General features: G+C 62.1%; 112 protein-coding genes and 1 pseudogene (1 of these 113 running past the window's edge). 49 read left to right on the top strand and 64 right to left on the bottom strand.

Annotated features, from left to right (window positions below):
• The 6 genes in view from J8I87_RS20450 to J8I87_RS20425 are tightly spaced (at most 58 nt apart) and all read right to left on the bottom strand, a layout consistent with a single transcriptional unit that may run on beyond the window.
• A protein-coding gene (locus J8I87_RS20450; protein WP_209933608.1) for a LysR substrate-binding domain-containing protein crosses the window boundary here: on the bottom strand, positions 1-253 show its 5' portion. It extends 731 nt beyond the left edge of the window; 253 of the gene's 984 nt are visible here — the first part of the coding sequence; it begins with the start codon at positions 251-253; its stop codon lies off the left edge, out of view.
• A 4-nt stretch (positions 254-257) separates the two neighbouring features.
• A complete protein-coding gene (locus tag J8I87_RS20445) occupies positions 258-1,043 on the bottom strand; it encodes a gamma-glutamyl-gamma-aminobutyrate hydrolase family protein (protein ID WP_209933607.1) in 786 nt (261 codons plus the stop codon).
• Positions 1,040-2,299 carry an NAD(P)/FAD-dependent oxidoreductase gene (locus tag J8I87_RS20440; protein ID WP_209933606.1) on the bottom strand — a complete coding sequence of 420 codons (1,260 nt, stop codon included), beginning with the start codon at positions 2,297-2,299 and terminating at the stop codon, positions 1,040-1,042. Before J8I87_RS20440 ends, J8I87_RS20445 begins: the two co-directional genes overlap by 4 nt.
• Before the next feature lie 4 nt (positions 2,300-2,303).
• The gene (locus J8I87_RS20435) at positions 2,304-2,624 is read right to left on the bottom strand and encodes a 2Fe-2S iron-sulfur cluster-binding protein (RefSeq protein ID WP_209933603.1); all 321 of its coding nucleotides are present in this window, start codon (positions 2,622-2,624) and stop codon (positions 2,304-2,306) included.
• Positions 2,625-2,650: 26 nt separating this feature from the next.
• On the bottom strand, positions 2,651-4,087 hold the full coding sequence (locus J8I87_RS20430) for a glutamine synthetase family protein (protein WP_209933602.1): 1,437 nt from the start codon (positions 4,085-4,087) through the stop codon (positions 2,651-2,653).
• Between the two features lie 58 nt (positions 4,088-4,145).
• Positions 4,146-5,462 (bottom strand): aromatic ring-hydroxylating dioxygenase subunit alpha, encoded by a 1,317-nt coding sequence (locus tag J8I87_RS20425; protein WP_209933601.1) that lies wholly within the window; start codon positions 5,460-5,462, stop codon positions 4,146-4,148.
• Between the two features lie 385 nt (positions 5,463-5,847).
• On the opposite strand from J8I87_RS20425, the gene J8I87_RS20420 reads away from it, so the two are divergent.
• Entirely contained in the window at positions 5,848-6,579 is a 732-nt protein-coding gene (locus J8I87_RS20420) for a GntR family transcriptional regulator (RefSeq protein WP_209933600.1), read from the top strand.
• Between the two features lie 282 nt (positions 6,580-6,861).
• Positions 6,862-7,545 (top strand): nitroreductase, encoded by a 684-nt coding sequence (locus J8I87_RS20415; protein ID WP_209933599.1) that lies wholly within the window; start codon positions 6,862-6,864, stop codon positions 7,543-7,545.
• A gap of 26 nt (positions 7,546-7,571) precedes the next feature.
• On the opposite strand, the gene J8I87_RS20410 is transcribed toward J8I87_RS20415, so the two are convergent.
• The 4 genes from J8I87_RS20410 to J8I87_RS20395 all read right to left on the bottom strand — a co-directional run bounded on the left by J8I87_RS20410 (position 7,572) and on the right by J8I87_RS20395 (position 11,184).
• Entirely contained in the window at positions 7,572-7,811 is a 240-nt protein-coding gene (locus J8I87_RS20410) for a hypothetical protein (protein WP_209933598.1), read from the bottom strand.
• Between the two features lie 438 nt (positions 7,812-8,249).
• Positions 8,250-9,062 carry an ATP-binding cassette domain-containing protein gene (locus J8I87_RS20405; RefSeq protein WP_209933596.1) on the bottom strand — a complete coding sequence of 271 codons (813 nt, stop codon included), beginning with the start codon at positions 9,060-9,062 and terminating at the stop codon, positions 8,250-8,252.
• Positions 9,062-10,072, bottom strand: coding sequence for an ABC transporter permease (locus J8I87_RS20400; protein ID WP_209933595.1), 1,011 nt, complete (start codon positions 10,070-10,072; stop codon positions 9,062-9,064). Before J8I87_RS20400 ends, J8I87_RS20405 begins: the two co-directional genes overlap by 1 nt.
• Positions 10,072-11,184, bottom strand: coding sequence for a sugar ABC transporter substrate-binding protein (locus tag J8I87_RS20395; RefSeq protein ID WP_209933594.1), 1,113 nt, complete (start codon positions 11,182-11,184; stop codon positions 10,072-10,074). The genes J8I87_RS20400 and J8I87_RS20395 overlap by 1 nt, the downstream gene beginning before the upstream one ends.
• Positions 11,185-11,441: 257 nt before the next feature.
• Between J8I87_RS20395 and J8I87_RS20390 the strand changes: the two genes are divergently transcribed.
• The 5 genes from J8I87_RS20390 to J8I87_RS20370 all read left to right on the top strand — a co-directional run bounded on the left by J8I87_RS20390 (position 11,442) and on the right by J8I87_RS20370 (position 14,969).
• Positions 11,442-11,882 (top strand): hypothetical protein, encoded by a 441-nt coding sequence (locus J8I87_RS20390; protein ID WP_209933593.1) that lies wholly within the window; start codon positions 11,442-11,444, stop codon positions 11,880-11,882.
• A gap of 413 nt (positions 11,883-12,295) precedes the next feature.
• Positions 12,296-13,045 (top strand): SDR family NAD(P)-dependent oxidoreductase, encoded by a 750-nt coding sequence (locus J8I87_RS20385; protein ID WP_209933591.1) that lies wholly within the window; start codon positions 12,296-12,298, stop codon positions 13,043-13,045.
• Positions 13,023-13,505 carry a helix-turn-helix domain-containing protein gene (locus J8I87_RS46030; RefSeq protein WP_313065254.1) on the top strand — a complete coding sequence of 161 codons (483 nt, stop codon included), beginning with the start codon at positions 13,023-13,025 and terminating at the stop codon, positions 13,503-13,505. Before J8I87_RS20385 ends, J8I87_RS46030 begins: the two co-directional genes overlap by 23 nt.
• Before the next feature lie 177 nt (positions 13,506-13,682).
• Positions 13,683-14,672, top strand: coding sequence for an SLAC1 anion channel family protein (locus J8I87_RS20375; RefSeq protein ID WP_209933589.1), 990 nt, complete (start codon positions 13,683-13,685; stop codon positions 14,670-14,672).
• Positions 14,673-14,696: 24 nt separating this feature from the next.
• A complete protein-coding gene (locus J8I87_RS20370) occupies positions 14,697-14,969 on the top strand; it encodes a hypothetical protein (RefSeq protein WP_209933588.1) in 273 nt (90 codons plus the stop codon).
• Between the two features lie 146 nt (positions 14,970-15,115).
• Here J8I87_RS20370 and J8I87_RS20365 read toward each other — a convergent pair whose 3' ends face one another.
• Both J8I87_RS20365 and J8I87_RS20360 read right to left on the bottom strand, forming a co-directional pair.
• Positions 15,116-15,442: a hypothetical protein gene (locus J8I87_RS20365; protein ID WP_209933587.1), complete on the bottom strand. Its 327-nt coding sequence runs from the start codon at positions 15,440-15,442 to the stop codon at positions 15,116-15,118.
• A 66-nt stretch (positions 15,443-15,508) separates the two neighbouring features.
• On the bottom strand, positions 15,509-15,922 hold the full coding sequence (locus J8I87_RS20360; RefSeq protein ID WP_313065251.1) for a multidrug efflux SMR transporter: 414 nt from the start codon (positions 15,920-15,922) through the stop codon (positions 15,509-15,511).
• Between the two features lie 178 nt (positions 15,923-16,100).
• Here J8I87_RS20360 and J8I87_RS20355 point away from each other — a divergent pair, with 178 nt between their 5' ends.
• Positions 16,101-17,102: a GlxA family transcriptional regulator gene (locus J8I87_RS20355; protein ID WP_209933631.1), complete on the top strand. Its 1,002-nt coding sequence runs from the start codon at positions 16,101-16,103 to the stop codon at positions 17,100-17,102.
• Between the two features lie 69 nt (positions 17,103-17,171).
• Here the strand turns inward: J8I87_RS20355 and J8I87_RS20350 are convergent, their stop codons facing one another.
• A complete protein-coding gene (locus tag J8I87_RS20350) occupies positions 17,172-17,543 on the bottom strand; it encodes a thioredoxin family protein (protein ID WP_209933586.1) in 372 nt (123 codons plus the stop codon).
• Between the two features lie 436 nt (positions 17,544-17,979).
• On the opposite strand from J8I87_RS20350, the gene J8I87_RS20345 reads away from it, so the two are divergent.
• The 4 genes from J8I87_RS20345 to J8I87_RS20330 all read left to right on the top strand — a co-directional run bounded on the left by J8I87_RS20345 (position 17,980) and on the right by J8I87_RS20330 (position 21,249).
• On the top strand, positions 17,980-18,300 hold the full coding sequence (locus tag J8I87_RS20345) for a hypothetical protein (protein WP_209933584.1): 321 nt from the start codon (positions 17,980-17,982) through the stop codon (positions 18,298-18,300).
• Positions 18,301-18,515: 215 nt separating this feature from the next.
• Positions 18,516-18,794, top strand: coding sequence for a hypothetical protein (locus J8I87_RS20340; RefSeq protein ID WP_209933583.1), 279 nt, complete (start codon positions 18,516-18,518; stop codon positions 18,792-18,794).
• A 460-nt stretch (positions 18,795-19,254) separates the two neighbouring features.
• On the top strand, positions 19,255-20,268 hold the full coding sequence (locus tag J8I87_RS20335; RefSeq protein WP_209933582.1) for a Gfo/Idh/MocA family protein: 1,014 nt from the start codon (positions 19,255-19,257) through the stop codon (positions 20,266-20,268).
• A 378-nt stretch (positions 20,269-20,646) separates the two neighbouring features.
• A complete protein-coding gene (locus J8I87_RS20330; RefSeq protein WP_245254041.1) occupies positions 20,647-21,249 on the top strand; it encodes an IMPACT family protein in 603 nt (200 codons plus the stop codon).
• Between the two features lie 101 nt (positions 21,250-21,350).
• Here the strand turns inward: J8I87_RS20330 and J8I87_RS20325 are convergent, their stop codons facing one another.
• The 4 genes from J8I87_RS20325 to aldA form a co-directional block, all read right to left on the bottom strand.
• The gene (locus tag J8I87_RS20325) at positions 21,351-23,018 is read right to left on the bottom strand and encodes a GMC family oxidoreductase (RefSeq protein ID WP_209933580.1); all 1,668 of its coding nucleotides are present in this window, start codon (positions 23,016-23,018) and stop codon (positions 21,351-21,353) included.
• Between the two features lie 55 nt (positions 23,019-23,073).
• Complete coding sequence (locus J8I87_RS20320) at positions 23,074-24,291, bottom strand: mandelate racemase/muconate lactonizing enzyme family protein (RefSeq protein WP_209933578.1); 1,218 nt, start codon at positions 24,289-24,291, stop codon at positions 23,074-23,076.
• Positions 24,292-25,614, bottom strand: coding sequence for an MFS transporter (locus tag J8I87_RS20315; RefSeq protein ID WP_209933577.1), 1,323 nt, complete (start codon positions 25,612-25,614; stop codon positions 24,292-24,294). It lies immediately after the preceding gene.
• Between the two features lie 154 nt (positions 25,615-25,768).
• Positions 25,769-27,193 carry an aldehyde dehydrogenase gene (gene aldA, locus J8I87_RS20310; protein WP_209933576.1) on the bottom strand — a complete coding sequence of 475 codons (1,425 nt, stop codon included), beginning with the start codon at positions 27,191-27,193 and terminating at the stop codon, positions 25,769-25,771.
• Positions 27,194-27,333: 140 nt separating this feature from the next.
• Here aldA and J8I87_RS20305 point away from each other — a divergent pair, with 140 nt between their 5' ends.
• Positions 27,334-27,513 carry a hypothetical protein gene (locus J8I87_RS20305; RefSeq protein ID WP_209933575.1) on the top strand — a complete coding sequence of 60 codons (180 nt, stop codon included), beginning with the start codon at positions 27,334-27,336 and terminating at the stop codon, positions 27,511-27,513.
• Between the two features lie 38 nt (positions 27,514-27,551).
• On the opposite strand, the gene J8I87_RS20300 is transcribed toward J8I87_RS20305, so the two are convergent.
• Positions 27,552-28,430, bottom strand: coding sequence for an H-NS histone family protein (locus J8I87_RS20300; protein WP_209933574.1), 879 nt, complete (start codon positions 28,428-28,430; stop codon positions 27,552-27,554).
• Between the two features lie 391 nt (positions 28,431-28,821).
• Between J8I87_RS20300 and J8I87_RS20295 the strand changes: the two genes are divergently transcribed.
• From J8I87_RS20295 to J8I87_RS20285, 3 genes are all read left to right on the top strand, one after another.
• Positions 28,822-30,837, top strand: a complete 2,016-nt coding sequence (locus J8I87_RS20295; protein ID WP_209933573.1) for a VTT domain-containing protein — start codon at positions 28,822-28,824, stop codon at positions 30,835-30,837.
• 109 nt (positions 30,838-30,946) lie between these two features.
• Positions 30,947-32,011 carry a DedA family protein/thiosulfate sulfurtransferase GlpE gene (locus J8I87_RS20290; RefSeq protein ID WP_209933571.1) on the top strand — a complete coding sequence of 355 codons (1,065 nt, stop codon included), beginning with the start codon at positions 30,947-30,949 and terminating at the stop codon, positions 32,009-32,011.
• 143 nt (positions 32,012-32,154) lie between these two features.
• Complete coding sequence (locus J8I87_RS20285) at positions 32,155-33,057, top strand: aspartyl/asparaginyl beta-hydroxylase domain-containing protein (protein ID WP_209933570.1); 903 nt, start codon at positions 32,155-32,157, stop codon at positions 33,055-33,057.
• Between the two features lie 72 nt (positions 33,058-33,129).
• On the opposite strand, the gene J8I87_RS20280 is transcribed toward J8I87_RS20285, so the two are convergent.
• Both J8I87_RS20280 and J8I87_RS20275 read right to left on the bottom strand, forming a co-directional pair.
• Positions 33,130-34,209: a diguanylate cyclase gene (locus J8I87_RS20280; RefSeq protein WP_245254040.1), complete on the bottom strand. Its 1,080-nt coding sequence runs from the start codon at positions 34,207-34,209 to the stop codon at positions 33,130-33,132.
• 363 nt (positions 34,210-34,572) lie between these two features.
• The gene (locus J8I87_RS20275) at positions 34,573-35,514 is read right to left on the bottom strand and encodes a LysR substrate-binding domain-containing protein (protein WP_209933568.1); all 942 of its coding nucleotides are present in this window, start codon (positions 35,512-35,514) and stop codon (positions 34,573-34,575) included.
• Between the two features lie 164 nt (positions 35,515-35,678).
• On the opposite strand from J8I87_RS20275, the pseudogene J8I87_RS20270 reads away from it, so the two are divergent.
• A pseudogene (locus J8I87_RS20270) lies at positions 35,679-35,969 on the top strand (inorganic phosphate transporter); the annotation flags it as partial.
• Positions 35,970-36,135: 166 nt separating this feature from the next.
• Here the strand turns inward: J8I87_RS20270 and ppk2 are convergent.
• From ppk2 to J8I87_RS20245, 5 genes are all read right to left on the bottom strand, one after another.
• Positions 36,136-37,062: a polyphosphate kinase 2 gene (gene ppk2 / locus J8I87_RS20265; protein WP_209933567.1), complete on the bottom strand. Its 927-nt coding sequence runs from the start codon at positions 37,060-37,062 to the stop codon at positions 36,136-36,138.
• 170 nt (positions 37,063-37,232) lie between these two features.
• Positions 37,233-37,628, bottom strand: a complete 396-nt coding sequence (locus J8I87_RS20260) for a VOC family protein (RefSeq protein ID WP_209933566.1) — start codon at positions 37,626-37,628, stop codon at positions 37,233-37,235.
• A 124-nt stretch (positions 37,629-37,752) separates the two neighbouring features.
• Positions 37,753-39,477 (bottom strand): gamma-glutamyltransferase, encoded by a 1,725-nt coding sequence (ggt, locus tag J8I87_RS20255; RefSeq protein ID WP_409518777.1) that lies wholly within the window; start codon positions 39,475-39,477, stop codon positions 37,753-37,755.
• A 163-nt stretch (positions 39,478-39,640) separates the two neighbouring features.
• The gene (locus J8I87_RS20250; protein WP_209933564.1) at positions 39,641-41,038 is read right to left on the bottom strand and encodes an aspartate aminotransferase family protein; all 1,398 of its coding nucleotides are present in this window, start codon (positions 41,036-41,038) and stop codon (positions 39,641-39,643) included.
• Between the two features lie 38 nt (positions 41,039-41,076).
• A complete protein-coding gene (locus J8I87_RS20245; RefSeq protein WP_209933562.1) occupies positions 41,077-42,582 on the bottom strand; it encodes an NAD-dependent succinate-semialdehyde dehydrogenase in 1,506 nt (501 codons plus the stop codon).
• Between J8I87_RS20245 and J8I87_RS20240 the strand changes: the two genes are divergently transcribed.
• Positions 42,581-43,219 (top strand): hypothetical protein, encoded by a 639-nt coding sequence (locus J8I87_RS20240; protein ID WP_209933561.1) that lies wholly within the window; start codon positions 42,581-42,583, stop codon positions 43,217-43,219. The two genes, J8I87_RS20245 and J8I87_RS20240, sit on opposite strands and share 2 nt — an antisense overlap.
• Positions 43,220-43,512: 293 nt before the next feature.
• Here the strand turns inward: J8I87_RS20240 and J8I87_RS20235 are convergent, their stop codons facing one another.
• From J8I87_RS20235 to J8I87_RS20210, 6 genes are all read right to left on the bottom strand, one after another.
• A complete protein-coding gene (locus J8I87_RS20235) occupies positions 43,513-43,983 on the bottom strand; it encodes an Lrp/AsnC family transcriptional regulator (RefSeq protein WP_209933630.1) in 471 nt (156 codons plus the stop codon).
• Positions 43,984-43,998: 15 nt separating this feature from the next.
• Complete coding sequence (gene doeB, locus J8I87_RS20230; protein ID WP_209933560.1) at positions 43,999-45,048, bottom strand: N(2)-acetyl-L-2,4-diaminobutanoate deacetylase DoeB; 1,050 nt, start codon at positions 45,046-45,048, stop codon at positions 43,999-44,001.
• Positions 45,049-45,052: 4 nt separating this feature from the next.
• Positions 45,053-46,285 (bottom strand): ectoine hydrolase DoeA, encoded by a 1,233-nt coding sequence (gene doeA / locus J8I87_RS20225; protein WP_209933559.1) that lies wholly within the window; start codon positions 46,283-46,285, stop codon positions 45,053-45,055.
• Positions 46,286-46,294: 9 nt separating this feature from the next.
• Positions 46,295-47,296, bottom strand: coding sequence for a cyclodeaminase (locus tag J8I87_RS20220; protein ID WP_209933558.1), 1,002 nt, complete (start codon positions 47,294-47,296; stop codon positions 46,295-46,297).
• Positions 47,297-47,368: 72 nt separating this feature from the next.
• Positions 47,369-48,352 (bottom strand): hydroxyectoine utilization dehydratase EutB, encoded by a 984-nt coding sequence (gene eutB / locus J8I87_RS20215; RefSeq protein WP_209933557.1) that lies wholly within the window; start codon positions 48,350-48,352, stop codon positions 47,369-47,371.
• A gap of 177 nt (positions 48,353-48,529) precedes the next feature.
• A complete protein-coding gene (locus J8I87_RS20210; RefSeq protein WP_209933556.1) occupies positions 48,530-49,969 on the bottom strand; it encodes a PLP-dependent aminotransferase family protein in 1,440 nt (479 codons plus the stop codon).
• Between the two features lie 261 nt (positions 49,970-50,230).
• Here J8I87_RS20210 and ehuB point away from each other — a divergent pair, with 261 nt between their 5' ends.
• The 4 genes from ehuB to ehuA all read left to right on the top strand — a co-directional run bounded on the left by ehuB (position 50,231) and on the right by ehuA (position 53,484).
• Complete coding sequence (ehuB, locus tag J8I87_RS20205; RefSeq protein WP_209933555.1) at positions 50,231-51,085, top strand: ectoine/hydroxyectoine ABC transporter substrate-binding protein EhuB; 855 nt, start codon at positions 50,231-50,233, stop codon at positions 51,083-51,085.
• Positions 51,086-51,260: 175 nt separating this feature from the next.
• The gene (gene ehuC / locus J8I87_RS20200) at positions 51,261-51,932 is read left to right on the top strand and encodes an ectoine/hydroxyectoine ABC transporter permease subunit EhuC (protein WP_209933553.1); all 672 of its coding nucleotides are present in this window, start codon (positions 51,261-51,263) and stop codon (positions 51,930-51,932) included.
• Entirely contained in the window at positions 51,929-52,588 is a 660-nt protein-coding gene (gene ehuD / locus J8I87_RS20195; RefSeq protein WP_209933552.1) for an ectoine/hydroxyectoine ABC transporter permease subunit EhuD, read from the top strand. The genes ehuC and ehuD overlap by 4 nt, the downstream gene beginning before the upstream one ends.
• A 71-nt stretch (positions 52,589-52,659) precedes the next feature.
• Positions 52,660-53,484: an ectoine/hydroxyectoine ABC transporter ATP-binding protein EhuA gene (gene ehuA / locus J8I87_RS20190; protein ID WP_280923086.1), complete on the top strand. Its 825-nt coding sequence runs from the start codon at positions 52,660-52,662 to the stop codon at positions 53,482-53,484.
• A 34-nt stretch (positions 53,485-53,518) separates the two neighbouring features.
• Here ehuA and J8I87_RS20185 read toward each other — a convergent pair whose 3' ends face one another.
• The 5 genes from J8I87_RS20185 to J8I87_RS20165 form a co-directional block, all read right to left on the bottom strand.
• Entirely contained in the window at positions 53,519-54,922 is a 1,404-nt protein-coding gene (locus J8I87_RS20185) for an MFS transporter (RefSeq protein ID WP_209933551.1), read from the bottom strand.
• An 847-nt stretch (positions 54,923-55,769) separates the two neighbouring features.
• Positions 55,770-56,534 carry an NTP transferase domain-containing protein gene (locus J8I87_RS20180; protein WP_209933550.1) on the bottom strand — a complete coding sequence of 255 codons (765 nt, stop codon included), beginning with the start codon at positions 56,532-56,534 and terminating at the stop codon, positions 55,770-55,772.
• A gap of 21 nt (positions 56,535-56,555) precedes the next feature.
• Positions 56,556-57,560 (bottom strand): flippase-like domain-containing protein, encoded by a 1,005-nt coding sequence (locus tag J8I87_RS20175; RefSeq protein WP_209933549.1) that lies wholly within the window; start codon positions 57,558-57,560, stop codon positions 56,556-56,558.
• Entirely contained in the window at positions 57,557-58,420 is an 864-nt protein-coding gene (locus tag J8I87_RS20170; protein WP_209933548.1) for a 2OG-Fe(II) oxygenase, read from the bottom strand. The genes J8I87_RS20175 and J8I87_RS20170 overlap by 4 nt, the downstream gene beginning before the upstream one ends.
• Complete coding sequence (locus J8I87_RS20165; RefSeq protein WP_409518776.1) at positions 58,417-59,061, bottom strand: CDP-alcohol phosphatidyltransferase family protein; 645 nt, start codon at positions 59,059-59,061, stop codon at positions 58,417-58,419. The genes J8I87_RS20170 and J8I87_RS20165 overlap by 4 nt, the downstream gene beginning before the upstream one ends.
• Positions 59,062-59,339: 278 nt before the next feature.
• Between J8I87_RS20165 and J8I87_RS20160 the strand changes: the two genes are divergently transcribed.
• On the top strand, positions 59,340-59,777 hold the full coding sequence (locus tag J8I87_RS20160) for a hypothetical protein (protein WP_209933544.1): 438 nt from the start codon (positions 59,340-59,342) through the stop codon (positions 59,775-59,777).
• Positions 59,778-60,174: 397 nt separating this feature from the next.
• On the top strand, positions 60,175-60,609 hold the full coding sequence (locus J8I87_RS20155) for an HIT family protein (RefSeq protein WP_209933543.1): 435 nt from the start codon (positions 60,175-60,177) through the stop codon (positions 60,607-60,609).
• A 33-nt stretch (positions 60,610-60,642) separates the two neighbouring features.
• On the opposite strand, the gene J8I87_RS20150 is transcribed toward J8I87_RS20155, so the two are convergent.
• Positions 60,643-61,146 (bottom strand): hypothetical protein, encoded by a 504-nt coding sequence (locus J8I87_RS20150; RefSeq protein WP_209933542.1) that lies wholly within the window; start codon positions 61,144-61,146, stop codon positions 60,643-60,645.
• Positions 61,147-61,518: 372 nt separating this feature from the next.
• Positions 61,519-61,836, bottom strand: a complete 318-nt coding sequence (locus J8I87_RS20145; RefSeq protein WP_209933541.1) for a hypothetical protein — start codon at positions 61,834-61,836, stop codon at positions 61,519-61,521.
• Between J8I87_RS20145 and J8I87_RS20140 the strand changes: the two genes are divergently transcribed.
• The 4 genes from J8I87_RS20140 (at position 61,835) to J8I87_RS20125 (ending at position 66,860) form a co-directional block, all read left to right on the top strand.
• The gene (locus J8I87_RS20140) at positions 61,835-62,989 is read left to right on the top strand and encodes a porin (protein WP_209933539.1); all 1,155 of its coding nucleotides are present in this window, start codon (positions 61,835-61,837) and stop codon (positions 62,987-62,989) included. The two genes, J8I87_RS20145 and J8I87_RS20140, sit on opposite strands and share 2 nt — an antisense overlap.
• Before the next feature lie 270 nt (positions 62,990-63,259).
• The gene (locus J8I87_RS20135; protein WP_209933538.1) at positions 63,260-63,682 is read left to right on the top strand and encodes a hypothetical protein; all 423 of its coding nucleotides are present in this window, start codon (positions 63,260-63,262) and stop codon (positions 63,680-63,682) included.
• A gap of 289 nt (positions 63,683-63,971) precedes the next feature.
• A complete protein-coding gene (gene fae / locus J8I87_RS20130) occupies positions 63,972-64,505 on the top strand; it encodes a formaldehyde-activating enzyme (protein ID WP_209933537.1) in 534 nt (177 codons plus the stop codon).
• A gap of 1,230 nt (positions 64,506-65,735) precedes the next feature.
• Complete coding sequence (locus J8I87_RS20125; RefSeq protein ID WP_209933536.1) at positions 65,736-66,860, top strand: GNAT family N-acetyltransferase; 1,125 nt, start codon at positions 65,736-65,738, stop codon at positions 66,858-66,860.
• A gap of 429 nt (positions 66,861-67,289) precedes the next feature.
• On the opposite strand, the gene J8I87_RS20120 is transcribed toward J8I87_RS20125, so the two are convergent.
• From J8I87_RS20120 to J8I87_RS20105, 5 genes are all read right to left on the bottom strand, one after another.
• Entirely contained in the window at positions 67,290-68,225 is a 936-nt protein-coding gene (locus J8I87_RS20120; RefSeq protein ID WP_209933534.1) for a fimbrial protein, read from the bottom strand.
• 145 nt (positions 68,226-68,370) lie between these two features.
• Positions 68,371-71,097 carry a fimbria/pilus outer membrane usher protein gene (locus tag J8I87_RS20115; protein ID WP_209933533.1) on the bottom strand — a complete coding sequence of 909 codons (2,727 nt, stop codon included), beginning with the start codon at positions 71,095-71,097 and terminating at the stop codon, positions 68,371-68,373.
• A gap of 204 nt (positions 71,098-71,301) precedes the next feature.
• On the bottom strand, positions 71,302-71,643 hold the full coding sequence (locus tag J8I87_RS46025; protein ID WP_313065230.1) for a hypothetical protein: 342 nt from the start codon (positions 71,641-71,643) through the stop codon (positions 71,302-71,304).
• On the bottom strand, positions 71,643-72,077 hold the full coding sequence (locus tag J8I87_RS46020; protein ID WP_313065229.1) for a fimbria/pilus periplasmic chaperone: 435 nt from the start codon (positions 72,075-72,077) through the stop codon (positions 71,643-71,645). Before J8I87_RS46020 ends, J8I87_RS46025 begins: the two co-directional genes overlap by 1 nt.
• Positions 72,078-72,296: 219 nt before the next feature.
• The gene (locus J8I87_RS20105) at positions 72,297-72,845 is read right to left on the bottom strand and encodes a fimbrial protein (protein ID WP_209933532.1); all 549 of its coding nucleotides are present in this window, start codon (positions 72,843-72,845) and stop codon (positions 72,297-72,299) included.
• Positions 72,846-73,279: 434 nt separating this feature from the next.
• Here J8I87_RS20105 and J8I87_RS20100 point away from each other — a divergent pair, with 434 nt between their 5' ends.
• Entirely contained in the window at positions 73,280-73,618 is a 339-nt protein-coding gene (locus tag J8I87_RS20100) for a sugar ABC transporter ATPase (protein WP_209933531.1), read from the top strand.
• Positions 73,619-73,747: 129 nt separating this feature from the next.
• Complete coding sequence (locus J8I87_RS20095; protein ID WP_209933529.1) at positions 73,748-74,257, top strand: metal-dependent hydrolase; 510 nt, start codon at positions 73,748-73,750, stop codon at positions 74,255-74,257.
• A gap of 181 nt (positions 74,258-74,438) precedes the next feature.
• Here the strand turns inward: J8I87_RS20095 and J8I87_RS20090 are convergent, their stop codons facing one another.
• Together J8I87_RS20090 and J8I87_RS20085 are read right to left on the bottom strand one after the other, a co-directional pair.
• A complete protein-coding gene (locus J8I87_RS20090; protein ID WP_209933528.1) occupies positions 74,439-75,611 on the bottom strand; it encodes an FAD-binding oxidoreductase in 1,173 nt (390 codons plus the stop codon).
• Positions 75,612-75,726: 115 nt separating this feature from the next.
• Positions 75,727-77,226: an aldehyde dehydrogenase family protein gene (locus tag J8I87_RS20085; RefSeq protein ID WP_209933527.1), complete on the bottom strand. Its 1,500-nt coding sequence runs from the start codon at positions 77,224-77,226 to the stop codon at positions 75,727-75,729.
• A 324-nt stretch (positions 77,227-77,550) separates the two neighbouring features.
• Here J8I87_RS20085 and J8I87_RS20080 point away from each other — a divergent pair, with 324 nt between their 5' ends.
• A complete protein-coding gene (locus tag J8I87_RS20080; protein WP_209933526.1) occupies positions 77,551-78,180 on the top strand; it encodes a helix-turn-helix domain-containing protein in 630 nt (209 codons plus the stop codon).
• 28 nt (positions 78,181-78,208) lie between these two features.
• Here J8I87_RS20080 and J8I87_RS20075 read toward each other — a convergent pair whose 3' ends face one another.
• The gene (locus tag J8I87_RS20075) at positions 78,209-79,345 is read right to left on the bottom strand and encodes a 4-hydroxyphenylpyruvate dioxygenase family protein (protein ID WP_209933525.1); all 1,137 of its coding nucleotides are present in this window, start codon (positions 79,343-79,345) and stop codon (positions 78,209-78,211) included.
• 118 nt (positions 79,346-79,463) lie between these two features.
• Positions 79,464-80,558 carry a pca operon transcription factor PcaQ gene (gene pcaQ, locus J8I87_RS20070; RefSeq protein WP_209933524.1) on the bottom strand — a complete coding sequence of 365 codons (1,095 nt, stop codon included), beginning with the start codon at positions 80,556-80,558 and terminating at the stop codon, positions 79,464-79,466.
• A 108-nt stretch (positions 80,559-80,666) separates the two neighbouring features.
• On the opposite strand from pcaQ, the gene pcaH reads away from it, so the two are divergent.
• Together pcaH and pcaG are read left to right on the top strand one after the other, a co-directional pair.
• Positions 80,667-81,371, top strand: coding sequence for a protocatechuate 3,4-dioxygenase subunit beta (pcaH, locus tag J8I87_RS20065; RefSeq protein WP_209933522.1), 705 nt, complete (start codon positions 80,667-80,669; stop codon positions 81,369-81,371).
• A gap of 2 nt (positions 81,372-81,373) precedes the next feature.
• Positions 81,374-81,964 carry a protocatechuate 3,4-dioxygenase subunit alpha gene (gene pcaG / locus J8I87_RS20060; protein ID WP_209933521.1) on the top strand — a complete coding sequence of 197 codons (591 nt, stop codon included), beginning with the start codon at positions 81,374-81,376 and terminating at the stop codon, positions 81,962-81,964.
• 160 nt (positions 81,965-82,124) lie between these two features.
• On the opposite strand, the gene J8I87_RS20055 is transcribed toward pcaG, so the two are convergent.
• The 4 genes from J8I87_RS20055 to J8I87_RS20040 form a co-directional block, all read right to left on the bottom strand.
• Positions 82,125-82,910: a class II aldolase/adducin family protein gene (locus tag J8I87_RS20055; RefSeq protein WP_209933520.1), complete on the bottom strand. Its 786-nt coding sequence runs from the start codon at positions 82,908-82,910 to the stop codon at positions 82,125-82,127.
• A 77-nt stretch (positions 82,911-82,987) separates the two neighbouring features.
• Positions 82,988-83,242, bottom strand: coding sequence for an H-NS family nucleoid-associated regulatory protein (locus tag J8I87_RS20050; protein WP_209933519.1), 255 nt, complete (start codon positions 83,240-83,242; stop codon positions 82,988-82,990).
• Between the two features lie 327 nt (positions 83,243-83,569).
• Entirely contained in the window at positions 83,570-85,222 is a 1,653-nt protein-coding gene (locus J8I87_RS20045; protein WP_209933518.1) for an acyl-CoA synthetase, read from the bottom strand.
• A 295-nt stretch (positions 85,223-85,517) separates the two neighbouring features.
• Positions 85,518-85,826 carry a hypothetical protein gene (locus J8I87_RS20040; protein ID WP_209933517.1) on the bottom strand — a complete coding sequence of 103 codons (309 nt, stop codon included), beginning with the start codon at positions 85,824-85,826 and terminating at the stop codon, positions 85,518-85,520.
• Between the two features lie 409 nt (positions 85,827-86,235).
• Here J8I87_RS20040 and J8I87_RS20035 point away from each other — a divergent pair, with 409 nt between their 5' ends.
• The 3 genes from J8I87_RS20035 to J8I87_RS20025 all read left to right on the top strand — a co-directional run bounded on the left by J8I87_RS20035 (position 86,236) and on the right by J8I87_RS20025 (position 89,609).
• Positions 86,236-87,135, top strand: coding sequence for a DUF72 domain-containing protein (locus J8I87_RS20035; protein ID WP_209933515.1), 900 nt, complete (start codon positions 86,236-86,238; stop codon positions 87,133-87,135).
• Between the two features lie 160 nt (positions 87,136-87,295).
• Positions 87,296-88,759, top strand: a complete 1,464-nt coding sequence (locus J8I87_RS20030; RefSeq protein ID WP_209933514.1) for an alkaline phosphatase D family protein — start codon at positions 87,296-87,298, stop codon at positions 88,757-88,759.
• A gap of 28 nt (positions 88,760-88,787) precedes the next feature.
• Complete coding sequence (locus J8I87_RS20025; protein WP_209933513.1) at positions 88,788-89,609, top strand: hypothetical protein; 822 nt, start codon at positions 88,788-88,790, stop codon at positions 89,607-89,609.
• A gap of 10 nt (positions 89,610-89,619) precedes the next feature.
• Here the strand turns inward: J8I87_RS20025 and J8I87_RS20020 are convergent, their stop codons facing one another.
• From J8I87_RS20020 to J8I87_RS20005, 4 genes are all read right to left on the bottom strand, one after another.
• Positions 89,620-92,097, bottom strand: a complete 2,478-nt coding sequence (locus J8I87_RS20020; RefSeq protein WP_409518775.1) for a transglycosylase domain-containing protein — start codon at positions 92,095-92,097, stop codon at positions 89,620-89,622.
• Positions 92,098-92,284: 187 nt separating this feature from the next.
• A complete protein-coding gene (gene mctP, locus J8I87_RS20015; RefSeq protein WP_209933511.1) occupies positions 92,285-93,772 on the bottom strand; it encodes a monocarboxylate uptake permease MctP in 1,488 nt (495 codons plus the stop codon).
• Positions 93,769-93,966, bottom strand: coding sequence for a DUF3311 domain-containing protein (locus J8I87_RS20010; protein WP_054933538.1), 198 nt, complete (start codon positions 93,964-93,966; stop codon positions 93,769-93,771). The genes mctP and J8I87_RS20010 overlap by 4 nt, the downstream gene beginning before the upstream one ends.
• Positions 93,967-94,163: 197 nt before the next feature.
• The gene (locus J8I87_RS20005; protein ID WP_209933510.1) at positions 94,164-95,054 is read right to left on the bottom strand and encodes a LysR family transcriptional regulator; all 891 of its coding nucleotides are present in this window, start codon (positions 95,052-95,054) and stop codon (positions 94,164-94,166) included.
• 155 nt (positions 95,055-95,209) lie between these two features.
• On the opposite strand from J8I87_RS20005, the gene J8I87_RS20000 reads away from it, so the two are divergent.
• From J8I87_RS20000 to J8I87_RS19975, 7 genes are all read left to right on the top strand, one after another.
• Positions 95,210-95,935: a pirin family protein gene (locus J8I87_RS20000; protein ID WP_209933508.1), complete on the top strand. Its 726-nt coding sequence runs from the start codon at positions 95,210-95,212 to the stop codon at positions 95,933-95,935.
• 43 nt (positions 95,936-95,978) lie between these two features.
• Positions 95,979-96,389: a DoxX family protein gene (locus J8I87_RS19995; protein WP_209933507.1), complete on the top strand. Its 411-nt coding sequence runs from the start codon at positions 95,979-95,981 to the stop codon at positions 96,387-96,389.
• Positions 96,390-96,597: 208 nt separating this feature from the next.
• Positions 96,598-96,732, top strand: coding sequence for a hypothetical protein (locus J8I87_RS45710; RefSeq protein WP_280923083.1), 135 nt, complete (start codon positions 96,598-96,600; stop codon positions 96,730-96,732).
• A 174-nt stretch (positions 96,733-96,906) separates the two neighbouring features.
• A complete protein-coding gene (locus J8I87_RS19990) occupies positions 96,907-97,938 on the top strand; it encodes a fatty acid desaturase (RefSeq protein ID WP_209933506.1) in 1,032 nt (343 codons plus the stop codon).
• Positions 97,939-97,965: 27 nt separating this feature from the next.
• Positions 97,966-98,313, top strand: a complete 348-nt coding sequence (locus J8I87_RS19985) for a MocE family 2Fe-2S type ferredoxin (protein ID WP_209933505.1) — start codon at positions 97,966-97,968, stop codon at positions 98,311-98,313.
• Positions 98,310-99,557 (top strand): NAD(P)/FAD-dependent oxidoreductase, encoded by a 1,248-nt coding sequence (locus tag J8I87_RS19980; protein WP_209933504.1) that lies wholly within the window; start codon positions 98,310-98,312, stop codon positions 99,555-99,557. The genes J8I87_RS19985 and J8I87_RS19980 overlap by 4 nt, the downstream gene beginning before the upstream one ends.
• Positions 99,554-100,063, top strand: coding sequence for a hypothetical protein (locus tag J8I87_RS19975; RefSeq protein WP_245254038.1), 510 nt, complete (start codon positions 99,554-99,556; stop codon positions 100,061-100,063). Before J8I87_RS19980 ends, J8I87_RS19975 begins: the two co-directional genes overlap by 4 nt.
• Here J8I87_RS19975 and J8I87_RS19970 read toward each other — a convergent pair.
• The 3 genes from J8I87_RS19970 to J8I87_RS19960 form a co-directional block, all read right to left on the bottom strand.
• Complete coding sequence (locus J8I87_RS19970) at positions 100,009-101,046, bottom strand: LacI family DNA-binding transcriptional regulator (protein ID WP_209933502.1); 1,038 nt, start codon at positions 101,044-101,046, stop codon at positions 100,009-100,011. The genes J8I87_RS19975 and J8I87_RS19970 overlap by 55 nt on opposite strands.
• 227 nt (positions 101,047-101,273) lie before the next feature.
• Positions 101,274-102,191: a LysR family transcriptional regulator gene (locus J8I87_RS19965; RefSeq protein WP_209933501.1), complete on the bottom strand. Its 918-nt coding sequence runs from the start codon at positions 102,189-102,191 to the stop codon at positions 101,274-101,276.
• A 362-nt stretch (positions 102,192-102,553) separates the two neighbouring features.
• The gene (locus J8I87_RS19960) at positions 102,554-102,790 is read right to left on the bottom strand and encodes a hypothetical protein (protein ID WP_209933500.1); all 237 of its coding nucleotides are present in this window, start codon (positions 102,788-102,790) and stop codon (positions 102,554-102,556) included.
• A 175-nt stretch (positions 102,791-102,965) separates the two neighbouring features.
• On the opposite strand from J8I87_RS19960, the gene J8I87_RS19955 reads away from it, so the two are divergent.
• Together J8I87_RS19955 and J8I87_RS19950 are read left to right on the top strand one after the other, a co-directional pair.
• On the top strand, positions 102,966-103,160 hold the full coding sequence (locus tag J8I87_RS19955; protein ID WP_209933499.1) for a hypothetical protein: 195 nt from the start codon (positions 102,966-102,968) through the stop codon (positions 103,158-103,160).
• A gap of 141 nt (positions 103,161-103,301) precedes the next feature.
• Entirely contained in the window at positions 103,302-103,820 is a 519-nt protein-coding gene (locus J8I87_RS19950; protein ID WP_209933498.1) for a phasin family protein, read from the top strand.
• 351 nt (positions 103,821-104,171) lie between these two features.
• Here the strand turns inward: J8I87_RS19950 and J8I87_RS19945 are convergent, their stop codons facing one another.
• Positions 104,172-104,810: a TetR/AcrR family transcriptional regulator gene (locus J8I87_RS19945; RefSeq protein ID WP_245254037.1), complete on the bottom strand. Its 639-nt coding sequence runs from the start codon at positions 104,808-104,810 to the stop codon at positions 104,172-104,174.
• A 138-nt stretch (positions 104,811-104,948) separates the two neighbouring features.
• Between J8I87_RS19945 and J8I87_RS19940 the strand changes: the two genes are divergently transcribed.
• Both J8I87_RS19940 and J8I87_RS19935 read left to right on the top strand, forming a co-directional pair.
• Entirely contained in the window at positions 104,949-105,569 is a 621-nt protein-coding gene (locus J8I87_RS19940) for a glutathione binding-like protein (protein ID WP_209933494.1), read from the top strand.
• A gap of 172 nt (positions 105,570-105,741) precedes the next feature.
• On the top strand, positions 105,742-106,497 hold the full coding sequence (locus tag J8I87_RS19935) for an acetoacetate decarboxylase (RefSeq protein ID WP_209933491.1): 756 nt from the start codon (positions 105,742-105,744) through the stop codon (positions 106,495-106,497).
• 108 nt (positions 106,498-106,605) lie between these two features.
• On the opposite strand, the gene J8I87_RS19930 is transcribed toward J8I87_RS19935, so the two are convergent.
• The gene (locus tag J8I87_RS19930) at positions 106,606-107,493 is read right to left on the bottom strand and encodes a ketopantoate reductase family protein (RefSeq protein WP_209933489.1); all 888 of its coding nucleotides are present in this window, start codon (positions 107,491-107,493) and stop codon (positions 106,606-106,608) included.
• 94 nt (positions 107,494-107,587) lie between these two features.
• Positions 107,588-108,484, bottom strand: coding sequence for an alpha/beta fold hydrolase (locus J8I87_RS19925; protein WP_209933487.1), 897 nt, complete (start codon positions 108,482-108,484; stop codon positions 107,588-107,590).
• Positions 108,485-108,812: 328 nt separating this feature from the next.
• Here J8I87_RS19925 and J8I87_RS19920 point away from each other — a divergent pair, with 328 nt between their 5' ends.
• Positions 108,813-110,135 carry an MFS transporter gene (locus J8I87_RS19920; protein ID WP_209933486.1) on the top strand — a complete coding sequence of 441 codons (1,323 nt, stop codon included), beginning with the start codon at positions 108,813-108,815 and terminating at the stop codon, positions 110,133-110,135.
• 196 nt (positions 110,136-110,331) lie between these two features.
• Here J8I87_RS19920 and J8I87_RS19915 read toward each other — a convergent pair whose 3' ends face one another.
• The 3 genes from J8I87_RS19915 to J8I87_RS19905 all read right to left on the bottom strand — a co-directional run bounded on the left by J8I87_RS19915 (position 110,332) and on the right by J8I87_RS19905 (position 111,940).
• A complete protein-coding gene (locus tag J8I87_RS19915; RefSeq protein WP_209933484.1) occupies positions 110,332-110,583 on the bottom strand; it encodes an H-NS family nucleoid-associated regulatory protein in 252 nt (83 codons plus the stop codon).
• Between the two features lie 69 nt (positions 110,584-110,652).
• The gene (locus J8I87_RS19910; protein ID WP_209933483.1) at positions 110,653-110,883 is read right to left on the bottom strand and encodes a hypothetical protein; all 231 of its coding nucleotides are present in this window, start codon (positions 110,881-110,883) and stop codon (positions 110,653-110,655) included.
• Positions 110,884-111,139: 256 nt separating this feature from the next.
• On the bottom strand, positions 111,140-111,940 hold the full coding sequence (locus tag J8I87_RS19905; RefSeq protein ID WP_209933482.1) for a hypothetical protein: 801 nt from the start codon (positions 111,938-111,940) through the stop codon (positions 111,140-111,142).
• 91 nt (positions 111,941-112,031) lie between these two features.
• Between J8I87_RS19905 and J8I87_RS19900 the strand changes: the two genes are divergently transcribed.
• Entirely contained in the window at positions 112,032-112,376 is a 345-nt protein-coding gene (locus J8I87_RS19900) for a helix-turn-helix domain-containing protein (protein ID WP_209933481.1), read from the top strand.
• Positions 112,377-112,571: the final 195 nt, after the last annotated feature.

The raw sequence follows: 112,571 nt of genomic DNA, 5'->3' as shown, positions 1-112,571 counted from the left end.
CCAGTGCCGACCTGATCTGCGCCAGCGCGCCGCGCACCTGCGCAGCCATGCCAACTGCGCGCACCGTCGGCTCCATGCCCTTGCCCGTGCGCACGAACAGGTCATCGCCGAGAACCTGCCGCATGCGTCCAAGCGCGTGACTGATCGCGGACTGACTCAGATTCAGACGCTTGCCTGCCAAGGCGAGATTGCGGTCTTCGAAGATCGCGTCGAATACGCGCAGCAGGTTCAGGTCGATGCGATCCGCCGACATGGTCCTAACCCTCATGATGATCGGTTGCGCGCTGTGCTGGATGACGATACGCACGGCAGCTCGCGCCGAATGCATCGAAGATCGAACGCGACAATGCATCGTGTTGCGTCATGACTTCCGGATGCCACTGCACGCCGAGCGCGAAGTCGTGCCCATTCAGACGACACGCTTCGATCAGCCCGTCAGGCGCCCGCGCTTCAACGACGAGCCGCGGTGCGGCCACGGCGACGCCCTGCCGGTGCAGCGAATTCACACGCACGCGCCGCGCATTGGCGAGCGTCGTCAACATGCCAGCGGGCGCAAGTTCGACTTCGTGGCGGTATCGATAGCGGGTGGGCAGATCTTCTGCGAGATCTTCCAGATGGTCCGCGCAATGACCGGATGCGTAGATATCCGCGTGGAGCGTGCCACCAAAGGCAACATTCATTTCCTGAAAGCCGCGGCAGATCGCGAGAAGGGGCATGCCGCGCGCCGCCGCGCCGCGCATCAATTCCAGCGCGACGTGATCGCGATCGGGATCGCAGAGCTGGTCGCGACTGACCTCGCCGCCATATCTGTGCGCCTCCACGTTCGATGCGCCACCCGGAAACAGCAACCCGCTCACGCCATCGAGATATGCGTCCATCGATTCGATCTCGCGCACTGCAGGAATCAGCACGGGACTGACGTTCGCGTCAGACATCAGCGCGCGGACATAGCTATGCTTCGCGCCATGCTGGTCGTGTTCACCGAGGAAAAAGCGGTCACATACCAGTCCGACGAGCGGACGCCCGTGTTTTTCAGCGCTCATTGCGCAACTCCTCGTGGCGCAGGCGCGTCTCGGCTCGCGACTGTTTTCAGGTCGAATGCGGGATCGCGCACTGCCTGCGGCGAAACTCGCGCGCCGTTTGCGAGCAGCTTGCGCGCGAACATGTGATCTTGCGGCCGGTTGACGCTATCGACGGCGATCAGTTCATCGTCGCGAAAGTAGAACAGCGAGAAACGTCTTTCTTCGACGGAACCGCAGATCGCGTAGTCGGTAAAGCCCGCGTTCACGCCGGCCATCTGCAGCTTCAGATCGTATTGGTCCGACCAGAACCAGGGCAGCGCGCGATACGGTTGCGGCCGCCCGACTATCGTTGCCGCCGCCGTCCTGGCCATATCGTTTGCGTTCTGCACCGATTCGATGCGGCATGCGCGCGCCCCCGCCGGCGCCCAATGCGGAACGAACGAAGCGCAATCGCCGGCGGCGACGATCGACGGGTCGCTGGTGCGCGCGCAGGCATCCACGATGACGCCGCCCGCCACCTTCAGTCCAGAGTCCGCTGCAAGTTCTGTATTCGGGACCACGCCGATGCCGACCACGACGAGATCGCAAACCAGCCGCATCCCATCATCGAGTTCAACCGATACGCTCCAATCCATGTCGTGCAGCGCGACGACCTTGCGGCCGAACTCGAACGCGACGCCATGCTCGGTGTGAGCACGCAGCATGAAGCCGGACAGCCAAGGCGATGCGACGCGTGCGAGCAGACGCGGCTCGGTCTCCACCACCGTCACCTGAAGTCCCTGCTGACGCAGCGAAGCCGCCACTTCGAGACCGATATAGCCGCCGCCGATCACGACCGCGCGCCGCGCCGTGTGCGTCGTCTGCGCAAGACGCCTTGCGTCGCGCAGATCGCGCAAGTAGTGAACGGCAGCGAGCGTGGCGCCGGGACAATCGAGCTTGCGCACACGCGCGCCCGTCGTCAGCGCAAGGTGGTGATATGCGATGCGCGAGCCGTCGTGCAGTTCGATCTCGCGATGCTCGCGATCGATGCGCACGACGCGCGTCGACGGCATCCATTCGATTTTCCCTTCATCGAAAAACGCCTGCGAACGCAGCGGCAAACGCTCGTTTGCAAAGCCGCCCGTCAGAAAGCCTTTCGACAGCGGCGGACGTTGGTACGGCGCGTCGGGCTCGTCGCCGAGCAGCACGATTCGGCCGTCAAAGCCGAGTTCGCGCGTGGACGCGGCGAGCTGGACGCCCGCATACGACGCGCCGACAATCACAAGCGTGCGATTCATGATGTCACCCTTGCTTGGGCGGAATCCGGACAACCAGTCCTTCCGTCGCGGCGATCATGACGAGCTGGCAACTCAGCCGGCTCTCGGGACGGCGCTCGGCGACGCCGTCGAGCAGTCCCAGTTCGGAGTCGTCGGGCAACGGCAGGTCCGCCGTCGACGATGCATCGATATAGACGTGGCACGTCGCGCACGACAGGCAGCCGCCGCATTCGGCATCGATGCCGCGCAGGTTGCCGTGAATCGCGGCTTCCATCACGCTGGTGCCGGCGGGTACGTCGATTTCGCGGCGATCACCGTCGCGCAGAATGTAGGTGACAATAGGCATGACTTCTCTCCTCGATGGGAACGCCATCAGAACGTTTCGAAATACTCCCGGTGCTCCCACTCGGTCACTTCAAGGTTGAAGCGGTTGATCTCCGCTTCCTTCAGCTTGCAGAAGTAGTCGATGAATGCGCTGCCGAATCCTTCGCGCAAAGATTCGTCGGCATATAGCGCGGCTATCGCATCGCTCAACGTGCGAGGCAATGCATCGGCCTGCGTTTCGTAGGGCGTATCCGCAGATGCAGGCAGTTCGAGTTTGCGTCTGAGTCCGTCCAGCCCCGAGAGCACTTGCGAGCCGAAATACAGATACGGATTCGCGGCCGGTTCGCCAATGCGGTTTTCGATGCGCGTGGCGGGATCGTTTTGTCCGCCCAGCACGCGCAGCATCACGCCGCGGTTGTCACGCCCCCAGTTGGCGCGATCGGGCGCATTCGAATACGGCCGATAGCGGCGATATCCGTTGATGGTCGGCGTCGACAATGCCGCTGCGCCCTGTGCGTGCGCGAGCAATCCTGCGAGATACCGCTCGCCGACGCTCGACAGCGGTGCGTCCTTATTCGTCGGCATGAACGCGTTGCTGCCGTCCGCGCGATGTACGAGCGACTGATGCAGATGCCATCCACTCGACACGACATTCGGGATGCGCGGGCGACACATGAACGTCGCGTGATAACCGTTGCGCTGGCAGATCTGCTTGACCGCGCTGCGAAATAAAATCATGTCGTCGGCGCTCTTGATGCCTCTGGTCGGCGCGAACGTGAACTCGAACTGGCTCGGGCCGTATTCGACTTCGAGCGAGCGCACAGGCAACGCGAGACCGTCGATACCGCGCCTGAGCATCTCCATTACGTTATCGACGGCGTCGTAGCGCAGTTCCGTCAGATATTGATAACCGTGCGACAACAGCTCGACGTCGGGCGGAATGCCCGGCTGCCCCGAATGCTCGGGCTTCATGTTCCTGTCCGTGACCTTGAAGACATGAAACTCGACTTCGAGACCGGACACGAATTCGAAACCATGATTGCCGAGTTGCTGCAGCGCATGGCGAAACAGATGACGCGTGGCGAACGGAACGGGCCTGCCGTTCGGAAAGTGGACGTCGCACAGCACCCAGCCCGTGTGCGGCGCCCACGGCAGAATCTGGAAGGTTTCGGGATCGGCGACCATCAACGTATCGCAGGCGCCCTGCATTTCAGGCATGTCGAAGCCGCCGCCTGCCGTGAACACGGGGAACACCGTGCGGTGCGAAGTATCTTTGGCGAGCAGCGTGCTCGTCAACGTGACGCCGGACTTGAATGCGCTGATCGCCTCGTCGACGACGAGCGTCTTGCCGCGCAGCAGTCCGTGCTGATCGGGAAACGAGAAACGGACCACTTGCACGTCGCTCTTTTTCAGCCGATCGAGCAGCTCGGCGTACGCAGCATGCTGGGCGTCCGTCCACAAACCATGGTTTTCAACAAAAGACATCGTGCTTCACGCGGCAGTTGAACGGCCGCGCGCTCCATTGTGATTGCGGAAACGTTCGTCAAGCCTTGGGCGCGGGCCACGGCGCGGCATCGCGGCGTTTGACGTCGGATGCCTTCCAGTAGTCGTCCCAGCCATCGGTGGGCCCAATGCCGTCGATCGATGCCGGCCCGGTCAGATGCGCCGCCTGCTGTTCGTCGATCATCATCAGCGTCTTCTCGCCGGCTCGAGTCTTTTCGATCGCGTCGACGAGCAGACGCCGGTACGCGATGATGCCCTTGTCGGTCGTGCCCAGATGCTCGCGCGTGCGGTCCTGGATCGCGCCCTGCGATTCGACGGCCCACTGGTCATGCACGTTGATGTCGAAGCCCATGCCCGTATAGGTCTGGGTCTGTTGCTCGTCGATATCGAAGCCGTAGTGGTTGCGTTTGTTCTTGCGCGACGTGTAGTCGGGGAGCTCGTACAGTTCGAGCCGTTGCGCACGCATCTGCGCCTTGTCGGTCGGCGCACCGAAGCTCGTGAAGATCGCGTACCAGTAACAGTTCTCGTCGTCGACGGGCACATGCCATTGCGTGATCGTCATCTCCGCGCTCATCGGAATCACGAATGCCTGCGGAAACACGACGTTGGTCACGCGCACGTGCGTCTGCGTGTCGTTGAGGGGACGCTTCGCGATCAGCCGAAGCCCGTAATCAGCCGGACTGACGAGAATGTCGGGCGACTCGTATTCGCGCAGCACCTTCGTGATCGGCATATCCGAATCCGCCGACGCGCCGCGAAACTGCTTGCCGTAACTTTCGCTCACGTCCTCGTCTTCGAAGAAGCGGTGCAGGAATGATGCGTGGGCGGGATCGATGCCGACTTCGAGCGCCTGCAGCCAGTTGCATTCGAACAGCCCCTTGAAGGCGAACGTGTATTCGCCGGGCGCGGCGAAACAGTCGAAGTTCGGAAACGCCGGCGGCTCGCCGCCCCCGATGTACGCGAACAAAATGCCGCTGCGCTCGACCACGGGATACGCGCTTTGGCGGACCTTCTTGCAAAGCGTACTGCCGACGGGTTCGCCCGGCGTCGACATACAGCTTCCGTTGACATCGAAGAGCCAGCCGTGAAACGCGCACCGCAGGCCGCCCGCCTCCAGACGGCCTGCCGCCAGATCCGCGCCGCGATGCGGGCAATCGCGATCGAGCATCCCGTAGCGGCCCTGCTCGTCCTTGAATACGACGAAATCCTGTCCCATCAGCCGCACCGCACGGACGGGGCGCTGCGCGGGCAACTCCTCCACGAGCGCCACGGGTTGCCAGTAGTTGCGCAGTAGTTGTCCGGCGGGCGTGCCCTTGCTCACGCGCGTGATCGTGTCGTTTTGCTGCGAACTCATCATGACCTGTCTCCGGTTGGCCTGAATGCAGGAGGCTGCGCGTTGTATGCAAAGTAGCCTCTGATGGGAACGAAGATTAGATCGAAGAATTCAAATTATCAATCCTTGTATGCATTCTTCCCCGCCAGGACGTCGGTCTTGACACGCAGAATCTACCCACCATCACGCATTAGTCATTGATATATATGGATATTTGTCCGCACCGTAGGATTTTCCCTAGCGTACGTGCATGGGGCTGAAAACCGCGTCGCTGACACGCGTTGCATACAACAATGAACATCAGTTCGCTTTGGCCTGCGTTTTTCGACCTCACTCTGCGGCGCATGCCCTACAATCAGGCGCATCAAGTCCGCCGCGTCCGACTCGGCGAAGGGCACCGGAGAATGAAATGGAATCCCAACAGGAACGTGTATTGGTTTATCTGCGCGATCTGATCCTCAAGGGCGAATTTGCCCCCGGCGAGCGCCTCGGCGAAGTCGCGCTCGCCGAGCGGCTGCAGGCGTCGCGCACGCCCGTTCGGCTCGCGCTCACCACGCTCGAACAGGAAGGCCTCGTCGAACCGTCTCCGGCAGGGGGCTATGTGATGCGGCGCATCACCGCCGCCGAGATCGCCGACGCGATCGCAGTGCGTGGCCATCTCGAAGGCATGGCTGCGCGCCTCGTGGCCGAACATGGCGTGCCGCGCCAGTTGTCGAATTCGATAAACGAATGTCTGCGCGCGGGCGACCGGCTGCTCGCGAAGTCCGAACTGGATCTCGACGACTACGCTGCCTACACGGACATGAATAACCGGTTTCACAAGCTGATTGTCGAAGGCTCGGGCAACGCGGCGCTGATCCGCGCGATTGAAATGAACAACCGCCTGCCTTTCGCCGCCGCAAGCGCGATGCTACCGATGCAGTCCGCCATCGACGAAGGCCGTCAATGGCTCTTCATCGCGCATCAGCAGCACCACAGCCTTGTGCAAGCAATGGAACGCGGCGAAGGGACACGCGCGCAGTCGCTGGCGACCGAGCATGTGCAGATTGCGCAAAGAAATCTGACTTATGCGCTGGAACGCCCAGAGGTTTATATGAAGCTCGCGCCTGCGTTGCAGCTTGTCGCAGAGGCGGTTTTATAAGCGCCATACCTGCGCGCATCGACAAAGCGCCGCGTCCTTATGACGTGCATGCGCAACTCCGGGCGATAGCTGCGCTCGCATTGCGCGGCCGTTTCCTGACGGCCATCGGCGGGCATCGGTGCGCAACGCGCGTGTACTGATCTGTATGCTGCTATCGCCCGGATTGGAGGCGGCCCAATCCTGTCTGCTGCAAGTCGATCTTGCAGCTATTTCACCGCAGTCCGTCGTTGGCCTGTGTCATCATTGGCTTAACATTTTCAAAGCCGTGGAGACCGGTCCCAAATGAATTCGGATGCCTATATTGTCGACTCTGTTATCCGATCGCGAAAAGCGGTTCGCGTCTTTCGTCCAGACGCAGTATCGAAAGAGGACGTCATTGCTATTCTCGATGTCGCACGCACTGCACCGAGTAATTCGAACACGCAGCCGTGGCGAGTTCACGTGCTAGGCGGTCACTTCAAACAGCAACTCAGCGATGCGCTAGCGACTGCTTATGCAGATGTAACGCACCCGCCGCTGCAACATATGCCGGAACCCTTGCCTGATTCGTTCCGGTCGCGGCAGGAAGATTTTGGAGTTCGATATTACGGCGCACTGCGCATTGACAAGACAGATGTCGTTGCACGATCCCGGGCTACAGGCAGAAACTTCGATTTCTTCGGAGCCCCTGTCGGCATGATTTTCACGGTTGATGCCTGTCTGAAGAAGTACAGCTGGCTCGACTACGGGCTCTTCCTTCAAACCATCATGATTGCGGCTCGCTCTCGAGGACTCGATACTTGCCCGCAGGTCTCGTTCGCGCGTTACCAGACAGTCATTGCAAACCATCTTCAGATCGAGCCGGGTCACGAAGTAGTCTGCGGAATGTCTCTCGGTTATGCGGATAACGATTCCGTCGTAAACCGACTCAATATCCCGCGTGAGTCGGTCGACCGATTCGCAAGATTCGACGGGCTAGACGAATAGAATCGACGCAAGCCGTTGGTCGCCTCTTACGGCGACGCGCCCTTGGCTCGATTCACCCCTTCATTCGCCGCCGCGTTCGCCGCCGCAGCCGCTGCGCCCACCGCCGATGCAGCAGACGCCGTTATACTCTCGGCATTGTCGGGCACGTACCCGTGCTTTTCGGTGATCGCGTTGTACATCAGCGTCGCCATCACCAAACATACGACGACTACTATAAACACGGTAATGTCCAGCGCCGGATTTTGCGTCTTGCGCGGATACTTCATCAGTCACACTCCGCCGGGCTCGCGCCCATCGATGGCGTTGCCGCGTTCGGCGACGCCGGACGGGTCAACACCTTCACGTCCGCGGTGGTCCGCACCGACAAGGCCGTTGAAACTATGCGAGCAATAAACGTGCTGGCCCGCGCGCGGCACTGCAACAGTACCGAGGCCAAGTGCGACGGCGAAGTTTTCTATTCCCTATGCACCAGGTTCTGGAGGAACTCGAAGAAATAGAAGCTCACCTCGTAGGAAGTGACTTTCAAGCTCAGTCCAAATTGCAAACCTGTAGCACGGGACGGCTGATCCGCCGGCCGGCCGTCATGGTGCGGCCAGAAACTGGCCTCCGGGACCGCGAGCCAGTTCACCGGCAATCCGATCAATTGACCGGCATTGGAACCACCTCGCGCTGCGTGAGTCGGGCACGTCCCCTTATTGACGGGTTCAATGCGAGCCGGCGGCGCGCATCGCCCGGTATTCGCGCCGCACGATGTCCATGAGCTCCGACACGGAAGTAAGCGCACTCTTTTGCTCGTAGGTCACGCGGCCTCGCTGCATCAACATGATGCGATCGGCGATATCGAGCGTCTGCGCATAGTTGTGCATGATCATGATGATGGATATGCCGCTCTTTTCCTTCAAGCGCATCAGCAAGTCGATGATGAGCCCGGCCTCGCGTGCGCCCATCGCGGCGAGCGGCTCGTCGAGCAACAGAATCTTCGCATTGGAATGCACGGCGCGCGCCACGGCGATGGCTTGGCGCTGGCCGCCAGAAAGGCGCTCCACGGGCAATTCCACGGAAGGCACGTGCACGCCGATATCGTCGAGACATTGCGCTGCGCGCTCGCGCATCTGCTTGTGATCGAGCAGCCTGAACGGTCCGCGCCGCACGATCTCGCGATTCAGGAACATGTTGTGGTAAATGCTCAGCGAATTCGCAAGCGCGAGATCCTGATACACGCATTCGATGCCGAGCGAACGCGCATGATCGACCGAGCGCAGCAGCGTCTCCTGGCCGCCGATGTAAAGCGTGCCGCCCGTTTGCTGATGAAAGCCCGTGAGAATCTTGACGAGCGTCGACTTGCCCGCGCCGTTGTCGCCGAGTACGCCCAGAATTTCGCCCTTGCCGAGCGTCACCGAGACGCCGTCGAGCGCGGTCACCGCGCCGAAGCGCTTGACGAGGCTCTCGCCGCGCAGCGCGAGCGGCGCATCGGGTGTGGCATTCGCGCCTGTGAAAGAGGTTTGCGATTCTTCCATCAGCGACCTGCCTTGCGACGAATGCGACCTACGTGGATATTGAAGATCATCGCAGCCAGAATCGCGGCGCCAAGAATCATGTTGAACGTGAACGCGTTGATGCCGATGAGCGTGAAGCCGTCGTTGAGAATGCCGAGCACCGCCGCGCCGATCAAGCCGCCCACGATGGTGCCCGAGCCGCCCGTGAGCGGCGTTCCGCCGATCACGGCGGCGGCCACAGCAAGGAACATGATCTGGTTGCCGCCCGCCTGCGGGTCGATGGAGGTAATGCGAAAGGCTTCGAGGATGCCCGTCAAGCCCGCGAGCACCGCGGCGATGATGAAGTTGCCGAGGCGCAGCCGGTTCACATGAATGCCGGCCTCGCTCGCGCCGACTGGATTCGCGCCCGCGGCCTGCGTATGCAGACCCCAGCGTGTATGCCGCAGCAGCACGTGCATCGCGAAGGCGATCACCAACGTCCAGATGATTTCGCTGTAGCCCCACGCCCCCATGAACGCCGAAAACGCAGGCGATCCCGGCGCGGGCGCGGGCGTGCCGCGCGACACGGTGAGCGTGATGCCGTTGATGAGAAACAGCGTGCCGAGCGTGGTGACGAACGAGGGCAACCGCAGCCACACCGTCACGGCGCCGTTCACGAAACCGATGAGCGCCGCGGCCACGAGCCCCGCGATCACGGCGAGCCACATGGGCGCGCCCGCGTCGTTCGCGAACACCATCATGAACGGCGCGAATGCGAACACCATGCCCGCCGACAGATCGATGTCGCCGCCAATCATCAACATGATTTCGCCGAACGCGATGATCGCCACCGGCGCGATGAACTGCGAGAGGTTGACGAGGCTCGCGTTGGTGAGCAGGAAATCGTGGTTCGCGAATTCGAAGTAGGTCGCCAGCAGCACGGCCACGAGCAGGATACGCAGCTCGGCCGCCCAGTGCGAGGCGAATGAAACGCCCGCGCGCGAGGGCGCGCGGGCCGCTTCGATCTTGCTGGTTTCGTTCACTATATTCATCACGACCTGATTGCGCCGCTCATCGGAACGATTTGCGGCTTGGTGGTCTTGCCTTCATAGCGCGTCGAGGTATTGAGGTAGGGCTCGACGGTCTTCTTCGTCACGAACTTCAGGCCGGTGTTGATGTCGGCCGGCCCAACCAGCCCGCCCGAGGCGAGGAACACGAACGCCTCCATGACCGTATAGAAGCCCTGCACGTAGGGCTGCTGGTCGATGGTGAAGTCGAGGAAACCTTCGTGGATGAGCTGGATGGTGGTCGGCAGGAGGTCGAAGCCGCCGCCGTGCACGCCCTTCGACGGAAGGTTCGATTCCTTCATCACCTGCGCGACGCCCTGCGTGCTGCCCGCATCGACGGCGAACATGCCCTTCAGGTCCTGATGGCCCAGATAGAACGACTTGATCTTCGAAAGCTCCTCGTTGACGGTCGCGCCCGTGGCCACCGTCTGGATGTCGATCTTCTTGCCAGACTTCTTGATGGCGTCGCTGGCACCGTCCAGACGCGGCTGGATGTTGAGCTGCCCCGGCGTCGCGATGAAAAGCCCGACCATGCCGCTGTCAATGAGGCTTACGATGCGCTCGCCCATCTGGTAGCCGGAGAGATACAGGTCCTGGCCGATATAGGCGAGGCGCGGATTGTTCTTGCCGCGCGGCGCGTCCGCGTTATAGGCGAACACGGGAATGCCGGCGTCGAGCGCGGCCTGAATAGGTTTGTCGAAGGCCCCCGGATCGACGATGGGGACGGCAATGGCGTCGGCCTTTGCGGCAATTGCCGAGTTCACGGCGCGGACCATTTCGCCCGCGTCCGAAGTGGCCGAGCCCGTCCACTGATAATCCATGCCGAGCAGCGAGCAGGCATCCTGAATACCGTACTGCGTGGGCACGAAGAACGGATTAGTGGTGACGTGATTGACAAACACGATCTTCCACTTCTTGTGCGAGGGAAAAGCCGCCTCCGCTGCCTGCGCGGCGCCGATCAGCCCGCCCGCGCCGCTTAGCGCACCCATCAGCGAAAGCGCCGCGCCTAGCCCCGTGCCCTGCATCAGCCCCCGCCGCGCCGCGCTGAAACCGGTGCGGTTGTTGTTTTCCTGGTCGTCATCGCGTTGCTGTGCCATCTCTTCCTCCGGTTCTCTTCTTCGTTGGTCGATGTGGTCGACGTTGAGTCGATCGCGTGCAGATGCTGGGCGGCACCGGGAGAGCGCCTGCAGCGCGGGACTGGAGTGCGCAGACGTGAAACCCCGATTCAACAGCGCTCGATTTGCGCCGTGCGATACCGCAAAAATGTTAGTGCAACGCGGTTGCGCCTTCTACTCCATGTATACCCGTAACTAGTCCGACTATTGGGAACGCGCGGTCACGGACCCGCCATGCGTTGGAGATCGACAAGCATCGGCGATCCGCGCGTGAGCGGGCCGCGTTGTTTATTTCGAGCTTCGCCTCGCGGTCCGCGAGCGGCACGGCGAGGCGCGTCAGGAGCATCCGGTGGTCGCGGTCCTCCCCGCTATGCGCGAAGGCATCTGCGTATGGGTTGCCGGTATGGGTTGCCGCGACGAGGCTGCGCGAGCAACGGTTGCCCCAGTTGGTCCACGTGCCGTCCCCAGTGACACGCGAAACTGAAAACAGCCAATCCAACGATAGCTCGGCAGCAGACACCAATCTCATCTCGAACACGACGCGGGACGCGACCGCGCTGTGCCGGCGCACTATGCTCAAACTGGGCTTCGGCGCGATGGCGATTGGCGCGCTCGGCATCCAGCGTGCGGCTCGCGCACAAGCCGCCGCGACAGCCATGCGTGCTGCCGCAATCAGATGACCGCGGGATCGACTATCGCGAAGCTCATCGACAGATGGCGAGTTTGCGAAGAGGCGATACCCGCCTCGATCAGCTTCACCGACTGGGAATAGCTCAGCGAAAAGCTGGCGACAGGGGCACTCTTGCCGTCGATAGCGCGTCCTGCCCCGCATGGACAGCGTGCGCGACACATTGCGGCGCAAAGCGTCACCAGTGCTCCCATGTTGAGCGCTCGTAAGAAAAAGGGAATTTCAGTTTCGTCTCCTCGCCGTTGATTTCGGGTGTCGGTCTAAGGGCAAAGCGTACGGTGCACCCGACGGTTTGCCATCGGCTGAAGATGGCAGAAACTCAAAAGCAGTTGTCCGCCCCGGCCATCGGGAAATCGATAGCATCAAAAGCGAAGACACCGCGAATCAACTCATTGGAGTTCCATCATGTCCGGTATTCTCGACGGCAAAGTAGCCGTCATCGTCGGCGGCGCAGGCGGCATCGGCGCCGCGAGCGCGAAGCGGCTCGCGGTGGCGGGAGCCAAAGTGGTGGTCTGCGGCCATACTGACCTTGCCAAAGCACAGCACGTGGCGGACTCGTTGCCCGGCCACGGTCACCTGGCGAAGAGCGTGTCGATCACGGACAGCGCGTCGCTCGCTTCGCTCGCGAATGAAGTGCGAGCCGCGTACGGGCGCGCGGACATGCTGGTCAATACGGCGGGCTTCACGAAGCCGGTCGGGCATGGCGATCTCGACGCGCTGACCGATGAACTGATCGACGACATCATGAAGGTGAACTGGCGCGCCCAGTTTGCGGCGATTCGCGCGTTCCGGCCGTTGCTCGACGAGTCGGGCGATGGCCTCGTCGTCAACGTGTCGTCGATCTCGGCCACCACGGGCATCGGCAGCAATGTCGCCTACTGCGCGGCTAAAGCGGGACTCGACGTGATGACGGCATCGCTCGCCCGCGCGCTCGCGCCGCGCATCCGCGTGCTGAATGTGTCGCCGGGCGTCGTCGACACGCGTTTCGTGCCTGGACGTGGCGCTGACTTCAACGACAAGGTCGCCGCAACGACACCTCTGGGCCGCATCGGAACGCCCGACGACATCGCCGCGGCTATCGAGGCGTGCGCAACCCACCTCACCTTCAGTACGGGCGTGACGATCATCGTCGATGGCGGCCGCGGGCTGGGTTGAGCCGGAACGCTGCAAACACGCTTGTGAAGGGCTTGCGCTTGAACTCGTCAGAGACGACTTCGGCCAGATCGCCGCGTCGCAACTTGCTCAACGCGTCGACACCTACTGCCGGACATCAATGAAACGGGCCGCGCGACCCTGTCTGCGCATGGGCAAACGCGCCTGCATCCGCGAACTTCAACATTACATCCTGTCGCATCTGTCGGCGGATCTTTGCGTGTCCCGCCTCGCTGCCCGCGCCGGGATGAGCGAGCGTCGTTTCGCACGCGTGTTCGTCCGCGAAACGGGCACCACGCCGCTCGAATTCGTGCGCACGCAGCGCGTCACGCGAGCGATGCGATTGCTCGTCCAATCCACTCATTCCATCGCGCAGATCGCCCAGCTGTGCGGTTTCAGCGGAGCACAGACGCTCAGGCGCAACGTGGTGGCCGTTCTCGACACAACGTCCCTTGAACGCTGAGCGCCGTCTAGCGAAAGCGAACTTCAAAACGCCTCGTGGCCGACTGGCCGTTCCCTTCCCTTCGATGGCCGAAATTTGATCGTTGATTCACTTTCGGCCACGCGATCCATGAACCAGAATTTGTTCCAAGACACCGGGCTCTCGTCCGATCGGATTCGAATATTCAGGAGGTTCATCATGTCCACGCTTTCTTCCCCTAGCTCACAGGTTGTCCGAAATAGGGCTTCCATTAAAAATCTGCCAGTGAACCTGTTTGGCTCTGTGATGGGTATTGCCGGACTATCTCTCGCGTGGCGGCTCGCGAGCCACGAATTCGGCGCGAGCCGCTATATCTCAGGCGCAATCGGCACGCTCGCCGTCGTGGTTTTCCTGCTTCTTGGCGGCGGATACCTCGTGAAGTGGCTCAGGCATCCCGGTGCAGTGGCCGGCGAATTCCGTCACCCGATTGCAGGCAACTTCTTCGGCACGATCACGATCGCGATCCTGCTGCTGTCATCCGTCGTCGCGCCCGTCAGCCTCCTGCTTTCCGAAGTGGTCTGGACGATCGGCACCATCAGCACGGTAGCGCTCTCGTTCGTGATCGCGAGCCGCTTGTTGCAAGGCAGGATCGATGCGGGACACGCGGTTCCGGCGTGGCTGATCCCGGGCGTGGCGACACTCGACATTGCCGTGGCCGGCGGCACGATGCCGATGCCCTGGGCGCATGAAGTCAACCTGTTCGGGCTCGCCGTTGGCGCGATGATCGCGCTGCTGTTCTTCACGATGATCATGTCGCGCCTGATCCATCACGAGCCGCTGCCCGTCGGGATGGTGCCGTCGATGGTGATCCTGATCGCGCCGTTCGAGGTCGGCTTCCTTGCGTACACGAACTTCACGCAGCACGTCGATACGTTTGCTGGTCTGCTCTTCTACTTCGGTCTATTCGTGTTCGTGACGCTGGCGTTCAAGGTGTTCCGTAAGGGCATCCCGTTTGCGGCCGGCTGGTGGGCGATCAGCTTTCCGATGGCCGCGTTGACGAGCGCGTCGCTGAAGTACTCGATGTTCGTGCAAGCCTGGCCCGTGACGTTCATTGCTATCGCTCTGCTCACGCTTCTCACCATTGCGATCGCCGTGCTGTTCATCCGGACGCTGCACTTCCTGTTCAACGGCAAGCTTCTCGGCGCATAAGCATGGATGCTGCGGCGTGATTTCATGCCGCAGCAAGTCTTGCATCACACCAACCTCCACGCATCGTCACGAGCGTGGAGGTTTTGTTTCGTCTGTGCAAAAGTGAACTGGCTGATGCCCTTGCCCGGAAGCGAAGAGAACAGCATCGAGCAGCGCATTCAGAAACGATTCGACGACTTCATTCTGAACAACGCACGTCGCGTGCCGTCCTTCAGCTCGGGACCACGCCAGTTCGGCATCGAAACTATTAACAACCAGTTCCACCGCGGCGATGATGAATCGCTCGTCATCGGATGACACGGGTAAGCGGAAATGGATGATGCATTCAGTCGGTCTTCCGGAATGCATCAGGAGCGGGATGAACGCGGATGGCAAGTCGCCGCTCCCAGAATGAACGATGGATGCTACGGCAACGCACTCACCGCGTGACGCATGTTTGGACGTCACGCGTCGTGAAACGGATCAGCGGTACATGTCGGTTGCGCTGACGGCTCGGCCAGCTTGTAAGCGACATCGATGATATCGGCCAGCTTGCCGTCGATATCGATTGACTTGCGCACGTAGGCCTCGCCAAGCGTATCGAGGCTCGGGTCGAGAAATGCACCGATAGCGCCGATGTCATTGATGCGCAGCGATACGAGAGGCGGGTCGAACGACCCGAGGTCGTGACGGGTGCCGTTCCATAGAGTCAAACGAACAGGAAGATTGAGCTTGTTTCGAACGCGCTCCATCCAGACATGGAGCTTTGCGCCCAGAACCTTGTCTAGCATGTAAGAACCTAAAAAAAATAGACTGAACCGCCGGTGCGGATGACAAAATCAGAATGCGAGTCGGGACTACGAAGCCAGCTTCAGGCCAATCACGCCGACGACGATGCACCCGAGAAAGGCCATGCGCGCGGGCGAAGCGGAATCGCCGAACAGATAGACGCCAAGAATCGCAGTACCCGCTGCGCCAATGCCTGTCCACACCGCATATGCGCTGCCGATGGGCAAAGTCCGCACAGAAGCTGCCAGAAGCGTCATGCTGGCCAGCAGCGACAGCCCGGTACCGAGCGTTGGCCAAAGGCGTGTGAACCCTGCGCAATACTTCAGACCAGTGGCGAAGAGAATCTCGAAAACGCCTGCCATGAACACACCGAACCAAGCCACCTTATGCACCTCCCGTAAAAAAGAAAACTCAATTGCCAGAACATGGCCGCCCCATTCTGCCAACGAATAGCATCGACGTGAGCCGTCAAGCGCCGTCATAAACGGTCAAGTTGAACGAACATCAGGACACGCACAGGCGGAACGCCGCATCGGTCACGAATGACGCGTGATGCGAAATAACGGCCACACTCGGCCCATTTCCTGCCATCGGTTCTGGTGACGGCGTCCTGGCGCATACAATGCAGATAGCTTCAATCGATCAGCGTCCGGAGTCATGATGCGAATCGCTCTCCTGGTGTTTCCCGGCGTCCAGATGCTCGACCTTGCCGGGCCAATGGACGTGTTTACCGAAGCGAACTGTCAACTCGGCGATCCGAACGCCTACGCACTGCTGACCGTCGCCCCTACCCTGGAAACTCTGTCCGCGTCGAATGGAATGCGGTTTCTTCCTGACGCGTCGATCGCCAACGTGCCCTGTGACATCGACACCCTGCTCGTGGCCGGAAGCCCGCGCATTAACGAGTATGAAGAGAATGGGGAGTTGATTGCGTGGCTCGTCGGACAGTCCCGCTACGTGCGCCGGCTAGGGTCCGTCTGTTCGGGCGCGTTCCTGCTCGCCCGTGCAGGCCTGCTCACGGGCAGGCGCGCGACCACGCACTGGAATTCCGCGGCACGGCTCGCACAGAGCTATCCGAACGTGCGTGTCGAACCCGACCATATCTTCGTCAAGGATGGTCCTGTGTACACGTCTGCGGGCGTAACGGCCGGAATGGATCTCGCGCTCGCACTGGTCGAGGAAGATCACGGCCGTGGCGTGGCATTGCGCGTTGCCCGTGAACTCGTGATGTTCGTCAAGCGCCCAGGCGGTCAATCGCAATACAGTCTGCATCTGGCGGCGCAGGTCACGGAGCGCAGCCCGTTGCGGGACATTCAGGAATCGATCCTCAACGATCTGTCGGCGGAGCTTTCCGTCGAGGTGCTAGCGGGCCGGGCGGGAATGAGCGTCAGAAACTTTTCGCGGATGTTCAAGCGTGAGACGGGCACGACGCCCGGCGATTTCGTTGAGATCGCGCGCGTGCAGGCTGCCAGACGAATGCTCGAGGAAAGCGATACGCCCCTCAAGAAAGTGGCGTACCTGTGCGGGTTCAGTGACCAGAACAGCTTGCGCCGCGCGTTCATCCGGCGACTCGGCGTGACGCCGATCGAATATCGCCAGCGCTTTCGCGGCGAGGGTCCGGCGCTGCTGGAAACCGTGCGGCAGGCTATGGGCGCCGCTTGAGACACAGCGCTCCGGCTACCGGCGGCGCAAGACGTCGCGTGGCGGACGGCACACGCCGTCTCCCGATTGCTATTCGTCGTGGCCAAGCGAATACGCGACATGCGCGCGGGCCTCGTTCATGTTCAATGACTTCGTCGTCGCGATGACGGAAGTCAACTGCGGCTCGGAATGCGCGCCCGTCTGCCGATAGACGAGTACGCCCTCGCGAACGATCATCAGCGTCGGTACAGACCGAATGCCGGCCGCTGCTGCGAGATCCCAGCGTTTTTCCGCGTTGACCTTCACGAAGTCGATGTCCGCAAACGCCGAGGCGGCGGCCTCGAACACGGGTGCAAAATCCCGGCATGGCCCGCACCAGGGCGCCCAGAAATCGACGACCACGATCCTGTCCGGCGCGATGATCGATTCAAGCGTATCCGAATGCAGTTCAATCAATGCCATTCAAAACTCCTTTCAATTTTCAGCTATTTCCAAACGACCGCCCGCTGCGTACGAAGCGCTAGCAGTCGGAGAAATTATGAAGTGCTCGAAATGAGGCTGACGGTCAGAACGGCGACGGTTCCGGCCATCGTGAAGTACGCTACCGATGCGTGGCCGTCGTGCACATCAACGTGGCCGCTATTGCGACCATGTCATGCTTTCCGTCGCGCTGTCGGGCGTCCAGAATGAGCTTGGGCATCGCAATTCCGCCTTGTCCGCCATCGCGAGTCCGAGGCTAGCTACGCTGCTGCCGCTACCGTAACGTGATGGGTAACGTTGGCACCTGTTCGTGTGCGTCCCGATATGAAACTCTCACATGCGCTTTCCATTATCTTCACGCTGGGCTGTCTCGTGCTCCTTCGTGCTCTGCATCGCCGGTTGCTCGTTGCCGCAACCTATGGACAGCTTGCTCAGCGAACCCTCTGCGCGCTCCACATTCGATCAGAGACCGGAAGTAGTCGACGGAATCGACATCTGGACGCACGGCATACCCACCCGTCCGTATGACATCGTCTCGCAGACGACAGTCACCAACTGGCTGCCGCTGCCCGGCATGCATGGCACGACGTCACGGATCGTCGATGCGGTTCGGCAAGCGGGCGGCGATGCCGCTATCGTCTACAACACGCACACGTATCGGGAGTCGAACAATACGCATCGGCACATCTATGTGTCGACCATCGAGCGTGCCGAAATCGCTGTCGTCCAGTATCGGTAACAAATGCGCCATCCGTGTCATGACGGGTTTTTGACGGGAGGAGCGAACGGTCGCATCCGCCGAGCGCAATGGCGTGGTGTCGCCTTGTGGCCGGTAGTACCCCTGCGCGATGCCGCCCAAAGCTGCCGCTGGCGCAAGGTAATGTTTTCGAATGTCAGCGGACGGTGCGGCATGACGAACGGGTACAGTCGGCCAGAAGGAGACGATGACTCCAGGTGGAAAATCGCTACAAGGTCATGAAGCGGGAGAATGATGCGCGGATGTGGATCAACAATCATTTGCTTGCACAATCGGTAAAGGAAGCGTTCATCTATTCGGATCGTCAGGTTGTCCATGAGATCAGGCAGGTATCGCCCGGGGGATTGATGGAGGTTACATATACCTCTCACAAAATTCCGGCCAATAGGTCAATGATGCGGCCCGCACTCGTGCAAGACCAAAGCAACCCGCTGTCTTACACGATGTCGCATGAGCATGACGCCGTAAGTAAGTGAAGCAACAGAACTGGACAAAGGAAAGCTCGCCGCGTGCGGGCTTTTGGTCTTTTGGGGTGACGAAACAATCGTAGAGTGGCGAAAACGTACTCCATGCGATCGACGCCAACGTACGTAGACGGATAGCGCAAAATTCCTGTTCGGTACGGTTGCCAAAAACCCGGCTGCAAAGGGGGCTGCAAAGGGCCGCTTCCGAGCGCGCAATCGACGTTTGACTAAACAACGTCAAAGACCGCTCCGGGTCGGGTTCTGCCGAGCGCGTCGGACAGCAGTCAGCCAGAACGCGACATTCGACTGCAATTTCACTCAGTCATCTAAACGTCAGCTCCGCACCGAAGTCGCCGAGTGTAAACTGGCACGATTGAGCACTTCTGGTCGTTCGCGGCCTCATGGACTTGCCGACGCACGCGAATCTTCAACCTGCTCGACTCCTGGAAACTCAATCGGAAAAAGGGATGTCATGGCGACGGATGAAATGGTCTGGGGGATCTTGGGCACCGCAAAGATCAACGACAAGGTTGTCGTGCCCATGCACAACGCGCAAAAGTGTCGAGTGAAGGGCATCGCGTCGCGATCTCAGGAGAAGGCTCTGGAAGCCGCGGCCAAATATCGTTTGGCTGTCGCATACGACAGTTACGAAGCGCTCCTGGCGGACCCGGAAATCGACGCGGTATATATTCCATTGCCCAATCACATCCATATGGAATGGACGATCAAATCCGTCGAGGCGGGCAAGCACGTCCTATGTGAGAAGCCGATTGGGCTGGACGCTCAACAGGTTGAACGACTCATCGCTGAGCGCGACAGGAACGGCCGATACATACAGGAAGCCTTCATGGTTCGCACGCATCCGCAATGGTTGAAGGTGCGGGCCTTGATCGACGAAGGTGTGATTGGCGAATTGCGGGCAGTGACCGGCGGCTTCACCTATTACAACACGGACGCACACAATATCCGCAACCAGAGCGAACTGGGTGGCGGCGGTCTGCTCGATATTGGTTGTTATCCCATCACAACGTCACGCTTCATTATCGGGCGCGAGCCAAGGCGGGTGGTTGCGTTGATGGAGCAGGACCCGATATTCAAAGTGGACCGGCTCGGCTCCGTGCTGATGGACTTCGATGGTGTGCAGGTGAGCTTCTTTTACTCGACTCAGACCCATCCCTACCAGCGGATGCAATTTCACGGAACCAAAGGGCGGATCGAGGTCGAGATTCCATTCAATGCACCAAATGATCGACCGACGCGTCTGTTAGTGAGTGAATACACAAGCGAGGGTGTCGCGACTGATCGCTGGCTGGAACTTCCGATCTGCGATCAATATGGCGTGGCAGCTGCCACGTTCGCGGAGGCGATCTTGAGTGGGAGCCCGCAGGCCATTCCGTTAGAAGATTCACGCGCAAATATGCGAGTGATCAGTGCCGTGTGCCGCTCGGCTCAATCGGGCGCGTGGGAGAGAATCCTGCAAAGTTGAAATGCTTCGCAGGCACAATCCCGCCCACTGCCCGTTCGCGACTCTGGACAATCTGGGCATAGTCGTCGCGGACGGGTCACTCAGGCGGAACGCGTAACGCAGCAATGATTCCAGCGATAGAGTACCTCGCTGAATTGAAGTGAAGGGTTGACGGATCACCGGATGAGGAGTCCGGCATCGCCCCAGCCAGAGCTAGATCCGTCATGCGATGCATTATCGGCTGGCATTCAGCCCGCGTCATTACGCAAGTGAGCAAGAAACTCTTCCAAATCGAGTCAAAATAGCCGCTTGACGTTCGCGCCGACGGCAACATCAGACGGGCACGCGCGCGCATCCGTTAATATGGCGAATCCGCTGTCATCCAGGTATCCAGCCGCCTTGCCGACTTTCACGCTTCCCTCAGTGCTTCATGCGGAACTCGAAATCCGCAAGAGCCGCTTCATTGCCTACGCGATACCCGTCGCCGACCGCGACGCCGCGATGGACGAACTGCGCCGCCTGCGCGAAGAACACCCCACCGCCACGCATGTGTGCTGGGCGCTGCTGGCGGGCGGCCAGTCCGGCATGTCCGACGACGGCGAGCCGTCCGGCACGGCAGGCCGTCCGATACTCGAAGTGCTGCGGCATCATGATCTGGACGGCGTGCTGGCGGCTGTCGTGCGCTATTACGGCGGCGTGAAGCTGGGCGCGGGCGGCCTCGTGCGCGCCTATACCGACGCAATCGCGAGCGCGCTCCAGGATGCGCCGCGCGTCGAGCGGATCGCGCTGGCATCGCTTGGCGTGGAAATCGGCTATGCGGACGAGGCGCGCGTGCGCCGCTGGATCGAACAGGAGAATCACGCGCTGGAACACAGCGCGTACGGAATGAGCGTGCAGTTGACCATTCGCATGCCTGTCACGGCTATCGATGCCGCACGCGCAGCGCTACGCGACATGACACAAGGCCGCGCGATTTTTCCTGAAGACGACGGCAACGCCTGAACGTGTCAGGCGACATGCAAAACAAAACGGCCGCGTGCCGGAGAACCTTCCTCCGCACGCGGCCGCTATCCGTTGCGAGCCGCTGAATCAGCCAAAACAGCCTAATGCGCGGCCGCGAACGCCTGCGCCGATTGTTGTGCCTGCACGCCAGCCGCAAGCTGCGCATCTTCGAGAATCATCTCGGCGCCCTTCTCCGCCACCATCATCGTCGGTGCATTGATATTGCCTGATGTGATGTTCGGGAAGATCGACGCATCGACGATCCGCAGGCCCGACATGCCGTGCACGCGCAGCCGCTCATCGACCACCGAGGTCTCGTCGTCCGGCCCCATCGCGCACGAACCGCACAAGTGATAGATCGAGCCCGACTGCTCGCGGAAGTACTGCAAAAAGCCTTCGCGATCGTTCACTTGCGGACCCGGCGAAATTTCTTCGACGGTAACGCCCCTGAGCGCTTGCGTCGACATGATCTTGCGCACCAGCTCGCAACCCTCGATGGCCTCGTCGATATCCTTTTGCGTCGTCAACGCGTTGATGCGGATCTTCGCCGGATCTTCGACACGGTTCGACGCGATCTCGATCGAGCCGCGGCTCGTCGGCCGGCATGGATTGAAGCACAGCAGGAAGCCCGAATACGGCTCGGGCTCGAGGCTCGCCTTGTTGCTCTTCGGAATACGGTAAGAGAGCGGATTGAAATAGAGCTGCAGGTTCGGCAACGCCGCGCTCTCGCTACCCTTGAAGAACCCGCCCGCCTGGTTCACGCTCATCGCAAGCGGCCCCTTGCGCGTCAGCATGTATTGCAAGCCGAGCTTGATCTTGCCCAGCAACGGACGCATTTCGTCATTCAGCGTCTTCACGTTCGAGCGGTAGTAGAAGCTCACGCAAAGATGGTCCTGCAAGTTCTGGCCGACCGCGGGCAGATGATGAACGAGCGGCACGCGATGCTGTTCGAGCAGCGCCCGGTCGCCCACACCCGACAGCTGCAACAGCTTCGGCGTATCGACGGCGCCTGCGGACAGGATCACTTCGCGCTTCGCCGTGAACTGGCGCGTACTGCCGTTCTGCTTGACGGCCACACCCGTCGCGCGCCTGTACGCGTCGAACAGCACCTGCGTGACGAGCACTTCGCGCTCGACGGTCAGATTCTTGCGATTCAACACGGGATGGAGATACTCGAAACTGCTCGACGAACGCTGGCCGTTACGCGTATTCACATCGTAAATCCCGGCCCCTTCGAATTGCGCGCCATTGAAGTCATCGGTGCGTTTGTAGCCCGCCTGTTCGCAGCCCTTGAGGAACACGTGACAGATCGGATGCGCGGCATCCTTCATCGGCGAAATGCCGATCGGACCACTCGCGCCGTGATACTCGGTGTTGCCGAGCGGGTGCGATTCGAGCTTGCGGAAGTACGGCAGCACATCGCGGTACGACCAGCCCTTATTGCCCGCTTGCGCCCAATCCTCGTAATCCTGCGCCTGGCCGCGCACATAGATCATCGCGTTGATCGAGCCGGAGCCGCCTTGCACCTTGCCGCGCGGACAATACAGCGAGCGGTTGTCGAGTTCCTTCTCGGGCTCGCTGTAGTACATCCAGTTGTACGTTTCGTTGTAGTACGTCTTCGTGAAGCCGACTGGAATCTTGAACCAGAACGAATCGTCCGCGCGCCCCGCTTCGAGCAGCAGCACCGAGTACTCGCCCGACGCCGACAACCGGTTCGCGAGAATGCAGCCCGCCGATCCCGCTCCGACAATGATGTAGTCGTAATTCATGTTCTATTCGCCCGCAGGCGTCCAATACTTGGAATACGTTGAGACCGTTCGCGCATCAGCCCTTGGCGGGCGCGAGATCCTTCACATCGGCGGGCTTCGACGCCATTTGCAGATGCAGGCGCTCTCCCGTGTACGGCGTGTGCTGCGCAACGACTTCCATGTTTAGCTCGACGCCAAGGCCCGGCTCCGTCGACGGAATGATGTAGCCGTCTTCCCAGCGGATCGGCGTCTTGAGAATTTCCGCGTGGAAACCGCCCCACGTGCCGATGCTTTCCTGAATCAGGAAGTTCGGCGTGCAGGTTGCCAGCTGAATGCTCGCGGCGGCGCCGACGGGGCCGTTGTACAGATGCGGCGCGATCTGCGCGTAGTACACCTCGGCGAGGCTCGCCACTTTCTTCGCTTCGAGCAAACCGCCGACGCGCGCGACGTTCAGTTGCAGGATCGACGCGCCGCCCGCTTCAAGCAGCTTGTGGAACTCGTACTTGGTGGTGAGGCGCTCGCCCGCCGAAATGGGAATGCTCGTGTGCTTCGCCACTTCGGCCATCGCCTCATGCTGCCCCGGCGGCACGGGCTCTTCGAACCACAGCGGGTCGTATTTTTCGAGGCGCTTCGCGAGACGGATCGCCGAAGATGGCACCATCTGACCATGCGTGCCGAACAGCAGATCGGCCTTGCTGCCTACCGCCTCGCGCACCTTGCGGCAGAACGCTTCGCAGCGGTCCATCACTTCGAGCGACAGCTGATGGCCCGAGTAAGCGGTATAAGGGCCAGCCGGGTCGAACTTCACCGCGGTAAAGCCGCGCTTGACGTTTTCCGCCGCGCATTCGGCGGCGAGATCGGGATCGTCGTAGTCGTATTCGCCGCGACGGTTCTTCGGATACAGATACGTGTACGAGCGCAGACGCTCATGCACGCGGCCGCCCAGCAGTTCGTAGACGGGCTTGTTCGCCGCCTTGCCGATGATGTCCCAGCACGCCATTTCGAGGCCGCTCACGACGCCCATCATCGTCAGATCGGGGCGCTGCGTGAAGCCGCTCGAATACGCTTCGCGCCACAGGCGTTCGACGTGATGCGGGTCCTTGTCGAGCAGATAGCGCGTGAACACATCGTCGATGATGTGCGTCATCGCATTCGGATGGAACGTCGCCGAATAGATTTCGCCGACGCCTTCAATCCCGCAATCCGTCTTCAGCTTGACGAAGATCCAGTACATGCCGCCGATATGCGGCGGCGGCACAGCGACGATATGCGTTTCGAGCGAGACGACTTTCATTTACGCACCTTCCTTCCTGTTAAGCATATTGCGCAGCACGAGGCCCGCACAGCCGCCGACGGCGGATACGGCGGCCACGTAGCCGAAGTACATTTGATAACCGTGCACGCCCGGGAACGTCTCCGTCAGGTAGCCGTTGATGAGCGGCAGGAACACGTCGGGGGAATAGCCGAGCACCGAGATCAGGCCGATGGCGAGACCCGTCGTTTGCGCGGGAACGTTGCAGCGGTCGAGCAGCGACCAGTAGAGGCCGCGAATCGAATACGTGAGCACGCCGATAAAGAGCACGAGGAACACGAGCAGCGCATGGCTGCTGATCTTCGGCGCGGCGATCAGGCCGACCAGCGAAAGCGACGCGAGAAAGAGCGCGACGATCAGCACGGTCACTTTCGAATAACGGTCGCCGAGAAAGCCGCCGCCGATGCCGCCGATGGGACGCATCCACAGCTTGAGCGTCGTGATCGTGCCCGCCATCACGACCGACAGACCGATCTCGCCTTCATGCAGATACGCCGAGAAGCTGTAGGTCGCCCAGAACACCTGGTAGCCGCAGAACACGATCACGGCGACGAGCCACAGCTCGGGAATCTTCGCGAGCGTGATCAGATCGGCGATCACGTTGCCGCGCTTTGCCGCCTGCGCGCGGCTTGCCTGCTCCGCTTTCGACGACGGGTCCTTGATCAACGCGAGCAGCACGCCGAGCGCGATGCACAGGAACGCGTACATGTAGACGACAAAACGGAAACCGACGGCGGCCGGCTCGCCCTTCGTCTGCGTGATCCATGCGAACAGCGTGATCGCGATGGTCGCGAGCATGGCTTCGACGAGCCCGCGGCCGCCGTCCAGAAAGCCGAAGAAGCGGCCCTGCTCGTCGTGGCCGGCGATCATCGACACGCGCTTGATGACGGCCGCCCAGAATGTCAGGCCCGTCGACAGGCCCCAGCCGCCGAAGATCGCCATCAACAGATGGAACGACGGCGCGGTCGAATACAGCAGGCCGAGCAGGCCCGTCGCAACCAGCGAAAAGCTGATCAGCAAACGCGGCGCGATGCGGTCGGCAAGCCAGCCGCTCGGCAGGTAGCTGATCAGGAAGATCGTGCCCAGCGACGAATACAGGTAGCCCAGCTCGCTTTCGCTGATGTGGAAGACTTCCAGCATCGTCGGCTGATAGACCTGGCGCAGATACAGGATCGGATAGATTGCACCGGCTGCAATGACGAGCAACAACAGTTGCACATAACGCTGTGCCTTGTTGTCGGATTGCGCGATTGCGTCGGCGGAACGGGCCTTCGAGGCGCCCGTTTGAAGAGGTTGGCTTGCCACTGTGGTGCTCCTAAGAGACGCGCGAGGAGCACGGCATGCGCCGTGGCCGTCGTGTCTCCAGATCTTTGTTATGAATGCAGCGTGTGCTGATAGCGGTTAAGAAAAGAGCGCACCCGCTTTTGTTGAATTGCCTGCGGGATGCGCTCTGACAGGATCAGTACTTCATGACGACGAGACGCGTCTGCGTGAATTCGAGCATGCCGTGCTTGCCGTCGTCGCCGCCGAGGCCCGAGCGCTTCCAGCCTGCATGGAAGCCCTGGTACGGATCGGCAGGCGTGCGGTTCACGTAGAGTTCGCCCGCTTCGATGTTGTTGGCGACTTTCATCGTCGTGCGGTAGTTCTCGGTGTACAGCACCGACGACAGGCCGAACTGGTGGTCGTTGGCCATCTGCAGCGCTTCGTCGAGCGTGTTGTAACGCACGACAGGCATGATTGGGCCAAAGGTTTCTTCCTGAATGATCTCCATGTCCTGACGGCAGTTCGTCAGCAACGTGGCCGGATAGAAAAAGCCCTTGCCTTCGGGCATCACGCCGCCCGTTTCGAGCGTCGCGCCGTCGGCAATTGCGCGCTCGACCATCGCGTGAATCGACTGGCGCGACGCTTCGTTGACGAGCGGGCCCATCAGCGACGCATCGGCGCTGCGGTCGCCGCTCTTCACGGCGCTCATATGCTTCTTCAGCAGCGCGACGAACTGATCGTGCACGCTCTCGTGCACATAGACGCGCTCGATCGCCGTGCAAAGCTGGCCGCAGTGCGTGGTCTTCGAGCCGACGAGTTCGCGTGCGGCCTTCTCAAGGTCGGCATCCGGCTCGATGATGGCGGGCGTCTTGCCGCCCAGTTCGAGCGACGGCTTCGCGATGTTTTGCTTGCAATAGTCGAGCACCTTGCGGCCCGCGCCGACGCTGCCCGTCAGCGTGATCATGCCGACTGCGGGGTGCGTGCAAACGGCTTCCGCCGTCGCGTGGCTCATCGTCAGAATGTTGACGACGCCAGGCGGCAATTCGGCGCGCACAACGGCCTTGGCGATTTCGAATGCGGACGTCGGCGTGTTGTTGCTCGGCCGCACGACGACCGTGTTGCCCGCGATCAGCGCCGGCGCGATCTTGCGCATGAACGTGTAGACGGGGTAATTGAACGGAATCAGGCATGCGACGACGCCAATCGGCTCGCGATGCAGCACGAGATTTTCGTCGGGTGTGTCGCTCGGAATCACCTCGCCTTCGATGCGGCGCGCCCACTCCGCGTGATAGCGCGTAATCTGCCCGGCGTAGATTGCTTCGTTCGTCGCGTCGGCGACGCTCTTGCCCGACTCCAGCGCGAGCGCCGCGCCAATGGCGGGCGCGCAGTCGGTCAAGGCGTCCGCGAGCTTGTGCAGAAAAGTTGCGCGCTCCGCGGCGGGCAGCTTGCGCCAACTCTTCTGCGCGGCCGCGGCGGCGCCGACTGCCGCCAGCGCCTCTTCGCGGGACGCGCCCGACACCTGGGCGATCAGCGCCTCAGTGGCGGGGTTATAGACGGAGATGAGTTCGTCGGTCGCGGGTTCGACGAACTGGCCGCTTACGAAATTCCGGTCGAGTCGCATGGTTCTTACCTGGTGACGCGTGCTTGAAGCACATTACCGGCGGCTATCTGAAACATTCAGCCGGCGCATGACCGGGATTCTTCTCTGCGTCCTTATGCCGCGCAAGCGAGTAATTCGACCGACAAACATTCGAAAAACTCATGATCACGGGCAAAAGCAACCGGCAGGCGAAGGAACTGCCAGCGCAACAAGCCGATATGTGGAATTGCGTCTGCGCGGGAGAACTGCAAGGCGCAAAAGCGGGACTCGCTTACGACGAGCCGGCGTTGCACCGGCTCGCGTTCAGGGCGCGGCGAACGGGTCGCCGCGCGACAGTCTGACGGCGTGACGTCAGACGGGTTCTAGCTCAATGGCGTGATCAGGCCTCGCCCGGCGCTGGCGCAGCGGGCTCCGGCAAAGTCACCGGCGCTTCGACGACGACGGGCTCGACGCTTTGCACAGGCGCCTTCTTCGCGCTCAGCTTTTTGGTTGCGACTTTCCTGGTTGCGGCCTTCTTCGCGGGCGCTTTGGTCGCAGCGGCCTTCTTGGCTACGGCCTTCTTCGCGGCGGCCCGTTTGGCGGCAGCCGGCTGAGCTGAGCTTGCTGCCGACTTCACAGCCGCCTTTTTGGCGACTGTCGTCTTGAAGGCCGATTTCACGGCAGCCTTTTTGGTGGCCGCCTTCGCGCCAACCGCCGAAGCTTTCTTCGCAACCTTTCGGCCCACGGACTTCGCGGTTGCAGTTTTCCCTGCGGCAGCTTTTTTAGCAGCAGCTTTTTTAGCAGCAGCTTTTTTAGCAGCAGCTTTTTTAGCAGCGGTTTTTTTAGCAGCGGTTTTCTTCGCCGCCGTCTTCTTTGCAGCCGCCTTCACGGTCACAGCGGCGGTATCAGCGGATTGCGACGCGGCCGCCGACGGATCGATAAGAAACTGGCTGCGGTCTTTCACGTTCTTGATCCATGCCGGCGGGCGGGCATGGCCGCTCCACGTCGCCCCCGAAACGGGATCGCGATACTTGGGCGGCAATTTGCCTTTGGCAGCCGACGCCGTTTTCATCCCACCGCTCTTGAGACCAAGACGCTGCGCGCGCTCTCGTTCACGCCTTGCCTTCGCGCGCCGCTCGATGTCTTCCGTGGTGAGGCCGTGCTTGATCATCAGTTCCCTGATCTGGTCAAGCGCGCCCTGGGCGCGTTTGGTGACGATCGCTTCGGCCTGCGTCTGCAGCTTCCTTATACGTGCCTGGATGTTTTCCAATGTAGCCATTATTACCTCCCTTTAAATTACATACGCGGACTATGCCACGGAATTGCTTAGAAGCGCTATCGTTTTAAAGCCCAGGCAAGGCAAGCTTTGAGTACCGGGATGTCATTACACTTAAGACTCGTATCAGCTTTGTAACGCGCGACCGCTTAAACGCCTTTGAACGCTCGCTCAAGCATGTTCGACCCGGCATCGATCCCGCGAGAATAATGTGCCCCTTTCAAACGTTAAGAACGTCAAATGCGTCACGTCGCTACGCGATGCCGATTGCCGCGCGGCCGCAACTCTGCGCCCAACAGGAGGACACTGATAAACTTTCAGCGACCGTTTCCTTTTGCGCATCGACGCGCGTCACCGTGCTCTTTGATGGCTGCTTCAATCCGTGGAGAATTAGATGGAGCACGCGTACGTCCAGCTGCTGCACCTGCTTGCAGGCCATACGGCATGGACGCTGGTCGTCGTGTTCCTTGCGGCCTTTCTCGAAGCCGTCGCCATCATCGGCACGTTCGTGCCGGGCAGCACCGCGATGTTCATCGCGGGCGCGCTGGTCGGCACGGGCACCCTGAATCTCGGCTGGCTGTTCGCGTGCGCGATCGCGGGCGCGGTGGCGGGCGACGGAATGAGCTACTGGGTCGGCCGCCGCTATAAGGACAGGATAGGCAGGCTCTGGCCGTTCAGCACGCATCCGGGTCTGCTCGAAAGCGGCCAGAGGCATTTCGACAGACATGGCGCAAAGAGCGTCGTGTTCGCGCGCTTTGCCGCGCCGCTGCGCGCCGTCGTTCCCGTGGTCGCCGGCATGCTCGAAATGCCGCCGCTGCGCTTCTACGCGATGAACCTGATCTCCGCGCTGCTGTGGGCGCCCGCGCATATTCTTCCCGGCGTCGTGTTCGGCGCGTCGATCCAGCTCGCGGGCGCCGTGTCGTTCCGCCTCGTCGCCGCGCTCGCCATCGTGGTCGCCATCGTGTGGCTGTGCATATGGATCATGCGCGTGGTCGTGTCGCACGCACGCGCCTGGGCGAGCGCGTCGCGCCGCGGCATCGTAAACTGGGCGCGCGATCACGAAGCGCCCTATGGCCAGCTGATCTATCGGATCGTCGATCCTGAGCGCGCCGCCATCGGCCTGCTGGTCGGGATATCCGTTCTGGTGCTGCTGTGCGCAGGGATCTTTTTCGGCGTGATGCAGGATGTCGTGAGCGGCGACCCTCTCGTCCAGGTGGACATGTCGTTCTATCGCTTTCTGCAGTCCGCGCGCGCGCCGTGGGTTGGCGAAGCGCTCGCGCGCGCGTCGACGCTCGGCAGCGTTCCGACACTCGCCGCGCTGATCGTCACGTCAGTCGCGCTGATGGCCTATGAGAAGCGCTGGCGCACGGTCGTCTACTGGCTGATTGCGGTGATGTTTTCGCAACTGCTGATCTTCGCGATGCAGGTCATCATTCATCACACGCCGCCCGCTGCCGCGCAACCCGATATCTACGCGTTTCCAAGCAACCACGTCGCGGCGAGCGTCACTGTCTATGGCTTTCTCGCATTCGTGGTCGCGCGGCGCGTCGGCACGGTGACGGGCATCGCCGTGGCCGCGCTTGCCAGCATGATCGTGATCGTCGTTGCGTTCGCCGGACTGTACTCGGGCCGCTTTGCGTTTTCCGATGCCGTGGGCGGCGCGACGTTCGCGGCCGTCTGGGTCGCCGTGGTCGCGCTGACTGCCGTATGGCGGCACCCGGAATCGCCGCCATCGCGCGAATACATGCCTGTCGTGCTGCTGGCCGTGCTGTGCGCGAGCGTCGGCTTGCAGATCGGCATCGGCCATCAGCCGGATGCGGCGAAGCAGGCGCACGAGCGTCCTCCCATCGTCGTCACGCAGGCGCAGTGGACGGACTCGCTGTGGAAGACGTTCCCCTGCTATCGCTCCGACATGAAGGGCGACCGGCGCGAGCCGATCACCGTGCAATGGACGGCCGACCGGCAGCAGATCGTCATGCAGTTGCGCAGCCGGGGCTGGCTGGAGGGCTCGCGTTTCAACACGCGCAGCCTGTTCTCGCTCGTGTCGCCCGATGTGTCCGTGATGGATCTGCCCGTGCTGCCCAAGCTCAACGACGGCGAACCGTCCGCACTCGTATTCAGCCGGCAGCGGGAGCGGCGCGACGAGCGCGATGTGCTGCGTTTCTGGCGCACGGGCTATGCCGTCGCGAGGCGCGATGGCGCCGCGCCCGCGCCGATCTGGCTCGGCTCGCTCGTGCATGAACGGCTGGTGCGGCCATCGTGGCCTTTCAATGTGGTGCGCACCGACAGGCAGCTCGATCCCCTCATCTCGTCGAAAACGCACGACAGTGAATGGCGGGAACTCGAAGTTTCGCGCTCCATCGGCTGCCTCGATATTCCCGTCACGCTGATTGCATCGGGAGACCGTTAGGGCTCTTATACCCGTTTGACATTCAGGCGCGGCATGTCCGGCAGGCCGGGCCGTGCAACAATGAACGGCCGCCGGCCGCGCGGCCGGAAGCGCGCGACGAGGCGATGCAATGCGCGAGGAGTCAACGCAATTGGTCGAATTCCATCCGTCGGCAATCTCTACCTGGGGCGCGGCCGTCGTGTTCCTGAATGTGCTGATCACGCGCCTCGGGGTCCCCATTCCCGCCGTGCCTGTTCTGCTGCTTGCAGGCACGGCCGTCGCGAACGGCCATCTGTCGTTCTGGCATGTCCTGACGGCCGCTCTCGCGGGCGCGCTGATCGGCGACGGCGTATGGTTCGCGGCGGGCCGCATGCTCGGCCGCCGGGTGATTCACGCGCTCGCCCGCCTGTCGGCCGCTGTCGAAGCACACATGCGCAAGGCACGCGTGCTCTTCATGCGCTTCGGCCTTGCCATCGTGTCCGTGTCGAAGTTCGTGCCCGGGCTCGCCATCATCACCCCGCCGCTGATGGGTACGACGCGCGTCGGCATCACGCTTTTTTTCGCATGGGATGCGCTCGGGATCGTCGCATGGGCCACGTTCTGGCTGCTCGGCGGCGCGATATTCGAGCGGCAGCTCAACATGCTGCTCCATGAAATCCGCGCGCATGGATGGACGATCATCGATATGCTCGCCGTCATCGCGGCGTGCTATCTGGCTTTCCGGTTCGTCCAGCGCTGGCGTCTGCAACGGCCGCTGTCGTTCGCGCCCGTTTCGCCCGAGCAACTCGACGCGATGATGCGCGCCGACAAACCGCCCCTCGTACTCGACGCCCGCCCCGACGAAGTCAAGCGACAGGCGCCGCAGCGCATTCCGGGCGCATTGCCGCTCGACATTCACTCGCCAGGCACCGTCGATGCCGCGTTGCTTGCGCGCGATGTCGTCGTCTATTGCGTGTGCGCCGACGACGTCACGGCTAAAACGCTGTCGCAGCAAATGCGCGACAAAGGCTTTACGCGAGTTCGCGCGCTAAGGGGCGGACTCGACGCATGGGAGCGGCGCGGCTATACAGTCGAGCCCTCGACCGGCTCCGACTATGCCGCCGCGCCGCGCACGCGCGAAAAGCGCCGCACGCTGCCCGACAAGCGCGCGATAACGTTGCGCGGCATTGCCCCAAGAGGCGCTGTCTCGAGTTGAAAATTTGAGTTCTTTGGTACTTCTTTTCCATTTGCGCGCGCCCGGTACGCTTCAAGGCACGCTGGCGTAATTCTCGCTAAAATCCATTTCTTTAAGTTAGCTGTTAAAGCTGCGTGCTCAGGTAAAACCCTGGAGTTTAAGGAATGCGCTGGTTATTCATTATCTGGTTTGTTGCAAGCGTGGCTTACGTGATAAGGCGGGGCAATGCCCGCTTCAAGTTCGCACGCCAACTGTCAGATCATTCGACCTTTCTGGCGCCAATTAACTGCCTGTGCTATCTGTTTTCGCCGCTAAAGGCCACCGCCTATATCGACCAGGAACGTTTTCCCGAATTGGCGCCGCTCAAAGCCAACTGGAAAGTCATTCGTGAAGAAGCATTGGCTGTGGATGCCGCGCAAAAAATATCGGCCTCGACGAATTACAACGACATCGGCTTCAATTCGTTCTTCAAGACCGGCTGGCGCCGCTTTTACCTGAAATGGTATGACGCGCCGCATCCATCGGCACAATCCCTTTGCCCCGTGACGACGCGTCTATTGCAGGAAATTCCGACCGTCAAGGCTGCGATGTTCGCGCAGTTGCCGCCGGGCGCGAGTCTGGTTCGCCATCGCGATCCTTATGCCGGGTCGGTGCGGTATCACCTCGGCCTCGTCACGCCGGCGAGCCCCAGGTGCTATATCGACGTGGATGGGCAGCAATACTACTGGCGAGACGGCGAAACCGTGATGTTCGACGAGACCTATATTCACTACGCGAAAAACGAGACCGACGTGTCGCGCATCGTGTTGTTCTGCGATGTCGAAAGGCCCATGTACTTCCGCTGGGCAGCCGCGTTGAACAGGATGTTCTCGAACGTCGTGATGCGCGCGGCCAGCTCGCCGAATGAAGCAGGCGACCGCACCGGCTTCCTGAATCGCGCCTTCAAGTACGTGTACGCGATCCGGCGCGTCGGCAAGCGCCTGAAGGCGTGGCATCGGCCGACCTATTACGTCGTCAAGTGGGTTTTGTTCGGCTCGATTTTCGCCGGCATTGTGTATGCGCTCTAAGCACTAAAGAACTAAAGCGCCAGCTCTTTGAGAGCCGCGCGTTTGCTCTAAAGCGCGGCGGTGTATTGCCGATCAGCCGCGCACCGCTTCCTGCACGGGCGCAAGGCCGCCGACGACGATCCGGTCGCGCCCCGTCGCCTTGGCCTGATAGAGACTGCGATCGGCCTCCTGCAGCCAGGTGTGATAGTCGGGCACGCTGTCCGTCAGCTGGGCGATGCCGACGCTGATGGTGCACGGGCATTCCGCGGCTGCCTCTCTGGTCTTCTCACGCACGCGCTGCACCAGCACCTTGGCGATCGTGTGCGCCTCACGCAGCGTCGCGCCCGGCAGCACGACTCCGAATTCCTCGCCTCCATAGCGGCCGATGCTGTCGCCCGTACGGAAATGACGCCGCAGCAGATCGGCGAACGCCTGCAACACTGCATCGCCAGCGGGATGACCCAACGTATCGTTGATCCGCTTGAAGTGATCGAGGTCGATCAAAAGCAGGCACGACGCGTACCGGTTCTCACGGCAGCGCTCGAACTCCTGCGCGAGCAGCCCTTCCCAATGCCGCCGGTTCCATAGCCGCGTCAAACCGTCGGTCCGGCTCAGATGTTCCAGTTCCCGCGTGCGCTGCGCGAGCTTCAGGGACAACCGATAGCTAGTCAGGCCCAACGCAAGTGGATAAATGATCAGGAATGGCAGGCACGCGAGTATGGTCGGCATCTGCGACATCGGCGAGAACCCGGGACCGAGCGTCACGAGCCCGGACAGGAAACCGAGCCAGTGCGCAATGACGCCGCGCGCAAAAAGACGCAGGCCGCCGGCGGCGATATTGTTCATGCTGAGCATCGCGAGAATCAGCACGCTCGGCAGGACATTGAACTGCATCGCCACGACCCAGAAACCGCCTAGCAGCGCATCGATCATCAGATTCAGGCGCTCGCCGCGATACGGGACTTCACACGCAAGCGCGGCGCGCCGTGCGATGTGCGGCCAGATGAAACCATGCAATACCAGCAGCGACCACAGCATATAGCCGCGATGCTGTTGCGCGAAGACCGACGCGACACAAAAGAAACCAAGCCCGAGCCCGGCAATGCGCAAACGATAGATGCGCTCGACAAAGCGTTTCCCTTGCCCGGCTTTGCTATTCGTTGCCAACTTCATCGATCCCTGAGCAAGTGACTGCGAGAAATTGAAGACGCACGACCGTCATGGTGCATCGCGTGCTGAAGCTCGTGTTTGCGCTGCGCTTTGACGAGAACGTTGCGCGTCTTTAGATGCAGGCGCAACGTCATGGATCGGTATAAAAATGATACCAGTATATGCAGTTGGCAATTAGTCCATTCAAGGGATGGAAGCGCTTCTGTCGTACGTCCGTTGTTTTCCCATCAGCCTGAATGCCGGATTTGAAACGTTTGCTTGACGAATCGAACGAAATCCGCAGGCTCGCGCAGTGTGCATTTCAGCGCGATACGATGCAAATGAATCACTAGAAATGAATCAAGAGCGAAGCAGCCGATCCGCGCTTCAGTGGCCGCTGATCAAAGGCACGGGCGAAGCCGCCGACGATTCGAAGCTGCGCTGAGTCAGCCACACTTCCTGTTGCAGCCAATCGCGAAAGACAGCGACATGGGGCAAGTCGCCCTGCTCGGGGCGCGTCACGAGCCAATAGGACTGGTGCCCATCGACATGTACATTCAGCACTTGCACGAGTTGTCCATTGGCAAGCTCGTGCGCAATCATATGACGGTCGGCGATCGTAATGCCGAGACCGTCGATCGCCGCGCGAATCGCGTGATCGAGAAGATCGAATTCAAAGCCCCCCGACGTATTGACGCCTTCTATGGCCGCCGCCTTGAGCCAGTGCTGCCATGTCAAATAACGCTGGTTGTCGCCGGCCAGTACATGCAGCAGCGTGAACTGGTTGAGATCGATGCCGTCATTGCCCGCCTGGCGCGCGAGCAGCCCGGGCGAGCACACGGCAATGTGCCGTTCGTTCATCAGCAGCAGGTTGTCGAGGCCTTCCCATTCGCCGTTGCCGAAACGCACCGCGCAATCGAGCACGTTTGATTCGGCGAGGTCGTCTTCGAGCCGCGTCGACACGCTCAGTTCGAGTTCCGGATGCTCCGCGCGCAAGCGGCCCAGCCGAGGCAAAAGCCAACGGCTTGCAAACGTGGGCGGAACATTGATCCGCAAGCGGTTGAGGTGGGTCTTCTCCTGAATGGTGCGCACGGTCCATTCGATCTTGTCGAAAGATTGCTGCAACGCTTGAAGCAGAACGCGGCCGGATGCCGTCAGATCGAGATGATGATGCCGGCGCTGCAGCAGGGATTCGCCGAGTTGCTCTTCGAGTTGCCGCACCTGACGGCTCACCGCGCTTTGCGTCACGTTGAGCAATTCCGCCGCGCGCGTAAAGCTGCCGGTGCGCCCGGCGACTTCGAAGGCTTTGAGCGCATTGAGCGCTGGCATTTTTCTTTTCAAGGACGTCTCGTCTGAAGGTCGGCGCCTAAGGGCCAAGCGTGCATTTTAGCGTCTGAAGTCAGCGCATCAGCGCCGTTGCGCACGGACCCGATTGTTAAGGGGCATATCGGTCATGCGCTTGGTCATCGTACCGACATACTGGCCCAGGAGGGCGCATCGTCGTGACGGTGGGGGAAAAGATCGGCAAGCAACACCTGACCTATGGCCAGGGCGCGTCGGCCGAACTCGTCGCGATGGCCACGATCGGCGCCGCCGACGTGTACGGCCTGCCCGTTTCGACCACGCACGTGTTGTCGTCGGATGTCGCGGGCACGATGGCGGCCAACGGCTCCGGCCTGCAATGGAGCACCGTGCGCAGCCTGATCCTTGCCTGGGTGTTGACGCTGCCGGCATCGATCGTGCTGTCCGGGGGGCTCTACTGGCTGTTACGCCATCTGTTCTGATCGCGCATGCCCGGCCTCGCATGCCGCGGGGGCCGGGCATCGCCGCCACTGGAAGGCGCGCTCGGCGGCAAGCGGAAGGCAGCAAGCAGCACGCAATGCGCAACAAAAAAAGCGCGGCGTCAGTTCACTGACGCCGCGCTTTGCATTTGCGCCTTTGAACAACCCGTCAATAGACCTCAGGCACGATCATCGATGCCGGCACAGGCTGACGGCTGTATTCGTCGTGATAGACGCGCTCCGGCAGCACGATAGCGGGATGCTCGATCTCGTGATACGGGACCTGGCTCAACAGATGCTGGATGCAGTTCAGGCGCGCGCGTTTCTTGTCGACGGCCTGCACGACCCACCAGGGCGCTTCGGGAATATGCGAGCGCTGCAGCATCACCTCCTTCGCTTGCGTGTACAACTCCCAGCGGCGGCGGCTTTCGAGGTCCATCGGGCTCAGCTTCCACTGCTTGAGCGGATCGTGGATGCGTGCCTGGAAGCGGATTTCCTGCTCTTCGTCGGTGATGGAGAACCAGTACTTGAGGATCTGAACGCCACTGCGCACCAGCATCTTTTCGAACTCCGGCACGGAACGGAAAAACTCTTCGTATTCGTCGTCGGTGCAAAAGCCCATTACGCGCTCGACGCCCGCGCGGTTATACCAGCTGCGATCGAACAGCACCATTTCGCCGCCTGCGGGGAGATGGCTCACATAGCGCTGGAAATACCATTGGGTGCGCTCGCGGTTGTTGGGCGCGGGCAGCGCGGCGACGCGGCACACACGCGGATTCAGGCGCTGCGTGATGCGCTTGATCGCGCCGCCCTTGCCCGCCGCGTCGCGGCCTTCGAAGATCACAACGAGACGATGCCCCGTCTTGACGATCCAGTCCTGCAGCTTGACGAGTTCGCCCTGCAGACGGAACAGTTCGCGGAAATAGTGTTTGCGTGCTTCGCGAGCCTCGGGCGTAAAGGCCTCCGAGCCGTCGAGGATTCGGTCGTCGATCTCCATTTCAAGTTCCTCGTCGTAGGCATCGACGAGGTCCTCCTCGAAGCGGCGCTGCCGGGCGGCGAGCGACGCGATGTCAAGTTCGTGCTCGGATTCCTTCATCACAGTGGCTCCTGTTTTTCCGTTCCACGGGAGAGTGTTGACGCTGCGCGCGGGCTCTTGTGATTGTAAGGTTCGCGGGTGTCATTCATATTACTCCTTCGGGCTGCGGGCCTTCAAACCACGCCAACCGAAAAAGTCGGCCCGTCAGGCGCCGCCGTGGGAGCAACGGATCAAAGCCTCTTTGCAATACTGATTTCATGGCCGTCGGGATCGCAGATATGAAAATATCGCTCTCCCCACGAAGCGTCGGCGGGCGGCGCTTCGGGGCTGAAGCCCGCAGCGAGCGCCTTGTGATAGACGGCATCGACGTCGGATACATGAACGATGACCCGCCCCCACCACATGATGGGCCCCCTGGTGTCGTGAATCAGATTCAGATAGGTACCGCCAAATGCAAACGACGTAAAAGCCTCTAGCGGGCCGCCATAAGAAAGCGGAAAACCGAGCGCCAGGTAGAACGCCACGGCGCGCGCCATGTCGTGCGTCGCAAGCGTGACAGCGCTCAATCCTTCGAACTGCACGTCGTCTTTGTCGTCTTTGTCGTTTGACGATACTGGCTGATTCATCGCGGCCTCCTCACTGCATAATGTGAAAACAGCGGACACTGCCACCGGCAATGCCCGCTGCCAGGCGAATCGACAACGGCGTCACGCCGTCATCGGACAGGCAACGCCGGCGCACGACGCAGCACTATTGCGGTATCACGCGCGTCACGCCGCGTCCACGCGGGTCGGATACGGGCTCAGGACGCTGTCCGTCGACCTTGATCGCCTGAATGTCGCCGTTGAAGTTCTGCGCCTGCAATTGATAGCCCTTCGCCTTGACCTTCACCGCCAGTTCGCCGTCGATAGGCTGGTACGGCTCCCAGAAGATCGTGTTCGGCGGCAGCAACTGATGGTGGAAACGCATCGCGGCAACGGCTTCGTTCAACGGCATGTTGAAATCGTACACATTGTTGATCACCTGGAAGATCGACGTGAAGATCCGCGAGCCACCCGGCGTGCCGATCACGAGCGACACCTTGCCGTCCTTCGTCAGAATAGTCGGCGTCATCGACGACAACGGACGCTTCTTCGGCTCGATCGAATTCGCGTCGCTGCCCACCACGCCGAACATGTTCGGCACGCCCGGCTTCGACGCGAAGTCATCCATCTCGTCGTTCAGCACGATGCCCGTGCCTTCCGCCACGACGCCCGAGCCGAAATAGCCGTTGATCGTATAGGTGTTCGACACCGCATTGCCCCACTTGTCGACCACCGAGAAATGCGTCGTTTCCGCTTTCTCCGGCATCGACGTGCCCAAGCCCGCGACCACCGTCTTCGTGTCCGTCGGCGACTCCGTATTGACCTCCGACGCGCGCTTCGCAATGTAAGCGTCGTCCGTCAACTGCGCGACGGGCACCTTGTAGAAATCGGGATCGCCAAGATATTGCGCGCGGTCCGCGAATACGCGCTTTTCAATTTCCGCTACGAGGTGGATGTACTGCGGCGAATTGAGGTTGACGTTGGCGAAGTCGCTTTTCAGGTCCGCTTTCATCTTCAGCAATTGCACGAGGCCGATGCCGCCCGAACTCGGAGGCGGCGCGGTAATCACGCGATAGCCGTTCCAGTCCGCCTGCACGGGCTGACGCCACACGGCCTTGTACTCCTGCAGGTCGCGCTTCGTGATGAGGCCGTGCCCCTTCATCGATGCCGCGATCAGATCGGCCGTCTTGCCGTTATAGAACTCGCGCGCGCCCAGGTTTGCGACACGCGTCAGCACAGCAGCGAGTTCCGGCTGCCTGAAATTGACGCCCTCTTTAAGATTGCCGAAATAGCGAGTGAAGTTCGTCTTGCCAGCAAAGTCTTTCTCCGCATCTTCGCGGCGCTTCGCAAGCTGTGCATCGACTTCGAAACCATCGCGCGCATACTTGATCGCGGGCGCGAGAACCTGCTTCCACTTCAGCTTGCCGAAACGGCGTTGCGCTTCCCACATGCCCGCCACCGTGCCCGGCACGCCGACTGCGTCATGGCCATACAGGCTCTTGCCTTTGATGACGTTGCCCTGCTCATCGAGATACATGTTGCGCGTTGCCGTCAACGGCGCGCGCTCCCGATAGTCGATGAAATATGGCTTGCCATCCACGTACAGCGTCATGAAGCCACCGCCGCCGATATTGCCCGCTTCGGGATACGTGACAGCAAGCGTGAACGCGATCGCCACGGCTGCGTCGACGGCATTGCCGCCTTCCTTGAAGATCTGCTCGGCAGCATCGGCACTGTACCTGTCCGCGACGGCCACAGCCGACGCATTCAGTACGGATTGCTGTTTGGGAGGCGCCTTGGCGTAGGCGGGTGCGGATTCGAGGAATCCAGCCGAGGTAGTGAAGAGCGCGGCTACCGCGAGAGTTGTTGCGGAGAAGCTGGCTTTATAGATTGATTTCAATGCGTGTCTCCAAAGACGTTCTTCTGGTTCAGGCACGAAAGGCCTGTCTTTGGCTTATAACACGCAATGCACTCAATTGCGAAGCGGCCCATGCGCAGCGCATGCAGCCGCTTCTCACTCGATTACGTCGGATGCAACCCAGCTAAAGATGCTGTCACGCAAGCGCCTTTTCGTTGAGTACTTGCGACGCCACTTCATCCACTGCATCCTTCGTCAACTTGACGATGTCATCCACTTCGGCGCGCGTCGTGATGAGTGGCGGCGCAAAGCCCAGAATGTCGCCATGAGGCATTGCGCGCGCAATCAGTCCGCGTTGCAGCGCAGCGGCAGAAACACGTGGACCGACTTTCAACGCGGCTTCGAATGGACGACGCTGTTCCTTGTGCGCCATGAATTCGAGCGCCGCAAGCATGCCTGCGCCGCGCACTTCGCCGACGAGCGGATGCGAGTCGAATGCCGCATGCAGTTGTTGAAGCAGATAGCCGCCGACGTCCGCCGCATTTTGCGTGAGGTTCTCGCGCTCGAGGATATCCAGATTCGCGAGCGCGGCTGCTGCGCAAACGGGATGCCCGGAATAGGTCCATCCGTGTCCCATCGGCCCGTATTCCTGCGAGCCCTGGGCGATCACATCCCAAACCTTCTCGCCGACGATCACAGCGGACAGCGGCGCATACGCGCTCGTCAAACCCTTTGCGACCGTGATGAGGTCCGGTTCGATGCCGAAATGCTGCGCGCCCATCTTCGAGCCGAGGCGCCCGAAGCCGCATACCACTTCATCGCTGATCAGCAGGATGTCGTGCTTCTTCAGCACCTTCTGGATCGCGGGCCAGTAACCGGCGGGCGGCGGCAGGATGCCGCCCGTGCCCATCACGGGCTCGGCGATGAAAGCGGCAATCGTGTCCGCGCCTTCTTTCGCAATCAGCTTCTCCAGTTCTTCGACGCAATAGTCGACGAACTGCGCTTCATTCATGCCGGCGGGCGCCTGGCGATACCAATGCGGACACACGGTATGCTTGACACGCTCGATCGGCAAATCGAAATGCTGATGGAAGCTCGGCAAGCCCGTCAGGCTGCCCGTGACGATGCCGGAGCCGTGGTAGCCGCGCTGGCGCGAAATGATCTTCTTCTTGTTGGGTCGGCCCTTTACATTGTTGTAGTACCAGACGATCTTGATCTGCGTTTCGTTGGCATCGGAACCTGACATGCCGTAGTAGACCTTCTTCATGCCCTTCGGCGACCAGTCGATGATGCGCGACGATAATTCGATGATCGTGTCCGTCGAATGTCCGACGTACGTGTGGTAATACGCGAGTTTCTTCGCCTGCTCATAGATCGCGTCGGCGACTTCCGTGCGGCCGTAGCCGATATTCACGCAGTAGAGACCTGCGAATGCGTCGATAAACGACTTGCCTTGATGGTCTTCGATGCGGATGCCTTTGGCGCCCCTCACGATGCGTCCGGGCAATGCGCCGCTCTCGTGATCGTGAGCGTGCGTCGACGGATGCATGAAATGCGCGCGATCCGCGCTGAACAGTTGGTCGAGCTGGGTCATGGGACACTCCGTTTCTGATCGATAGTTGAATGATGAGCTCATGCGGCAAGCGGCCGATGAGCACGAGAAGCAGCGTCGGCGACGGGCAAGCCCAGTTGACCGAGGCAGAAATAACGCGTTTCGACAAACGGCTCGAATCCTTCGAGCCCGCCTTCGCGGCCGAGGCCCGACGCCTTCATCCCGCCGAACGGGATCGGCGCGCCCGTGAACCTGGCACCGTTCACGGAGACCATCGCGAAGTCGAGTTGGCGGATTACCTGGAAAACAGTGTTCAGATCCTTTGCGCAAAGATACGCGGCGAGTCCGTACTCCGTGTCGTTTGCGCGTGCGATCGCTTCATCCAGCGAGTCGAACGGCGACACGGCCGAAATGGGTGCGAAGTTCTCTTCGTCGTAGATGCGCATGCCCTTCGACGCATCGGCGATCACGGTCGGCTCGAAGAACCAGCCGCCGCGTGCATGCGGCGCACCGCCGACGACGACGCGCGCGCCCTTGGCCCGCGCATCTTCGACACGCTGCGCAGTTGCATCGAACGCGGCCTGATGCATCAACGGACCGACCTCGCTGCCCGCCTCGAACGCCGCGCCCACTTTCAGCGCGCGCACGGCCTGCGCATAGCGTTCGACGAATGCGTCGTACACGGGGCGCGCAACGAGGATGCGATTTGCCGCGCAGCAGTCTTGTCCCGAGGTCTGGAATTTCGCGGCGACGGCGACGCGCACGGCCTGTTCGAGATCGGCGTCTTCCGTCACGATGAACGGCGCATTGCCGCCCAATTCGAGCGCCGTCTTCTTGATGCCGCTTTGCGCGACGGCCTGCATCACGAGCGAGCCGACACGCGTCGAGCCTGTGAAGCTCACCGTGCGTACGCGCGGATCGCGCACGAGCGTCTCCATCGTCATTTGCGGTTCGCCGAGCACGACGTTGAACACGCCGGCCGGAAAGCCCGCTTCTTCCGCGAGCTGCGCAAGCGCGAGCGCCGAGAACGGCGTTTCATGTGCGGGCTTCACGACGACCGTGCAACCCGCCGCGAGTGCCGCTGCCGCCTTGCGCGTGATCATCGCGTTCGGGAAGTTCCATGGCGTGATCAACGCGGCGACGCCGACGGGTTCCATCATCGTGCCGAGATGGGCGCCGTCGATGTGGGTTGGAATCGTGCGTCCATTCAGGCGCTTGCCTTCGTGCGCGAACCATTCGATGAAGCTCGCGCCATACGCGATTTCTCCCGCTGCTTCGGCGAGCGGCTTGCCTTGTTCGAGCGCGAGGATGCCCGCGAGATCATTTTGATGACGCAGCACGAGTTCATGCCAGCGCAGCAGCAAGGCGGCGCGCTTCGCGACGGGAACCCAGCGCCAGGTTTCGAACGCGCGCTGCGCGGCATCGACGGCTTGCGTGATTTGCGATGCTTCGAGCATCGGGACGTGGCCGATCACTTCCTGATCGGCGGGGTTTTGCACCGCTACCGTGGATGCTGTTTCGCTATGCATCCAGCGGCCGTCGACGTAACACAGCGATTTGAACAGAACGGGATGACCCAGCAACATGATGATCTCCTGTATGCGATGCCTCTACTTTATTGGCCATGCGGCCGGCGGTTTTTTTGTTTGGGGTTCTTCTGGTGCCGGTTTTTTCTGTTTTTCTCATGTGTTGGTAAGTGTTTTTTGGGTTTGCCTGGGGCGGTTTGATTTGCCGCTGTCGCTGTTTGCTCTGCCGCTGGCGCTGTTTGATCTGCCGCTGGCGCTGTTTGATCTGCCGCTGGCGCTGGCATCCGCGATGCGCCTCGCGGCGCAAGCGTTGCCCCTGTGCGGGGCGGCACCTACTTTCTTTGCCGCGGCAAAGAAAGTAGGCAAAGAAAGCCGCTCACACCGCCAATCCTTGACCGTTACCCACGGGCTCTCAACGGCCCCACACTTCTCCTGTTTGCGTGCTTGCCCACGTGAGTTGCCAACGCATGGATTAATGCCTCACCCGCTTTACGCGCTCGTACAGCGCCTACCCGTGCCTGATTTTTCAGTGTCCTTTTGCGGCAAACATATGTTGGTTGTCGCGCCTCACAGGGCAGCGCTCCAACTGTGTAAACACGTCACGCCGCGACGGTGTTCTAAAGGCGCGAAGGCCTACATAGGTTTGCCGCACAGGGCGCTGATCAATCAAGGCCGCGGTCTGCAACGCGGGTGCTGAAGCGGGTGAAGCGCCAGTCATTGCGCTGGCAACGGAAACTGCCAGCACGTCGCCGTGAGAAGGATGGGGACGTTGGGGGCCCGTGGATAAACGTCAAGCATTGGCGGTGTGAGCGGCTTTCTTTGCTTACTTTCTTTGCCGCGGCAAAGAAAGTAGGTGCCGCCCCGCACAGGGGCAACGCCCGCGCCGCGAGGCGCATCGCGGATGCCAGCGACAGTGGCAGATCAAACAGCGATAGTGGTAGATCAAACAGCCCCAGCGGCAGAGCAAACAGCGCCAGCGGCAAAGCAACCTCACCCCTCCCAATCGAAAACCGACTCTCCCCCATCCTTGACAACCTTGGTCACGACATACGTGAAATAGCGCTCAATACCAAGCTCATCGGTAAGCAACACATCAATGAACCGCTGATAGTGATCAATATCCCGCGCCATCACATGCAGCACGTAATCGACGCCACCACCCGTGGCATAACACTGGGTAATCTCAGGCGCAGCCGCAACGCGCTCTTCAAAGCGACGCATATCCTGCGCCGTATGCCGCGCGAGCGTCACCTCAACAACAATGCGACTGCCCTTGAACACCTTCGCCCAATCGATATCCGTTCGATAACCACGAATCACGCCGCTCTCTTCGAGCCGCCGCACTCGCTCCCACGCGGGCGAAATCGACAGATTCACCTCCTCGGCGAGACGCGACTTTGTAATGCGCCCATCCCGCGCGAGGATGCGAAGAATCGCGAGATCGTAGCGATCGAGTTTCATCATCGGCGAATGCCCCTAGCTCCCGCGCGCGCCCAGCTTGCCCGCCGTAACAGGTATACCGCACTCGACGATCTCGGCAACCACGGCCACCGTATCGCCAATCTGCACGAGGCCCGGAAAATGCCGCGCCGCGAGCAAACCACTGCGGCGCGCGCGATACTCGACGGGCTTCGCGCCCGTGCGCGTCGCATCGTGAACCCGCGCGATCACCTCGCCCGCTTCCACACGGTCGCCCAGGTCCTTGCACAGTTCCAGCAACCCGTCGTGCTCGCTCGTCGTATAGCAGGTGCCGTCAGGCATGTCGAGCAAGGTCGTCGTGCGCGACGGCGCGAGCTCTTCATCACGCCATCCAATCACCCCCGCATTCGCGAGAAACCCGCGCACGCCGCGCCCAGCCACGGCGACGCTCGCCACCGTCGCCGTCCCACCGCCGCCCAGTTCCGTCGATACGAATACCTTGCCCGCTTCTTCGACAGCCGTGTCGAACAGACCGACGCTATCCAGTTCGAGCATCCGCATCGAATACGGCGCGCCGAATGCGCGCATCGCCGCCTCGCAGCGCGCCTGCTGCCTTGCATCGCTCAACACGTGCACGGCCGCAAACGGCACGAAGTCGAGCGTGCGGCCCCCCGCGTGCAAATCGAGTACATAGTCCGCGAGCGGCAGCAGATAGCGCTGAAAGTAATCGGCGATCTTCTCGGTCACGGTGCCGTCCGCCTTGCCCGGAAAGCTGCGGTTAAGATTGCCGCGATCGATGGGCGACGTACGGCTTCCCGCGCGAAACGCCGGGTAATTCATGAACGGCACGATGATCACGCGCCCCTTCACGTCGCTCGCCTTCAATGTAGACGCGAGCTTCGACAACACGATCGGCCCTTCGTATTCGTCGCCGTGATTGCCGCCCGTCAGCAGCGCGGTCGGACCGTCGCCGTTGCGGATCACCGTGATCGGGATCATCACGGCGCCCCACGCTGAGGCGTCATGCGAATGCGGCAGCTTAAGAAAGCCGTGCTGCTCGCCGTCGGCCTCGAAATCGACCGTGGCGGTAATGGGTGAAGCCCGCATTGCACTACTCCTTGACGAACAGTTTGCGCGGCGTATTGCACAACGTCTCGACGCCCGACTCCGTAATCAGGATGCTCTCTGTGATTTCGAGCCCCCAGTCGTCGAGCCACAGTCCCGGCATGAAGTGGAAAGTCATGCCGGGTTCGAGGACCGTCTTGTCCCCGGGGCGCAGGCTCATCGTGCGCTCGCCCCAGTCGGGCGGATAGCTCGCGCCGATGGGATAACCGCAGCGGCTGTTCTTCTCGATGCCTGACTTGCGCAGCACCGCGAAGAATGCGTTCGCGATGTCCTCGCACGTATTGCCGGGCTTCGCTGCCGCAAGGCCCATTTCGATGCCTTCAACCACGGCCTTTTCCGCATCGATGAAATGCTTGGGCGGCTTGCCGAGATAGACAGTGCGCGACTGCGGACAGTGATAACGCTTGAAACACCCGGCGATTTCGAAGAACGTGCCTGCGTTCGCCGCAAACGGCGTGTCGTCCCACGTGAGATGCGGTGCGGCGGCGTCGGCGCCCGTCGGCAACAGCGGCACGATAGCGGGATAGTCGCCGCCATGACCGTCGACGCCTGTGATACCCGCCGTGTAAATCTGCGCGACGAGATCGCATTTGCGCATGCCCGGCTCGATCCGCTCGACGATATGCGCATGCATCTTCTCGACGATGCGCGCGGCAATGCGCATGTATTCGATTTCGCGCGGCGATTTCACGGCGCGCTGCCAGTTGACGAGCGCCGTCGCATCGCGGAAGGCCGCGTTCGGCAGATTGCGCTGCAACGATGCATACGCGGCGGCGCTGAAATAGTAGTTATCCATTTCGACGCCGATGCGGCGCGACTGCCAGCCGCGTGCTTCGATCACTTCACGCGCGAGATAGTCCATCGGATGACGCTCGGTGGACTGCACATAATGATCAGGGTAACCGATGATGTTCTCGCGCTTCATGAACACCGTGCGCAACGCGCCGTTCGCATCCTGTCCGCGTCCATACCACACGGGTTCGCCGTCCAGCGCGAGCAACACGCACTGATGCACATAGAACGACCAGCCATCGTAGCCCGTGAGCCACGCCATGTTGGTCGGGTCCGTCACGATCAGCAGATCGATCTGCGCCTTTTCCATCGCGCGCCGCGTCTTCGCGATGCGCGCGTCGTACTCGCTTCGATCGAACGGCAAGCGGACCACGGGTGTCGCCACCCGCTTCGCGTCGTCCCGCTCCAGTTGAGGTGTATTTGACATGCTCTTCTCTCAGCGCTTCAAGTCGTTGCGGAAAATGGTGCCTGCGTTGGCGGCGCGCGCACGCGCGACAGCGAGCGTCGCGATGGCCGTATCCTGCGCGCCCGTGCCCGTCAGGTCGCAGAGCGTGATGTCGCTGTCGCTCGTGCGCCCCCTGGCCTGTCCCGCGATGATCTGTCCAAGTTCTGCGTGCTGTGCATTCGCATCCACTGCGCCCGCTGCAATCGCGTGATGCAGTTCGCCGAGCACACGCGTCTGCGTGACGCGGTCGCACACGTACCGCGCCGCCGCCAGCGCTTGCGGCGCGATCTCGTTCTTGTGCTCCGCGTCCGCGCCCATCGCCGTGATGTGCAGGCCGGGATGAAGGTCGGCAGTATCGATCAACGGCTCAGTGCTCGGCGTCGTCGTGATCGCGATGTCGGCTTCCGCGAGTGCGTGGTGTACGTCGCGTGCGACTTCGCAGGCGATGCGCAACTGCGCGGACATGTCCGCCGCGAATCGTTCTGCGTTCGCACGATTGCGCGCCCAGACGATGACGCGCTCGACTTGCCGCACCATCGTCAGCGCGCGCAATTGCAGACGCGCCTGTTCGCCCGCGCCGATAATCGCGACGTTCGAAGCATGCTGTTTCGCGAGCCAGCGCGCCGCGACGGCACCCGCCGCAGCAGTGCGCACGGCCGTCAGATAGCCGTTATCGAGCAGCACGGCTTCCGTCAGGCCCGTCTTCGCCGACAGCACGAGCATCAGTCCATTGAGGCTCGGCAGGCCGAGCTTCGGGTTATCGAAGAAGCCCGGGCTCACCTTGATCGCGAAGCTGTCGAAGCGCGGCAACCAGGCCGTCTTCACATCCACTTCGCCGCGATGCTCGGGAAGATCGAGCCGCAAGATCGGCGGCATTGCGACGGCTTCCGTCGCAAGCGACACAAACGCCGATTCGATCTGGTCGATCGCGGCAAGATCGAGCGGCACGAGCTCGCGCAGTTGCGCTTCGCCGAGCAGGGTAATTGCAGTCATGCAGTGTCTCCTCTTTTGACCAGAACTGACGCTTTCGCGTTTTTGCTCCCGTCGCATGCAAGATGGTTGCTGTCACGCCGCGCCGATGATGCGGCGATGCTGGTCGATGTCTATGTTGGCGCCTGTCACGATCAGCACGATCGGGCCTCGCGAAGCCGACGTCCCGTTCACACATCTCACGCGTCCGGCGAGCAGCGCGGCAATGCCGACGACAGCAGCGCCTTCGAGCACCAGCCGTTCCTCTTCGTACGCGTGCACGATGCCGCGCGCGATCGATGCTTCGTCGAGCAGCACGACTTCATCGACCCGTTCGCGTGTGAGCGAAAACGTATAGCGGTTGTCGAGTCCGATGCCGCCGCCGAGCGAATCCGCGAGCGTCGCCACTTCATCGACGAGCACCGGCTTGCCTGCCGCGAGGCTCGCGTGCATCGCGGCGCCGTTTTCCATCGTCACGCCCGTCATGCGCACGGCGCTCGCGATCTGCTTCGCTGCGAACGCGACGCCTGCAAAGAGCCCGCCGCCCGACAGCGGCACGACGATTTGCGCGACATCCGGCAAGTCTTCGGCGATCTCGATGCCGATCGTGGCCTGCCCTGCGATCACGTCGAGATGATCGAACGGCGGCACGTACGCATAGCCTTCTTCGCGCACGAGGCGTTGCGCTTCGTGCTGCGCATCGTCCTGGCTCCTGCCGACGATGCGCGCCTGCGCGCCCAGCGCACGCACGGCTTCGACCTTGTTCGGCGGCACGAGCGACGACATGCAGACGCACGCCTCGATGCCGAGTGCACGCGCCGCATGCGCAACGGCGCGCCCATGGTTGCCCGTCGATGCCGTGACCACGCGCCTGCATCCCGCTTCGGCAAGACGCACGAGCGCGTTGGTCGCGCCGCGCAGCTTGAAGCTGCCCGTCGGCTGGATGGTTTCGAGCTTCAGATAGACGGGCGCGTTCGCAACCGTCGACAACGCAGGCGATTCGACGAGCGGCGTGCGCAGCACGCGCCCTTCGAGACGGCGTCGCGCGCGATAGACATCGGCAAGCGAAAGTACGGACATTGACGTTGGCCCTGCACGAGTTCACGACCGATGCGGCTGCGTCGTTGCCTTTCGACGCGAGCCACAGCGGACTCAGTGCGGCCAGTCTAATGTTCTAAATAGTGTTTTCTATTGTCCTGGTACATTTCGTTTTTGCGCGATCCGGCGCGACGCATTGCGGCAGCGATCAACGCTCGTTCAACCGAAGTCGTGCACTTGCGGATATTGCTCGAACACGTCGCGCATCGTTTCGAGCGCGTCCTGATACACGTCGTCGCTCACTTCGGCGCCCACACACAGGCGCACGGCGTTCGGTCTGTCCGCACCGCGCACGAGAAACGGATCCGGCGACGTGACGGCGATATCGCGATTGCGCAGCTCGCGCACGAGCCGGTCCGCCTGCCAGTGATCGGGCACGCGCAGCCATGCCGACAGCGCCTGAGGATGCGAGCCGAGCACATACGGTCCGAGTATTTTCTGCACCAGTGCCTGGCGCTTCGCGAGCCGCTCGCGTTGCGTCTCGACGAGCCGCGCAGCCGTGCCGTCATTGATCCAGCGCGTCGCGACTTCCGCCATCGGCGAAGTCGCCATCCAGCTGCTTACGCGCAGCACGCTTTCGGCGCGCAGCGCGAGGCGGCGCGGCGTCGTCATGTAGCCGATGCGCAGGCCCGCCAGCACCGACTTGGTCATGCTCGTGCAGTAGAACGACAACTCGGGGATATGACTCGAAATGGGCGCGGGACGCGTCGCAGGCAGCGGTCCGTAGACGTCGTCCTCGATCACGTACACGCCGTAGCGCTCGGCGATGCGCGCAATCGCGCGGCGGCGCGACTCGGGCATCAGCGCGACGGTCGGATTGTTCAACGTCGGTGTGCACACGAGCGCGGTGATGCGCTCGCTATCGCACATCTCTTCGAAGTGCTCGGGGTGAATGCCATATTCGTCGATCTCCAGCCCTTTCAACGTAAACCCCAGGACATTCGCGGAGCCGATCACGCCATGGTCGGTCAAACTTTCGCACAGCACGGTATCACCGGGACCGACAAGCGACGCAAGCGCAAGAAAGATCCCATGCGCCGCGCCGTTGGTGACGAGCAGCGTATCCACGGAAGCGGACATGCCCAGGGTCTTCAGCCATGCAATGCCCGCCTGCCGATGATGCTCGAAGCCCGCGATGGGCCTGAACGCACGTATCCACGGCTGGTCGTCGATCTTCGCGAGCGTCGCGCAGACCTTTCGCCACATCGCGTCGTGCTCCGGCGTATGGATGATGCGCGCAATCGAAAAATCGACGACCGAGCGCTCCGCCGTATCGAGCATGTAGTTCGACATCGTCTCGGTGACGCGCTCCGCAACGAAGCTGCCGCGTCCCACTTCGCAGCGGATCAGCCCTTGCCGCTCCAGCTCCTTATAGGCGTTCGTGACCGTCTGCACGCTGATCGACAGTTCCGACGCCACATCGCGCTGTGGCGGCAGACGTGCGCCCGCGCGCAGCGCCTCGCGTTCGATGTCGCCTGCAATCGCCTTCACCAGCCGTTTGTATTTCGACTCGACGCCATGCACCGCGCCGACCGCTTCCCGCCACTGTTCGATCACCTGCCGCCTCCCATGCCGCGCCGACCCGAGTTGGCGCTTCATCGCTTACCCTGGGTCCTCTACGAACTTGTCCATCGAAAGTCATGGACACCATGCATAGTGCGATCAAAGAGCCTCTGAAAATTATTGTCCTAGAGCAATCGGAACAAAAAAATGGCTTTGTATGCTGCGTTCATGGGTTGCATCCGGGACATGTCGAACACGCCGGAATGCTTGCCACACCGGGTTTTCCCGGATTTGGGCGCACGCTGCATCGCGCCGTTCACTACTTCTGTCCGTGTTCACACGGAATCGGGAATCGACATGAAATCGAAGCGCACGTCAGTCATGCTTGGCGCCTTCTGCCTCGCGGCAGCCGGCCTTGCCATGCACACCCAGTTCGCGTCGGCTGAAACGACGTTGCAGCGCATTCAGCGCACCGGCGAAGTACGCATCGGCTATGCAAACGAATCGCCATTCGCCTATACGACACCCGACGGCAAGGTCACGGGCGAGTCGCCCGAAATCTCCCGCAAGATCTTCGAGAAACTCGGCGTGAAGAAAGTGGACGCCGTGCTGACGGAATGGGGCTCGCTGATTCCAGGCCTGCGCGCGGGACGTTTCGATGTGATCGCAGCCGGTATGTACATCACGCCGGAGCGTTGCAAGCAGGTCGCTTTTGCCGATCCGCAGTATCAGATCCAGGACACGCTGCTCGTGACGAAGGGCAACCCGAAGAATCTGCACAGCTATGGTGACGTGGCCAAGCAGCCGGACATCAAGCTCGCCGTAATGGCGGGCGCCGTCGAAGTCGCCAATTCGCGCGACGCGGGCATAAAGGATGCGCAATTGCTGCAAGTGCCCGACACGACCGCGCAATTGCAGGCCGTGCGCACGCGCCGCGCCGATGCGGCGGCGGGCACGGCATTGACGATGAAGGGCCTCGCGGCCAAGGATGCCGGCCAGGTGGAAACGGTCTCCTTCTTCAAGGACGATCCGAAGCACACGGGCTACGGGGCGCTCGCGTTCCGGCCCGAAGACACGGATCTGCGCGATGCCGTGAACAAGCAGCTGCATCAATGGCTCGGCACGCCCGATCATCTCGCGACCGTCGGGCCGTTCGGCTTCGACAAGTCGAATCTGACCACGAAGACGGCTGCCGAAATCTGCGGCAAATGAGCCGTCGCGATCACACGGCCGAACGTGTGTGATCGTCAGGGCCGCGATTCCATGTTGCGCCGGCGCACTGCGCCACGCGGCATCGTGAATCGCGCGTCCTGGGGGGCACTACGTATGCTTCCCGTTTTCAATCGAGGCGCGCCTGTGCGCCGTCATGCAAGCGAGGCCAAACGCCATGCGTGAACTGTTTCCATTGCTGTTGCAAGGCACACTCGTCACGATCGAGATCGCCGTGCTCGGCACGCTGCTCGCCATCGCGATGGCATTCATCGCCACGGCCGCCAAACTCGCGCCGTGGGCGCCCGTGCGCTGGATCGGCAACGTGTACGTGGAAGTGTTTCGCGGCACGTCATTGCTCGTGCAGCTCTTCTGGTTCTTCTTCGTGCTGCCGCTGCCGCCGTTCAGGGTCGAACTGACGCCGTTCACCGTGGCGATCGTCGGTCTCGGCCTGCACTATGGCGCGTACGGTTCGGAGATTCTGCGCGGCGCATTGCGCTCGGTGCCTGGCGGACAGTTCGAAGCCGCGCTCGCGTTGAACATGTCCGCGCTCACGCGCATGCGCCGCATCATCCTGCCGCAAGCGATGATCAACGCGCTGCCGCCCGCGACGAATCTGATGATCGAATTGCTGAAGGGCACCTCGCTGGTTTCGCTGATCACGCTGTCGGACCTCACGTTCCGTGCGCGCCAGCTCGACGAAGCGACGTTCAAGACGGCCGAGATCTTCTGCCTCACGCTTGTCATCTACTTCGTACTCGCACAGTTGCTCGCCACACTGATGCGTCATTTCGAACGGCGCGTGAGCCACGGCATCATCGTGCACACCACACACAAGGCGGCGCCATGAATCACTTTTTCGATCTGCAGTACGCCGCGCATATCCTGCCCGATCTGGCGCGCGCGTCCGTGTACACGATCCTGATCACGCTGGTCGGCTTTGCGATCGCGCTCGTGCTCGGCCTCGTGCTCGCGATCCTGCGGCGCAGCCATATCAAGGCCGTTTCGCGCACCGTCGCGTTCGTCGTCGAGTTCATCCGCAGCACGCCGCTGCTGATCCAGGTGTACGTGCTGTTCTATGTGCTGCCGACCTACGGCATCACGATGTCCGCGTTGATGGCTGGCACGATCGGCATCGCTGTGCATTACGCATGCTACACGTCCGAGGTTTACCGCGCGGGCCTGAACGGCGTCGCGCGCGGGCAGTGGGAAGCGGCTTGCGCATTGTCGCTGTCGCCGTGGCGCACCTATAGCGGCGTGATCCTGCCGCAAGCCGTGCGGCCCATCATTCCCGCGCTCGGCAACTATCTCGTCGCGATGTTCAAGGACACGCCCGTGCTGTCGGCCATCACCGTCGTCGAACTGATGCAGCAGGCAAAGAATGTCGGCTCGGAAACATTCCGCTATCTGGAGCCGATCACACTCGCAGGCCTGTTCTTTCTGGTCATCAGCATTACGTTCGCGCAACTCGTGCGGCGGCTGGAATTCCGCTTGAGGCTGCCATGAAGACCCATGCAAAGACACACGCAGACACCGACACCCGTTTGCAGTCCGAGTCCCCCGTGATGGAGAAAGAGATGAAGCGAGACCCCGTTGCCGTGCTGAGCGAAACGCGCAATCCAAAGGGTGAACAGCCGATGGTCCGGTTCGCCGGCGTGACGAAGCGCTATGGCACGCTCACCGTGCTCGACGAACTCGATCTGGAAATCGCGCCCAACGAGAAAGTGGCGATCATCGGCCCGAGCGGATCGGGCAAATCGACGCTATTGCGCGTGCTGATGACGCTCGATCCGCTGACGAGCGGCATGATCGAAGTGGACGGCGAACCGCTCACGCACATGCGCAAGAACGGCGCGCTCGTGCCCGCTTCGTCCGCGCATCTGCGGCGCGTGCGCAGCAAGATCGGCATGGTGTTTCAGAGCTTCAATCTGTTCCCGCACATGACGGCGCTCGCCAATACGATCGAAGCGCCGATGCAGGTGCTCGGCCTGTCGCGCAAGGAAGCGACCGATCGCGCGCGCGAATTGCTGACGCTCGTCGGTCTCGAGAACAAGTGCAATCACTATCCGTCGCAACTGTCGGGCGGTCAGCAGCAGCGTGTCGCGATTGCGCGGGCGCTCGCGATGCGTCCAAAGGTGATGCTGTTCGACGAAGTCACGTCCGCACTCGACCCCGAGCTATGCGGCGAAGTGCTGAACGTGATTCGCCGGCTCGGCGCGGAGCACAATCTGACGATGCTGATGGTCACGCATCAGATGGGCTTTGCGCGCGAATTCGCGGACCGTGTGTGCTTCTTCTCGCAAGGCAAGATCATCGAGCAGGGACCGCCGCAGCAGTTCTTCACATCGCCGCAGCACGAGCGCACGCAGCAGTTCTTGCGCGCGGTTCACGAGGCGGTTTGACGTCTCCCGTCTCCCCCGGCGCGTGACGGATGCGTCACGCCTGCCCTCTTCCGCCGCGCGCCAGTTCGTCGCCGCTGTCGTGCGGCAGCTTCGCGGTCACGGGTATCGATGCGACGGAGAACAGACCGATCGCGAGGAACGCGGGCCAGAAGTCGGTCCAGACGATGGTCGGATGTCCTTGCAGCTCGTGTGAGATCTGCAGGATGATGCCTGCGATCGTCACGCCGAGACCGAGCGAGATCTGTTGAACGACGCTCGCGACACTCGTTGCGCGTCCCACGTCGGGGCTCGCAATGTCCGCATAGGCGAGCGAGTTCAGCGACGTGAACTGCAATGACGGGAAGATTCCGCCGATCAGCACGACACACCAGAGCAGCGCGTGCGGCGTGCCGGGCGCGAAGAGTCCATAGCTCGCGATCGCAAGGCCGGCGAGCAGGGCGTTGCACATCAGCACGCGTCGAAAGCCGAAGCGCGCGAGCACCGACGACGCGACCGTCTTCATGAAGATCGAGCCGAACGCCGACGCGCAGGCGATCGTGCCCGCGGCGAACGGCGTCATGCCGAGTCCTTCCTGCAACGCGAGCGGCAACAGAAACGGCACCGCGCCAAGGCCGATGCGAAACAGCGAGCCGCCCGCGACGCTCGCATGGAAACTCGGGATGCGCAGCAGCCTCAGATCGAGCACTGGCCGCTCCACGCGGCTTGCGTACCATCCGTAGACCAGCAGCAACACGGCGCCCAGCACGCACATCGTCGCCGACACGGTGCCCGGCACCAGCTCGCCGCCTATCAGCGACAGGCCCAGCATGAACAGCGACGCGCCGCTCGCCGACAGAAGGGAGCCTGTCCAGTCGAGCCGCCCCGGATGCGCTTCGCGCAGGTTCGCGATGTGTCTGTTGGTGAGCCAGATGCCGAACAGGCCGATCGGAATGTTGACGATGAAGATCAGGCGCCAGTGCAGGTACGTCGTGATGAATCCGCCCAACGGCGGGCCGATCACGGGCCCGAGCAGCGCGGGCACGGTCAGGTAGTTGACGGCGCGAATGAAGTCCGACTTCGGCACCGAGCGGAAAATGATGATGCGGCCGACGGGCACCATCATCGCGCCGCCAATGCCTTGCACGAAACGCGCGGCGACGAAGAGCGGCAGGGTCGTCGAGGCCGCCGCCATCAGCGAGCCCGCCATGAAGATGCCGATCGCCGTGCGAAACACAGAGCGCGGGCCATAGCGGTCGGCGACCCAGCCGCACACGGGGATGAAGACGCCGAGGCCGATCACGTAACTGGTGATCGCGAGCTTCAGTGTGATGGGATCATGCCCGAGATCGCGGGCGAGGACGGGCAAGGATGTGACGAGGACCGTCGCGTCGACGTTTTCCATGAACATCGCAGAGGCGATTATCAATGGGACGAGGAAGGGGCCTATTGGCAGGGGCATGGAATGGGTTGTCTTTGCCTTTGTTTTTGCGTTTGCGGCGGCAAAAATTCGCAAATGCTGTTTGGGGTTGTTTTGCCGCTGTCGCTGGCATCCGCGATGCGGTTTGCTTTGCCGCTATCGCTGGCATCCGCGTTAGCGCCTCGCGGCGCAGGCGTTGCCCCTGTGCGGGGCGGCACCTCCTTTCTTTGCCGCGGCAAAGAAAGGAGGCAAAGAAAGCCGCTCACACCGCCAACTCTTATTCCTACCCACGGGCTCTCAACGTTCCAATACTTCTTGCGCTAGCGTACCGGCGCACTTTCGTTGCCAGCGCACTGACTAGCGCCTCAACCGCTTCGGCACCCGCGTTGCTGACCACGCCCTCGATTGTCCCGTGCCCCATGCGGCAAACCTATGTAGGCCTTCGCGCCATCAGAACACCTTCGCTGCGCGATGTCTCTGCCAGTTAGAGCGCTGCCCTGTGAGGTGCGACAACCAACATATGTTTGCCGCACAGGGCATTGAAACACCAGGACGGGTAGGCGCTGTACGAGCGCGTGAAGCGGGTGAGGCATTCAATCAGCGCGCGGGCAACGGGCAAGTTCAGCACGCTGCCGTGCGAAGTGCGGGGACGTTGAGAGCCCGTGGACAAGGGTCAAGTATTGGCGGTGTGAGCCGCTTTCTTTGCTTACTTTCTTTGCGGCGGCAAAGAAAGTAAGTGCCGCCCCGCACAGGGGCAACGCCTGCGCCGCGAGGCGCTATCGCGGATGCCAGCGACAGCGGCAAAACACAAACCGCATCGCGGATGCCAGCGACAGCGGCAAAACACAAACCGCATCGCGGATGCCAAATAGCGGCAAATCAAAAACCCCTATCGCGCCGCCCCAACGAGCGGCACCAGCATCGGCAGAATCTCCGCCGCCGCGCGCTCGACATCATTCGGGAAGTCGATCTCGATCCACGGCGCGCCCGTGACATCCGCCGTTTCGAACACGTGGCTGCGCTCCAGCAGCAAATCCCGCACAGCCTCCTCGTGCGGCATGTTCGCACGACCACTGTCGACGTAGCCGGCAACAATCTCCGCAAACCGCTTCGCCGTTTCTTCACGCAAACGGAAAAAGCCAACCGACTCGCCAATCGTGTCGTAGTCGAGATTCACGGCCACCTGCTTGCGCAGCTCAACCGGCACGCCGTCCTTCAGACACAGCTTGACCGGCTCGTCGCCCGTTTCGAAATCACAGTCGATGAGCAGCCGGTTCGCATGCTCGCCCGCAACCAGCGCGCTCAGAATGCGCTCGTCGTACAGCACGTCAGCGTCCATCAGCAGCACATCGCCGCCGCGCGTGAGCGCATCCGCAACCGTGTGCACGGTCAGCACACTGCCGAGATCGAAACGCGGATTCAGTTTGATCTCGACCTTGTGCGGCCATTCGATCCGCTTCAGTTCGGCTTCGACCAACTCCGGCTGGAAGCCGAGTGCGAGTACGACGTCATCGACGCCCGCCGCATCGAGCATCTGCAAATGACGCTCAAGCAGCGTCACGCCGTCGAAACGCAGCAGGCATTTGGGAAACTGTTCTCCGGCCGGTTGCTGGAGACGCAGGCCAAGACCTGCAGCAAGAATGATGGCGCGCATTCGCGGTCCTTTCTAAAAATATCAATCGACAGCGGGCAGGCGCGTCGCGCGCCGCCGCTGCCAGCTACGTTCGCTGAAATGCAAATAGAGCAGGCCCGGCAAGCCGAGCAGCAACTCGCGCGCACGCTTGACCAGCGACAGCGCCAATGCCGCCTCGGGCGGCAGGCCGACGAGCGGCGCGAGCAGCAGATAGCCGCCCTCCTGAATGCCGAGCGAGCCGGGAATCGCAAAAGCCGCGCCGCGAATCGCCTGGCCGAGGCTTTCGAGCAGCAGCGCATCGACCCAGCCGACCGGATGGCCGAGAAAGCGCAGCGCGAGCCACACTTCCACGGTGCCGACGATCCAGCCCGCAAGGCTCAGCGCAAAGCTCGCCGCGACCTTGCCGCGCTGGTCGTAGAGTTCGCGCACGGCCGTATCGACGGCATCGGCGCGCGTCGTCAGCGACGACCAGTCGCGCTTGCCGAATACCTTCGACAGCACGCGCAGCGCCTTGCCGAACAGGCCGCGTCGCTGAGCAACGTAGAAGCCCAGGATCAGCACCGCGAGCACGCCCGTTGCGATCAGCGCCGCCGTCTGCAGATCGCGCATCGCGCCGTGCGCCGCCGATGCGCCGAACAGCAGCAGCCCGAGCATCGCGAAGACGATCTGCGCGAGCGCCTGCAACGTGGTGCTCACAGTGATCGCGGCAGCGGCGTCACGCATGCGCAAACCGCGCTGCGACAACTGACGCACCATCATCACCGGGCCGCCGATCTGGCCGGCAGGCAGCAGGCTGTTCACCGATTCGCCGATCCAGCGCGCGAACACCGCGTCACGCTCGGTGACTTCCTTGCGGTTCTTGTCGAACATCACGGAGATCGCGCCCGCATCGAGCACGAGCGGCAGCAGGTGGAACGCCGCGACGAGCGCGAGGCCCCAGCCGGCCGCCATCAGCGTCGACACGACCGAGCCGAACCCCTGCCACGCGAGCAATGCAACGAACAGCGCGCCGCCGATCGTCAGCAGGATCATGGCGGCACGTGTCACACGCCTTCTCCTGCATTGCCGCCACGACGACGCGCGAACTGGCTGAACACCTGGCGAAAGCCGAAGTACGCAATCGCGTCCTTCAGATTCGAAATCACGCGGCGCCACGGGCGCATGTTCGGATCGGTCACGTACTCGAACGTCAGCGAGACGCGCATTTCGTTTTCGAGCGCGGGCGTGATGCGGTGACGCAGCTTGTCGCCGTCGAAGAACACCAGGCCACCCGGCGGAATCTGCACCGAGCCAGGCTCGTCGGCCTTGTCGGGATTGCGCGTGTGCAGCTCGTAGTCGAGACGGCACGACGATTCGTCGATCACGCCGAGCAGCAGCGTATAGCGGCGGCCGTCGTAGTAAGACGTATCGTAGTGCCAGCCGATATGGTCGCCCGGCTTCGTGTAGTAGTAGAGCGCATATGCATGAGGATCATCGGCCGGCGACAGCAGCAGCCTGTCGCCCGTCAGGTGTTCGAGCCAGCCGATCAGCTCCTTCGAGCGGTACAACTGCGCGATGAACGGCGCGAGACGGTCGATCGTATGCCGGCTGACGCTGCCGCCCTGCTTGTGACCCGGCAGATAGTTGCGGTTTACTTCGGGCAGCAGCGCGCGTGCCGCTGCGATCAGTTGCGCCGTCACTTCCGGCGCGAGGAAATCTTCGAGATACAGGAACGCGCTCTGATCGTCGAAATCCTTGCGCAGCTTCGCGTTGTCGAAGGTGCGGATGCGGCTTGCGACGGCGCGATCCGGGTCCGCCGCGCCAGCGGATGCGCCCGCATCCCCAGAAACGGCAGAAGCCGGCGCGAGGCCGGCAGCGTTGTTCAGCGAATTGGATGTAATCACGTCTTCTTGTGCGGGTGTGCTCATCGGCTCAACCATGCCTGACTGGTTTTTTGCGCCGGGCGACTGCGGCGCACGACGCGCCGGTAGTCGATGACCACATACGCAGCGAATAGCGGCGCGCCGATCGACGCGGCCACGAGAAACGGCGCGATTCCCCCCGTCAGCGTGACGAGGGGCAACAGATAAAGGATGTCTTCCGTCTCGAAGCCGCCGACGGAAGCCTGTTTGGTGCCGGCTTTGCCCGCCATTTCTTCGATGCGCATGCGCAGGAAGAAGATCAGCGCAACCGCGATGCCTGCGACGGTGCCAAGCACGAACGGCGGCATGGACAGCCCGATCAGATTGCTGACCTGTGCCGACGTCATGCCATAGCCCATGCCGCCGAACAGCAGCACGGTGACGAGCGCGTCGCACGCGAGATCGTAAAAATGACCGATGCGGCTCGTCTTACCGCTGACCCTCGCAAGCTCGCCGTCCGTATGGTCGACGAAATTGGACAGCACGATCAGGAACGCGCCGACGTTGGTCCACGCGAAACCGCCGCGCGCCAACGCCAGTCCGCCTGCAAGGCCGATCAGCAGCCGCACGGTCGTCAGGTGGTTCGGCGTTACGGGTGTATGCACGAGCGGCATGATGAGCCGCCGGGCAAGCCGGGCGTCCCACATTCTGGGCGCCGGGACGTTCCGGGGAGGGTTAGATTGCGAAGTCATAACCCGGAAATATATACGGGATCGCGATTTCTTGCCTCTGTCGCTCACAAATCTGTTGCTTTTCAAAGGTCTGCCCGTGGCCTCGCAGCACGAATTGCCGAACGCGGGTAGAGTGCGCGTCTGCCGCGTCGAGGTTACCGATTCCGGAGAACTGTTCCCGTCGCGGCTCGACTGCTGTCTACCCGTTTGCCTGTCCGCGCCCTCCCGTTCCCGCGCAGACGTTCTTCGACATCATGAAACGCCTCTTTGTCCGTCCCGCCGTCATTGCACTGCTGCTTTCGATCCTGCCCATCGCCGCCCGCGCCGCGTCGCTCGACGCCGCCCTCGCCTGCGACATATCGGCTCACAAGTTCATCGCCGATCTCGCCGCGCAGCAGTTGATCGATCCGAAGCCGATGCGCGTCGAGAGCAACTCAATCAACGCCTTTCGTCCTGTGCGCGGCGCCAGCCTGGAGGCGTATGGCTTCAGTGTGTTTGCCGTCGTCGGCTATGAACAGGATGATCCGTTGTTTCGTCCAGGCAGCGGCGAACCGCTTGCAAAGTCGGCTTACGGCGCGGTCGTCTGGGGCAGCGACGAGAAGGTGCAAACGGCCGTCGCTGCTGCGGGCAGCACGGCTATCGTTCATCACGTCGCGCCGCACGTGACGGCGATCTTCTGCAAGCGCAGCTGACGCGTCGCCAGCCGTCGTAGCGGGGCCGGACACGGTGCGCGGTTATCAACACTTTTAGTGGGTAAGCCTGTGAGTATCCTGGGCACGGCACACGCAAGTCGTTGATGTGATTGCAATTGGCCTTGCTGCTCGCCGCGCGCTCGTTTCGCCGCGCGGCGACCCGCAGCGCGGTTGTCCACAGAATGCGTGGAGAAGGTTGTGGACAACATGGGCACACGGCACGCAAGTGCATGGTGCGAAAGGAAGAGTGCGGCGCGACTCGCAAACGGTGCAACGGGAACCGTTGCGCTTGATGACCGCGTGAATACAGATGGAAAACTTCGTCGGATAAAATCCCCAAAACCTTTCCGCACGGCCTTCGACAGAAAGCCAATGCGCCCGACCACCGGAGCCCCTCATGCCCTACGATCAGCAGAACCCGTTTGCCCGCATCCTGCGTGACGAACTGCCGTCCATTCGCATCTATGAAGACGAACACACCGTCGCGCTGATGGACATCATGCCGCAGGCCGAAGGCCATGTGCTCGTTTTGCCGAGGGAGCCCGCCGCGGAGCTGTTCGAGCTGTCCGAAGACGCGGCGGCCGCCGCGATCCGCACGACGCGCAAGGTGGCGATTGCTGTAAAGGCCGCGCTGAATCCGCCTGGCATGATGATCGCGCAGCTGAACGGCGCCGCGTCGGGACAGACCGTGCCGCATGTGCACTTCCATGTGATTCCGCGCCACGACGGCATCCCGCTCAAGATCCACGCCGCCGTGCGTGCCGACCTCGACGAACTGCGCGCATTGGCCGAGCGCATCAAGGCGGAGCTGGAGAAGACCGCGTCCGCGTAATCGCCTCTCGTGTCGCCAGCCGACGACGCGCCGTCAGCCCGGCCGGCGAAACTCGTTTTCAACCCACGACGCCGCGCTCGTCCTGTTGAGCTTGAAGTGCGGCGCGACCTTTACTTGCGCGAGCTGTTCGCCGAGCGGGCCGAACGCCGTGAGCGTCGCGTAGGGATCGTCCTCGTCGGGAACGATATCGAGCGTCACCTCGACGGTTTCGCCGCCCGACTCCACCGTCAGCCGCTTGTGCAATTGAGCGTGCAGTTGCTGCTCATGTCGGCGCAATACTTCTGACGCTGTCTTCACGAGCGTGTTGAATGCCGCGACATCCAGCGGCTTCGGATTCTTCTTATCGCGGCCCATCGTCCACGGGCCGACCAGCGCGGGCTCGGCCTCGCCGTCCTTGATCATCTCGACGGCCCAGCCGTCGTCGTCCTCGTTCTTGATGATGCGTGCGGTCCAGCCGTTGTCGCGCCACAGGCGGTCTTCGTGCAGGGCTTCCGGCGCGCTGGCGGCGTCGGTTTCAGAGTGATGGGTATCGGTCATGACAGGAATGCTCGCGTTCGTCGGGCGCCGCGCGATGCATCGGCGGCGCGAGGCTCCGCATTCTACCCGCGCGAGCTGCGGAAAGACGGGCGCCGGCACTCCCCTATATCGAACGGACAAGAGAAAGACAATTCGCGGCCCAAATCAAAAGTTCAATCGAATTGCTGATCGATTTGAGAAATAGTCTTTTCCGCCGATTAACGTCAATCGAATTGCGATTTGTTAAAAGGCAAAAAAAACGCGGCCGGGCGGCCGCGTAAAAACAGATGAAAAAGACAACCCTTGGTCAAGGGGCGGGACGAATTCTATAAGGTGCGTGCGTATGGAACGAGTCCGCCGGATGGAAAAGTACCTTTCAATAAATCGCAGGAATCAAGCCTTGCAATTGCTGTTTGGGCCACTTTTCAACGGGTAAACCCTGCCGGTTTCGGACCCGTCCGTCGCACGATTGCAACAATCCGGCCATTGACAATGGTCGCGGCCCCAGCCGCCGATTTCAAAAAAACCTTTAAAAGCAAAATACTTAGCCTCATTAAATCGGTCTATTCCGGATTCTGGAAAGTATTGTTGCGCCGGATGCAAATAAACTGACGAATAACGGTAATACACTTCGCTCCGGATCGATGGCACGCAATACAGCACGTGTTCCGTATCGCGATCTCCACGCAAAGTCTCGGAGTAATAAAGCATGAAAAAAACCCTTCTCGTCGCGGGCATTCTCGGCGCATTCGCAGCAACCGCCAACGCGCAAAGCAGCGTGACCCTGTACGGCACGCTCGACGCAGGCCTCGTCTACACGAACAACCAGGCTGGCCACAGCAACTGGCAGCAAGGCAGCGGCGCGCTGTCGGATACGTACTTCGGGTTGCGCGGCAGCGAAGACCTCGGTAACGGCCTGCACGCGATCTTCACGTTGGAGAATGGCTTCAACCTGAACAACGGCAAGCTGACGGAAAACAACACGCTGTTCAACCGTCAGGCGTACGTCGGTCTGCAAAGCAATCAGTACGGCACGGTGACCCTCGGCCGTCAATATGACTCGATGGTCGACTTCCTCTCCCCGCTCGCGGCAGCAGGCTCGAACTACGGCAACAACCTCGCCGGCCACCCGTTCGACAATGACAACCTCGCCACCTCGTTCTCGATCAAGAATTCGGTCAAGTACACGAGCGCGAACTACGCCGGCCTGCAGTTCGGCGGCCTGTACGGCTTCTCGAATGAAGCCAACGGCTTCGCGGACAACCGGGCATGGAGCGCGGGCGCTACGTACAAGAACGGTCCATTGAACGTCGCGGCCGCTTACCTGCAACTGAACAACGCGGGCAGCAACAACACCAACGGCGCGATCTCGGCAGGCCAGGGCGGCGCGGCGCAACTCGCCGCGCAGACGCAGCGCACGTACGGCGTCGGCGCGAACTACGCGTATGGCCCGGCAACTGTCGGCCTGCTGTGGACGCACACGCAACTGGACAACCTGCAGAGCGCGAATGTCGGCGGCACGTTCATCAACGGGCTGTCGGGCACGAACCTGCACATGGACAACTACGAAATCAACGGCCGCTATGCGCTGAGCCCGGCTCTGAGCCTCGCGGCCGCTTACACGTTCACGGACGGCAAGGTTTCGGGTTCGAACGGCGATGGCTCGCCGAAGTGGCACACGGTGTCGCTGCAAGGCGACTACTCGCTGAGCAAGCGCACCGATGTGTACCTGGAAGGCGTCTATCAGCATGCTTCGGGCAACCTCGGCAACTTCGGCGCGAACGTCGCGGCAATCAACACGCTGACGCCGTCGTCGACGCAAAACCAGACGGCCGTCGCAGTGGGTCTGCGTCACCGCTTCTAAGCCTTATCCCCCGACCGGGCCGGCATGCGGATCGGATGACGATCCGATCCGTCGGGCACGGTCATCGACACAAAACGCGCGCGTGCAGTATTGACGCGCGCGTTTTATCTTTCACGCGGGAACATTCGCCCACGTCCGCCGGTTATCGAAACATTCGTTGACACTTTTCGTTCGGTTTACTAAAGACCTGCTTTTGTCCGTCGTTAAATGCTTACACGCGCACCCTCAATCTGACAGATGCGCGACCTAACAAGAAAATCGGAGAGCAATATGACGACAGCCTTGAAGCAGGCGGGTGCGCTCGCCTTGATGCTGGCCGCCGGTACCACGGCGCATGCAGGTTTCGATTGCAACGGCGCGCATAGCGGCTGGCGGTGGCAGACGTCGGACAGTTGGACGGGCACCGACAAGCTCGAACATTTCGCGGTATCGGCACCGTTTGGCGCACTGGGCGCGCATCTCGCACGCGACACGGAGCATCCCGTCGTCTATGGCACGCTGATCGGCACGGTGCCGGGTCTGGCGAAAGAAGTGATCGACGGCACTTGCACGACGAACGGCTTTTCGTACAAGGACTTGACAGCCGATGCGCTCGGCGCGCTGACGGGCGCGCTGCTGACTCACTGGGCGATCGTCTATCACCGCAATGCGCGAAGCACGACGGTCGGACTGGCGTACTCCGGCACCTTCTAGCATCTCGATGCTGTCGAAGCGGCGGGCGGTTTAGTCGTACCCGTACCGAGATGCTCAGGCGAGCGATGATGCCGCCATTCGGGCCAGCGGTAGGCACCGACGCCGCCGATGGCAAACCGGGACTCATTCGTCGCATATGCAGAACACCCGCTCGCGACTCGTGTTTGCCACTTTGTCACGAAGACGATACATGTTGCGCATTGCCATGCTTGCTTGAGCGCGTCGGATCGAATGGCATTGTCCTTGCATGCCGCAAATCTTCATTGTCCAACTACAGAGGAGGTCGACGATGAGTCTCGATTTGACGTTCCGCGCAGGCGAAGCCACTGTGTTCGCCGCGCCCGGTCAGGTGACTGACGCGATGCCCGAAATCCTGATAGGCCGTGTCGACGGACCGGTCGGTCACGCGTTCGCCAACATGATGGCGCAGAGCAAGGGACACACGGCCATGTTCGCGATCCGCGCCTGCAATCAGATGGTGCGCCCTGCTACGATGATCGTCCCCAAGGTGACGCTCAGGGACATGGCCACCATCGAGCTATTCGGTGGCGTCGTACAGTCGGCGACGGCGGATGCAATAGTCGATTGCCTGATCGACGGCATCTTGCCGAAAGACCAGGCCAACGAGCTATGCATCGTCAGTCTCGTGTGGATCGATCCGCGCTGCGCCACAGCGACGAACCTCGACAAGAAGGACATGTACCGCACGAACTACGAGGCGACCAAGCTTGCCATTCACCGGGCGATGAACAACGAGCCGAGCGTCGACATGCTGATCGCCAACCGGCATACCATCAAGCACGATATGGACGACTGGAGCTGAAGCGCGTCCTTGCGTTGCGGAGTTGAATGCGCTGGCTTTTAGCAACAGCGTCAATATGCGCAGTTCAAAGCTCGCGAAAAGCGCCACCTCGGATATCCTGGGTGAGTAACAGCTTGAGGAGGATGCAAGGTTTCCTCGATGCTCGGCCTGCTCGTTACGTCACAGTTGTTGGACGCCTGCCATTGTTGGCGGGCGTGTGATTGCACGGTTACGCGGGCTATGACATTCGCGTCAATCGGTTCCCCCAATACACCAGCGGCGATACGCATGTGCGACCGACTATCTCCGGTCAGACCTCGACGGGTCGGAATCTGTTACGCCCTAAAATTTCTGCCGAGACAGTCGCCTAACGTGTAGTCGTGTCGAAATACATAGTGCAATGGCCTCCATCGTTTCATATCGACCCGGCCGGTCGCCGCCGGCAGGTCAGTGTGGACATGAATTCGCAAAGCCTTCAATTCTGCGGCAACCATAGCCTCATCGTCACTCCCGATCTTGTGGATGCGAACAACCTACGCTTCGATCTGAGTCGGACATTCGGCAACCCTATCGGGTGCGATACATTCGCTAGCCTTCGTATTCAAATTTGCACATCGAAACGTGTCACGCTCAAATCGGTAGCCCATCTGCTTCTTGTTCATTGAAAGTCGCCCATTCTCAACGCAGCACCGAGCGATATGTTTCAGCGCGTGACGAAGTGTCGTGGTCAAGGCGTCGCGCCGAAGTCTGCATGGGCAGGCATCCCATCGACGTGCCGAAGACGCAGCGAAAGTGAAACATGGGACGAGGGTCCGTTCCGGAGCATATCGAAAGGCAGCTCCGGCTCTCTTTAGGCCTTTTTGCATTGGGCGACCCGGCAGAGGCGATCGCCGCGCTCGCTCGTCGCGCGATAGTCGGCCAATAGTTGCCGCTCATTCATCCCACAATTTGTCATTCGAACGGCCTGTCCACTCCAGAACCCGCCGGATGCCCGATAGAGCCCGGATTTGCTGGATCGCTTACGCCTCAGATGCTTGGCGTTGCATCCGGTAAGGATCCAACTGTAGCAAAATCCGGGTAATCGTTTCATGTTTATGTGAGTTCCCGCACACAGCACGTAAGCCTGCACTGGAATCTAACCTTCATTTGCCTAAGATTGCACCTCACTGTATTGTCTGCCTGAAGCCTCGCGTTTGCTACAGACGACGATTCCAATCCAGCTTCTACCTTTGGGCATCACCGGAGGAACGTATGGATGAACCGGGTCTACGTCTTGATATTGTCAGTAACCCTGTCGAGTTTCGTGCCCTGGAGCCGGAATGGAACGAGTTGTGGTCAAGAGCGGAAGGCCGCCACCACCAGGCTTTCGCAGTATGCTGGTTGTGCTGGACCAAAGTCGCCCAACCACGCGGCAGGAAACTATGCTGCATCACCTTGCGGGAGCAAGGGCGGCTAGTCATGGTATGGCCGCTCGTGGTGTACCGGAAGCTCTGGTGGACAGTTGTGCGTCCGCTTGCGAGCGAATCTACTGATTATACGAACATCCTTGTGCAGGACGGACCCACGGCTTTGAAGGCGGTTCCACGTGCGTGGGACGTGGTCCAAAAGCGATGCGGCGCCGATATCATCCTCCTGCCATTTCTGAATGCCGATTCCAGATTGTTCGAACTGGCGTCGAGCAAGCGTGGTGTTATGACGAAGGCCGTGCATCCAGTCGCCGTCGCAATGCTGCGCGGTGAGGCCGACTGGAACACCTTCAGCTCGTCGCTTGGACGATTATTTGAAAACAAGCCTGGTGCACTGGAACGGCGCCTATCGAAAAAGGGGGATGTGAGAATTCGCTTTCTTGGACCCGAGGACGGCGAAGAAAATGCTCGTTTGGTTGACTGGATGCTTGAAAGCAAGCGCCAGTGGGCCGATCGCGCGGACAAAAAGGGAGAATGGCTATACTCGGTGGAGTACCGAAATTTTCTTGTCGCCTTGCTCAATCAGACCGATAGCGAAGTCATTGCTCGGCTAGTGGTCGTCAGCCTCGATGGCGCCCCGCTTGCGGTGAACATTTTCGGGTTGGGCAAGACCTGCGTTGACAATCTTATAGCGGGTTTTGATCCTGCCTACTCGCGGCAGTCGCCCGGTGCCATTGCGACAGAGCATTGTGTTAAATGGGCGCTCGAACATCATCTCGACCTTGACTTCGGCGCCGGCTCGGAAAAGCATAAAGGATACTGGAGTCGCGACAACATTTTGACCATGTGTAGTATGCAAATCGCAAACTCACGATGGGGACTACTAGCGTTTCAAGGAGAGAACCTCCGTCGTCGCTTCCGTCGGCAACAACCAGTTCATAAAAAGGAAGCGGGGCTGGCTGCGGTTTAACGCAATGTTGACTATGTGGATCAGTCATTTGCATCAAGCGCTATAGGGCTGTGTAACGGCAAATTCAAAATGCGACGCTGCTGCAGCAGACGCTCGCGTGCGCGGAGATCGCAGTTCCAGGCAGCAATGGAGGTGGCCATGAGCCCTGGAAAGCCTGACGAGATTCTGGCCAGGATGCTAACTGATCGTCAGTTAGCGACGAACGAATTCGGGCACACGGCGATGGATGACTTTCGGCACTTCTGCGCCTATACCGGGTGCTCGCCGGAAAGGGTTGGCGCAGAGACTTACGCTTGGGCAATGCTGGCCTTTATCGCTGCACGTCCGACCTGACGCATGTCATGCTTGCTCAGCGGCCTTTCGCACGTGAGGGACGGTCCCGTGTCAGAAGGGTGTCGTCGCGCCCACGCAACTGCGAGCTTCTCACCTCTACTGATAACTCATCGTGAACACGACAGCGCTTGTCACGCTGCCCGGCGACAAACTGCTCACCCTGTTGTAACGAGCGAAGAAGGGAAAAGCGGAGCGCAGATTCGCTGACACGCTACCGAGGCTGTTGAACGACACCATCGAGAACGGATTTCGATTCTGATCGAGAATCTGGATACCTACACCCGACGCGCTGCCAGCATTGTTTTGCAACCCGACAATGCCCGCACCAGGATTGATCGCGCTGATGCCCGCCGCGGGCCCCATCGAGATGCTGGCCACCGCGTTGCTGTCGCAAATGACGCCGATATCGAAGCGTGTCGTACCCGAAGTGGAACCTACAGCTGGCAGATCGGCTACGGATGCCGCGGGCAGCGTTACCGCCAACGGATAGTCAGTCGTGCAGGTGATGTTCTGGAATACGATATTACCCGTCGGGTAAATCGAACTGTTCCCAGTATTGATACCGCCTTTGTCATCATTGAGCACGGTGCCTGTATTGTAGACACCAAAGGCAAAGGCGCCATTCCCCGTTGGGCCGCCTGACAGCGTGGCATTCTGAGGGATAGTGCCGGAGATTCTGACCAGTTCCAGACTACCTGAAAAAGCATAGCTGCCTCCAGAGCCGATGGTCGAAATAGTTGAATGACAGCCTTGTCCGCCTGCGTTCGTAACCGGGTTTCCGGAACCATCACGCAGCCGTATGCCTATACCGGGCACAGGAGTCGAATAAACCCCCGGCATGACTTCAACAGAGCCGCCGTTCAGCGTGCAGGCCACGATGCCGGAGCCGACCTGTATCGTGCTTGGGGAGCCCTTTCCAAGAACACAGGACCCGGTAATGGCAAATGATTGGGTTGTGCCCGGAATAGTGTCGCCCGGCTGCAGGTCGCTGGTTACCTTGACCGAGCCGGGAAAGCCAAGTGCATTCGGCAATCCGGAAGTTGCCAGGCAATTGGTGACTGCATACGCATGACCGCAGAAGCATAGTGAACATATCGCAATGATCTTGCAAAGAAATCTCGTAACGCATGGATTCATTTTTTCTCCGGGTCTTTTATCAAATCAGGTCTTTGTTCCATCATTGGCAGCTTGCATCCGCAAATGCTGTCTGCGCCGATTTGTCTGTTGCGGCAACCGGCAACGCGTAGCGCACCTTGCAACTTTGCTCCACGCCCTCGCCCCATTTGACGGTCAGATCGCCTTCGGCCACCTTGGTATAGAACATCGCCCGACTGCCCTGGCTCACCGTGCCGACGTTGTCGCCCTTCTCGTCGAGCATGTCCGCACCGAACGGAACCGCCATGCCATTCGTGCGGCGCAGGCGCATCACCACCGCGCGGCCACGGTCATCCGTGTCGAACTTCACGCGCACCACGGCGCCCGCTGTCGGCGCGAAGTGCTGCTCCGTGCTCTTGAGTTCGATGCCCATCGGCAGGCCCTTCGTGTCGATGTCGACGGTGTTCAGCGAATAGGGCTGCATGCCGGCGACAATCGCGAGCCCATGCGGGTCTACGCGCACGCCCGGCGAACTCGACACGCGCGCACCCACGGCATCCTTGGCCTCGACGATCGCGAGCGTGTCGCCCGTCTGCGGCGAGAACACCATGCCGTCGCGGAACGCGACGATCGAACCCGTAAGGCCCGCGCCCGCCTGCGTATAGCCGTTGCCATAACCGGCATTCGCACGCATTTGTGTCACCTGATTCAGATAGCCCACGTTCGCGTTGACGCTGCCGCCCGCCCCGCTGCCGGAGGTATAGCCCGCCGTGACGCCGTAGTTGAATTCGTTGCCTGCGCCCGCGACGCCCGTGAAGGTTTCCTGAAGCTGGTTGCTGTGATCGCGCGTATCGTGCGTAAAGCTCGTCATCGTACTGACGGGCTTCGCGCCGATATCGAGCGGAACGCTCAGGTTGAGCATCACGCGGTTGTCCCAGCGCGCGGTGTCGACGTCAAGCTCGCGCGCAACTGAAACACCCACGCCCACGCGTCCGATGTTCGTGTTGTAGCCGACCTGGAACGCCGTGTCGCGGCTCTCTTTGTTCCAGTAGTTCTGCGTGTAGCCCGACACGTAAACCGAGCCGTATTTGTCGAACCTCTGATTGAGCGTGAGCTGCAACCGCCCTTTCTGGATGCCGTTGTTCATGTATGCCGTGCCGCGCAGCGCGAGGTCACGCAGCGTCATCGCGTCCTGGAGGTCCAGAAAGCCGCTCGTCGAGTACCGGTAAGCGGCCAGCGTCACATTCGTGCTGGTCGGTTCGAACATGCGTGAGTAGGACAGACGCAAGCTCTGCCCGCTGCGGCTGGCCATGTTCGGCAGATGCGTGTTCGCCTGCGTCACGTCGAATGCGAACGCGCCAACGGGCGTGTTGAGCGCCGCGCCCACGGCTGCCGAAAGATAGTCTTCGGCGAGAACTGTTCCGCCATACAGCGTCACGAGATTGTTCAGGCCGTGCTGCACGCCCGCCTCGAACACGAACGGATGGCTGTTCAGGCTCGTGTTGCGGTACTGCCCTGCCGAGATGTTGTAGCGCCAGCGGCCCGCGCGCAGCGCATTCACGGGCGCGGCATATGGCACCGCGGAAATGTGCTGGCTGCCGTCAGCCTCGGTGACGACGACCTGCAGGTCGCCGCCAAACCCCGTCGGATAGAGATCGTTGATTTCGAACGGACCTGGCGCAACTGTCGTCTCGTAGATGATGTTGCCGTTCTGCCTGACCTGGACTTTCGCGTTGGAATTCGCAATGCCGCGCACGGTCGGCGCATAGCCGCGCTGCGACTCCGGGTACATGCGGTCGTCGGTGCCGATCTGCACGCCGCGCACGCCGAACGAGTCGAAGATCGAGCCGTCCGTGTACGAATCACCGACCGTCAACTGGCTCTTGATGGGCTCGAACGAGCGCTGCAGATAGGTCTGCATGCTCTGCACCTGCGTGCCCGAACCCGAAGAGTTCGTGATGGCGCCGTTGTAGCGGAAGCGCCACGCGCCCACGTTCACACCGGCGTTGAGACCGAGGTAGCTCTGCGTGATCGACAGGCCGCGGCCGTTCGTGTGATAGACGTTGGCGTTGTACTGGAGCGTCGCCGCCGGCACGCCGTCGTCCCAGAACTTCGGATCGACCCAGCCTCGTGCATTGCGGATCATCATCGCTTGCGGGACGCTCACATTCAGACGCTGCTCGCCGATGTCGAACGCCGCCGTCGCCTGCGGGATCAGATCGGGCAGCAGCGCGACGCTGCCGCCGTTACCGACGGCGTCGAGCTTCGCGCGCGCTGCATCGGTGAGGCGCGTGAGGTCCACACCCACGCGCGCGAGCAGGTCGCGGTCGAACACGGGCTGTGCGTTACGACTCTGCCCAGCCACTTCGCGCAGGTTGACGTCGGTTACGCCGATCCAGATGCCGTTCACATAGAGCGCGGCGCGATAGTGGCCCGGCAGCGCGATGTTGCCCTTGTCGAAGCGGGAAATGTCGACCTTCGCCGCATCGCTGCCCGTCAGGAACCGCGAGTTGAACTCGACGGCGGCGAGTGCTGTGGATGCCAGCGTCGACTTGATGGGAGCGGCCGGCTGGGCAGTGTCCGCCGGATTCGCGGTTTCCCCGGGCGGCAGCGCGGGGCCCTGTGTATCGGCGGACGTTGCGGGCTCCGGCTGCGCCGCGCCCGGAGCATTCGCCAGGCCGTCTGCGCTTGCGTGTACAGCAGTGAACGCGAGCAGCACGGCCGCGCTGGCCTGGCTCAGAGAGAGGAACTCAGAGAGGAAGTCGGCGCGAGTGCGCCTGGAGTCGGATTTTGCGTTTCGAGTTTTCATAGTGAGCCGGATTTGCAGGCAATACCGGCCCCTGCCGATGGCTCAAGCCATCGGCACCCAGACCTTCTGCCCCGCGACGAGTCGATGCTGAACACGTACGCCGGAATTCCTGCCCCGTCCGGCGCCACCTTGTCCGGCTGACGAAGGCTTAGGGCTCCTTCGCAGCTCCAATCTGTTCGGCCTGCGGCCGCGCAAGCCGCGCTGTCATTGCAATGCCGCCTGGTGCTTCATCGGGCCGCCGTAATCGTTGAGTGTCGTGAACGAAACCTTTCCGCCGCCGCCCGGAACAGCCGTGAGCGGCAGCGCGAGCTGCGCGCCCGGCGCCACCATGCCGCCTTCGTCGAATTTCGGCGCATTTGGATCCTCGCCCACCCGGGCCTCGATGATGGTGACGTGATACGGCGTGGGATTCGAAACCAGCAATGCGGGCTTGCCGTTTGCCTGAACCAGATGCCAGCGCAGCTTCTCGGGCGCATCGTCGGCCTTGCCTGGCAGGCCGGCGGGACGGAAGAAGAATTTCAGCCGCGAGCGGAATGCGAGCTGCACTAGTTCGCGCCCGCCTGCGCCGCCGTGGGCTTGGGCGGCACTTCGAGCAGGTTGAACCAAAGAAGGCTTTCGCGGTCCTCGGGCATCGCTTCGCCGGTATAGGAGATGCGGATGGTCTGCGACTTGTCCGGGTCGATGCGCGCAAGGGGAGGCGTCAGCACGAAAGGCAGGTCGAGCTTGCTCGGGTCCTCCCTCGCGTCGCCCTTGTCGAGCCACACCTGGGTCAACGCCGGCGACGTGCCGACGTTGGAAAGCTTGAGGGTCACTTCGGTATCCATGGCGTCATAGACCACCCGCGTACCCGCGACGACGACGGATGCCTGCGCCGCGCATGGCAGCAGTGCGCCCAGGGCCAGCCCGCTTGCGACCAATGCGCCGCTGACAAGTTTTCGGATATTCATGACGCTCAACCAGATAACGAAGTTCGATGACATGGCCTACATGGCCTCTTGCGCATCCCATGGCACGGCGTGCCGGAACATTGGCACTCGAGGCCTGAGGGCGACGACTCGGAATGAAGCGCACGGGGGCGCGAGACGCAACTCGCTCGCCGCTCCCGCAGAGGGCGGCACGGACCTCACGGCGGCCGATTCCTCCTGACGCGTCCTTGCGGACGGAAAGGGGCGCGAGCGCCCCTTTCGCACAACAGGTGATTACTGGTACGCCATCGAGTAGGTGACGGTGGTCGTCACCGTACCGGCCGTTGCGCTCCCAACGGGTGATACGTACTGCGCTGCGTACTGCAGGCTGGCGTTGCCGGTTGTGATCGCGACGACCTGCGAGTTCTGCGCGCCATCGGCCTTGCTCACGTCGATGACCTTCATGGCGCCGTTGTAGTCGAGCAGTTGCACTTCCACCTTGGTGGCGGTGCCGTTGTTCTGCAGATTGCCGTCGGCCAGCGTGTTCGGGCCGTATTCCCAGAACGTATGCACGTTGCCCGTTGTCGGCGTGCAGTTGGTCAAGGCGATGTTGAAGCCGGTGGCACCCGCGACCGAGCCCGCAGCAGACAGTTCTGAAGTCGACAGCGTCGGCAGCGTGACGGTGAAGTTGTTGCCCTGACCGTTGCCGCTCACGGTGCACGTATTGGCAAGCAGTTGACCATTGATGGTCACCACGCCGCCGTTGCTCGCCGGCCCAGCATGCGCACCGGCAGTGGCCAGAGCCATCGCCACGGCGATCATCGAGATAGTGATTTTTTTCATAGTGATCCTAAGTAATTTATTCGTAATGAAAGCGCTGGAGCAGCGAATCCAGCACCCCAGCCCCTTTAAACAGCGGACAGCGAATTATCGACAGGTACGGATCGATCCCATATACGAAAACTCCCATAAGCGTAGGTAAATTCAGTCACTTACCCACTTTTTAAACCTTCCTATAAATTGGCCCAAGGAGCATCGATCTGAATTTTCAAAGTGGACGTATCCGGATTAGTCTTATCGTTGGCAGCCAGTGCGCAAGCCGCGAAACGCGACTATCCGCGACTGGGACACGCCGGAACTCTGCAGACGGGTTGACTGAGCGCCGAAGCGGCATGCGCGTTCGAATCAATTGCTAACACAATGCGGCATTAGCCTGCGGCCTGCGTCGCTATACTTCAACGTAAGCCCACCGCACGCACGACACAGACGACACCATCATGAAACGACTCATCCTTGTTGCCCCGTTAGCCGTTCTCGCCGCCTGCGGATCATCGCGCGGCCCTGAGTCCAGCGCTTCAGCCGAACCGATCGTCTATGCGTCGTCGGCGCGGCCGGCTGCCGATATTGCGCGCTGCCTCGACAGCCGTCTGTCGCGCGTGCATGTGTCGAAGAACAATGGCGCGACCGATCTGACCATCGGCTCGTCGTCGAACGGATCGTATTTCATTACGCTGACGCCTTCGGGCAGCGGCTCGGTCATCAAGGCCGTGCGCGGCACGGGCGACGATCCGCCCGAAGAGGAATTGCGCTTCGCAATCGCACGTTGCACGACCTGATGTGTAAGTCTTCGTAACACGCTGCCAACAGCACCAGTCCGCGCGATCCACGGGCTGTTTTTTTGTGCGTGCTTCTGCGAAGATGGCCGCCCCGTTTACCACCGCGCCACAGAGCGGCGCGCGACTTCAATGGCATCGAGCAACGCACATCACGCGACGGGCTGGGCGGCCGGCATCATCTCCGCGGCATTGGCTGCGCACCATGCATCGCAGGGGCCGTTTCACGTGTGGCTATGGCTGACGTTCGCGGCGGGCATCGCGGGCGCGACTGCGCCGGACTGGCTCGAGCTCGCGTGGTGGTCGCGCAAGAAGCGTCTGTGGATCACGCATCGCACGGCGACGCATTGGGGCGTCGGCTGGCTTGCGGCATTGTTCTTTTCCTGGCACGCGATGCCGCATCATCCCGTGTCGGCTGTCGCGTTCGGCTTCGCTTGTGGTGGCGTGATGCACCTGCTCGCCGACTGGCCGAACCCGCTAGGCGTGCCGTGGATTCTGGGACGTCATTCGCTGAATCTCTGGAACAGCGGACATTGCGATCTGATTGTGGTGGCTGCATCGTGGGCGGGAGCGTGGTTCGTGGTTTCGCACGTCTGGATGCATGGTGCTGCTCCGTTGACGATGTTGAAGCGCTTGCTATAGCTCTCCCGTTCAGATTCTGCAAGCCGCTCGCTCACTACCGCGCGACACGCGGCGGCCCGTTCCTGTCAAAGAGATCGGCGTGCGCACGGACACCTGAACAGCCGCTCAGCGCAGCGGCACCGCGCATGCGCACACGCAGGAAGCCGCGATGCGCGAACAAGTCGGCAGCTAGCGAATCACCTCATACGACATTCTTCTCGACGATCGGCTGATTCTCCAGTACGCGTGCAAAGCCGAGTGAAGAAAGATCGAGCGTCAGATATCGGCCGTGCAGGATGAGTTCGGCGATGCCGCGGCCCGTCGCGGGGCCTTGCTGCAATCCGTGCCCGCTGAAGCCATTGGCGAAAACGCAATTATCGACATCGGGGTGATGCCCGATGATCGCATTCTGATCGAACACGTTGTACTCGTAATACCCTGACCAGCAATGCTCGACTCGCAGCGCCTCGAATTGCGGCACACGATGCGCAAGCGTAGGCCAGATCACCTCGTCGAACAGCGCGTGATCGACTTCGTCGAGCGGCAGATCGTCGGGATCGTGATCCGCCGAAGGCGACGTCCCGCAGATGAACGAACTGCCCTCCGGGCGGAAATAGACGCCGCTGGGATCGATCAGCAAAGGGCAATGTCCGAGCTTCGCCGGTGAACTCACATTGAAGATACTGCGGCGCCGCGCGTACACGGGAAGCTCGATGCCCGCCATCGACGCCACACGCCGCGCCCACGCGCCCGCCGCATTCACGACGACATCGCACGCATACGTCTCGCCGCGTGCAGTGACGGCATGCGTGACACGCCGACCTTCGCGACGCAGCGCGGCCACGTCGTCGGCGACATAGCGCGCGCCGAGCGCTTGCGCTTTCTTGCGCAACGCCTGCACGAGACCGTAGCCGTCGAACCAGCCCTCGCCCGTTTCGCCGAACGCGCCCGCGCTCAGATCCTCTGTATTGAGCCACGGAAAACGCGCGCCGAGCGCCGCCTTGTCGAGCAACGTGATGTCTGCGCCAAGGCGCTTTTGCAGCGCGTGATTCTCGCGCAGCGTCGCTTCGCCCGAAGGTGTCGCGAGAAACAGATAGCCGCCTTCGTGCAGATCGATGGAGGGCTGCGCGCCGTCGATTTCCAGCCGCTCGCCGATCGAGCGCAAGAACTCGATGCCATACAGCGACATCTGGATCGACAACGGTGTCGAGAACTGCTGCCGGATCGACGCCGCCGACAGCGCCGACGACGAGCGCGCATACGTCGGATCGCGCTCGATCACCGTGACGCTGACCGTCGGGTCCGACAGGCGCAAGAAATACGCGATCGAACTGCCGATCACGCCTCCACCGACAATGACGACTTTCGAACTCACAGGCCACTCCAGACGAAGCGGGTCGGCGGGCATCGAATGCCCGCGACGGGTTGAGAAACGCTATGCAGCCTTTATCGAAGAAAGCGCGGCGCGCGATGCACGCCGCGTCCGGACATCAGCCGATGTTGAAGTCGATGCCTTGCGCGAGCGGCAGCGCCGACGAATAGTTGACGGTGTTGGTCGCGCGCCGCATATAGGCCTTCCACGCGTCCGAGCCTGACTCGCGCCCGCCGCCCGTCTCCTTCTCGCCGCCGAACGCGCCGCCGATTTCCGCGCCGCTCGGTCCGATGTTCACATTGGCGATGCCGCAGTCGCTGCCGGAATCCGACATGAAGCGCTCGGCTTCGCGCAGGTCGTTCGTGAATACGCACGACGACAGGCCATGATGCGCGGCGTTGTTCGCCGCAACGGCGTCACCGAAGTCCTTGTAGCGCAGCACGTAGAGAATCGGCGCGAAGGTCTCTTTCAGCACGACGGCCGTTTGCGACGGCATTTCGACCAGCGCGGGACGCACATAGTAGCCGCCTTCATGGCCCTTCACTTCGACGCGCTCGCCGCCGAATACCTTGCCGCCCTCCGCTGCCGCCTGTTGCAGCGCTTCCTGCATCCGCGCGAACGACTGCTTGTCGATCAGCGGCCCCATCAGCGTGCCCGTTTCGAGCGGATTGCCGATCGGCACCTTTGCATAGAGCTGCTTCAGACGCTCGACGGTCTGCTCATACACGCTGTCGTGCACGAACAGGCGCCGCAGCGTCGTGCAGCGCTGGCCCGCCGTGCCGACAGCCGAAAACAGGATGCCGCGCAGCGCGAGTTCCTGATCGGCGGTCTGCGTGACGATGCCCGCATTGTTGCCGCCGAGTTCGAGCAGCGAGCGCCCAAAGCGCTTTGCCACTTCGACGCCGACCGTGCGGCCCATTTCCGTGCTGCCCGTCGCGCTGACGATCGACGCGCGAGGGTCCGCGACGAGCTTCGCGCCGACGTCGCGTCCGCCGTTGACGACGGCCGTCAGGCCCGCGGGCGCATCGCCGAATTCCTTTAATGCTTCGTTGAGAATGTGATTGACGGCGAGCGCCGTCAGCGGGGTCTTCTCCGATGGCTTCCACACCACGGCGTTGCCGCACACCAGCGCGAGCGCCGCGTTCCACGACCACACGGCGGCCGGGAAATTGAACGCCGAGATCACGAGGCAGGTGCCCATCGGATGCCACGATTCGGCCATCCGGTGGCCGGGGCGCTCCGACGCGATCGTGAGGCCGTACAACTGGCGCGACAGGCCAACGGCAAAATCGCAGATGTCGATCATTTCCTGCACTTCGCCGAGACCTTCCTGCAGGATCTTGCCCATCTCGAGCGTGATGAGACTGCCGAGCGCCTGCTTCTTCTCGCGCAGGCGCTGGCCGAGAATGCGCACGAGTTCGCCGCGGCGCGGCGCGGGCACGTTGCGCCATTGTTCGAAAGCCTGCTTCGCGTTGGCCAGCACCGTATCGACTTGCGCCGCCGTCTGGCTGGCCACGCGGCCGATGAGCTCGCCCGTGATGGGCGAATGGACGGCGATATCGCCCGCTTGTGCTGCGCCTGCAATGCCGAGATCGGCAAGGATGCTCGATGCGTTCATCTGGGTTCCTTTGATTTCCGATACGAAACAAAAGTAAGTTCGGAAACTATACACGCCGGCATGTATGGCGACAAGCCGCGTTGCGACATGAAGCTGCGTATCCCATTGCACGTGAGAAACAACGAAAAATGAGGGTTTTCCCGGGTTTGCGCTCGCGGCGCTTCTCAGCGCGGCCGGTCATCGTGCACACTCTCGAGGTTAGTTTCAGATCGGAAATCCGCGTGTCCGCGAACCGCGCCGCGCCGCCCGCGCGGCGGCTCGCGAAACGGCGGATGTTATGATCGGAAACACCCCAGGCATTGCGCCGCCCTCGCATTCAAGCTCATGGACACCTCGCTCACCAAGTCGCCCGAACCCTCAACGTCGGACCTCGGCCGGCGTGTGCGCGCCGCGCGGCTCGCACACGACCTGACGCTCGAAACCGCCAGCCGTTTGTGCGGCGTGTCGCGCTCCACGTTGTCGAAGGTCGAAAACGGCCTGATGTCGCCGACCTTCGACGTGCTGCAGAAGATCGTCGTCGGCCTGAAGATCGATCTGGGCGAACTGTTCGGCTCAACACCGAAGGTCAACGCGAGCGGCCGGCGCGCGCTCACGCGCAAGGACGAGGGACAGCGTCACGCGTATCGCGGCTACCAGATGGAGCTCCTCGCGACGGACCTCGCGCACAAGGCGATGCTGCCGTTTCGTATCCGCATCACCGCGCACACGCTGGATGCGTTCGACGATTGGGGCCGTCACGAAGGCGAAGAGTTTCTGTACGTGATCAGCGGCAGCGTCTGCCTGTATTCGGAGCTTTACGCACCGACACATCTGAATGCGGGCGACAGCATCTACTTCGACAGCCGCACGGGACATGCGGCCGTTTCGACGAGCGAGCAAGACGCCGAAGTACTGTGGATGGCGACGAACGCCGATCTGCCGCAAGCGGGCAACGGCGGAGCATCGAAGAAATAACGGGCGAGGCGCCCTGAAACAAGGCTCCTTACGAAGCCGCGGAAGCCGCGCGCGCCTGCGCAAGCGCGCCAAGGTTGCCCTCGCCGAAACCGTGGTGGCCTTTGCGCTGCACGATCTCAAAGAAGATTTCCCCTTCGCGCCGCCGCACGAACGTCTGGAAGAACAGCAGCGGCACGCCGCCCGCGCCGATCTCGCCGTCGACGAGAATGCGCCCGCGCCTGAGCCGTTCGATATCGAGCCCATGCCCCGGCAGGCGCGCATCGATCTGATCGTAATAACGCGGCGGCGGCTCGACCAGTTCGATGCCGTTGGCGAGCAGCTGATCGACGCACGCGAAGATATCGTCGGTGGCGAGCGCGATGTGCTGCACGCCTTCACCCGGATGATCGGGCAGATATTCGTGCATCAGGTTCGTGCGCCGCGTGCCTTCCTCATACAGCGGAATGCGGATCGCGCCGCACGGCGACACCATCACGCGCGATTCCGCCGACACATGCCAGTTCGCATGCAACTCGTGGATCTCGCGGAAGTTGAGCAGCTCGCGATAGAAGTCGAGCCATTCCTGCATGCGCCCCGCGCCGACCGTTTGCGTCAGGTGATCGACGGCGACGAGGCCCGTGCCCGCGTGGCTCAGATCGGCCTGCGCGGTGCTGGGCTCGATGGGACGAAAGTCGATGTCGAAGATCGAGATGTCGCCAAGGCCGCCCTTCTGGCCGCCACGCCCGCGCCAGCGGTCAACGAAGTAAATATGCGAATCGCCGATGCCCTGGATGGCGGGAATGACGAGCTCACCCTTGCCGACACGCTCGCCTTCGAAGGCCCACGCACCCAACTCGACCGCGCGGTCGTACGCGCGCTGTGCGTCGGCGACGCGAATGCCGATTGCGCAGATGCCCACGCCATATTCCTGCGCGTAACGCTCGGCGAACGAATCGGGCTCCGCGTTCAGCAGGAAATTCATCTCGGCTTGGCGGAACAGCGTCACGTCCTTGCTGATGTGGCGCGCGATAGGCTTGAAGCCGAGCTTCACGAAGGTATCGGCGAGCACCTGCGGATGGCGTGCGGCGAACTCTACGAACTCGATACCGGCTGTGCCGAGCGGATTGTGCTCCGGGTCCGCGACGGCCTTCAGGGCGTCGTTGGGGGTCGGCAGGTCGCTGGGCATGTGCATCTCCATGGATCGTGCTATTCAAACTCGACAGACAAACGGATCGGGCTTGCCGCGCACCGTGTTTTACACCGCGCACGGGCACTCCCGCAACCACAATTTTGTACTAACCAGTTCAAAGCTGCATCTTCTGGCGCGGTGCGCGCGTGGCCTTGCCGCCTCTCGGCGCCCTCGCGCCGCGCTTCGCATCCGCCTTGACGCCGCCCTTCGCGTCTTTCCTGGCGCGGCTCTTTGCGGCCGCCTTTCCATTCTCTTCTTCGGCACGCGCCTGGGCGTTGCGTGCGAGCCTCTCACGCGCGACCTTGCGCACGGCGTCGATCAGCGCGCGGCCGGCTGGCGTGGGCTGCGTGTCGGAGCGCAGGATCAGCCCGACAGGCTCCTCGGTGCCCGCGACAGGCAACGGTAGCGGGGCCAGCAAGCCATGCGCCAGCTCGTACTCGATCGCGCTGCGCGGCACGAACCACACGGCGTCGTTTTCGAGCGCGAGCGCGCGCCCCACCGACACCGACAGCACCTCGACAAACGACGACAACGGCGGCGCGGCCCACGCGCGCAGCAGGCTTTCCGCCGATTGCCGGATCAGCGTGCCGTAAGGCGGCACGACGACGGGAAAGTTGGAAAGCTGCGTGGCGGGCGACACCGCGGCCGTCGTCATCGGATGCCCCACGCGCACGACGGCGATGAGCGGCTCGCTATACAACTGCTCGAACGTGAGCCCCACCATCCGCTCGGGATCGGCCAGCCTGCCGACGGCGAATTCGATCGCGCCCGCCTTCAGGCGCTCCAGCAATTCGGTGTTCGAACCCGTCGCGAACCGCATGATCGCATTGGGCCACTGCTCGCGGAACAAGCGCAGCACGGGCGGCACGAGCGACGTGGCCACCGTCGGCAGCACGCCGATATCGAGCGTCGCGGCGGCCTCGCCTTCGGCGCGCGAGAGCAGATCGACGCCCTGCCGCAGCGCGCTCACGCAGGCGCTCGCGTGTGACATGAAAAGCTGCCCTTCGCGGGTCGGCACGGCGCCGTGGCGGCCGCGCTCGAACAGACGCACGCCCAGAATGTCTTCGAGCTCCGCGACCGTCTTCGATACGGCGGGCTGCGTGATCGACAGGCTCTCGGCCGCCTTCTGCACGCCGCCGAACTGTGCGACGGCCAGAAAGCACTGCAGATGCCGGAATTTGACGCGGCTGTCCGCGAGGCTGCGTTGCATAACGGATCGTTATACGAGATTCGAAAAAACGTCATTTTGCATAACTTCTTCGCTTCTATAAAGTCACGTCATCCACTAGCCATAAACGAATCCCCAAGGAGACATCTGATGGACGATTCCATTCTGAGTCCGCGTGACTTTCCCTCGCATCCCGCCTATATCCACCCGCCGTATGGCTCGTCCGTCAAGCGCGGCCCCACGCGTGCGCTGATTCCACTGAAGGAGCGTCTGCGCGACCAGCGCGTGCCCGTCTACGGCGCGGAAGATCTGGGTCCGCTCGACAACGACCTGACGCGCAACGCCGCGAAAAACGGTGAGCCGCTCGGCGAACGCATCATCGTGACGGGCCGCGTGCTCGACGAAGGCGGCCGCCCGGTGCGCAATACGCTCGTCGAGGTGTGGCAGGCGAACGCCGCCGGCCGCTACGTGCACAAGAACGACCAGCACGACGCGCCCCTCGATCCGAACTTCCTCGGCGCCGGCCGCTGCCTGACCGACAACGAAGGCCGCTATCGCTTCATGACGATCAAGCCCGGTGCGTATCCGTGGGGCAATCACCCGAACGCATGGCGCCCGAATCACATTCACTTCTCGCTGTTCGGCGACTACTTCGGCTCGCGGCTCGTCACGCAGATGTACTTCCCCGGCGATCCGCTGCTGCAATACGATCCCATCTTCCAGGGCACGCCGGAAGGCGCCCGCGACCGGCTGATCTCGCGCTTCACGCTCGACGTGACACAAGAGAACTACGCGCTCGGCTACGAATTCGACATCGTGCTGCGCGGTCCGAACGAAACCCCGATGGAGCGCTAATCATGACGACGCTTAAGCAGACCCCTTCGCAAACGGTCGGACCGTACTTCGCCTATGGCCTGTGCCCGCAGCAATACAACTTCGACCTGAAGAGCCTGTTTTCGGGCGTCCTCGCCGACCGCGAGGCAGCAGGCGAGCACATCACCGTGGTCGGCCAGGTGTTCGACGGCGACGGCGCCGCGATCGGCGACGCGATGATCGAAGTGCAGCAGGTGGACAGCGAAGGCCGCTATCCGCAATCGCGTGACGAAGTCGCAAAGACGGGCTTTCGCGGCTTTGCGCGCTTCGGCACGGGCACGGACCCGCATAAACGCTTCATCATCGAAACGGTGAAGCCGGGCCGTGCATCGCCCGATGAAGCGCCGCATCTGAACGTGATCGTCACGATGCGCGGCATGCTGCTGCACACGTTCACGCGCATCTACTTCGACGACGAAGCGGCCGCGAACGACAAGGACCCGGTGCTCGCAAGCGTGCCCGCCGAACGCCGCGCGACGCTGGTTGCGAGGCGTGAGACGAGCGGCGGCAACGCCGTCTATCGCTTCGACATCCATATGCAAGGATCGAACGAAACGGTGTTCTTCGACGTTTGATGCGATGCAAAGCGCCCTGCCTTGCATGCATCTTATGCAAGGTTCATCACGTATTCATAAGCGGGCGCTACGATGCGTTGCGCGAGTCAAATCGCGCAACGAAACTCCGAGCAGTTTTGGACGCCCGCTTCGACGCGGGCTTTTTTTTGGTTCTTCCGCATTAACTGCGGTAATCGGCAACGGACGTATCGATCAGCCGCAGCGCCGCTTCCCATGCGAGCTGCGCGATGCCTTCCTCGTCGTCGCGCGCGAACTGGCTCGCCGTGAGCTTGCGCACGGACTCGGGCGGCAGCGTCAATTCCGCGTTGCCGGCAAGCGCGTTGATCTGGATCTGGCACGCGCGTTCGAGGAAGTAGATCTCCTGAAACGCCATCGCCGCCGACTTGCCGCCCGCGAGCAAGCCGTGATTGCGCAGGATCATCGCATTGTGCGAACCCAGATCGGCGACGAGCCGCTCACGTTCGCCGAGATCGAGCGCGATGCCTTCATAGTCGTGATACGCGAGCGCACCGTAGAACTTCAGCGCATGCTGGCTGATCGGCAACAAGCCCTGTTTTTGCGCCGATACGGCCGAACCCGCCGGCGTGTGCGTGTGAATCACGAAGCGCAGATCGGGCCGCGCCATATGAATGGCCGAATGAATCGTGAAGCCCGCCGCATTCACGCGATAGCGCTGCGGCTCGGCGGCGACGCGATCCGCGGCTTCGACGACGCGCCCGTCGCGATCGATCTTCACGAGATCCGACGCGCGCATTTCGTGAAAGAGCACGCCATAGCGGTTGATCAGAAAGTGATGCTCGGGACCCGCGACGCGCGCGGTGATATGCGTGTCGATCAGGTCGGTCATGCGCAAATGCGCAACGAGCCGATAAAGCGCGGCAAGCTCGCAGCGTAGCGCCCATTCTTCGCTGCCATACCCGGCATGCGGCGTGGTGGTGTCGGACATCACAATCTCCGTGAGAAGAGTCGCGCGGCGCTCAAACGGATAGGGAAACGGAAAAGCAAAGCGCCATTGCTTGCACTTCAGACGCGGAAGTGCTCGATGTCCTGGCCGGCGTTGACGGCGCGCGTGAGCCAGTCGGGGCGCTCGCCCCTGCCGTCCCATTCGTGTCCAAAAGCGTCGCGGTATTTCGGCGTGGCGGCGTCGACGGCGAGTGCCGCTTCGAGATCATCGAGCGTAATGCCGAATTCTTCCATGCGCCGCCGGATCCACAGGATCAGCCGCTCGCGCGCTTGACCGTCGAGGTCGAGCGTCCTATGTTCCTCTCGCTCTTTCATAACGTGCCGATAACGTATCGAACTACGCGGCCTGACAAGCGCGCGTTAAATAGATTAAAGGCTTTGCGCTTCCAGCAAGCCTTAATACGAATTCGCCAATATCCGCGAACCTTGGAAGTCACTCGCGGATACTGGAAATATTCGACAAACTGAATGGTGGCGAAAAGTCGTACGATGCTTACCGCAATTTCCCCATGTAGCCCTGATGAGCCAAGGCCGCTTCCCTGATTTGAACGGGATTCTAGCACCCATTGCCGGGTCCGCAACGCCGACATGCGCGCAAAGCGGCGCGGGCTCTACGTTTGCGCGGATCGAACCATAAGCATGCTACGTGTTCCCGCGCTCCTGATCGATTGCACTCGACGACTTGACGCGCGCGCGCAATTCGAATTTCTGAATCTTGCCCGTCGATGTTTTCGGTAATTCTCCGAAGAAGACGGCTTTAGGCAATTTGAAGCCCGCCAGAAATTGCCGGCAATGCGCAATGATTTCTTCGACGCTCGCGTCCATGCCCTCCTTCAACTCGACGAATGCGCATGGCACTTCGCCCCATTTCGCGTCCGGCATCGCGACCACGGCCGCCACCGATACGGCGGGATGCCGGTACAGCGCATCTTCGATCTCGATGCTCGAAATGTTTTCGCCGCCGGAAATGATGATGTCCTTGCTGCGATCCTTGATGCGCACGTAGCCGTCTTCCGTGATCACACCGAGGTCGCCCGTATGGAACCAGCCGCCGCGGAAAGCCGCATCGGTGGCGCGCTCGTTCTTCAGATAGCCCTTCATGCAGATATTGCCGCGAAACATCAGCTCGCCGATCGTCTCGCCGTCGCGCGGCACGGGATCGAGCGTATCGGGATCGCGCACGTCGATGGCGGCCTGCAGGTGGTAACGCACGCCTTGCCGCGCGGTGAGCCGCGTGCGTTCATCGTCGGCGAGGGCATCCCATGCGTCCTGCTTCGCGCACACGGACGCCGGCCCGTACACTTCCGTCAGGCCGTAGACATGCGTCAGATCGAAACCGATCGACTTCATTCGCGCGATCACGGCAGGCGACGGAGCCGCGCCCGCGACCATCGTCGACACGCGATGCGCGATGCCTTCGCGCCATTGCGCGGGCGCATTCGCGAGCGCGCTCTGCACGATGGGCGCGCCGCAATAGTGGGTGACCTGCTCGCGGCGAATCAGGTCGAACACGAGCTTCGGATCGAACTTGCGCAGACATACGTTGACGCCCGCGCGCGCCGCGACCGTCCACGGAAAGCACCAGCCGTTGCAGTGAAAGAGCGGCAGCGTCCACAGGTACACCGCATGCTTCGGCATGTCCCATTCGAGGATATTGCTGAGCGCGTTCAGATACGCGCCGCGATGGTGATAGACGACGCCCTTCGGCTCGCCCGTCGTGCCCGACGTGTAGTTCAGCGCAATGGCGTCCCATTCGTCGGCGGGCGGCGTCCACGCGAATTGCGGATCGCCGCCTTGCAGAAACGCTTCATAGTCGGTTGCGTGCTCAAAGCATTGCGCGTCGGCGGGCATCGCATCGCTCACGCTGACGATGCGCAGTTGCGCACACTCCTGCGCCGCGCACCTCGCAAGCTCGCCGTATTCGGTATCGACGATCAGCGCCTTCGCATCGCCATGGCGCAGCATATAGAGAATCGACGCGATGTCGAGCCGCGTGTTCAGCGTATTCAGCACGGCGCCCGCCATCGGCACGCCGAAATGCGCTTCGATCATCGGCGGAATGTTCGGCAACAGCGCCGCGACCGTATCGCCGCGGCCGATGCCCGCGCGTTGCAGCGCGCTCGCGAGACGCCGCGCGCGTTCGTAGGTTTCGCGCCAGTTGCGGCGCACGTCGCCATGCACGACGGCGAGCCGGTCGCCATAGACTTCAGCCGCCCGCGCGATGAAATCGATCGGCGTCAGCGGGACGTAGTTGGCCTCGCGCCGGCCGAGTCCCGCATCGAACATATGCGTCATGGCTGTCTCCTGCGGAACATTTGGCTCCGCCCATCGGTTCGGTTGTTTTCCCGTGATTGCAGCGGTGCCGGATACAAGGCAGCGTGAAGCTGCGCCACTCAAAGGCACCGCCAATCCGCATGCGAAACGCAATGCTTATTATCGGCTGCCGGAATTGAATGTAGTGCCGGAACGCAGCATTTTGTGCGAAGCCGCATTGCGCGATGCCGCGCGCGCAGCGCCCGCGTCAAACGCGGGCGGCGCGCGAAACCGGGAATCGGGCAGCGCGCGCGGGACATCGCGGGCGCTGAAGCGCTCAGACGCGCGGTAAATCGTCGATGAACTTTTCGACGTGGCCGTCCGGCACGTCGGTATCAATCCCGTCGTTGCCGTCGGCGTGCGAAACCGTTTTGATCTTGGGTCCGAGCAGATTCATGCCGCCCAGCGTGAACAGCGACCAGACGGCATTGCCCGCGTGGATCGCCGTCACGACGTCCCTGACTTCGACGATCTCGTGCGGCGAAAGCCATTCATTCGTTTTAGGATTGACGAGGGCCCAACGGACGTGGGTGACGCGGTCAGTCATAGGGTTAATGCGTACGGCATCGATAGCATAGGTCGCCATTTCCACCTCCATCGTCGTCACCCAGGCATCGTAGCACTTATGACAGGTTAGACGAAGCAGACAAGCATCACGTGGCTTTCGGAGCAGCGCCGAAACGGCACAGTCGCAATCCGCGCGCGACACCCAACGCACGACAAGACGGAACGCGGCCCGCACGCCGATGGACCCATTCGAAGGCGAGCGCTGCGTTGCGCGCGGCGGCTGTCCGCGGGTACTCTGCGGCGCCGAGCGCCGCGTGACAGCTTCCAGGCCGTCATGACGGCAACTTCGAAGGCTTCCGCTGTTCTATAACGGTCGTGCGCAAAGCGGTCCGAACGCGGGTTTGCTCGCATGCGTGAGGCAGCACGCACAAGCCGGGTCTGCAAAGTGAAGTACGATGCCCGGACTGACTCTGCACGGAAGACAAGCCATGTCGATCGAAGTCGGGACGGCGTCGTGGGCGGACGCCACGCTCATCAAATCCGGGCGCTTCTATCCAAAGGGCTGCACGAGCGCCGAAGCGCGCCTGCGCTTCTATTCGAGCCAGTTTCCGATAGTCGAGGTGGATGCGTCGTACTACGCGATGCCGAGCGCGACGACTTGCGCGCAATGGGCCGAGCGCACGCCCGGGGACTTCACATTCAACGTCAAGGCATTTCGTCTGTTCACCGGGCACCAGACGGAGCGCAAATTCTTTCCGCCCGACATTCAGCCGCTGCTCCCGCAGACCGGCAAAAAGAATCTCTACTACCGTGACGTGCCGCCCGACATCATCGACGAGATGTGGCGGCGCTTCTTCGAGGCGGTCGAGCCATTGCGGGCGGCGGGCAAGCTCGGCGCGATCCTGTTCCAGTTCGCGCCGTGGATCTCCACCGCGCCGCGCGATCGCGCGCATGTCGCGCAGTGCGCGGACCGGATGAAGCCGTATCTGACGGCGTTCGAGTTTCGCAACGCGAGCTGGCTCGACGATCGGCACCGCGAAGGCACACTCGCCTTCGAGCGCGAGCGCGGGCTCGTGCATGTCGTGATGGACGCGCCCGAAGGCGTGCCGAATCGCGCGCATACCGTGTGGGAAGCCACGTCATCGGAACTCGCGATCGTGCGGTTGCACGGCCGCAATGCCGATACATGGAGCGGCAGCACGACGGCAGCAGGCCGCTTCAACTACGTCTACAGCGATCAGGAGCTGGAAGAGATCGCCGTGCCCGTGCGCGAGATCGCCAAACGCTCGGGACGCACGCATGTGGTCTTCAACAATTGCTTTGAAGATTGCGCGCAACGCAATGCGCATTCGATGATCCGTATCCTGCAGCAGGAGCGATTTGCATAAGCGCCGCTTCAATGCGCGCATTTCCATTCGGCATGCTTTAGATCTTTTCCGGTTGCAATTCAGTTTGCATCGACTAGCCTCGTCTTATTCAAACGGATTACAGACAACTTTCATAAGACGATAAAGCGACGCTCATGGACGATACCGCCGAGGCGTTTCGATGCTGCTGAGCGGCTACGTGCAGGCCACGGAGCCGGGCATCCTGCAACTATGGATCGGCATGTTCGGCACAGCCGCGCCGCCCGCGCCGCAGGTTTTTATCGACCGGCAAGCCGCCGCTCCCGATGCGCCGCCCGCATTCTTTCCGATCCGCGACTTCAGCGTCGATGGCGCGGGCCAGCCCATCAATCACCAGTGCGTATTGCACTTCAAGGTGCCGGACGAATCGAGGCCGCGTCAGATCCGTATCGAAGCCGGCGGCGAGTCGTTCGAGTTCGCGAGTACTTCGCTGCCGAAAGAAGTGCCGACGCTGATGGACGGCAGCTTCAACATCCTGCTGTCGTCGTGCTATTCGCAACCGGAAGACATCGACGGACTGCTCGGCACGATCGTCTCGCAGATCAAGGTGCAACCGCATCTGACCGTTCTGGCGGGCGACCAGGTGTATCTCGACCAGCCGCTCACACAGCGCGTGCCCGACCAGAACCCCGAGCGCGCGCACCTGCTCGCCAACAAGTACTACCTGAACTGGCTGTCCGGCGCGCTGCGCGTGCCGGGGCTGCAGGCGGTGCTCGAGCGCGCGCCCGTCGTATGCATTCCCGACGATCACGAGTTCTGGAACAACTACCCGTTTGCACAAAAGCAGTTACCCGACACGTGGACGGACGCGTCTCGCCGGCTGCTCGGCGATACGGCGCGCGCGCTTTACGAGGACTATCAGATGGGGGGTGCGCCTGGCGGCGCGGGCGGCGCGGTGCGCCTGAACGTCGACCCATTGAAAATGCTGTTCGTCGATATGCGCTGCGACCGCGACAATCAGTTCACGTCGCTGATGGGCCCCAAAGGCGTCGACGCAATGAACAAGTGGGTCGCCGATCTCATCGCTGCGCACGCGGCGGGCGAGCCGGCCGTCGGCCTGCTAGCGTCGGGGCAGGCGCTCTTCATCGACCCGCCCGCCACCGACTGGAGCAAGAAGACATTCGACGCCGAAATGCCGAACTACGCGCAATTCGATGTGTTGCAAACGGCCATCGGCAAGCTCGCGGACAACGGCATCCCCGTCGTCTACATGACGGGCGACGTGCATTGGGGACGCGTCGCATCGGGCCAGGATCTGCAAACGGGCATCAAGATCTATGAAGTGATCGCCTCGCCGTCGCGGCTGATTCGCGTGCCGTTTCTCGACACGGCCAAAGAAGCGGCCAATTCGATCAAAGGCATTTTCGGCAAGAGCAACCCGTGGCCGCGCCATTCCGATCCCGACCCGGTGCCCGACCGCTTCGGGCTGAATCACCGCTTCGTTCTCAATGCGGAATACGGACAGCGCGGCGATCAGGTGGCGATCGTCTCGTTCACGCGCGTCGGCAGCGGCGTCGATATGCAGGTCAGCTACTACGGCATTTCCAGCGACAAGGCGATATCGCAATCCGTATCTACGAAGCGCTTCGAACTGCGCTCGCGCTAATGGGAACATCAGAATACGAGGCACGGCCATGCTCAAGATCGTACGATCGACCACGACGCAATCGAATCCGCAGTTCACGCCGTTCGACCGCAAGAGCGGCGAGGGCAATACCGCATGGGGCGAGCGCGCCGTGCTCGACATGAAAGCGGGCGGGCCCGGCGAATGGACCTACGTCGTGCTGCTGGGCGGCAGCGATACGCTGTCGTTTCGCGTGCGCATTGCGCAATCGCATTTGCGCCACGACATGCTGCCGTCGTTCTGGTCGGACTCGATTCTCGTCCGGCTGGCGGGCGCGACGCTCAAGAAAGCCGAAGCGCTGCATGTGCCATTGCACCAGCCCGAAGGCCCCGAGTTTGCGGCGCGCGTGAACGGCGTGGTCGCGCGTCCGCTGACGGATTTCGACGACACGGAGCGCTTTCCGAATATCGCCGTGATCGCATTGCCTGTCGAGCAGGACAAGGTGGTCGGAAAAGTCGACAGCTTCCGGCAGTCGCGCGCGACGCTCGATGCGCTCGAACATGTATTGCGCTGGCTCGCCTATGCGTGGGGCGCGGCGCGCACGCCGAATCCGCTGCACGAAAACTATGGCCTGCCATCGACGTGCATGATCGAAACCGTCTGCGCCGCCGCCAACTTCGATCTGACGCCGGGGCTCGAATCGAGGGCGTCATGTCCTGAAGCGATCTGGGCCGCGGCCAACTACTGGCACGAGTACTTCGAGAAGTTCAATGGACGCGAGCCAATAGGCCGCTATACCACGCCTCACACGTATCCGATCATCGAGCCCGCTGCGCTGGCTTCTTCTGCTTCTTCCTCTTCTGCCGCTTCGCGCAAGCGCAAGGGGAAGTAATAAGCTTGTCTCAGGGCTGCGATAACGGCGCGCTTGCGGGACTGCCGGCAGGCGGTGAAGCGGGCGCTTGCGGCTCGCCATTGACGGCGGCCGGCGCGCTTGCCGCCGCCGAGCTCGCATCCCCCGGCGACGGCAGAATGGGCGGCTGCGATGCGGCGGGCGAGACGATCTGCGGCGGCTCGACATCCGTCGGCGCAGAAGCCTCCGCAACGGGCGAAGCATTCTCCACGACAGGCGCGGCAGGCGCCACGGGACGCGGCTTCGCGCGCGGCGCGGGCGTGGGCGTTTCAGGCGTGCTCGACGCCGGGAAGAGATGCTGCATCCACGCGCGCAGCTTGTCGCGCAACGTATCGAACATGCCGGGCGGCGGCTCCTGCGCGAACTTCACGCGCGGGTCGATCAGGCGCGAGCGCAGCGAGCGCTGGAAGAAATCGCCGACGATGGGCAACGCGCTATGCGCACCTTGCCCCCAGTAGTCGCTGCGCAGCGTCACGCGGCTGTCGTTGAAGCCGATCCACGCGCCCGCGACGAGTTGCGGGTGCATCAGGATGAACCAGCCGTCCGCGTTGTCCTGCGTCGTGCCCGTCTTGCCCGCGACATCGGCGCGTATGCCGAAGCGCGTGCGGATCGCCGAGCCCGTTCCCTTGTTGACGACGGAGCGCATCACGTCGAGCAAGGTCTGCGCGCTCGCGACGGGCATGACCTGATCGGCATGCGCCGGCTGAAACTCGGCGAGCACTTCGCCCTTGGCGTCCTCGATGCGCGTGACGAGCATGGGTGCGACGTAGGCGCCTTCGTTCGCGATCGTGCCGTACGACGAGACCATCTCTTTCAGCGTGACAGGGCTCGTGCCCAGCGCGAGCGACGGCACGGCGTCGAGCTGGCTTTCCCGCACGCCCATTGCGCGCGCGAGTCGCGCGACCTTCGCGGGCCCGACGGACTCCATCAATTGCGCGGTGATCCGATTGCGCGAGTAGGCAAGGCCGTCGCGCAGCGTGATCGGGCGGCCACTGGGCGCGTCTTCGTCGTTGGGTTTCCAGACTTCGCCGCCTGCCAGCGGAATTTCGACGGCCTGATCAGGGAACGTATCGTCGGGCTTTGCGCCTTGTTCAAAAGCCGCGCCATAGACGAAGGGCTTGAACGTCGAACCCGGCTGGCGGCGCGCCTGCGAAACGTGATCGTACGGGTCCTGCGTGAAGTCGCGGCTGCCGACCCATGCCTTGATCTGGCCATTGCGCGGGTCCATCGCGACGAACGCCGCCTGCACGCGCGTCTTGCTATCGCACAGCGACTTCATGAACGCGCGGTCCGACGACAGATGCTTGAGCGCATCTTCGTCGCTCATGCCTGAATCTTTCGCGCTGTGGAATTCGGGCGTCTCGCGAATGAACGCGTCGAACAGATCCTTGTGCCCGGAGCACGCGCCGCGCGCATTCCATGCTGCATTCGCAATCGACTGCAACTGGTTGCCCTGGAACATCAGCGCCTGGGTCGCCATGCCTTGCAGGCGCGCGTCGATCGTCGTGCGCACGACGAGGCCGTCCGAATAGATGTTGTAGTCGTTCGCGTCGGCCCATGCGATCAGCCATTTTTTCAACTGCTGCGCGAAGTGCGGCGCGGGACCGGGCGGCTCCGTCTGCCGCTCGAAGTCGATGCGCAGCGGCTTGCCTTTGAGCGAGTTGAATTGCGCAGGCGTGAGACGGCCGTATTTCACCATCTGTGCGAGCACGATGTTGCGCCTGTCGAGCGCGCGCTCGGGATTGATCACCGGGTTGTAGTAGCTGTTGCCCTTCAGCATGCCAATGAGCGTCGCGCTTTCGAGCACGGTGAGGTTGTCGGCGGACTTGTCGAAATAGGTCCGCGCCGCCATTTCGATGCCGTACGCGTTGTAGAGAAACGGCACCGTGTTCAGATAGGTTTCGAGAATCTCGCTCTTCGTATAGACGGCCTCGATCTTGAATGCCGTAATCGCTTCCTTGATCTTGCGTGTGAGCGTCGGCGCGCGGCCGATATCATCGGGATAGAGATTGCGCGCGAGCTGCTGCGTGATCGTCGAGCCGCCCTGGCGGTCGCCGGAAAAGGTATGCAGCGCCGCCCCTGCCGTGCGCTTGAAGTCGATGCCGTGATGCTCGTAAAAGCGGTGATCTTCCGTCGAAATCAATGCATCGACGACGTGCGGCGAGATGTCGGACAGCTTCATCCACACGCGGTTGGTCGGCTTGTATTCGGCGAGCAGCTTGCCATCGTCCGAGTAGATCCGCGCAGGCTGTTCGATCTTCGCCTTGCGGATGTCTCCGATGCCCGGCGTGAACGGGATCATGATCAGCACATAAAGCAGCACGAGCACGGGAATGGCGGCGATCGACAACGCGACGCCGCGCCGCGTCGGATGGCGCACACGCTGCGCCGCGCGCATCGCGAGCGGCTTCACGTGGGCCCATGCCCCAAGTAACACTTTTCGGAGAAACGACAGTATCGACCGTCCCACGCTAACGCACCATCGGCAGAAAAGGCTGCATCCTACCAAAACAGCGTGGACGTACAGGCGTTTTGCGCGACTTGCGCGATTTGCGGTAATGGACGGCCACGCGGGTGGCCAGACTGGAAAGCCCGGCCGGAGAGAACAACGGCCGAACCCGCGCCGCGTGCGCGGGCGGGTTCAGCCGTGATGTGCTTCAGGCGCGAGCCGGCGCGTGAACGCGGCTCGGCGTGACCATCGACACGACGAACGTCACGACGACGTTCACGACGAGCGCGATCAGGCCGATATATACCGGCCACGTCGCATCGCCGATATGCAGCGCGAACACGGGCTTGAGGCCCTGCGAGATCGCGAGGCCCGTGCCGACGACGATGCCGACCAGCCAGCCGAAAAACAGCCCGGCCGTGTTCAGGCGGCGCGTGTACAGCGAGAACACGATCGCCGGGAAGATCTGCAGAATCCATACGCCGCCGAGCAGTTGCAGGTCGATTGCGTATTGCGTCGGCAGGAACACGATGAAAAGCAGTGCGCCGAACTTCACGACGAGCGAGACAGTTTTCGCCGTCGAGGCTTCCTGAGCCGGCGCCATGTCCGGCGAAACCAGCGGACGCCACAGATTGCGCGTGAACAGGTTGGCCGCGCCGATCGACATGATGGCGGCGGGCACCAGCGCGCTGATCGCGATCGCCGCGGCCGCGAAGCCCACGAACCACGACGGGAACAGCGTGCCGAACAGCGTGGGCACGACATCGGATGCCGACTTGACGTGAATGCCCGCCGCAATCGCCATATAGCCGAGCAGTGCGATCAGGCCGAGCAGCAGCGTGTAAGCGGGCAGAAAGATCGCGTTCTTGCGCACGGTCTGCATCGACGACGACGACAGCACGGCCGTCATCGTGTGCGGATACATGAATGCCGCGAGCGCCGAGCCCAGCGCGAGTGACGCATACGCGGTGAACTGCGAGGGCTTCAGGATGATGCCCGTCGCGCCGCCCTTCGCCTGGAAGTAGGTATCCGCAGCGTCGAACACATGGCCGTAGCCGCCGAGCTTCACCGGGATCAGCCATACCGCCGCGATAACGACGATATAGATCATGATGTCCTTGACGAACGCGATCATCGCGGGCGCGCGCAGCCCGCTCGTATACGTATAGACCGCGAGAATCACGAACGCGATGATGAGGGGCGCCTCGCCCGTGATGCCAAGCCCCTTGATCACGACCTGCATGCCGACCAGTTGCAGCGCGATATACGGCATCGTCGCGACGATGCCCGTGAGCGCGACAGCTGCGGGAAACCATTTGCCGCCATACTCGCCGTGCACGTAGTCCGCTGCCGTGATGTGGTTTTTCGCGTGAGCGATCTTCCACAGCTTCGGCATCACGGCGAACACGAACGGATAGACGATGATCGTATAAGGCAGCGCGAAGAAGCCATACGCGCCCACTGAATAGACCAGCGCGGGCACGGCGATCACCGTATAGGCCGTATAGAAGTCGCCGCCGACGAGGAACCACGAAATGATCGTGCCGAACTGGCGGCCGCCGAGGCCCCACTCGTGCAGTTGCGTGAGGTCGCCCGCCTTCCAGCGCGCCGCGACGAAACCAAGAACGGTGACAAGGACAAAGAAGGCGACGAATACCGTCATCGCAACGGGATTCACTGGGTTGATATCGCTCATTTAATGCCCCGGTACACGACGTAGATCAGCAGCGACGTGAGCGGAACCCACAGAAACTGATACCAGTAAAAGAAAGGAAAGCCGGCGAATGACGGGCGCGTGTCGTTATAGAACGGCAGCCACAGCAACGCGACATAGGGGATCAGCAAGATGAGCCATAGCCACGAGCGGCCGGCCGGTTCGGTAGGTTCCACGTTTGTCCCTCTTTGGTCTATCTGATTGATTCCGCTTTGCTGATGCGTCTAGTGCCTTATCAATACGCGCGAAAGTACCTATTCCGCGCGCACGCCCGCAAAGGTGGCGCATTATCTGCGAAAACGTCTAAAGCTGCTGGCGCGGTGACGGACCGTCGGGGACACCGTGGCCGACGGATCAAGCATGCGTGCCTTCGCTATTTGCGCATTGCTTTGGCAAAGCGCTCGCGCAAGAACTGCGTGAACGCCCGTATCGTCACGGAAGCCTGCCGGTGCTGCGGATAGACGGCATAGAGCGTCAACGGCGGCGAGACGAAGTTGTCGAGCACTTCGACAAGCTTGCCGCTCGAAAGCGCATCGGCCACGATGAATTCCGGCAGGCGCGCAATGCCGAGCCCCGCGACGGCGGCGTCGCGGATCACTTCGCCGTTGTTCACGCGCAGCGGGCCGCGCACTTCGAAGGTCTGGCTCGCGCCATCCACGATGTACTCCCAGCCGCTGCGCGCCTCCTGTCCATACAGCAGGCAAGCGTGACGCGCGAGGTCGGCGGGCGCCACGGGCGGACGGCGCGCCTTGCGATACGCGGGACTGCAACACGACACCATGCGTAGCTCGGCAAGCTTTTGCGCGATCAGCGTGGAGTCCGCGAGCGTGCCGATGCGCAGCGCCATGTCGAACCCCTCGCCCACCACATCGACGACGCGGTCGCTCAGCTCCATGTCGACGCGCACATCCGGATTCGCGCGCAAGAACCCCGCGACGAGCGGCGACAGATGCACCGTGCCGAACGACATCGGCGCGCTGACGCGCAGCAACCCGCGCGGATCGGAACGGCCCGAGGACATCGCCTGCTCGGCATCCTCCACTTCGCCGAGGATGCGCGACGCGCGCTGATAGAACTCGTAGCCGAGGTCCGTTACCGCGAGCTTGCGCGTGTTGCGCACGAGCAGGCGCACGCCGAGGCCCGCTTCCAGCGCCATGACGCGGCGGCTGACGAACTGCTTCGACAGTTGCAGGCGGTTCGCGGCCGCCGTGAAGTTACGCGCGTCGACGGTCGCGACGAAGATTTTCAGATCGTCCAGTTGCATGAGGGATGTTCGCCTTTGTCAACGTCAATGTGACAGTGATTCCCATTTTACGTCGATTATGGCTGCCCTGATTGACCTACACTTGCATCACTGCTTCAGACAACGACGCCGTCGCGGTCACGAGAGGCAAAGGCATCAATAAACGGAGATGGGAAATGATCGACATCAGACACGCCAATCAACGCGGCCGCGCCGAGCACGGCTGGCTCAGCTCGCGTCACACGTTTTCGTTTGCGAACTACTATGATCCGAAGCAGATCGGCTTCTCCGACCTGCTCGTGATCAACGACGACCGCGTGGCGCCGGGCCGCGGCTTCGGCAAGCATCCGCATCGCGACATGGAGATCTTCTCGTACGTGCTGGAAGGCGCGCTCGAGCACAAGGACTCGATGGGCACGGGCTCCGTAATCGTCCCGGGCGACGTGCAACTGATGAGCGCCGGCACGGGTGTCGCGCATAGCGAGTTCAATCACTCGGCCAGCGATCCCGTGCACTTCCTGCAGATCTGGATTGCGCCGTCGGTGAAGAACGCGACGCCGCGCTATCAGCAGCAGAACTTTTCGGCGCAGGACAAGCGCGGCACGTTGCGCCTCGTGCTTTCGCCGGACGGCGCGAACGGTTCGCTCGAATTGCGTCAGGACGCGCGTGTGTACGCCGGTCTGTTCGACGGCAGCGAAGCGGCAAGCGTCGATATCGCCGCCGACCGCTATGCGTATGTGCATGTCGCACGCGGCAGCGTGAAAGTGAACGGCATCGTGCTGAACGAAGGCGATGGCGCGCGCATTCGCAACGAGCGCCAGCTTCAGTTCACGGACGGACAGGACGCGGAAGTGCTCGTCTTCGACCTGCGCAACAACGAAGTATCGGAACTGTGGTCCTGAGCGGCAGACGCCTGGACACGACTACATTGAAAGAGGATTGAACATGAACGCCTTCATCGAACAACGCAAGGATGCACTGCTGCTCGTCGCACGCGTGCTGCTCGTCGTACTTTTCGTGCTGTTTGGCTGGAGCAAGCTCACGGGCTTCTCGGGCACCGAGCAGTACATGGCATCGACGGGTGCGCCCGTCCCCGCGCTTGCGGCGATCATTGCGATCGTGATGGAGCTGGTTGTCGGCATCGTGATCGCCATCGGCTTCAAGACGCGTCCCCTTGCGCTGCTGCTGGCGCTCTATACGCTCGGCACCGCGTTTATCGGCCATCACTTCTGGACGCAAACGGGCATGGAGCAGTACATCAACATGATCAACTTCTATAAGAACATCAGCATCATCGGCGGTCTGCTGCTGTTGTTCGTGACGGGTCCGGGCAAGTACTCGATCGATCGCGCCTAAGCGAACGGCACTATAGGAACTGTCAGCGGGGGGCGGCCATGGGCCGCCCCTTTTTTGTCGCCGCCAGCGCACGCGGCGGGCGGCACGGCTTTCAAGGGCGATGCCGCCCGTACCCGTTTCGGGCAGCGCAACATACCCATCCGGCCCGACTGTGATATACAGGGAAAACCCGTAAATTCCAGTTCTCCCAGTAAAGAGCAGCACCAGCATGAAACGCATTGCCGCATTTTGTCTGACGACGTGGTCCGCCGCAGCCCTTCTCTATTTCGGCCAGCACTCACTCTCGATGATCGTCCTGAGCGGTGTCCTGGTGTTCGGCGGATACGACCTGTTGCGCCCGTAAGAGCGGCGCGGCGCGCTGCACGGTTGACGGCGCACGCCGCGGTCTGATGGAAAACCATCATTTTTCGACGTGAGGCATTGCTCTCCTTCAACTATCTTTGTGCAAACGGAATATGTTCCTGATGCGTCGCGCTGATGGAATCCCCGCAAACACGAAGCTTGCAGGAGACAACTCATGTCCTCGACCTCCGCCGTCGATAGCAACGGCACGGCGCCCGGCCCCGCCGATCCGTCGCTCGACGCACGCATCGCGCAACAGTGGTATCAGCCGCGCATTCCACGCGCCGTGCTGAAGGAACTGATGAAGCGCGACGACGCGGCCGGCCTGCGCAATTTCATTCCGTGGCTCGTGCTGCTCGTCGCATCCGGCGCGCTGGCCGCGTTCGCATGGGGCACGTGGTGGGCCGTGCCCGCCTTCTTCGCGTACGGCACGATCTACTCTTCCAGCGACGCGCGCTGGCACGAGCTGTCGCATGGCACTCCTTTCAAGACGCGCTGGATCAACGACGCGCTCTATCACCTGGCGTCGTTCATGACGATCCGCGAAGCCTACTGGTGGCGCTGGAGTCATGCGCGCCATCACACGCATACGTACTTCCAGACGCGCGACCCGGAAATCCAGGTGACGCGTCCGACGAAAGTGCTGCCCATCATCGCGGATTTCGTGGGACTGGCCGGCTGCCCGCTTGAAATCGGCAAGGTCGTGCGCCACGCGTTCGGCCGCGTCGATGCCGCCACCGATGCATTTCTGCCCGCAACCGAGAAGCCGAAGATGATCTGGTCGTGCCGCATCTATCTGGCCGTCGTGACGGGCACGATCGCACTGGCCATTGCGGCGCACAGCTTCCTGCCGCTGATGTTCGTGTGGACGCCGCGCTTCTACGGCGGCTGGCTGCATCAGCTGCTCGGTCTCACCCAGCATGCGGGGCTTGCCGTCAACGTGAAAGACCATCGCCTGAATACGCGCACCGTGCATACCAACTTCGTGTTCCGCTTTCTTTACCTGAACATGAACTATCACCTCGAACATCATCTGCTGCCGATGGTGCCGTTTCATGCACTGCCGCGCCTGCACGAGGCAATCAAGGACCAGTTGCCGCCCGCCTATCCGAGCGTCTATGCCGCATACCGCGAGATGCTGCCCGCGTTGTGGAAGCAGCGCGCGGACCCCACGCACGTGATCGAACGAATCACGCCCACGGTCTGACACGCAAGCATATTGGAGGAGATAGCCATGAGCATCGAAACGAATGCGAGGATTCATTGGGTTGCCGCCTGCGAGTCCGATGATATCGACGAAGAAGACGTGATGCGCTTCGACCACGACGGCGCGAGCTACGCGGTCTATCGTATCGCCGACGGCTACTACGCATCGGATGGCTGGTGCACGCACGAGCACGCGCATCTTGCCGATGGCTTCGTCGTGAATCGGGAGATCGAATGTCCGTTGCATCAGGGACGGTTCGACATTCCGAGCGGCAAGGCGAAGAGCGCGCCCGTGTGCGTGCATCTGAAGACGTACCCGGTGCGCGTCGAAAACGGCGAGGTATTGCTTGGCCTTCCCGTGCAGGACGCATCATGAGCACACAGCCCGCGATGGTGATCGTCGGTGCAGGCCAATGTGGCGTGCGCACCGCGCACGCGCTGCGCGAGAACGGCTGGGACGGCGAAATCACGCTGCTCGGCAACGAAGGCATCGCGCCGTATGACCGGCCGCCGCTGTCGAAAGCCGTGCTGCTCGGTGAACGAAGCACGGCGCAATGCGCGTACTACGACGACGCGTTCTATCGCGATCAGCGCATCGATTTGCGTGTCGATGCATGCGTGCAGCAGATCGATCGCGGCGCGCGCAAGGTCGCTTTGCGCGGCGGCGGCAGCATCGACTATCAGCGTCTGTTGATCGCGACGGGCGCCGAACCGAGGCGGCTCGACGTGCCAGGCGCGAATCTGGAAGGCGTGCATCTGCTGCGCACGGCGAACGACGCCAATGCGCTTGCCCAGGCGTTGCAAACGTCGCGGCGCATTGCGATTGTCGGCGCGGGCTTTATCGGCCTCGAAGTCGCCGCATCGGCGGTGGCGCGGGGCTGCAGTGCGGTCGTCATCGAAGCGGGCCCACGCGCGCTGATGCGCGCCGTGCCCGAAGTCGTCGCAGGCTATCTGATCGACAAGCATCGGCAAATGGGCGTGCAGATTCATTTCGCGGCGCAGATCGAACGGCTGCTGGGCACGACGCGCGTGACGGGCGTGAAGCTCAAGGACGGCACGCAGATCGATTGCGATTGCGTGGTCGTCGGCATCGGCGTGAAGCCGCGCACGGAGCTTGCCGAGGCGGCGGGCATCGATGTCGCGGACGGCATCGCCGTCGACGACACGTTGCGCACCAACGATCCGCACATCTTCGCGGCGGGCGACGTGTGTTCGTTTCCGCATCGTCTGTTCAGGCGGCGCATGCGGCTCGAATGCTGGAAGAATGCCGAGGACCATGCGCGCATCGTCGCGCGCAACATGCTGGCGCGCGGCGAGACGTACTCGGAAGTGCCGTGGTTCTGGTCGAACCAATACGACATGACGATCCAGATCGCCGGCATGCCCGCATTCGGCGTGCAAAGCGTCGTGCGCGAAACGGGCGGCACGTCGCGCATTTTCTTCGCGCTGGACCGCGATGGCGTGCTGGTCGGCGCAAGCGGCGTCGGCAAGGTCAGCGAAATCGCGCGCGATGTGCGCGTCGCGCAAGCGCTGATTGCGCAACGCGCGCGCATCGAGCCTGCCTCGCTCGCAGACGCCAACGTCAAGCTGAAAGGACTCGTGGCCGCGGAGGCGCTATGACCCAGCGCCTTGCCGTCTATCAGTCGCTATGGGCGATGGAGCGCCGTCATACGGACGGCTTCGAGCGCTCGCTCGAAGACAACGTCGCGATGATCGCGCAAGCGGGCTTCGAAGGCGTGAGCACATCGTATGAATCGCGCGAAGTCGTGCGGCGGCTCGCGCAAGCGCTCGCGCCCTATGGCCTGCAAGCAGAGGCGCAATGCTTTGCGCGCACGGTCGAAGACTTGTGCCCGGTTCTCGAACATGCCGTCGAATCGGGCGCCCATCACATCGACCTGCAACCGGACGTGAGTCGCGATCATCGGCCGCGACGGCAACGATACGACCGACCGCTGGGCCGAATCGCTGATGATGCGCGACTGGATACGCAAGCTGTGGGACGACGTCGCGACGGACGATGCAGCAGACACAGCGGCAGACACAGCGGCAGACGCGGCGCCCATGCTCGCCATCAATCGATAAGCGGCAGGTTCTCACGCAGCAGCACCGTCACGGGAATCTGCTGAGCCAACGTCACGCCGGGATCGCGATGATAGTGACGCAGGATGATTTCGATCGAATGCAGCGCTTCGCCGACCGGGTTCTGATCGAGCACCGCGTCGAGCACGCCTTCGATCAGCAAGCGCCGCGACGTGTCATTGAGCTCGTGTCCGATCAGCACTGTCTTGTGCACGCGGTCGAGCGCGCGCAATACATTGCCGATGCCTTCATCGCCGACCGAGATGTTATAGATGCCACGCAAGTCCGGGTAGCGCCGAAACGCGTCGCGCGTCAGGCTCTCCGTCATCGACGACTGCTCGCGGCTTTCGACCGTCTCGACGATGTCGCAATCGGGAAAGCGCCGCCGCAGCACGGAACGAAAGCCGCTTTCGCGCTCTTCGTGGCCGAGAAAGTCGTGCATGCCCGTCATCACGAGCACCTTGCCGCCCGCGTCGCCGAGAAAGCGGCCCATCAGTTCGCCTGCAACGCGGCCCGCGCAGCGGTTGTCGATGCCCACATACGCAAGCCGCCCCGTGCCCGGCAGGTCGCTTGCGAGCGTCACGACGGGCATTCGGTGGCTCAACTGACGCAGCGCCGCCGTGATGTCCGGGTGCTCGTATGCGACGATGACGAGCGCGTCCGCCTTGCGCGCCGCTCGCCCGATCGTGTCGACGACCGCATGCGGTTCGAGGCTGTCGAAGTACGTGACGGCGCAAATCACACGTTGCGTTTCGAAGGTCTTTTGCGCAAGTTCGAAGCCGTGCTTCAGATGCACGTAATACTGTGCGACGGGCTGCTGCAACAGGATCGCGATGCGCAGCCAACGCACCGGCACGGCCCCCAGCGCGCGGTCGATCTTCAGCTTGCGCGCCCATTCGAGCACGCGTGTTTCCTTGTCGCGCGATACGCCGCCGCGCCCGTTCAATACCCGATCGACTGTCGCCTCGCTGACGCCCGCTGCGCGGGCAATGTCGCTCATGCTCGTCTTGCGGCGGCGGGGGTCGGACATGATCGGTCTGGTTGTCACGGGAATACCGGCAATCATCGCATCGACGCCGCGCACGCAGCAAGCCGCGGGATTCACACTCCATTGCAGTGCCTTGCGCTCAACCTTGAAAGAGACCGCGCATGGGGCAATTCGATTCGAAGATCGCGATCGTCACGGGCGGATTGCAAGGGCTAGGCGCCGCCATCGCCGCGCATCGCTTCGCGCGGCGGGCGGGCAGCGCACGAAGATCAGTCGTGCGCGATGCGCAGATCGGGGTTCCTCTCCGCGATCTCCGAGACCCAGTCGACGAACGCGCGCAGCCGCGAACTGAGATTGCGGCGATGCGGATAGACAACCGACAGCGGCGTCGACGGGCTGTTGTACCCGGCGAGTATTTCGCGCAACGAGCCCTGTCTGATGAGCTCGGCCACCATGAAGCGGGACGGCTGGATGATGCCGTGCCCCAATGCGCCCGCATTGATGTAGACCGAGCCGTCATTGACGGCCAGCACGCTCTTCATCTGCACTTTCACGACTTCGCCGTCGACGTTGTACTCGAACGGAAAGGTCCTTCCCGTGCGCGCCGATACGTAGTTCACGGCCTGATGTTCGCTTAGCTCGTCGAGCGTCTTCGGCGTGCCGTGCCGTTCCAGATAGGCTGGCGACGCACACGTGACGATGCGCGCATTGCCGATGCGCTTTGCAACCAGGCTCGACTCCTCGAGCATGCCCATGCGGATCACGCAATCGACGCCGTCCTGAATCAGATCGATATTGCGGTCGGCAAGGCCGAGGCGCACATCGATTTCCGGGTAGCGCTGATAGAACTCGTCAAGCGACGGCAGCAGCAGCGCGCGCGCAAGCGTGCCCGACGTATCGACGCGTATCGTCCCCGCAGGACTCTCACGCTTGTTCGACAGCGACGACTCTGCGTCCGCCACTTCGGCAAGGATGCGCACGCATCGCTCGTAAAACAGCGCGCCGTCTTCCGTGACGCTGACCTGACGCGTCGATCGATTGAGCAGCCGCACGCCGACGTGTTCCTCCAGCGCCTGAATCGTCCTGCTCACCTTTGCGCGCGGCAAATCGAGCATTTCAGATACCTTTGAAAAGCTGTTCGCGTCCACCACGCGCGTGAAGATCTCCATTGCCTCGAAGCGGTCCATTTTCCTTTGCCCTGTCGTTGTATGTGACGACGCATACGGCTGTCGCGGCACCCCTGCGGTGCCGGACGGATCGACGCACCGTCGTTCCGGCTGTCAGTCGCGTTTCATGCGCGCCTGACTACGTGAAAATAACATGGAGAAAATCGTCTTGGGCGAGAAGGGGCGCGAACGGCGGGGCTTTTGCGTCATCCAGCCACATGGCCGGATGCAAATTGGAAAACGATTTCCCCCACGGGAAACTGTCCGATTACAACCCGGCAAATCCGACCATTTAACCGCTTTCGATTAGCGGCGCGCGACGGATAAATATGACTAATATTACCAAGCGCGACGGCTTGGTTATCCGCCTTTAAAACGCCATTTTATCCGTGATGCGCATCCGCCGCGCCCGCTTTAAAGCGGCCTTTAAAGCGCGGCCGCACGTCGGGTTTCATTCGCCAGTCCGGTAGCATGGATCGGCTAAAAAAGTGTGACTTTCCGGCGATCGCAGCGTCCGAACCATGGCGATTCGGACAGATAACGGCAGTATTTTCCCGATACGCCTGCTTTTCACACGCAATAATTGCCGCCAATTCCGCCGACCAAACGATTTTCTGCACCTGCTGCGAATTCTGATTGAATTTTAAAAATCGCCGCATTAGGATGAGGTCCCCGTCGATACCAAAGTATCGGCAGGGTAGGGAAAACTCCCAATCAGATTTACCGTTCGCAATGTACTGCGGGTCATTTATACAAGCGAACGGAAGCGATGCGCCCGTCAGGAGACTTATTAATATGCTGAGCCCACACGAATTTGCGACGCTCATGCTGATCAAAGACGCGACGCCTCAGTCGGACTTTGACCAGGCAGATCTAATTGCGCTCGCCGATCGCGAGTTCATCACCATTGGCCGCGCCCAGGCGAGCATGCCCCCGCGTCTCACGGATCGCGGACATGCGCTGCTCGCGCGCCTCAACGGTGTGCAATGACCTCACCCACCGCGAGCGCGCGGCCGTTGTAATACGGATAAGCGAGTAGCGGCTACCCTCACGCAGGCATTCGGCACCCGTCGTCGGTGACGATGGATGCCCGTCGACCATTTCGTGCATTCAACCATGCGAGGCCTTCCGATGTTCACGACCAACGAAGAAGTAACGGGCGCACAGAAAGCCGCGGTGCAGACGTGTTTTGACGTAGCGAACGAAGCCGTCAGCGGGTTCGAAAAGCTGGTGCGATTGAACCTCGAGGAACTGCACGGCGGCATGCAGCGCGCGATGACCGCGCTGGCGAACGGCGAACTGCCGGGCGCGAGCGCGATTGGACGCGGCGATCTGTCGGCGATCGAGCGCGTTGCGCTCTACAACCGCCAGGCATTGGACATCATCGCCAGCACGCAGGCGGCCATCATCAAGCGTGCGACGGCTCAATATGAAACGCGGATAGGCGCCGTTCAAGCCAATCTGGACGAGGCCGCGCAACGCGCGCCCGCTAGCGCCGAAGTCGCGGTGACGGCGATGAACTCGGCCATCACAGCAGCGAACGCTTTCTACGAAAGTGTCTGGAAAACCGCGCGCCAGGCAATCGAGGCGGCGGAAAGCAACCTGGATGTCGTGACCCGCCACGCAACGAACACGTCGCACGCAGCCTGAACGGGCTGCCCGCGAACAACAGCAGTAGCAAACCGGACGCGATTCCCGCGTCAGGCGCATTTACAGCCCGCTTTCGAGCGGGCTTTTTTTATCACGGGCCTAGCTCCCTTCTCGACTGCCCCGCCGCATCACGCGAAAGCAAGGCATGCGATGTGCTGACTCGCCACGGACATCTTTACCGTGGCGCCGCCTTCCATCACATCACATGCACATTCTTCGCTGTCACGGCGGCAAGAATGGCGGCTTGCTTGGGCAGTTTCGCCAGTTCCTCCATGAAGTGGGTAGTACGCCGTTGATCGCGCAATCGCTGTACAGCCGAACGCCACGAATGGCGCATGAATCATGTTTGCATTAGCGCGCCTGCTCTTTTTTGACCCGCCGTTTGGCGCCCGTAATAGAAGCGCTTTTTGACGAAGGCTCCCGCACGTTGTCGTTGCGCGCGCCACAAATCAGCGCGACGCCTTCAGCGGCTGTCGCCCGCAACGAAGCCCGCGAGTCGCCGGCGCGCGAACGCAGCGCGAGGCTGTGCATGATCGCCGACGCGACACGCGCAAGCACGGCGGCGTCGGCTTCGCGCGAAAGCTCGCCGTCAGCCTGGGCGCGCCGCATGCGCTTTTCAAACGCGCGATCGAACGATTTCAGACCTTGTGCCAGCCTCGCGCGCACCGCTTCGTCGAGTTTCGATTCGACGACGGCCGTGCCGATCAGAAAGCATCCGCGCGGCTCGCCGCCTGCCGGCAAATAGAGCGCGAGCGCCCCGTCATAAACACGTTGCAAGGCTTGCGCCAACGGTATGTCGTCGCTCAGCGCGCGTTCCATCGCATGCGCGCCGGCATCGACGTAACGGTCGAGCGTGTTCAGATAGAGCGCATGCTTGTCGCCAAACGCGCCATACAGGCTCGGACGGTTCATGCCCATCGTGTCGCTCAGCGTATCGAGCGACGTGCCCGAATAGCCGCCGAGCCAGAATGCATCCGTGGCACGGTCCAAGGCTTCTTGCGCATCGTAAGCGCGCGGGCGTCCGCGGGCGCGCCTCTCGGTTTTTGTACTGTCTCGCATATAAATATTTGACACTCGAATTTTGTTCACTATAGTACAAAAACAATCCGGTGAACGGGAGACATCGCCATGTATCTTTATTTCTCGCCGCTCGCGTGCACCCTCGCGACGCGCATCGCGTTCTACGAAGCCGGCGCGCAAGCGGCTTTCATTCAGGTCGATACGAAAAAGAAAAAGCTGCGCGACGGGTCCGATTTCCATGCGATCAACCCGCTCGGCCAGGTGCCCGTGCTGCGTACGGACGAAGGCTGGCTGCTGACCGAGAACACGGCCATCCTGCCGTATGTCGCCGACCACTTTCCGGCCGCGCAGCTTGCGCCTTCAGCGGGAACACCGCAGCGCGCGAAGCTGCAGCAATGGCTGGGCTTTATCAGCACGGAATTGCACAAGGGCATCTTCGTGCCGCTGCTCGATCCCGTCGGGCCCCATGACTACGCGCGCCAGAAGATCGCGTTGCGATTCGACTACTTGCAATCGCATCTGTCGGCGCATGAATTTCTCGTTGAGCGCTTCTCGGTCGCGGATGCATATCTGATAGCCGTGTTGAACTGGGCGAAACATTGCGACGTGGATTTTGCGCAATGGCCCGCTGTCGATGCGTACTACAAGCGCATCGTGCAGCGCCCGATGGTGGCTAAGGCGTTGGCCGAGGAAATCGCGTTGTATCGTGAGGAACTGGCGCAGCAATAACGAAAGGTACATACACGCATCGCCGCTCGCATTGCTGCTCGCATCACATTTGCACCGCCTTCGGGCGTGCGCGCGAACAGCCTGCGATTGCCATAGAACGGACACACCACGGCGCGCGCATTCGCTTTACCATTGACCCGCGCAGTGTGCGCTGCTCACCGGGAGAACATCCATGGACCTGGACTCTATCCGCAAGAACGCGTTTGCGATGCCCGTACACAACCCCGCTTTTCCGCGCCCGCCGTTTCGATTCGTGAATCGCGAGTACTTCATTATTTCGTATGAAAGCGAGCCGGATGCGATCGCCGCGGCCGTGCCGGCGCCGCTCAAGCCGGAAAACTCGCTGGTGCATTACGAGTTCATCCGCATGCCCGATTCGTCGGGATTCGGCGACTACACCGAAAGCGGCCAGGTCATTTCCGTGCGTGACCAGGAAGGCCGGCTCGGCAACTACACGCATTCGATGTATCTCGACGATGAAGGCCCGATTGCGGCGGGCCGCGAAATCTGGGGCTTTCCGAAGAAGCTCGCGCGGCCGCACATCAGCGTCGATGGAAACGACACGCTGCTCGGCACGCTCGATTACGGCACGCAGCGCGTGGCGACGGGCACGATGGGTTACAAGCATTGGACGATCGACATCGAAACCGAGCGCGCCAAGCTCGCCGACACGCCGAACTATCTGCTGAAGGTGATTCCGCATGTCGATGGCACGGCGCGCGTGTGCGAACTGGTGCGTTTTTTCCTGCGCGACGTGACGGTGCTCGGCGCGTGGGCGGGCCCCGCCGCGCTCGAACTGCGGCATCACGCGCTTGCGCCCGTCGCGGATCTGCCCGTGCGCCGCGTGGTCGGCGCGCGCCAGGTGATCGCCCATCTGACGCTCGATATCGGTGAAGTCGCGTTCGACTATCTGGCGAATGCCGGATAGCACACGGCCATCGATGGAGAGCGGCCGGCTGCGGCTGACGCTTCGAATCGCACGCCGGATGCGCGCCGCGCACGCGCTGAAACCGCACGTGTGTGAAGCGCATCCGCGCTACTTGCTTTCGATCAGCTTGACGAGTGCATGCAGCAGCCGGTTCGACGGCGTCGGCACGCCGAACGCTTCGCCGCGCCGCACGATCAGTCCGTTCAAGTGATCGATCTCGCTGCGCTTGCCGCGCGACAGATCCTGCGCCGTCGACGAGAATTGCCCCGGCATGGTCTCGGCGATCATGCGCACGGCCATATTGACATCGCCGGGAATCGTCACGCCTTCGGCCTTCGCGACGGCAAGGCATTCGTCGACGACATTGCGCATCACGGCCGTCACGCCTTCGCCCTTCACGAGCCTGCCATACGGCAACTGCGTGATGGCCGACAACGCGTTGTACGCGCAATTGAGGATCAGCTTGGCCCACAGCGCACCGCGCACGTTATCGGAAATCTGCGTCGGCACGCCCGCGGCGATGAGCGCCTGCGCAATCTCGACGCTGAAGCTGGACGGCTCGATCACCAGCTCGCCGCGCCCATGATGTCGGACATGCCCCGGCCCGGCCATTTCCGTCGCGACGTAAACGACGGCCGCGGCAACCTCTTGCGCCACCAGCTTGCGCACTTCGTCCGCGTTCTCGACGCCGTTCTGCAACGACAGCACCAGCGCATCGGGCGCGAGAAAAGGCTTGATTTCGAGGGCTGCGCTTTGCGTGTCGGTTGATTTCACGCAGAACAGCACGAGTCTCGCGCCCTGCACGGCGCCTGCTTTCGTGCTGGCGTCGAGACGGATGTACTCGTCGAACGCCTGCGTTTCGAGGCGCAATCCGCGACGCCCGATGGCCTCGACATGTTGAGGGCGTCCGATCAATACCACTTCATGGCCGGCGCGCGCCAGCATGCCGCCGTAATAGCAGCCCACCGCGCCCGCGCCCATTACCGCGACTTTCATATGCAACGCTCTCTCATAGCGAATGGAACCGTCGAAAGTTATCACACACGGCGCACGCGTCCCAGGCGGCAACCGGCGACGGCATTTTCATCGATCACGTTGAGGCCCGCGTCCGCACGGCGAGCAGCGCATCGGCGAATGCGGCGGGCGCCTCTTGCGGCAGATTGTGTCCCGCATTGTCGACCACACGGTACTCGTAAGGCCCAGTGAAGTGCGGCGCATGATGCGCGGTCCCGCCGATCGACATGACGCCGTCGGCGCTGCCGTCGAGTGAAATCGCCGGCACCGTGATGGGCGGCTGCGCGGCGAGCTGCCGTTCGATCGCGTCGTAGCGCGGGTCGCCGTCCACCAGCGCGTAGCGATGCCGATAGGAGTGAATCACGACATCGACGAAATCTGGGTGATCGAACGATGCCGCCGTGCGCTCGTAGCACGCGTCGTCGAACCGCCATGTCGGCGACCAGAGCGCCCAGAGCAGACGGCACAGCGCGCGGCGGTTTTCCGTGAGTCCGGCGCGGCCGCGCTCGCCGTGAAAGTAGTACTGGTACCAGTGGCGCAGTTCGTTTTCCGGCAACGCCGGTTTGCCCGATGCCGCGATGTCCTGGATGTTGTAGCCATTGACCGTGACGAGCCCTTGCGCGCGCTGCGGATGCAGCGCCGCCACGATGCACGCCGCGCGCCCGCCCCAGTCGTAGCCGCCAAGCAGCGCCCGCTCGATACGCAACGCGTCGAGCAGCGCGAGCAGGTCGGCGGCGAGCGCGGCCTGCTGGCCCGAGCGCGGCGTGTCGGCCGACAGGAAGCGCGTCGTGCCGTAGCCACGCAGATACGGCACGATCACGCGCGCGCCCTGCGCGGCCAGCAGGGGCGCGACATCGTCGTAAGCGTGGACGTCGTAGGGGAAGCCGTGCAGCAGCACGACGGGCCAGCCTTGAGGATCGCCCGATTCCTTATAGGCGATGTCCAGCAGTTCGGTGCTCACGTGCTTCGGCATGGTCGGCAGCTCCGTGTCGGGTGATCATTGCACAGCTTCGAACCCAGCGAGCGTTCATGGTAGCGCCGTCAGCGCAATCGCGCTGGGCGCCTCGCTCGTGCGCAGCAAGCTTCCGAAAGCGTCCAAATCAGCCGCGGAGCATTACAATCCACGCGACAGGCGCTGTTGCACGACGCAGCGCAAGCCGCTTTACTGCGAGTCGCTTTACCGCAATCCAATGTCGCATTGCTGCCATGCCGCCAACACGGCGGCCCGCTACATTCGACAAGACCAAGCCCGCAAATGTCGCGCTCCGGGTGCCGCGAGAATCGAACGAGACTGAGCACGAATGAAACAGGCACACGATCCGGCGGCGCATCCGCCGCGCGGCGCATTCCCTTTGCCGGACGCCCAGCCGCTTGCCGATTTCGTCGACGGCGGCGCTTCCCCGAGCGCCCCCGTCGCGCCCATTGCCGCGTCCGCGCCGCCATCCAGCCTGCGCTCGACCGCGATCCTGCTGGTCGGCTACGCGATTCTCATCACAGGCAACGGCCTGCTCGGCACACTGATCTCGCTGCGGCTCATCCAGCAGCAGACGCCGTCGATCGTAGTCGGTGTCGTGCAGTCCGCGTATTACGTCGGCTTCATGCTGGGCGCCGTGTACGGCGGCGCGCTGATCGGGCGCGTCGGCCATCATCGCGCGTTCGTCACCTTCGCCGCGGCGAGCGCGTGCTGCGCACTCGGCTACGCGGTGTGGGACGCCGCCGCGATCTGGGTCGCGCTGCGCTTCATCACGGGCTTTTGCCTCGTCGGCATTTTTACGGTGGTCGAAAGCTGGCTGCATCAGGTCGCGAGCAATGCGCAGCGCGGGCGCGTGTTCTCCGCCTATCTGATCACGAACTATCTCGGCGTCGGCACGGGGCAGTTTCTGATCGGCCTCGCCGACCCGGCGGGCTTCGAGCTTTTCAGCGCCGTCGGCGCGCTGTTTGCCGCGTCGCTGATTCCCGTCGCGCTCGCAGGCACCGCGCCCGCGCCCACGCTTGCACACGATGCGCATAGCGCCTCTTGCGGCTCGCGGCTCGCGCGCGGGCTGTCGGGGTTGCAGACCATCTATCGCTGGGCGCCGCTCGGTGTCGCCGCGTGTCTCGCGGCCGGCTTGCTCACCAGTTCGTTTTACACGATGCAGCCCGTGTTCATGCGGCACGTCGGCTATTCCGTGCCGGACGTGTCGCACTTCATGGGCTTCGCGCTGCTTGCGGCGCTCGTGCCGCAATGGCCCGTCGCGCGTCTCGCCGATCTGTTCGACCGGCGCAAGGTGCTGCTGTGCCTCGCCGCGCTCACCGGGTCGCTGAGCGTTCTGTTGTTCCTGCTGCGCGACGGCGTGCTGATCGAGGCAATCGGCTACGTGTATGTGGCCGTGGCGTTTTCGATGTACGGCGTGGTCGCGTCATATGTGAACGACTGCATTCCCTCCGACCAGCGGATCGCCGTCAGCGCCGGCCTGCTGCTGATCTTCTCGCTCGGCGCATGCGGCGGCCCGACGCTCGCGTCCGCGACAATGGCGATGGCCGGGCCTGCCGGCCTCTATCTTTTCACTGCGCTCGTAATGGGCGTGCTGGCCGCGCTGACGCTGCGCAGCCTGCGCACGCCGATGCCGCGACTGACGCGTTGATCACGAGGATCGAATGGGTGACGAGCTTTGAATGCGCAAAGCTGACCCGGGCATCGACGGCCCGGCATCCGCTTTACGGCGTGAGATAACGGTTGGATGTCATGCCGCCGCTAGACAGCGAAGATCGCGGCGAAAAACCTGGATCGCGCTTGCCATTGAAGCGCGTCGCGCCCAACTGGCGCCATTCGAGTCCGCCTTATCCGCAACGGAAAAATTCGATGCTCTGCCCCGATGCGACCGCGCGGCGCAACCAGTCGGGCATATCGCCCCTTCCATCCCACACGTGTCCGAGCGCATCCTGGTAGCGTGTGGCGCGGGCTGCCTCGTCTTCGGCGAGTGCGCGTTCGAGCGCGTCGACCGTGATGCCGAATTCATGCATCCGGTGCTGGATCCACACGATCAGGCGTTCTCTGGCTTGGCCGTCGAGTTTTGCGATTGAAGTAGACATTGCTCGTGCGATGCGAAGTGTGATGGGATCAGCGATTCTTTCGTACGGGCGTAGCCATTTCCGAAGTGCTCAATTGCGCCGCCGCACGTCGATGCGGACGGCCGAATCGAACAGTGCCTGGGCGCGCGCCAGTTCATCGAGCGCGCGGTCCAGTCGCGCGACGGCGGCCGCGTGCCCGACCTGAGATACGCCGTCGTCCGGGTCGCCGCGCACGGCGCGAAACGCCAGATCGACATTGCGCGTCGCTTCGACAAAACGTTGCGCGGCCTCAGCCTGCCTTGAGTGCGTCACCGCCGACATAGGCATTCCTCCATCTGGTTTCAGGTTCGGATAGTCCGCTTTACGTAAAAGCGTTGCTCGCCACGATGGCGCCCGTTCGATTCAGCGCGTTAAAAGAGAACTGCCAAGAGAACTGCTGCGGTGTGTCGCCGATTGTCGCTCGGCTCGCGAAAGAGCGCCAGAGCCAAAACGCAACAACGCGCTTTTATCGCGCGGGCCACGACATTCAGTGTTCCCAGGTTTTATGCGCCGGAGAGTCGTCCGGCATATTCGTTCGTCATAGCGCGAAGCTCGCCTGCGCATGCGCTGCGCCGACGAACGCCGCCATCGCCTCGACGGGCGGCATATCGAACAGGTCGCGCGTGAAGCCGCGCATGCGCTCTTGCGGCGGACGGCTGCGCAAGCGCCCGACCAGCTCGATGAACGTTGCGAAATCCCCGTCGCGCGTGGCCTTGTTGACCTCGGCGAAATCGCGCGCCTTCAGAACGCTCGGCTGCGTGAGCCGCACGACATACGGCGCTTCCAGTTCGACGGCGAGCGCGACGGGATAACGCTTGCCGCTCTGCTCGCCGTCGCGCGCGATGCAATCGACCACGGCCGTGCCTTGCGCCGCGCCGAGCGGCTTGCCCGTGCTCACGCTGCGCAGATGCTCGGGATGGACGCGCAGCCGCGTGCCCATGCTCAACTCGGCCGGCGACGAACACACCAGCGCGTAATGCTGTTCCCTGCGTCGCCCGGAAGGCAGCAGCGCGCGGCTGACGATGAACGCGTGCGGCGGAAGCTGGCGCACCTGGCCCGTGCCGTCTATCCATGCGTTCCACAGCAACACGTCTTCGCGCTTGCGCGCGGCGGGCCTTGGCCTGCTCAGCGCCGGCGAAAACAGCGCGAGCAGCGAGCCCGTGCGGTGCGCCGCAACCTGCGCGCTGTTGCCGAGCGACTGACCGACACCCCACAGAAAGCGCCCGCCGCCCAGCCGCCTCTCCCATTCTTTCTGAAGAACGATGGTGGGGAGTTCTTCGCCGGACTCGGTGCTTGTCCTTGTCCAGCAGAACGTGGGCGGTAAATGCTTCAGTGTCATCAACTTCCTCGGGACGCCGCCGACTGTTTCGCCGACGGCGATTTTGGCCGGTCAATTCAATAAGCGTTAATGTATAGATATAATGCATGGAATGGAAGCCCCGAACAACGATTTTCCCGTGCAGGACCTGTTGCGCCGGTTGATGGCAGACACGCGCTCGTCCAGCGAAATTGCGAGGCTTTCAGGGGTGAGCCAGCCGACCGTATCGAGGCTGCGGCTGTCGAAGGGACGCCGCGTGCGCCGAAGCGCGTCATTCAATAAGCTATGCAGTTTCTACGGCATGGAAGCGCGCCGGCCGGGCGGCCGGGCGGCGGCGGGTTACAACGAGCTGCTGCGCAACGCGATCGTCGATGCGTGGGACGGCTCGGAAGAGCACGGCCGCGCGTTGCTCGTCGTGATCAAGGGATTGAAGGGATTGAGCGCGAAGATGGAGTAGACGCGCGCGGCGGGTCGGCGCAAAGGCCGGCGTGAGGAAAGGGACGTTCGCGGCCGCACGCGGGTTGGGTTCTTTGGGGAACGGCGGGATGTACGTGCTGCCGCTACGGCTTCCAAATGCAACAACGGCGCCCATGGGCGCCGTTGTCATTTGATGCGTCTGATTCAGCTGGCGCCTTGCGCCGTCAGAACTGAT

The sequence above is a fragment of the Paraburkholderia sp. LEh10 genome (assembly GCF_017814945.1).
In the GTDB taxonomy this organism is placed as follows: domain Bacteria; phylum Pseudomonadota; class Gammaproteobacteria; order Burkholderiales; family Burkholderiaceae; genus Paraburkholderia.
This window is presented reverse-complemented; position numbering and strand designations above follow the sequence as displayed.

Coding starts and splice junctions, on each gene's coding strand:
- J8I87_RS20445 (WP_209933607.1), bottom strand. CDS start 1,043: ATGAGCGCTGAAAAACACGGGCGTCCGCTCGTCGGACTGGTATGTGAC.
- J8I87_RS20440 (WP_209933606.1), bottom strand. CDS start 2,299: ATGAATCGCACGCTTGTGATTGTCGGCGCGTCGTATGCGGGCGTCCAG.
- J8I87_RS20435 (WP_209933603.1), bottom strand. CDS start 2,624: ATGCCTATTGTCACCTACATTCTGCGCGACGGTGATCGCCGCGAAATC.
- J8I87_RS20430 (WP_209933602.1), bottom strand. CDS start 4,087: ATGTCTTTTGTTGAAAACCATGGTTTGTGGACGGACGCCCAGCATGCT.
- J8I87_RS20425 (WP_209933601.1), bottom strand. CDS start 5,462: ATGATGAGTTCGCAGCAAAACGACACGATCACGCGCGTGAGCAAGGGC.
- J8I87_RS20420 (WP_209933600.1), top strand. CDS start 5,848: ATGGAATCCCAACAGGAACGTGTATTGGTTTATCTGCGCGATCTGATC.
- J8I87_RS20415 (WP_209933599.1), top strand. CDS start 6,862: ATGAATTCGGATGCCTATATTGTCGACTCTGTTATCCGATCGCGAAAA.
- J8I87_RS20410 (WP_209933598.1), bottom strand. CDS start 7,811: ATGAAGTATCCGCGCAAGACGCAAAATCCGGCGCTGGACATTACCGTG.
- J8I87_RS20405 (WP_209933596.1), bottom strand. CDS start 9,062: ATGGAAGAATCGCAAACCTCTTTCACAGGCGCGAATGCCACACCCGAT.
- J8I87_RS20400 (WP_209933595.1), bottom strand. CDS start 10,072: ATGAATATAGTGAACGAAACCAGCAAGATCGAAGCGGCCCGCGCGCCC.
- J8I87_RS20395 (WP_209933594.1), bottom strand. CDS start 11,184: ATGGCACAGCAACGCGATGACGACCAGGAAAACAACAACCGCACCGGT.
- J8I87_RS20385 (WP_209933591.1), top strand. CDS start 12,296: ATGTCCGGTATTCTCGACGGCAAAGTAGCCGTCATCGTCGGCGGCGCA.
- J8I87_RS46030 (WP_313065254.1), top strand. CDS start 13,023: ATGGCGGCCGCGGGCTGGGTTGAGCCGGAACGCTGCAAACACGCTTGT.
- J8I87_RS20375 (WP_209933589.1), top strand. CDS start 13,683: ATGTCCACGCTTTCTTCCCCTAGCTCACAGGTTGTCCGAAATAGGGCT.
- J8I87_RS20370 (WP_209933588.1), top strand. CDS start 14,697: ATGCCGCAGCAAGTCTTGCATCACACCAACCTCCACGCATCGTCACGA.
- J8I87_RS20365 (WP_209933587.1), bottom strand. CDS start 15,442: ATGCTAGACAAGGTTCTGGGCGCAAAGCTCCATGTCTGGATGGAGCGC.
- J8I87_RS20360 (WP_313065251.1), bottom strand. CDS start 15,922: ATGACGGCGCTTGACGGCTCACGTCGATGCTATTCGTTGGCAGAATGG.
- J8I87_RS20355 (WP_209933631.1), top strand. CDS start 16,101: ATGCGAATCGCTCTCCTGGTGTTTCCCGGCGTCCAGATGCTCGACCTT.
- J8I87_RS20350 (WP_209933586.1), bottom strand. CDS start 17,543: ATGGCATTGATTGAACTGCATTCGGATACGCTTGAATCGATCATCGCG.
- J8I87_RS20345 (WP_209933584.1), top strand. CDS start 17,980: ATGGACAGCTTGCTCAGCGAACCCTCTGCGCGCTCCACATTCGATCAG.
- J8I87_RS20335 (WP_209933582.1), top strand. CDS start 19,255: ATGGCGACGGATGAAATGGTCTGGGGGATCTTGGGCACCGCAAAGATC.
- J8I87_RS20325 (WP_209933580.1), bottom strand. CDS start 23,018: ATGAATTACGACTACATCATTGTCGGAGCGGGATCGGCGGGCTGCATT.
- J8I87_RS20320 (WP_209933578.1), bottom strand. CDS start 24,291: ATGAAAGTCGTCTCGCTCGAAACGCATATCGTCGCTGTGCCGCCGCCG.
- aldA (WP_209933576.1), bottom strand. CDS start 27,193: ATGCGACTCGACCGGAATTTCGTAAGCGGCCAGTTCGTCGAACCCGCG.
- J8I87_RS20305 (WP_209933575.1), top strand. CDS start 27,334: ATGATCACGGGCAAAAGCAACCGGCAGGCGAAGGAACTGCCAGCGCAA.
- J8I87_RS20300 (WP_209933574.1), bottom strand. CDS start 28,430: ATGGCTACATTGGAAAACATCCAGGCACGTATAAGGAAGCTGCAGACG.
- J8I87_RS20295 (WP_209933573.1), top strand. CDS start 28,822: ATGGAGCACGCGTACGTCCAGCTGCTGCACCTGCTTGCAGGCCATACG.
- J8I87_RS20290 (WP_209933571.1), top strand. CDS start 30,947: ATGCGCGAGGAGTCAACGCAATTGGTCGAATTCCATCCGTCGGCAATC.
- J8I87_RS20285 (WP_209933570.1), top strand. CDS start 32,155: ATGCGCTGGTTATTCATTATCTGGTTTGTTGCAAGCGTGGCTTACGTG.
- J8I87_RS20280 (WP_245254040.1), bottom strand. CDS start 34,209: ATGAAGTTGGCAACGAATAGCAAAGCCGGGCAAGGGAAACGCTTTGTC.
- J8I87_RS20275 (WP_209933568.1), bottom strand. CDS start 35,514: ATGCCAGCGCTCAATGCGCTCAAAGCCTTCGAAGTCGCCGGGCGCACC.
- ppk2 (WP_209933567.1), bottom strand. CDS start 37,062: ATGAAGGAATCCGAGCACGAACTTGACATCGCGTCGCTCGCCGCCCGG.
- J8I87_RS20260 (WP_209933566.1), bottom strand. CDS start 37,628: ATGAATCAGCCAGTATCGTCAAACGACAAAGACGACAAAGACGACGTG.
- J8I87_RS20250 (WP_209933564.1), bottom strand. CDS start 41,038: ATGACCCAGCTCGACCAACTGTTCAGCGCGGATCGCGCGCATTTCATG.
- J8I87_RS20240 (WP_209933561.1), top strand. CDS start 42,581: ATGATGATCTCCTGTATGCGATGCCTCTACTTTATTGGCCATGCGGCC.
- J8I87_RS20245 (WP_209933562.1), bottom strand. CDS start 42,582: ATGTTGCTGGGTCATCCCGTTCTGTTCAAATCGCTGTGTTACGTCGAC.
- J8I87_RS20235 (WP_209933630.1), bottom strand. CDS start 43,983: ATGAAACTCGATCGCTACGATCTCGCGATTCTTCGCATCCTCGCGCGG.
- doeB (WP_209933560.1), bottom strand. CDS start 45,048: ATGCGGGCTTCACCCATTACCGCCACGGTCGATTTCGAGGCCGACGGC.
- doeA (WP_209933559.1), bottom strand. CDS start 46,285: ATGTCAAATACACCTCAACTGGAGCGGGACGACGCGAAGCGGGTGGCG.
- J8I87_RS20220 (WP_209933558.1), bottom strand. CDS start 47,296: ATGACTGCAATTACCCTGCTCGGCGAAGCGCAACTGCGCGAGCTCGTG.
- eutB (WP_209933557.1), bottom strand. CDS start 48,352: ATGTCCGTACTTTCGCTTGCCGATGTCTATCGCGCGCGACGCCGTCTC.
- J8I87_RS20210 (WP_209933556.1), bottom strand. CDS start 49,969: ATGAAGCGCCAACTCGGGTCGGCGCGGCATGGGAGGCGGCAGGTGATC.
- ehuB (WP_209933555.1), top strand. CDS start 50,231: ATGAAATCGAAGCGCACGTCAGTCATGCTTGGCGCCTTCTGCCTCGCG.
- ehuC (WP_209933553.1), top strand. CDS start 51,261: ATGCGTGAACTGTTTCCATTGCTGTTGCAAGGCACACTCGTCACGATC.
- ehuD (WP_209933552.1), top strand. CDS start 51,929: ATGAATCACTTTTTCGATCTGCAGTACGCCGCGCATATCCTGCCCGAT.
- ehuA (WP_280923086.1), top strand. CDS start 52,660: ATGAAGCGAGACCCCGTTGCCGTGCTGAGCGAAACGCGCAATCCAAAG.
- J8I87_RS20185 (WP_209933551.1), bottom strand. CDS start 54,922: ATGCCCCTGCCAATAGGCCCCTTCCTCGTCCCATTGATAATCGCCTCT.
- J8I87_RS20180 (WP_209933550.1), bottom strand. CDS start 56,534: ATGCGCGCCATCATTCTTGCTGCAGGTCTTGGCCTGCGTCTCCAGCAA.
- J8I87_RS20170 (WP_209933548.1), bottom strand. CDS start 58,420: ATGAGCACACCCGCACAAGAAGACGTGATTACATCCAATTCGCTGAAC.
- J8I87_RS20165 (WP_409518776.1), bottom strand. CDS start 59,061: ATGTGGGACGCCCGGCTTGCCCGGCGGCTCATCATGCCGCTCGTGCAT.
- J8I87_RS20160 (WP_209933544.1), top strand. CDS start 59,340: ATGAAACGCCTCTTTGTCCGTCCCGCCGTCATTGCACTGCTGCTTTCG.
- J8I87_RS20155 (WP_209933543.1), top strand. CDS start 60,175: ATGCCCTACGATCAGCAGAACCCGTTTGCCCGCATCCTGCGTGACGAA.
- J8I87_RS20150 (WP_209933542.1), bottom strand. CDS start 61,146: ATGACCGATACCCATCACTCTGAAACCGACGCCGCCAGCGCGCCGGAA.
- J8I87_RS20140 (WP_209933539.1), top strand. CDS start 61,835: ATGAAAAAAACCCTTCTCGTCGCGGGCATTCTCGGCGCATTCGCAGCA.
- J8I87_RS20145 (WP_209933541.1), bottom strand. CDS start 61,836: ATGCTTTATTACTCCGAGACTTTGCGTGGAGATCGCGATACGGAACAC.
- J8I87_RS20135 (WP_209933538.1), top strand. CDS start 63,260: ATGACGACAGCCTTGAAGCAGGCGGGTGCGCTCGCCTTGATGCTGGCC.
- fae (WP_209933537.1), top strand. CDS start 63,972: ATGAGTCTCGATTTGACGTTCCGCGCAGGCGAAGCCACTGTGTTCGCC.
- J8I87_RS20125 (WP_209933536.1), top strand. CDS start 65,736: ATGGATGAACCGGGTCTACGTCTTGATATTGTCAGTAACCCTGTCGAG.
- J8I87_RS20115 (WP_209933533.1), bottom strand. CDS start 71,097: ATGAAAACTCGAAACGCAAAATCCGACTCCAGGCGCACTCGCGCCGAC.
- J8I87_RS46020 (WP_313065229.1), bottom strand. CDS start 72,077: ATGTCATCGAACTTCGTTATCTGGTTGAGCGTCATGAATATCCGAAAA.
- J8I87_RS20105 (WP_209933532.1), bottom strand. CDS start 72,845: ATGAAAAAAATCACTATCTCGATGATCGCCGTGGCGATGGCTCTGGCC.
- J8I87_RS20100 (WP_209933531.1), top strand. CDS start 73,280: ATGAAACGACTCATCCTTGTTGCCCCGTTAGCCGTTCTCGCCGCCTGC.
- J8I87_RS20095 (WP_209933529.1), top strand. CDS start 73,748: ATGGCATCGAGCAACGCACATCACGCGACGGGCTGGGCGGCCGGCATC.
- J8I87_RS20085 (WP_209933527.1), bottom strand. CDS start 77,226: ATGAACGCATCGAGCATCCTTGCCGATCTCGGCATTGCAGGCGCAGCA.
- J8I87_RS20080 (WP_209933526.1), top strand. CDS start 77,551: ATGGACACCTCGCTCACCAAGTCGCCCGAACCCTCAACGTCGGACCTC.
- J8I87_RS20075 (WP_209933525.1), bottom strand. CDS start 79,345: ATGCCCAGCGACCTGCCGACCCCCAACGACGCCCTGAAGGCCGTCGCG.
- pcaQ (WP_209933524.1), bottom strand. CDS start 80,558: ATGCAACGCAGCCTCGCGGACAGCCGCGTCAAATTCCGGCATCTGCAG.
- pcaH (WP_209933522.1), top strand. CDS start 80,667: ATGGACGATTCCATTCTGAGTCCGCGTGACTTTCCCTCGCATCCCGCC.
- pcaG (WP_209933521.1), top strand. CDS start 81,374: ATGACGACGCTTAAGCAGACCCCTTCGCAAACGGTCGGACCGTACTTC.
- J8I87_RS20055 (WP_209933520.1), bottom strand. CDS start 82,910: ATGTCCGACACCACCACGCCGCATGCCGGGTATGGCAGCGAAGAATGG.
- J8I87_RS20050 (WP_209933519.1), bottom strand. CDS start 83,242: ATGAAAGAGCGAGAGGAACATAGGACGCTCGACCTCGACGGTCAAGCG.
- J8I87_RS20045 (WP_209933518.1), bottom strand. CDS start 85,222: ATGACGCATATGTTCGATGCGGGACTCGGCCGGCGCGAGGCCAACTAC.
- J8I87_RS20040 (WP_209933517.1), bottom strand. CDS start 85,826: ATGGCGACCTATGCTATCGATGCCGTACGCATTAACCCTATGACTGAC.
- J8I87_RS20035 (WP_209933515.1), top strand. CDS start 86,236: ATGTCGATCGAAGTCGGGACGGCGTCGTGGGCGGACGCCACGCTCATC.
- J8I87_RS20030 (WP_209933514.1), top strand. CDS start 87,296: ATGCTGCTGAGCGGCTACGTGCAGGCCACGGAGCCGGGCATCCTGCAA.
- J8I87_RS20025 (WP_209933513.1), top strand. CDS start 88,788: ATGCTCAAGATCGTACGATCGACCACGACGCAATCGAATCCGCAGTTC.
- mctP (WP_209933511.1), bottom strand. CDS start 93,772: ATGAGCGATATCAACCCAGTGAATCCCGTTGCGATGACGGTATTCGTC.
- J8I87_RS20005 (WP_209933510.1), bottom strand. CDS start 95,054: ATGCAACTGGACGATCTGAAAATCTTCGTCGCGACCGTCGACGCGCGT.
- J8I87_RS20000 (WP_209933508.1), top strand. CDS start 95,210: ATGATCGACATCAGACACGCCAATCAACGCGGCCGCGCCGAGCACGGC.
- J8I87_RS19995 (WP_209933507.1), top strand. CDS start 95,979: ATGAACGCCTTCATCGAACAACGCAAGGATGCACTGCTGCTCGTCGCA.
- J8I87_RS45710 (WP_280923083.1), top strand. CDS start 96,598: ATGAAACGCATTGCCGCATTTTGTCTGACGACGTGGTCCGCCGCAGCC.
- J8I87_RS19990 (WP_209933506.1), top strand. CDS start 96,907: ATGTCCTCGACCTCCGCCGTCGATAGCAACGGCACGGCGCCCGGCCCC.
- J8I87_RS19985 (WP_209933505.1), top strand. CDS start 97,966: ATGAGCATCGAAACGAATGCGAGGATTCATTGGGTTGCCGCCTGCGAG.
- J8I87_RS19980 (WP_209933504.1), top strand. CDS start 98,310: ATGAGCACACAGCCCGCGATGGTGATCGTCGGTGCAGGCCAATGTGGC.
- J8I87_RS19975 (WP_245254038.1), top strand. CDS start 99,554: ATGACCCAGCGCCTTGCCGTCTATCAGTCGCTATGGGCGATGGAGCGC.
- J8I87_RS19970 (WP_209933502.1), bottom strand. CDS start 101,046: ATGTCCGACCCCCGCCGCCGCAAGACGAGCATGAGCGACATTGCCCGC.
- J8I87_RS19965 (WP_209933501.1), bottom strand. CDS start 102,191: ATGGACCGCTTCGAGGCAATGGAGATCTTCACGCGCGTGGTGGACGCG.
- J8I87_RS19955 (WP_209933499.1), top strand. CDS start 102,966: ATGCTGAGCCCACACGAATTTGCGACGCTCATGCTGATCAAAGACGCG.
- J8I87_RS19950 (WP_209933498.1), top strand. CDS start 103,302: ATGTTCACGACCAACGAAGAAGTAACGGGCGCACAGAAAGCCGCGGTG.
- J8I87_RS19940 (WP_209933494.1), top strand. CDS start 104,949: ATGTATCTTTATTTCTCGCCGCTCGCGTGCACCCTCGCGACGCGCATC.
- J8I87_RS19935 (WP_209933491.1), top strand. CDS start 105,742: ATGGACCTGGACTCTATCCGCAAGAACGCGTTTGCGATGCCCGTACAC.
- J8I87_RS19930 (WP_209933489.1), bottom strand. CDS start 107,493: ATGAAAGTCGCGGTAATGGGCGCGGGCGCGGTGGGCTGCTATTACGGC.
- J8I87_RS19925 (WP_209933487.1), bottom strand. CDS start 108,484: ATGCCGAAGCACGTGAGCACCGAACTGCTGGACATCGCCTATAAGGAA.
- J8I87_RS19920 (WP_209933486.1), top strand. CDS start 108,813: ATGAAACAGGCACACGATCCGGCGGCGCATCCGCCGCGCGGCGCATTC.
- J8I87_RS19915 (WP_209933484.1), bottom strand. CDS start 110,583: ATGTCTACTTCAATCGCAAAACTCGACGGCCAAGCCAGAGAACGCCTG.
- J8I87_RS19910 (WP_209933483.1), bottom strand. CDS start 110,883: ATGTCGGCGGTGACGCACTCAAGGCAGGCTGAGGCCGCGCAACGTTTT.
- J8I87_RS19905 (WP_209933482.1), bottom strand. CDS start 111,940: ATGACACTGAAGCATTTACCGCCCACGTTCTGCTGGACAAGGACAAGC.
- J8I87_RS19900 (WP_209933481.1), top strand. CDS start 112,032: ATGGAAGCCCCGAACAACGATTTTCCCGTGCAGGACCTGTTGCGCCGG.